This window comes from Rahnella rivi, assembly GCF_019049655.1.
Lineage (GTDB): Bacteria > Pseudomonadota > Gammaproteobacteria > Enterobacterales > Enterobacteriaceae > Rahnella > Rahnella rivi.
In genome coordinates, this window is the sequence record NZ_JAFMOX010000067.1 from 55,564 (window position 1) to 170,906 (window position 115,343).

Annotated in this window: 106 protein-coding genes, 7 tRNA genes and 1 riboswitch (2 of these 114 only partly in view); of the genes, 55 read left to right on the top strand and 58 right to left on the bottom strand. The window is 53.3% G+C overall.

Features of this window, described 5'->3' with window-relative positions; genetic code table 11:
- The 16 genes from tolA to sdhC all read right to left on the bottom strand — a co-directional run.
- On the bottom strand, positions 1-651 hold the 5' portion of the coding sequence (gene tolA / locus J1779_RS23345) for a cell envelope integrity protein TolA (protein WP_056771668.1). The gene continues 582 nt to the left of window position 1, outside the view; only the first 651 of its 1,233 coding nucleotides appear in the window; the start codon lies at positions 649-651; its stop codon lies beyond the left edge, outside the window.
- 114 nt (positions 652-765) lie between these two features.
- Entirely contained in the window at positions 766-1,197 is a 432-nt protein-coding gene (tolR, locus tag J1779_RS23350; RefSeq protein ID WP_013576429.1) for a colicin uptake protein TolR, read from the bottom strand.
- An 11-nt stretch (positions 1,198-1,208) separates the two neighbouring features.
- On the bottom strand, positions 1,209-1,898 hold the full coding sequence (gene tolQ, locus J1779_RS23355; RefSeq protein ID WP_056771666.1) for a Tol-Pal system protein TolQ: 690 nt from the start codon (positions 1,896-1,898) through the stop codon (positions 1,209-1,211).
- Positions 1,895-2,299 carry a tol-pal system-associated acyl-CoA thioesterase gene (gene ybgC / locus J1779_RS23360; protein ID WP_056771664.1) on the bottom strand — a complete coding sequence of 135 codons (405 nt, stop codon included), beginning with the start codon at positions 2,297-2,299 and terminating at the stop codon, positions 1,895-1,897. Before ybgC ends, tolQ begins: the two co-directional genes overlap by 4 nt.
- 151 nt (positions 2,300-2,450) lie before the next feature.
- Positions 2,451-2,744 carry a cyd operon protein YbgE gene (gene ybgE / locus J1779_RS23365; protein WP_056771661.1) on the bottom strand — a complete coding sequence of 98 codons (294 nt, stop codon included), beginning with the start codon at positions 2,742-2,744 and terminating at the stop codon, positions 2,451-2,453.
- Positions 2,744-2,857, bottom strand: a complete 114-nt coding sequence (cydX, locus tag J1779_RS23370; RefSeq protein ID WP_013576433.1) for a cytochrome bd-I oxidase subunit CydX — start codon at positions 2,855-2,857, stop codon at positions 2,744-2,746. Before cydX ends, ybgE begins: the two co-directional genes overlap by 1 nt.
- Positions 2,858-2,867: 10 nt before the next feature.
- A complete protein-coding gene (gene cydB, locus J1779_RS23375) occupies positions 2,868-4,007 on the bottom strand; it encodes a cytochrome d ubiquinol oxidase subunit II (protein ID WP_056771659.1) in 1,140 nt (379 codons plus the stop codon).
- 14 nt (positions 4,008-4,021) lie between these two features.
- Positions 4,022-5,590, bottom strand: coding sequence for a cytochrome ubiquinol oxidase subunit I (cydA, locus tag J1779_RS23380; RefSeq protein WP_122095862.1), 1,569 nt, complete (start codon positions 5,588-5,590; stop codon positions 4,022-4,024).
- Positions 5,591-6,307: 717 nt separating this feature from the next.
- Complete coding sequence (sucD, locus tag J1779_RS23385) at positions 6,308-7,180, bottom strand: succinate--CoA ligase subunit alpha (RefSeq protein WP_056771654.1); 873 nt, start codon at positions 7,178-7,180, stop codon at positions 6,308-6,310.
- Positions 7,180-8,346, bottom strand: a complete 1,167-nt coding sequence (gene sucC / locus J1779_RS23390) for an ADP-forming succinate--CoA ligase subunit beta (RefSeq protein ID WP_056771651.1) — start codon at positions 8,344-8,346, stop codon at positions 7,180-7,182. Before sucC ends, sucD begins: the two co-directional genes overlap by 1 nt.
- 100 nt (positions 8,347-8,446) lie before the next feature.
- Positions 8,447-9,682: a 2-oxoglutarate dehydrogenase complex dihydrolipoyllysine-residue succinyltransferase gene (odhB, locus tag J1779_RS23395; RefSeq protein ID WP_217204919.1), complete on the bottom strand. Its 1,236-nt coding sequence runs from the start codon at positions 9,680-9,682 to the stop codon at positions 8,447-8,449.
- A gap of 46 nt (positions 9,683-9,728) precedes the next feature.
- On the bottom strand, positions 9,729-12,536 hold the full coding sequence (gene sucA / locus J1779_RS23400; RefSeq protein WP_056771644.1) for a 2-oxoglutarate dehydrogenase E1 component: 2,808 nt from the start codon (positions 12,534-12,536) through the stop codon (positions 9,729-9,731).
- Between the two features lie 384 nt (positions 12,537-12,920).
- Complete coding sequence (locus tag J1779_RS23405; RefSeq protein WP_112168978.1) at positions 12,921-13,637, bottom strand: succinate dehydrogenase iron-sulfur subunit; 717 nt, start codon at positions 13,635-13,637, stop codon at positions 12,921-12,923.
- A gap of 20 nt (positions 13,638-13,657) precedes the next feature.
- Entirely contained in the window at positions 13,658-15,424 is a 1,767-nt protein-coding gene (gene sdhA / locus J1779_RS23410; protein WP_056771638.1) for a succinate dehydrogenase flavoprotein subunit, read from the bottom strand.
- A gap of 3 nt (positions 15,425-15,427) precedes the next feature.
- A complete protein-coding gene (gene sdhD / locus J1779_RS23415; protein WP_095921202.1) occupies positions 15,428-15,775 on the bottom strand; it encodes a succinate dehydrogenase membrane anchor subunit in 348 nt (115 codons plus the stop codon).
- On the bottom strand, positions 15,769-16,158 hold the full coding sequence (sdhC, locus tag J1779_RS23420; RefSeq protein WP_056771631.1) for a succinate dehydrogenase cytochrome b556 subunit: 390 nt from the start codon (positions 16,156-16,158) through the stop codon (positions 15,769-15,771). Before sdhC ends, sdhD begins: the two co-directional genes overlap by 7 nt.
- Before the next feature lie 757 nt (positions 16,159-16,915).
- On the opposite strand from sdhC, the gene J1779_RS23425 reads away from it, so the two are divergent.
- Positions 16,916-18,199, top strand: coding sequence for a citrate synthase (locus J1779_RS23425; RefSeq protein WP_056771627.1), 1,284 nt, complete (start codon positions 16,916-16,918; stop codon positions 18,197-18,199).
- Positions 18,200-18,275: 76 nt separating this feature from the next.
- Here the strand turns inward: J1779_RS23425 and J1779_RS23430 are convergent, their stop codons facing one another.
- The 6 genes from J1779_RS23430 to pxpB form a co-directional block, all read right to left on the bottom strand.
- The gene (locus tag J1779_RS23430) at positions 18,276-19,709 is read right to left on the bottom strand and encodes a CBM96 family carbohydrate-binding protein (RefSeq protein ID WP_217204920.1); all 1,434 of its coding nucleotides are present in this window, start codon (positions 19,707-19,709) and stop codon (positions 18,276-18,278) included.
- A 142-nt stretch (positions 19,710-19,851) separates the two neighbouring features.
- Positions 19,852-20,646 carry an endonuclease VIII gene (nei, locus tag J1779_RS23435; RefSeq protein ID WP_217204921.1) on the bottom strand — a complete coding sequence of 265 codons (795 nt, stop codon included), beginning with the start codon at positions 20,644-20,646 and terminating at the stop codon, positions 19,852-19,854.
- Entirely contained in the window at positions 20,646-21,296 is a 651-nt protein-coding gene (pcp, locus tag J1779_RS23440; protein WP_056771620.1) for a pyroglutamyl-peptidase I, read from the bottom strand. Before pcp ends, nei begins: the two co-directional genes overlap by 1 nt.
- 53 nt (positions 21,297-21,349) lie before the next feature.
- On the bottom strand, positions 21,350-22,084 hold the full coding sequence (pxpA, locus tag J1779_RS23445; RefSeq protein ID WP_217204922.1) for a 5-oxoprolinase subunit PxpA: 735 nt from the start codon (positions 22,082-22,084) through the stop codon (positions 21,350-21,352).
- On the bottom strand, positions 22,074-23,003 hold the full coding sequence (gene pxpC, locus J1779_RS23450) for a 5-oxoprolinase subunit PxpC (protein WP_217204923.1): 930 nt from the start codon (positions 23,001-23,003) through the stop codon (positions 22,074-22,076). Before pxpC ends, pxpA begins: the two co-directional genes overlap by 11 nt.
- A complete protein-coding gene (pxpB, locus tag J1779_RS23455) occupies positions 22,997-23,662 on the bottom strand; it encodes a 5-oxoprolinase subunit PxpB (RefSeq protein WP_056771611.1) in 666 nt (221 codons plus the stop codon). The genes pxpC and pxpB overlap by 7 nt, the downstream gene beginning before the upstream one ends.
- Before the next feature lie 303 nt (positions 23,663-23,965).
- Here pxpB and J1779_RS23460 point away from each other — a divergent pair, with 303 nt between their 5' ends.
- A complete protein-coding gene (locus J1779_RS23460) occupies positions 23,966-25,366 on the top strand; it encodes an MFS transporter (protein ID WP_238485294.1) in 1,401 nt (466 codons plus the stop codon).
- A gap of 107 nt (positions 25,367-25,473) precedes the next feature.
- Here the strand turns inward: J1779_RS23460 and J1779_RS23465 are convergent, their stop codons facing one another.
- The 5 genes from J1779_RS23465 to J1779_RS23485 all read right to left on the bottom strand — a co-directional run bounded on the left by J1779_RS23465 (position 25,474) and on the right by J1779_RS23485 (position 30,186).
- The gene (locus J1779_RS23465; protein WP_056771606.1) at positions 25,474-26,217 is read right to left on the bottom strand and encodes a type 2 GTP cyclohydrolase I; all 744 of its coding nucleotides are present in this window, start codon (positions 26,215-26,217) and stop codon (positions 25,474-25,476) included.
- A gap of 159 nt (positions 26,218-26,376) precedes the next feature.
- On the bottom strand, positions 26,377-27,357 hold the full coding sequence (locus J1779_RS23470) for an MBL fold metallo-hydrolase (RefSeq protein WP_217204925.1): 981 nt from the start codon (positions 27,355-27,357) through the stop codon (positions 26,377-26,379).
- Between the two features lie 34 nt (positions 27,358-27,391).
- Positions 27,392-28,822 (bottom strand): deoxyribodipyrimidine photo-lyase, encoded by a 1,431-nt coding sequence (gene phrB / locus J1779_RS23475; protein ID WP_217204926.1) that lies wholly within the window; start codon positions 28,820-28,822, stop codon positions 27,392-27,394.
- Positions 28,823-28,832: 10 nt separating this feature from the next.
- The gene (locus J1779_RS23480) at positions 28,833-29,786 is read right to left on the bottom strand and encodes a YbgA family protein (protein ID WP_056771599.1); all 954 of its coding nucleotides are present in this window, start codon (positions 29,784-29,786) and stop codon (positions 28,833-28,835) included.
- Positions 29,787-29,979: 193 nt separating this feature from the next.
- Entirely contained in the window at positions 29,980-30,186 is a 207-nt protein-coding gene (locus tag J1779_RS23485; protein ID WP_056771596.1) for a YbfA family protein, read from the bottom strand.
- A gap of 296 nt (positions 30,187-30,482) precedes the next feature.
- Between J1779_RS23485 and J1779_RS25680 the strand changes: the two genes are divergently transcribed.
- The 6 genes from J1779_RS25680 to kdpE are packed head-to-tail and all read left to right on the top strand — an operon-like array spanning position 30,483 to position 38,372.
- Positions 30,483-30,572, top strand: coding sequence for a K(+)-transporting ATPase subunit F (locus J1779_RS25680; RefSeq protein ID WP_071823630.1), 90 nt, complete (start codon positions 30,483-30,485; stop codon positions 30,570-30,572).
- Positions 30,573-32,261: a potassium-transporting ATPase subunit KdpA gene (kdpA, locus tag J1779_RS23495; RefSeq protein ID WP_217204927.1), complete on the top strand. Its 1,689-nt coding sequence runs from the start codon at positions 30,573-30,575 to the stop codon at positions 32,259-32,261.
- A gap of 43 nt (positions 32,262-32,304) precedes the next feature.
- On the top strand, positions 32,305-34,371 hold the full coding sequence (gene kdpB / locus J1779_RS23500; RefSeq protein ID WP_056771591.1) for a potassium-transporting ATPase subunit KdpB: 2,067 nt from the start codon (positions 32,305-32,307) through the stop codon (positions 34,369-34,371).
- Positions 34,372-34,388: 17 nt separating this feature from the next.
- Positions 34,389-34,982, top strand: coding sequence for a potassium-transporting ATPase subunit KdpC (gene kdpC, locus J1779_RS23505; RefSeq protein ID WP_056771588.1), 594 nt, complete (start codon positions 34,389-34,391; stop codon positions 34,980-34,982).
- 7 nt (positions 34,983-34,989) lie between these two features.
- Complete coding sequence (kdpD, locus tag J1779_RS23510; protein ID WP_217204928.1) at positions 34,990-37,686, top strand: two-component system sensor histidine kinase KdpD; 2,697 nt, start codon at positions 34,990-34,992, stop codon at positions 37,684-37,686.
- Positions 37,683-38,372, top strand: coding sequence for a two-component system response regulator KdpE (kdpE, locus tag J1779_RS23515; RefSeq protein ID WP_056771582.1), 690 nt, complete (start codon positions 37,683-37,685; stop codon positions 38,370-38,372). The genes kdpD and kdpE overlap by 4 nt, the downstream gene beginning before the upstream one ends.
- Here the strand turns inward: kdpE and J1779_RS23520 are convergent.
- The 3 genes from J1779_RS23520 to seqA all read right to left on the bottom strand — a co-directional run bounded on the left by J1779_RS23520 (position 38,362) and on the right by seqA (position 41,475).
- On the bottom strand, positions 38,362-39,078 hold the full coding sequence (locus J1779_RS23520; RefSeq protein ID WP_183846204.1) for a PadR family transcriptional regulator: 717 nt from the start codon (positions 39,076-39,078) through the stop codon (positions 38,362-38,364). The genes kdpE and J1779_RS23520 overlap by 11 nt on opposite strands.
- Positions 39,079-39,249: 171 nt before the next feature.
- On the bottom strand, positions 39,250-40,893 hold the full coding sequence (pgm, locus tag J1779_RS23525; RefSeq protein WP_056771576.1) for a phosphoglucomutase (alpha-D-glucose-1,6-bisphosphate-dependent): 1,644 nt from the start codon (positions 40,891-40,893) through the stop codon (positions 39,250-39,252).
- A 24-nt stretch (positions 40,894-40,917) separates the two neighbouring features.
- Positions 40,918-41,475 (bottom strand): replication initiation negative regulator SeqA, encoded by a 558-nt coding sequence (gene seqA, locus J1779_RS23530; RefSeq protein ID WP_122095872.1) that lies wholly within the window; start codon positions 41,473-41,475, stop codon positions 40,918-40,920.
- A gap of 236 nt (positions 41,476-41,711) precedes the next feature.
- On the opposite strand from seqA, the gene ybfF reads away from it, so the two are divergent.
- Together ybfF and ybfE are read left to right on the top strand one after the other, a co-directional pair.
- Entirely contained in the window at positions 41,712-42,494 is a 783-nt protein-coding gene (ybfF, locus tag J1779_RS23535) for an esterase (protein WP_217205057.1), read from the top strand.
- Positions 42,495-42,757: 263 nt separating this feature from the next.
- The gene (gene ybfE / locus J1779_RS23540; protein WP_056772022.1) at positions 42,758-43,039 is read left to right on the top strand and encodes a LexA regulated protein; all 282 of its coding nucleotides are present in this window, start codon (positions 42,758-42,760) and stop codon (positions 43,037-43,039) included.
- Positions 43,040-43,114: 75 nt separating this feature from the next.
- On the opposite strand, the gene J1779_RS23545 is transcribed toward ybfE, so the two are convergent.
- Positions 43,115-44,779 (bottom strand): methyl-accepting chemotaxis protein, encoded by a 1,665-nt coding sequence (locus J1779_RS23545; protein WP_056771569.1) that lies wholly within the window; start codon positions 44,777-44,779, stop codon positions 43,115-43,117.
- Between the two features lie 418 nt (positions 44,780-45,197).
- On the opposite strand from J1779_RS23545, the gene fldA reads away from it, so the two are divergent.
- Positions 45,198-45,725: a flavodoxin FldA gene (gene fldA, locus J1779_RS23550; RefSeq protein WP_056771565.1), complete on the top strand. Its 528-nt coding sequence runs from the start codon at positions 45,198-45,200 to the stop codon at positions 45,723-45,725.
- 314 nt (positions 45,726-46,039) lie between these two features.
- The gene (fur, locus tag J1779_RS23555) at positions 46,040-46,495 is read left to right on the top strand and encodes a ferric iron uptake transcriptional regulator (RefSeq protein ID WP_013576469.1); all 456 of its coding nucleotides are present in this window, start codon (positions 46,040-46,042) and stop codon (positions 46,493-46,495) included.
- 138 nt (positions 46,496-46,633) lie between these two features.
- Here fur and chiQ read toward each other — a convergent pair whose 3' ends face one another.
- From chiQ to nagE, 4 genes are all read right to left on the bottom strand, one after another.
- Complete coding sequence (gene chiQ, locus J1779_RS23560) at positions 46,634-46,975, bottom strand: ChiQ/YbfN family lipoprotein (RefSeq protein ID WP_217205058.1); 342 nt, start codon at positions 46,973-46,975, stop codon at positions 46,634-46,636.
- Between the two features lie 13 nt (positions 46,976-46,988).
- Positions 46,989-48,401, bottom strand: coding sequence for a chitoporin ChiP (chiP, locus tag J1779_RS23565; protein ID WP_238485296.1), 1,413 nt, complete (start codon positions 48,399-48,401; stop codon positions 46,989-46,991).
- 468 nt (positions 48,402-48,869) lie between these two features.
- A complete protein-coding gene (glnS, locus tag J1779_RS23570; RefSeq protein WP_217204930.1) occupies positions 48,870-50,540 on the bottom strand; it encodes a glutamine--tRNA ligase in 1,671 nt (556 codons plus the stop codon).
- Between the two features lie 224 nt (positions 50,541-50,764).
- Positions 50,765-52,717 (bottom strand): PTS N-acetyl glucosamine transporter subunit IIABC, encoded by a 1,953-nt coding sequence (nagE, locus tag J1779_RS23575; protein ID WP_056771555.1) that lies wholly within the window; start codon positions 52,715-52,717, stop codon positions 50,765-50,767.
- A 397-nt stretch (positions 52,718-53,114) separates the two neighbouring features.
- On the opposite strand from nagE, the gene nagB reads away from it, so the two are divergent.
- The 11 genes from nagB (at position 53,115) to J1779_RS23630 (ending at position 60,144) form a co-directional block, all read left to right on the top strand.
- Positions 53,115-53,915, top strand: coding sequence for a glucosamine-6-phosphate deaminase (gene nagB / locus J1779_RS23580; RefSeq protein ID WP_056771552.1), 801 nt, complete (start codon positions 53,115-53,117; stop codon positions 53,913-53,915).
- 84 nt (positions 53,916-53,999) lie between these two features.
- The gene (gene nagA, locus J1779_RS23585; protein ID WP_056771549.1) at positions 54,000-55,139 is read left to right on the top strand and encodes an N-acetylglucosamine-6-phosphate deacetylase; all 1,140 of its coding nucleotides are present in this window, start codon (positions 54,000-54,002) and stop codon (positions 55,137-55,139) included.
- A gap of 20 nt (positions 55,140-55,159) precedes the next feature.
- Complete coding sequence (nagC, locus tag J1779_RS23590) at positions 55,160-56,383, top strand: DNA-binding transcriptional regulator NagC (protein ID WP_056771547.1); 1,224 nt, start codon at positions 55,160-55,162, stop codon at positions 56,381-56,383.
- Positions 56,384-56,440: 57 nt separating this feature from the next.
- Positions 56,441-57,193: an HAD-IIA family hydrolase gene (locus J1779_RS23595; RefSeq protein WP_056772017.1), complete on the top strand. Its 753-nt coding sequence runs from the start codon at positions 56,441-56,443 to the stop codon at positions 57,191-57,193.
- A 349-nt stretch (positions 57,194-57,542) separates the two neighbouring features.
- Positions 57,543-59,207: an asparagine synthase B gene (asnB, locus tag J1779_RS23600; RefSeq protein WP_056771545.1), complete on the top strand. Its 1,665-nt coding sequence runs from the start codon at positions 57,543-57,545 to the stop codon at positions 59,205-59,207.
- A 228-nt stretch (positions 59,208-59,435) separates the two neighbouring features.
- Positions 59,436-59,512, top strand: a tRNA-Met gene (locus tag J1779_RS23605).
- An 8-nt stretch (positions 59,513-59,520) separates the two neighbouring features.
- A tRNA-Leu gene (locus J1779_RS23610) sits at positions 59,521-59,605 on the top strand.
- Between the two features lie 23 nt (positions 59,606-59,628).
- Positions 59,629-59,703 (top strand) — tRNA-Gln (locus J1779_RS23615).
- Positions 59,704-59,767: 64 nt separating this feature from the next.
- Positions 59,768-59,842, top strand: a tRNA-Gln gene (locus J1779_RS23620).
- Between the two features lie 90 nt (positions 59,843-59,932).
- Positions 59,933-60,009, top strand: a tRNA-Met gene (locus tag J1779_RS23625).
- Between the two features lie 60 nt (positions 60,010-60,069).
- A tRNA-Gln gene (locus J1779_RS23630) sits at positions 60,070-60,144 on the top strand.
- A 105-nt stretch (positions 60,145-60,249) separates the two neighbouring features.
- Here J1779_RS23630 and ubiF read toward each other — a convergent pair.
- Positions 60,250-61,434 (bottom strand): 3-demethoxyubiquinol 3-hydroxylase, encoded by a 1,185-nt coding sequence (ubiF, locus tag J1779_RS23635; RefSeq protein ID WP_217204931.1) that lies wholly within the window; start codon positions 61,432-61,434, stop codon positions 60,250-60,252.
- Between the two features lie 192 nt (positions 61,435-61,626).
- On the opposite strand from ubiF, the gene miaB reads away from it, so the two are divergent.
- The 9 genes from miaB (at position 61,627) to J1779_RS23680 (ending at position 71,066) form a co-directional block, all read left to right on the top strand.
- Positions 61,627-63,051, top strand: a complete 1,425-nt coding sequence (miaB, locus tag J1779_RS23640) for a tRNA (N6-isopentenyl adenosine(37)-C2)-methylthiotransferase MiaB (RefSeq protein WP_056771538.1) — start codon at positions 61,627-61,629, stop codon at positions 63,049-63,051.
- 317 nt (positions 63,052-63,368) lie between these two features.
- Entirely contained in the window at positions 63,369-64,367 is a 999-nt protein-coding gene (locus tag J1779_RS23645; protein ID WP_420804218.1) for a PhoH family protein, read from the top strand.
- A complete protein-coding gene (ybeY, locus tag J1779_RS23650; RefSeq protein ID WP_217204932.1) occupies positions 64,364-64,837 on the top strand; it encodes an rRNA maturation RNase YbeY in 474 nt (157 codons plus the stop codon). Before J1779_RS23645 ends, ybeY begins: the two co-directional genes overlap by 4 nt.
- A 111-nt stretch (positions 64,838-64,948) precedes the next feature.
- Complete coding sequence (gene corC / locus J1779_RS23655) at positions 64,949-65,827, top strand: CNNM family magnesium/cobalt transport protein CorC (protein ID WP_056771527.1); 879 nt, start codon at positions 64,949-64,951, stop codon at positions 65,825-65,827.
- Between the two features lie 6 nt (positions 65,828-65,833).
- On the top strand, positions 65,834-67,375 hold the full coding sequence (gene lnt / locus J1779_RS23660; RefSeq protein WP_217204933.1) for an apolipoprotein N-acyltransferase: 1,542 nt from the start codon (positions 65,834-65,836) through the stop codon (positions 67,373-67,375).
- A gap of 457 nt (positions 67,376-67,832) precedes the next feature.
- A complete protein-coding gene (locus J1779_RS23665; protein WP_217204934.1) occupies positions 67,833-68,729 on the top strand; it encodes an amino acid ABC transporter substrate-binding protein in 897 nt (298 codons plus the stop codon).
- 194 nt (positions 68,730-68,923) lie between these two features.
- Entirely contained in the window at positions 68,924-69,664 is a 741-nt protein-coding gene (locus J1779_RS23670) for an amino acid ABC transporter permease (RefSeq protein WP_056771518.1), read from the top strand.
- 2 nt (positions 69,665-69,666) lie between these two features.
- Positions 69,667-70,344, top strand: a complete 678-nt coding sequence (gltK, locus tag J1779_RS23675; protein ID WP_056771515.1) for a glutamate/aspartate ABC transporter permease GltK — start codon at positions 69,667-69,669, stop codon at positions 70,342-70,344.
- The gene (locus tag J1779_RS23680) at positions 70,341-71,066 is read left to right on the top strand and encodes an amino acid ABC transporter ATP-binding protein (protein ID WP_056771512.1); all 726 of its coding nucleotides are present in this window, start codon (positions 70,341-70,343) and stop codon (positions 71,064-71,066) included. The genes gltK and J1779_RS23680 overlap by 4 nt, the downstream gene beginning before the upstream one ends.
- A gap of 52 nt (positions 71,067-71,118) precedes the next feature.
- Here the strand turns inward: J1779_RS23680 and J1779_RS23685 are convergent, their stop codons facing one another.
- Complete coding sequence (locus J1779_RS23685; protein ID WP_217205059.1) at positions 71,119-71,613, bottom strand: zinc ribbon-containing protein; 495 nt, start codon at positions 71,611-71,613, stop codon at positions 71,119-71,121.
- 270 nt (positions 71,614-71,883) lie between these two features.
- On the opposite strand from J1779_RS23685, the gene leuS reads away from it, so the two are divergent.
- The 14 genes from leuS (at position 71,884) to lipA (ending at position 86,987) form a co-directional block, all read left to right on the top strand.
- The gene (gene leuS, locus J1779_RS23690) at positions 71,884-74,466 is read left to right on the top strand and encodes a leucine--tRNA ligase (RefSeq protein WP_217204935.1); all 2,583 of its coding nucleotides are present in this window, start codon (positions 71,884-71,886) and stop codon (positions 74,464-74,466) included.
- 14 nt (positions 74,467-74,480) lie between these two features.
- On the top strand, positions 74,481-75,128 hold the full coding sequence (lptE, locus tag J1779_RS23695) for an LPS assembly lipoprotein LptE (protein ID WP_217204936.1): 648 nt from the start codon (positions 74,481-74,483) through the stop codon (positions 75,126-75,128).
- Positions 75,125-76,150: a DNA polymerase III subunit delta gene (holA, locus tag J1779_RS23700; protein WP_217204937.1), complete on the top strand. Its 1,026-nt coding sequence runs from the start codon at positions 75,125-75,127 to the stop codon at positions 76,148-76,150. The genes lptE and holA overlap by 4 nt, the downstream gene beginning before the upstream one ends.
- A 29-nt stretch (positions 76,151-76,179) precedes the next feature.
- On the top strand, positions 76,180-76,848 hold the full coding sequence (gene nadD / locus J1779_RS23705; protein ID WP_217205060.1) for a nicotinate-nucleotide adenylyltransferase: 669 nt from the start codon (positions 76,180-76,182) through the stop codon (positions 76,846-76,848).
- Positions 76,849-77,056: 208 nt separating this feature from the next.
- Positions 77,057-77,374: a ribosome silencing factor gene (gene rsfS, locus J1779_RS23710; protein WP_056771497.1), complete on the top strand. Its 318-nt coding sequence runs from the start codon at positions 77,057-77,059 to the stop codon at positions 77,372-77,374.
- Positions 77,375-77,377: 3 nt separating this feature from the next.
- Entirely contained in the window at positions 77,378-77,848 is a 471-nt protein-coding gene (gene rlmH / locus J1779_RS23715) for a 23S rRNA (pseudouridine(1915)-N(3))-methyltransferase RlmH (protein WP_056771495.1), read from the top strand.
- A gap of 43 nt (positions 77,849-77,891) precedes the next feature.
- The gene (gene mrdA / locus J1779_RS23720; RefSeq protein ID WP_122095882.1) at positions 77,892-79,796 is read left to right on the top strand and encodes a peptidoglycan DD-transpeptidase MrdA; all 1,905 of its coding nucleotides are present in this window, start codon (positions 77,892-77,894) and stop codon (positions 79,794-79,796) included.
- A gap of 6 nt (positions 79,797-79,802) precedes the next feature.
- Positions 79,803-80,915, top strand: coding sequence for a peptidoglycan glycosyltransferase MrdB (gene mrdB / locus J1779_RS23725; RefSeq protein ID WP_056771490.1), 1,113 nt, complete (start codon positions 79,803-79,805; stop codon positions 80,913-80,915).
- A 9-nt stretch (positions 80,916-80,924) separates the two neighbouring features.
- Complete coding sequence (gene rlpA, locus J1779_RS23730) at positions 80,925-82,061, top strand: endolytic peptidoglycan transglycosylase RlpA (protein WP_217204938.1); 1,137 nt, start codon at positions 80,925-80,927, stop codon at positions 82,059-82,061.
- 139 nt (positions 82,062-82,200) lie between these two features.
- A complete protein-coding gene (dacA, locus tag J1779_RS23735; protein ID WP_056771485.1) occupies positions 82,201-83,409 on the top strand; it encodes a D-alanyl-D-alanine carboxypeptidase DacA in 1,209 nt (402 codons plus the stop codon).
- Positions 83,410-83,534: 125 nt separating this feature from the next.
- The gene (ybeD, locus tag J1779_RS23740) at positions 83,535-83,798 is read left to right on the top strand and encodes a DUF493 family protein YbeD (RefSeq protein WP_056771481.1); all 264 of its coding nucleotides are present in this window, start codon (positions 83,535-83,537) and stop codon (positions 83,796-83,798) included.
- A 57-nt stretch (positions 83,799-83,855) separates the two neighbouring features.
- A complete protein-coding gene (lipB, locus tag J1779_RS23745; RefSeq protein ID WP_217204939.1) occupies positions 83,856-84,554 on the top strand; it encodes a lipoyl(octanoyl) transferase LipB in 699 nt (232 codons plus the stop codon).
- Between the two features lie 168 nt (positions 84,555-84,722).
- Complete coding sequence (locus J1779_RS23750; protein WP_056771474.1) at positions 84,723-85,661, top strand: YbeF family transcriptional regulator; 939 nt, start codon at positions 84,723-84,725, stop codon at positions 85,659-85,661.
- A 360-nt stretch (positions 85,662-86,021) separates the two neighbouring features.
- A complete protein-coding gene (lipA, locus tag J1779_RS23755; RefSeq protein WP_056771471.1) occupies positions 86,022-86,987 on the top strand; it encodes a lipoyl synthase in 966 nt (321 codons plus the stop codon).
- Between the two features lie 131 nt (positions 86,988-87,118).
- Here lipA and tatA read toward each other — a convergent pair whose 3' ends face one another.
- The 6 genes from tatA to J1779_RS23785 all read right to left on the bottom strand — a co-directional run bounded on the left by tatA (position 87,119) and on the right by J1779_RS23785 (position 92,213).
- Entirely contained in the window at positions 87,119-87,325 is a 207-nt protein-coding gene (tatA, locus tag J1779_RS23760; RefSeq protein WP_056771468.1) for a Sec-independent protein translocase subunit TatA, read from the bottom strand.
- Between the two features lie 240 nt (positions 87,326-87,565).
- Positions 87,566-88,363, bottom strand: a complete 798-nt coding sequence (locus J1779_RS23765; protein ID WP_238485285.1) for an amino acid ABC transporter ATP-binding protein — start codon at positions 88,361-88,363, stop codon at positions 87,566-87,568.
- Complete coding sequence (locus tag J1779_RS23770; protein ID WP_217204940.1) at positions 88,360-89,343, bottom strand: amino acid ABC transporter permease; 984 nt, start codon at positions 89,341-89,343, stop codon at positions 88,360-88,362. The genes J1779_RS23765 and J1779_RS23770 overlap by 4 nt, the downstream gene beginning before the upstream one ends.
- Positions 89,340-90,248 (bottom strand): ABC transporter substrate-binding protein, encoded by a 909-nt coding sequence (locus J1779_RS23775; protein ID WP_056771463.1) that lies wholly within the window; start codon positions 90,246-90,248, stop codon positions 89,340-89,342. The genes J1779_RS23770 and J1779_RS23775 overlap by 4 nt, the downstream gene beginning before the upstream one ends.
- 193 nt (positions 90,249-90,441) lie before the next feature.
- A complete protein-coding gene (locus tag J1779_RS23780; RefSeq protein ID WP_056771460.1) occupies positions 90,442-91,236 on the bottom strand; it encodes a deaminated glutathione amidase in 795 nt (264 codons plus the stop codon).
- A 17-nt stretch (positions 91,237-91,253) separates the two neighbouring features.
- On the bottom strand, positions 91,254-92,213 hold the full coding sequence (locus tag J1779_RS23785) for a substrate-binding domain-containing protein (protein WP_338019879.1): 960 nt from the start codon (positions 92,211-92,213) through the stop codon (positions 91,254-91,256).
- A 231-nt stretch (positions 92,214-92,444) separates the two neighbouring features.
- On the opposite strand from J1779_RS23785, the gene J1779_RS23790 reads away from it, so the two are divergent.
- From J1779_RS23790 to J1779_RS23805, 4 genes are all read left to right on the top strand, one after another.
- Positions 92,445-93,788 carry an aminotransferase class I/II-fold pyridoxal phosphate-dependent enzyme gene (locus J1779_RS23790; protein ID WP_122095889.1) on the top strand — a complete coding sequence of 448 codons (1,344 nt, stop codon included), beginning with the start codon at positions 92,445-92,447 and terminating at the stop codon, positions 93,786-93,788.
- A 22-nt stretch (positions 93,789-93,810) separates the two neighbouring features.
- Positions 93,811-93,873: riboswitch (Fluoride riboswitch) on the top strand.
- Between the two features lie 64 nt (positions 93,874-93,937).
- Positions 93,938-94,321 carry a fluoride efflux transporter CrcB gene (gene crcB, locus J1779_RS23795; RefSeq protein WP_136376269.1) on the top strand — a complete coding sequence of 128 codons (384 nt, stop codon included), beginning with the start codon at positions 93,938-93,940 and terminating at the stop codon, positions 94,319-94,321.
- 422 nt (positions 94,322-94,743) lie between these two features.
- Positions 94,744-95,400: a TetR/AcrR family transcriptional regulator gene (locus J1779_RS23800; RefSeq protein ID WP_217204942.1), complete on the top strand. Its 657-nt coding sequence runs from the start codon at positions 94,744-94,746 to the stop codon at positions 95,398-95,400.
- Between the two features lie 9 nt (positions 95,401-95,409).
- Positions 95,410-96,597: a multidrug effflux MFS transporter gene (locus J1779_RS23805; protein ID WP_217204943.1), complete on the top strand. Its 1,188-nt coding sequence runs from the start codon at positions 95,410-95,412 to the stop codon at positions 96,595-96,597.
- Between the two features lie 86 nt (positions 96,598-96,683).
- Here the strand turns inward: J1779_RS23805 and cspE are convergent, their stop codons facing one another.
- The 5 genes from cspE to J1779_RS23830 all read right to left on the bottom strand — a co-directional run bounded on the left by cspE (position 96,684) and on the right by J1779_RS23830 (position 102,454).
- On the bottom strand, positions 96,684-96,893 hold the full coding sequence (gene cspE, locus J1779_RS23810) for a transcription antiterminator/RNA stability regulator CspE (RefSeq protein ID WP_056772010.1): 210 nt from the start codon (positions 96,891-96,893) through the stop codon (positions 96,684-96,686).
- Positions 96,894-97,069: 176 nt separating this feature from the next.
- Positions 97,070-97,810, bottom strand: a complete 741-nt coding sequence (locus J1779_RS23815; RefSeq protein ID WP_217204944.1) for a DUF2076 domain-containing protein — start codon at positions 97,808-97,810, stop codon at positions 97,070-97,072.
- 203 nt (positions 97,811-98,013) lie between these two features.
- Positions 98,014-99,144: an ABC transporter substrate-binding protein gene (locus J1779_RS23820; RefSeq protein ID WP_217204945.1), complete on the bottom strand. Its 1,131-nt coding sequence runs from the start codon at positions 99,142-99,144 to the stop codon at positions 98,014-98,016.
- A 207-nt stretch (positions 99,145-99,351) separates the two neighbouring features.
- Complete coding sequence (locus tag J1779_RS23825; RefSeq protein WP_217204946.1) at positions 99,352-101,406, bottom strand: prolyl oligopeptidase family serine peptidase; 2,055 nt, start codon at positions 101,404-101,406, stop codon at positions 99,352-99,354.
- A gap of 34 nt (positions 101,407-101,440) precedes the next feature.
- Positions 101,441-102,454: a Ppx/GppA phosphatase family protein gene (locus J1779_RS23830; protein WP_217204947.1), complete on the bottom strand. Its 1,014-nt coding sequence runs from the start codon at positions 102,452-102,454 to the stop codon at positions 101,441-101,443.
- A 341-nt stretch (positions 102,455-102,795) separates the two neighbouring features.
- Here J1779_RS23830 and J1779_RS23835 point away from each other — a divergent pair, with 341 nt between their 5' ends.
- A complete protein-coding gene (locus J1779_RS23835; protein WP_056771428.1) occupies positions 102,796-103,041 on the top strand; it encodes a hypothetical protein in 246 nt (81 codons plus the stop codon).
- A gap of 70 nt (positions 103,042-103,111) precedes the next feature.
- Here the strand turns inward: J1779_RS23835 and J1779_RS23840 are convergent, their stop codons facing one another.
- The 5 genes from J1779_RS23840 to J1779_RS23860 all read right to left on the bottom strand — a co-directional run bounded on the left by J1779_RS23840 (position 103,112) and on the right by J1779_RS23860 (position 106,928).
- Positions 103,112-103,630, bottom strand: coding sequence for a cupin domain-containing protein (locus tag J1779_RS23840; protein ID WP_217204948.1), 519 nt, complete (start codon positions 103,628-103,630; stop codon positions 103,112-103,114).
- Positions 103,631-103,652: 22 nt separating this feature from the next.
- Positions 103,653-104,003 carry a hypothetical protein gene (locus J1779_RS23845; protein ID WP_238485286.1) on the bottom strand — a complete coding sequence of 117 codons (351 nt, stop codon included), beginning with the start codon at positions 104,001-104,003 and terminating at the stop codon, positions 103,653-103,655.
- A gap of 41 nt (positions 104,004-104,044) precedes the next feature.
- Positions 104,045-105,070 carry a diguanylate cyclase domain-containing protein gene (locus J1779_RS23850; RefSeq protein WP_338019880.1) on the bottom strand — a complete coding sequence of 342 codons (1,026 nt, stop codon included), beginning with the start codon at positions 105,068-105,070 and terminating at the stop codon, positions 104,045-104,047.
- 260 nt (positions 105,071-105,330) lie between these two features.
- Positions 105,331-106,386, bottom strand: coding sequence for an NAD(P)-dependent alcohol dehydrogenase (locus J1779_RS23855; protein ID WP_217204950.1), 1,056 nt, complete (start codon positions 106,384-106,386; stop codon positions 105,331-105,333).
- Between the two features lie 131 nt (positions 106,387-106,517).
- Complete coding sequence (locus J1779_RS23860; RefSeq protein ID WP_122096115.1) at positions 106,518-106,928, bottom strand: (R)-mandelonitrile lyase; 411 nt, start codon at positions 106,926-106,928, stop codon at positions 106,518-106,520.
- Positions 106,929-107,401: 473 nt separating this feature from the next.
- On the opposite strand from J1779_RS23860, the gene J1779_RS23865 reads away from it, so the two are divergent.
- Both J1779_RS23865 and J1779_RS23870 read left to right on the top strand, forming a co-directional pair.
- A complete protein-coding gene (locus J1779_RS23865) occupies positions 107,402-108,652 on the top strand; it encodes an MFS transporter (protein ID WP_217204951.1) in 1,251 nt (416 codons plus the stop codon).
- Entirely contained in the window at positions 108,649-110,088 is a 1,440-nt protein-coding gene (locus J1779_RS23870; protein WP_217204952.1) for a glycoside hydrolase family 32 protein, read from the top strand. The genes J1779_RS23865 and J1779_RS23870 overlap by 4 nt, the downstream gene beginning before the upstream one ends.
- Here J1779_RS23870 and J1779_RS23875 read toward each other — a convergent pair.
- The 3 genes from J1779_RS23875 to J1779_RS23885 all read right to left on the bottom strand — a co-directional run bounded on the left by J1779_RS23875 (position 110,085) and on the right by J1779_RS23885 (position 112,566).
- On the bottom strand, positions 110,085-111,095 hold the full coding sequence (locus J1779_RS23875) for a LacI family DNA-binding transcriptional regulator (protein WP_217204953.1): 1,011 nt from the start codon (positions 111,093-111,095) through the stop codon (positions 110,085-110,087). The genes J1779_RS23870 and J1779_RS23875 overlap by 4 nt on opposite strands.
- A gap of 396 nt (positions 111,096-111,491) precedes the next feature.
- Positions 111,492-112,055 (bottom strand): YagU family protein, encoded by a 564-nt coding sequence (locus tag J1779_RS23880; RefSeq protein WP_217204954.1) that lies wholly within the window; start codon positions 112,053-112,055, stop codon positions 111,492-111,494.
- Between the two features lie 205 nt (positions 112,056-112,260).
- Positions 112,261-112,566, bottom strand: a complete 306-nt coding sequence (locus J1779_RS23885) for a hypothetical protein (protein WP_217204955.1) — start codon at positions 112,564-112,566, stop codon at positions 112,261-112,263.
- A 231-nt stretch (positions 112,567-112,797) separates the two neighbouring features.
- On the opposite strand from J1779_RS23885, the gene J1779_RS23890 reads away from it, so the two are divergent.
- The gene (locus tag J1779_RS23890) at positions 112,798-113,511 is read left to right on the top strand and encodes a DUF2461 domain-containing protein (protein WP_056771397.1); all 714 of its coding nucleotides are present in this window, start codon (positions 112,798-112,800) and stop codon (positions 113,509-113,511) included.
- Positions 113,512-113,611: 100 nt separating this feature from the next.
- Here J1779_RS23890 and J1779_RS23895 read toward each other — a convergent pair.
- Positions 113,612-113,688, bottom strand: a tRNA-Arg gene (locus J1779_RS23895).
- Positions 113,689-113,834: 146 nt separating this feature from the next.
- Complete coding sequence (locus J1779_RS23900; RefSeq protein WP_217204956.1) at positions 113,835-114,746, bottom strand: L-lactate dehydrogenase; 912 nt, start codon at positions 114,744-114,746, stop codon at positions 113,835-113,837.
- Positions 114,747-114,919: 173 nt separating this feature from the next.
- Between J1779_RS23900 and folD the strand changes: the two genes are divergently transcribed.
- Positions 114,920-115,343 carry the 5' end (the start) of a bifunctional methylenetetrahydrofolate dehydrogenase/methenyltetrahydrofolate cyclohydrolase FolD gene (gene folD / locus J1779_RS23905; protein ID WP_056771390.1) on the top strand. The gene runs 449 nt beyond the window's last position, so the window shows 424 of its 873 coding nt (coding positions 1-424); it begins with the start codon at positions 114,920-114,922; its stop codon lies off the right edge, out of view.

The window sequence follows — 115,343 nt, forward strand, 5'->3', positions numbered from 1 at the left end:
TTCGGCAGCTGCTTCTTTCTTCGCATCTGCTTCGGCTTGTTTCTTCGCGGCAGCGGCGGCGGCAGAAGCTTCAGCCTCTGCTTCTTTTTTAGCATCCGCAGCGGCTTTTTTCTGCGCGTCAGCTTGTGCTTTAGCCGCCTCTTTCGCGGCATCCGCTTTCGCTTGTGCGGCTGCTTTGGCGGCTTCAGCTTTCGCTTGTGCGGCTGCGGCCTCTGCTTGTTTCTGTTGTTCTTTCGCTTGTTCAGCAGCTTGTTCGGACTGCTTTTGCTGCTGGGCCTGTTCCTGCGCCTGCTGTTTCGCATTTTCCTGCGCTTGCAGACGTTCTTTTTCGAGCTCTTTCAGGCGCTGCTGTTCTGCGGCCTGTTTCTGCTGTAACTCTTCAGCCTGCTGTTCTGATTTTTTCTGACGCGCTTGTGCAGCACGTTGGGAATCAGCCTGTTGCTGCTGTTGACGATTGTACTGATCAACCACGGCACTCGGATCGACCATCACAGCGGAAATATCACTACCGCCACCGCCGCCACTCATGCTGGTATCTTCGTCCAGCGATCCCAAAATCAGCAGGCCTATAATGATGATATGCAGAACGACCGAAACAATAACGGCGCGTTTGAGCTTATCGTTTTGTTCAGTTGCAGTTGCCTTTACCAAAATAGATTTCCCAAGACAGGATTACTAAAAACCCGGGTTCCTTCGTTGCCTGTCGTCTTTTTTAACAGGGCAGGGAAAGCCGGGTTTCAAATAAGTGTTACAAATTACCTATCCTCAGATAGGTTGTGTCATCAATCCGACAGATTTCACACCGGCCTGATGCAACATATTCAGCGCCTTGATGATTTCATCATAAGGCACGTCTTTTGCACCGCCGATCAGAAAGACTGTCTTCGGATTGGCCTGAATTCGGCTGGTCGCTTCCGCGATAACCTGCTGTTCAGGCAACTGTTCCATACGCTGATGATCCACCACGATGGTGTATTGCCCCACGCCAGAGACTTCAACAATCACTGGCGGGTTATCATCGCTGGATACCGTTTTGGAATCCGTCGCGTCTGGCAGATCCACTTCCACGCTCTGGGTAATGATGGGGGCTGTTGCCATAAAAATCAGTAACAGAACCAGCAGTACGTCCAGCAGCGGAACAATGTTGATCTCCGACTTACCTTCGCGACGGTTACGACGACCTCGTGAACGAGCCATACTCTCCCCCTTTAGTTACTGCTGGTTTCGCGAGAGAAAGCCTGACGGTGCAGGATGGCCGTAAATTCTTCCATGAAGTTATCGTAGTTTTGCTCAAGCTTGTTTACGCGTTGGTTGAGGCGGTTATACGCCATAACCGCCGGGATAGCAGCAAACAAACCAATTGCGGTGGCAATCAGTGCTTCTGCAATACCTGGTGCAACCATTTGCAAGGTGGCTTGTTTCACAGAACCTAAACCGATAAAGGCGTGCATGATCCCCCAGACCGTACCAAACAGGCCGATATACGGGCTGATTGAACCGACGGTACCGAGGAAAGGAATGTGCATTTCAAGGGATTCGAGTTCACGGTTAAAGGAAATACGCATCGCGCGTGAAGAGCCTTCAATCACAGACTCAGGCGCATGGCTGTTCGCACGATGAAGACGCGCAAACTCTTTAAAACCGGAATGGAAGATTTGCTCTGCCCCGCTCAGGGTTTCGCGACGGCCCTGGCTTTCCTGATACAAACGGGAAAGCTCAATACCGGACCAGAATTTATCTTCAAACGCTTCTGCCTCACGGGTGGCGGCATTCAGTACCTTCGTACGTTGAATGATGATCGCCCAAGACGCGACAGAGAAGCACACCAGGATAAGCATAATCAGCTTAACCAGGATGCTGGCCTTTAAAAATAAATCAAGCATGTTCATGTCAGTCACTGCTTAAACTCCGCGACAATAGACTTAGGAAGCGCACGTGGCTTCATTTGGTGTGGATCAATGCACGCAATTAACACTTCTGCAGAACTCAGAAGGTTTCCATGCGAATCAAGAATTCGTTGTGCAAAAGTAAGAGAAGCTCCGCGAATGGACGTAATCTCACTCTGAACATCCAGCATGTCATCTAAACGAGCTGGTGCAAAGTATTCGACCGTCATGCGGCGGACAGCAAAAGCGACGTGTTCTCCCAGCAACTGCTGCTGGTGAAAATTGCGTTGGCGCAACATCTCTGTGCGAGCCCTTTCATAAAAGGCGACGTATCGGGCATGGTAGACCACACCTCCCGCGTCTGTGTCCTCATAGTAGACACGAACCGGCCATCGGAACAACGAATTACTCACTCTACATCCCGTAATGCAATTTGACGGCACTACTATACTCAAGAGGACTGGGGTTGGGAATGGGTTGCATTGCTGGAATGAAAATAATTATGGGCCAGAACGGCCCATAGGAGTTTTACTGTAAATCTGTGTATTTAATCGACAATAAAAGTCAGCTAAAGAAGTAAAACAGACCGGCAGCCAACGCAATCATGGCCAGCAGAGGGCAAAAGAACGCTTTCCACAACGACTTGTGCGGGCGAAACCCGACACCGTGGATAACGCCGCTGCACACGGCCCAAATCAGAATGATCCCATGCCAGACTTCCAGCTGGCTGGTCGACGAGGCAAACATGCCCGGCTTCCAGAAAACGCAGCCGGCAAGCAGCAGTGACATCACCAGTGAAAGGGCCCGCAAGGGGCCCTTGTCGGTGACGGCGTAGAGCTTATCCGCGATCACACTCATTACTTCTCTTCTTTCGCAGCTTTATTGGCTTCGCTGTGCTCAAACGCCAGCGCGGTAATGATACCAAACGAGCAAGCCAGTAAGGTGCCGAGGATCCAGGCAAAATACCACATGGTGTTCTCCTTAATACAACGAATGCTTGTTGTTCTCGATGTAGTGTTTATCGAGGCGACCGAACATCTTGTAATACGCCCATGAGGTGTAAATCAGGATGAGAGGCACAAAGATACAGGCTACAACGGTCATCACTCTCAGCGTCAGCAGTGTGGATGTCGCATCCCACATGGTCAGACTGGCGTTTGGCTCAGTGATGGATGGCATCACGAACGGGAACATCGTGATACCCGCCGTCAGGATCACACAGGCGATGGTCAGTGAGTTACTGATAAACGCCAGTGCACCTTTATTGATGCGTGAGAACAGGATAGTCAGCAGTGGCAGAATCACGCCAAGAGCCGGAATAGCCCACAGGCCTGGCATCTTATTGTAGTTAGCCAGCCATGCGCCTGCTTCATGAGAAACCGTTTTGCGCAGCGGGTTAGACGGGCCCGCGTGATCCATTACGGATGTCACGGTGAAACCATCAATACCTTTTACTAACCAGATCCCTGCCAGCAGGAAGCACACCATCATCACCAGCGCAGAAATCTGCGAGGCAGTGCGGGTACGCAGGTGCAGCTCGCCCACGGTACGCATTTGCAGATAGGTTGCGCCCTGGGTGATCAGCATGGTCAGGCTGACCAGACCGGCCAGAATACCGTACGGGTTCAGCAGGCCAAACAGATTGCCGGTATAGAACAGACGCAGATCGTTGTCGATATGGAACGGCACACCCAACAGCAGGTTACCGAATGCCACACCGAACACTAATGCAGGCACGAAGCTACCGATGAAGATGCCCCAGTCCCACATGCCACGCCAGCGCGCGCTGTCCAGTTTTGAACGATAGTCAAAGCCCAGCGGACGGAAGAACAAAGCACACAGCACCAGCACCATCGCGGCATAGAAGCCGGAGAATGCAGCAGCGTAGACCATCGGCCAGGCGGCAAACAACGCGCCGCCTGCGGTGATCAACCAAACCTGGTTGCCGTCCCAGTGCGGGGCGATGGCGTTAATCATGACCCGGCGGTCAGTATCGGTTTTACCGATAATCCGCACCAGGATGCCCACGCCCATATCAAACCCATCGGTGACTGCGAAGCCGATAAACAGCACGCCAATCAGCACCCACCAGATGAACCTTAGCGATTCATAATCAAACATAATTCGACTCCCTTTTACCGAGTTTGCTCAAGTGGCGCTGGAGTTTGTTCAAAATGATAGCGGCCCGTTTTCAGGCTGCTTGGGCCCAGGCGTGCATATTTGAACATCAGGAACATTTCAGCGATCAGGAACAGGGTGTACAGGCCACAAATCAGAATCATTGAGGTCAGCACATCACCTACCGTCAGCGAAGAGTGTGCAACCGCAGTCGGTAACACTTCACCAATCGCCCAAGGCTGACGACCGTATTCCGCCACAAACCAACCCGCTTCCACTGCAATCCACGGTAATGGCAGGCCGAGGAACACCGCGCGGTGCAACCAACGTTTCTGACCAATCTTGCCGCGAACAACGGCCAGGAAGGACAGACCAATCAGCACCAGCATCAGGATGCCGCAGGCAACCATGATACGGAAGGCGAAGTACAACGGCAGGACGCGTGGGATAGAATCTTTGGTCGCTTTCTGAATCTGGACGTCGGTCGCATCAGCCACATTGTCGGTATAGCGTTTAAGCAACATACCGTAGCCCAGATCCTGCTTAGCGTTTTCGAAGTCGCTGCGCACTTTCGGGTCGGTGTTACCTGAACGCAGTTCTTCCAGCAGGGTGTAGGCTTTCATCCCGTTACGGATGCGCACTTCGTGTTGCGCCATCAGGTCTTTCAGACCGGTGACCGGCGTGTCCACAGAACGCGTTGCGATAAGGCCAAGCAGGTAGGGGATCTGAATAGAATATTCATTTTCCATTTTATCCTGATTCGGCATACCGAACAGCGTGAAGCTGGCAGGTGCAGGCTGGGTATCCCACTCGGCTTCGATAGCGGCGAGTTTGGTTTTCTGCACGTCACCCATTTCATAACCGGATTCATCACCCAGCACGATAACGGAGAGCACGGCAGCCAGACCGAAACTCGCTGCGATGGCGAATGAACGCTTCGCAAAACCGATGTCACGGCCTTTTAACAGGTAGTAAGAGCTGATAGCCAGAATGAACATCGCACCCGTCACATACCCTGACGCTACGGTGTGAACGAATTTAACCTGCGCAACCGGGTTCAGCACCAGCTCGGAGAAGCTGACCATTTCCATACGCATGGTTTCGTAGTTGAAGGTCGATGCAATCGGGTTTTGCATCCAGCCGTTCGCCACCAGGATCCACAGAGCGGATAAGTTCGAACCGAGCGCGACAAACCAGGTCACGGTCATGTGCTGAACTTTTGAAAGTCGATCCCAACCGAAGAAGAACAGGCCAACTAATGTAGATTCAAGGAAGAACGCCATTAAACCTTCAATCGCCAGAGGCGCACCAAAGATATCACCGACGTAATGTGAGAAATATGACCAGTTAGTCCCGAACTGGAATTCCATGGTTAACCCGGTGGCAACGCCCAGTGCAAAGTTAATTGCAAAGAGTTTGCCCCAGAATTTGGTCATATCTTTATAGATTTGTTTGCCCGAAAGCACATAAACCGTTTCCATAATTGCCAGTAAAAACGCCATACCCAGCGTTAATGGGACAAATAGGAAATGGTACATGGCTGTTAAAGCAAACTGTAAACGCGACAGTTCAACGATATCAAACATCTTGACCCCTTGCTCCTCGGAGGAAGACCCCAACTTGCGATCTCTGACGAAACGGTTGCCCGTTGCGCCTCATGACTACCAGAATTCAAATCAAATGTGTGCAGAACAGACATACCGGAAATCAGGCGGATACGCCCTCTCGCAGGCATTCTGAACCCCGGAAAAAAACTCGCCTTTAAGCCTCGAACCGGGCCTGGCGGACGGGAGAAATTTCGGGGAAAGTAAACATACAAAAAACTGATGTTACAGAGCCAATATGTTACGCCACTAATTCCACACAATAAATAGGTTTTTTAGTGACCCAAAGCGGATTTACGCGTACAGGTCAATTAGCGTGCAGATCTGCTTCATGCGCTGAAATTGATCTGACGCAATTTAAGCCTATCTCATTGTTTATTTCTATATTAGTGGCAGCAAATTTCGAAAAAATATTTCAGGATGTTACTTGTGAGTTTCAATAGTCTTTATTGATGACTTTATTGTTAATTAATTGTGTTTGTATGGTTGGCGATAATATCCAAATTGCTACTTTAGCAATCCTATTTATTAACCTTTTATTCTCAATGAACCTATCGTGCGTTGTTAATAAAAATGACTGAAATCAGTTATTGTTAAACATTATAGCAGCAATAAAAAAGGTCACCCGAAGGTGACCAACATGTCGAAACGTTGTTTTGCCTCATCCGCCAGGATTTTTACCCGCGGAGAGCATTTTTCCTACTGTGGCAGCAGTGATTTCACCGCTTCGCCGATATCAGCCAGGCTGCGAACGGTTTTCACGCCAGCGGCTTCAAGCGCGGCGAATTTATCGTCCGCAGTGCCTTTACCACCGGCAATGATGGCGCCAGCGTGGCCCATACGTTTGCCTTTTGGCGCAGTCACACCCGCGATATAACCCACAACCGGTTTAGTCACGTGTGCCTTGATGTATGCAGCCGCTTCTTCTTCCGCATTACCACCAATTTCACCGATCATCACGATCACTTCAGTCTGTGGATCTTCCTGGAACAATTTCAGGATATCGATGAAGTTAGAACCAGGGATCGGGTCACCGCCGATACCGACACACGTTGACTGGCCGTAGCCGTAGTCCGTGGTCTGCTTAACCGCTTCATAGGTCAACGTACCAGAGCGGGAAACGATGCCCACTTTGCCCGGCAGATGAATGTGTCCCGGCATGATGCCGATTTTGCATTCGCCAGGAGTGATAACGCCCGGACAGTTTGGCCCGATCATCACCGCGTCGCTTTGATCCAGCTTCATCTTCACGACCAGCATATCCAGCGTCGGGATGCCTTCAGTGATACAGATGATCAGTTTGATACCTGCATCCAGCGCTTCCAGGATGGAGTCTTTGCAGAACGGAGCCGGAACATAAATCACAGACGCCGTCGCGCCGGTGGTTTCTACGGCTTCGCGCACGGTGTTGAACACCGGCAGACCCAGATGCTCAGTGCCGCCTTTGCCCGGCGTTACGCCGCCGACCATTTTTGTTCCGTAAGCGATGGCTTGTTCGGAGTGGAAAGTCCCCTGGCTACCGGTGAAACCCTGGCAGATAACTTTGGTGTTCTTGTTGATTAAAATGGACATTATTTCCCCTCCACTGCCGCGACTACTTGTTGAGCCGCATTTGTCAGGCTGGTCGCTGCAATGATGTTCAAACCGCTGTCTGCCAGTTTTTTGGCACCCAGCTCGGCATTGTTACCTTCAAGACGTACCACAACCGGCACGCTGACGCCCACTTCTTCCACCGCACCGATGATACCGTCGGCGATCAGGTCGCAACGAACGATACCGCCGAAGATGTTGACGAAGACAGCTTTCACTTTTTCATCTGACAAGATGATTTTGAAGGCTTCGGTCACGCGCTCTTTGGTCGCGCCGCCGCCAACATCCAGGAAGTTAGCCGGTTCGCCGCCGTGCAGTTTCACGATGTCCATGGTACCCATTGCCAGGCCGGCACCGTTGACCATGCAACCGATATTACCGTCGAGCGCAACGTAGTTCAGTTCCCACTGCGCAGCCTGCGCTTCGCGGGCATCTTCCTGACTGTGGTCGCGCATTTCGCGCAGTTCTGGCTGACGGAACAAGGCGTTGCCGTCTGCACCCAGTTTGCCGTCGAGGCAGATCAGGTCACCCGCGGTAGTGACCACCAGCGGGTTGATTTCGATCAGCGCCAGATCGCGCTCAAGGAAGATGTTCGCCAGACCCATGAAGATTTTGGTGAACTGCTGAACCTGCTTACCGGTCAGACCCAGTTTGAATGCCAGTTCGCGGCCCTGATACGGCTGCGGACCTGCCAGCGGATCCAGTGCCACTTTGTGGATCAGGTGTGGGGTTTCTTCCGCCACCTTCTCAATTTCCACGCCGCCTTCAGTAGACGCCATGAACACCACGCGACGGGAGCTGCGATCGACTACCGCACCGAGGTACAGTTCTTTATCAATGTCAGTGGCTGCTTCAACCAGGATCTGGTTAACCGGCTGGCCCTGTGCGTCTGTCTGGTAAGTGACCAGGCGTTTGCCCAGCCAGTGTTCTGCGAAAGCACGAATTTCTTCTTTGCTTTTCACGACTTTCACGCCGCCCGCTTTACCGCGACCACCGGCATGAACCTGACATTTTACCACCCACGGACCGGCACCGATTTTCGATGCAGCCTCTTCCGCTTCACGCGGGGTGGAACAGGCGAAGCCTGATGGTGCTGGCAGGCCGTAGCGCAGGAAAAGCTGTTTCGCCTGATACTCATGTAAATTCATGATGTTCTATCCATTCTTATTCAGTAGGAGGGCTTTATCAGTGACACGGCGAACCGTGCCACTGAGGGTCGAGATCTCTTTTACTTACCGCAACCGGGGACTAAACGTCCAGCAGCAGACGAGCCGGATCTTCCAGCATCTCTTTAATGGTCACCAGGAAGCCGACGGATTCGCGGCCATCCACCAGACGGTGATCGTAGGACAGTGCCAGATACATCATTGGCAAAATCACCACCTGACCATTGACTGCCATCGGACGATCTTTAATGGCGTGCATACCCAGGATCGCGCTCTGCGGTGGGTTGATGATCGGGGTAGACATCAGGGAGCCGAAGACGCCGCCGTTAGTCACGGTAAAGTTACCGCCGGTCAGCTCTTCCACTTTCAATTTGCCGTCACGACCTTTGATCGCCAGCTCTTTGATTTTCTTCTCGATGTCAGCCATGCCCAGCGTATCCACATCACGCAGAACCGGCGTAACCAGACCACGCGGCGTCGATACCGCAATGCTCACGTCGAAGTAGTTGTGGTAAACCACGTCTTCGCCATCAATAGAAGCATTCACTTCCGGATAGCGTTTCAGTGCTTCAACCACGGCTTTCAGATAGAAGGACATGAAGCCCAGACGCACGCCGTGACGTTTTTCGAAACCATCACCGTACTGCTTACGCAGATCCATGATGGGTTTCATGTTGATTTCGTTGAAGGTTGTCAGCATCGCAGTGCTGTTTTTCGCTTCAAGCAGACGCTCGGCCACGCGTTTACGCAGGCGGGTCATCGGTACGCGTTTTTCGCTGCGTGAACCCAAAGCCGGTGCCGGAGTATCGTTGCCAGCAGCAGGCGCGGAGGCCGGTGCGGCGGCAGGTTTTGCCTCTTTAGCTTTTGCCAGATGTTGCTCAACGTCTTCACGGGTCAGACGTCCGCCAACACCGCTGCCTTTGATGGCATTGGCATCAAGAGAATGTTCGGCAATCAGGCGGCGGATAGCCGGGCTGAGGGCGTCGTTGCTCTCTTCTTCCAGCGCAGCTGTGTGGCGTGCAGCAGGAGTCGCTTCTTTATCGGAGCTTTTCTCGGTGCTTGGTTTGCCAGAGCTGTTACCCGGACGAATGCGCGCCAGAATCTGACGGGAAATGACCGTTGCGCCTTCATCTTCGATGATACTGTCCAGAATACCCGCTTCGCTCGCCGGAACTTCCAGAACCACTTTATCGGTTTCGATTTCTACCAGTACATCGTCACGCTCAACACTGTCGCCCGGTTTTTTGTGCCAGGTGGCAACCGTCGCATCCGCAACGGATTCAGGAAGGTCAGGGACCAGAATATCTACGCTACTCATTATCAATCCTTCTTATGTTCCATTTAGTTAACTGACGCCAACGCGGTTATTTAACGTTCAGCGCATCGTTAACCAGATCTTGCTGCTGCTTCTGGTGAACGGACATGTAGCCGACTGCCGGAGAGGCAGAGGCCGGGCGTCCTGCGTAACGTAAAGAAGCCCCGAAAGGAATCACTTCACGGAAATTGTGCTGGCTGCAATACCACGCGCCCTGGTTCAGCGGCTCTTCCTGACACCAGACGAAATCATGAACGTGTGAGAATTTCTCAAGCACTTCCTGAATTGCCTTGTGCGGGAACGGATACAGCTGCTCGATACGGACGATCGCGACGTCGGTTTTTTCGTTCTTACGACGTTGTTCCAGCAGGTCATAGTAGACCTTACCTGAACACATCACGACGCGCTTAACCTCTTTCGGATCCAGTTCGTCCACTTCACCAATCGCCGGCAGGAAGCTGCCGTTAGCCAGTTCGTCCAGCGTGGAAACCGCCAGCGGATGACGTAACAGAGACTTCGGTGACATCACGATCAGCGGACGGCGCATACCGCGCAGAGCCTGACGGCGGATCATGTGGTAAACCTGTGCCGGGGTCGACGGGATACACACCTGCATGTTTTGCTCAGCGCAAAGTTGCAGATAACGTTCCAGACGCGCGGAGGAGTGCTCCGGGCCCTGCCCTTCGTAGCCGTGCGGCAGCAGCATCACCAGGCCACACATGCGGCCCCATTTCTGTTCGCCGGAGCTGATGAACTGGTCGATCACCACCTGCGCACCGTTGGCGAAGTCACCGAACTGCGCTTCCCAGATGGTCAGGGTGCGCGGTTCAGCGGTGGCATAACCGTATTCAAACGCCAGCACCGCTTCTTCGGAAAGCACGGAGTCCCAGACGTTGAATTCGCCCTGGCTGTTATGAATGTTCGACAACGGCACATACACGGAACCGTTTTTCTGGTTATGGATCACCGCATGGCGGTGGAAGAAGGTGCCGCGGCCGGTGTCTTCACCGGACAGACGGATAGGAATGCCTTCGTCAACCAGTGTGGCGTACGCCAGGTTCTCGGCACCGCCCCAGTCAAACTTCTTATTCCCTTCTGCCATCTCGTTACGGTCGCCGTAAATTTTGGCAACGCGTGACTGCATTTCGATCGCATCCGGCACATGGCTGACGCGACGCGCCAGTTCCTGCAGACGTTTAAACTCAACCTTGTTCGGATAAGCTTCGTCCCACTCATGATTCAGATACGGCGACCAGGTGAAAGTGTGCATATCGTTCTGACGCCACTCTTCCACCACACACTCACCGGCATCCAGCGCATCACGGTACAGATTGACCATTTCCGTGGCGTCTTCGAGGCTCGCAACATTCTGCTCAGTCAAGATATCGGCATAGATTTTGCGCGGGGTCGGGTGCTTCTTGATCTTGTTGTACATCAGCGGCTGGGTTGCGCTTGGTTCGTCGGCCTCGTTATGGCCGTGGCGACGGTAGCAAACCAGATCGATCATGACGTCACGTTTGAAGGTGTTGCGGAAATCCAGCGCCAGACGGGTGACGAAAGCCACAGCTTCCGGATCATCCGCATTGACGTGGAAAATCGGCGCCTGCACCATTTTCGCGATATCAGTACAGTAATCAGTAGAACGCGCATCTTTTGGATTCGAGGTGGTAAAGCCCACCTGGTTATTAATGACGATACGCACGGTACCGCCCACTTCATAACCACGAGCCAGTGACATGTTCAGCGTTTCCTGAACCACACCCTGGCCGGTAATTGCCGCGTCACCGTGAATGGTGATAGGCAGAACCATGTTACTGCGCGCTTCGTCCAGACGGTCACGTCGTGCACGAACGGAACCGATAACCACCGGGCTGACGATTTCCAGGTGCGACGGGTTAAACGCCAGCGCCAGGTGAACCATTCCGCCTTCGGTTTCCACATCAGACGAATAGCCCATGTGGTATTTCACGTCACCGGTACCCAGGTGTTCTTTATGTTTGCCCGAGAACTCGTCAAACAGGTCCTGAGGTTTTTTCCCCAGCACGTTAATCAGCACGTTCAGACGACCACGGTGCGCCATACCCAGCACCACTTCACGCGTCCCATTTTTGCCCGCGTGACGGATCATGTCTTTCAGCATCGGCACCAGAGCATCGCCGCCTTCCAGCGAGAAGCGTTTGGCACCGGGGAATTTCGCGCCCAGATAACGTTCCAGACCTTCTGCTGCGGTCAGCTCTTTCAGGAACGTTTTCTTTTCTTCATCAGTGAAATTCGCACGACCGGCCACGGATTCGACACGCTGTTGGATCCAGCGTTTCTCTTCGGTGTTGGTGATGTGCATATATTCCACACCGATGGAGCCGCAATAGGTTTGCTTCAGGGCTTTATACAGCTCGCCGAGCTGCATGGTTTCCTTGCCAATGGCAAAAGAACCGACGTTGAAGGTTTCCTGGAAATCAGCTTCAGTCAGATGGTGGAACGCAGGGTCCAGATCAGGCACATCGTCCAGTTTCCACAGGCCGAGCGGATCAAGGTTTGCGTTCTGATGGCCACGGAAGCGGAAGGCATTGATTAACTGCAACACCTTAACTTGCTTGGCATCCGTTTCAGGATCGCTGATGGAGGAGTTATAACGTGACGCGTCTTTCGCCAGACGGCGGAAGTAGTCCCGTGTTTGAGAATGGAGTTGCTCTGGTTTCACACCCACTGTTGGTAGCTGTTTAAAAATTGAACGCCAGCTATCGTCAACGGAACCAGGATCGGTTAAGTAGTCTTCATAGAGTTGTTCTATGTAAGACTGGTTTGCACCCGCCAGATAGGAGGAATCCAGCCAGGCCTTCATTGCGCCGTTCTGCATCGTGATCCCTTAAGCTTTGAAGCTTTAGTTTTCGCCGTGGTTAATAATAATGACCGTGATACACCGCGGTAAAACGGTTTTCCTTACTAAAACAGTTCGTTGGTTGAGCGTTTGGCTCTTCAAGGAACCTTCAAAAATCCGCCATGCGCGTGACTGACTTGTGAAGTTGCCCTGCTGTCTTTCCTCCTTCTTAGTGCAAATACGCCTGAGATTGATGCCCCTGATTTTTACCCGACTATCTTACTCCAGTCAGGCGCAACTTTGTTGCACTTGTTGCTACTTTGTTATTAAAAATTTACTTATTTGCTATCAGCGCCTCAGTTACTGCATTTGTAACTAAAGAAAGCGGGAACCTGAGTTCCCGCTGTCGCGTGGCTTATCTCATCAGGCACCGCGTTGTAGCAGCATCGACTTGATATGACCGATAGCTTTGGTCGGATTCAGCCCCTTCGGACACACACTCACACAGTTCATGATGCTGTGGCAGCGGAATACGCTGAAAGCATCGTTCAGATCGTCAAGACGCGGTTGTGTTTCAGTGTCGCGGCTGTCGATGAGGAAACGGTAAGCGGCCAGAAGACCTGCCGGACCGACAAACTTGTCCGGGTTCCACCAGAAGGACGGGCATGACGTCGAGCAGCAGGCGCAGAGAATACATTCGTACAATCCGTCCAGCTTTTCGCGCTCTTCCGGCATCTGTAAATGTTCACGCGCCGGAGGATTTTTCCCATCATTCAACAAGTAAGGCTTAATCTTCTCATACTGCTTATAGAATTGCCCCATGTCCACCACCAGGTCACGGACAACCGGTAAGCCGGGCAACGGACGGATAACAATTTTCTTGCTGCCATGACGTAAGGTCGATACCGGCGTGATACAGGCCAGACCGTTTTTGCCGTTCATGTTCAGACCGTCAGATCCGCACACGCCTTCACGGCACGAACGGCGGAAGGCCAGCGTCGGATCCTGCTCTTTCAGCAAAATCAGCGCGTCCAGCAACATCATGTCGCGCCCTTCCTGAGCTTCCAGCACATAGTCTTTCATGTACGGCACGTCATCGACGTCCGGGTTATAGCGATAAATCGAAAATTCGAGTTTCATATAATGTCCCAGCTCACGCCCTAGTAAGTACGCGCTTTCGGCGGGAACGCCGCGCGAAGCTTAGGCTGCATGTTCACCTCACGGCGTGTCATGCTCTCGGTTTCCGGCTGATACAGCGTATGACACAACCAGTTCGCATCATCACGATCCGGGAAGTCAAAGCGGCTGTGTGCGCCACGGCTTTCGGTGCGGTAGTTGGCGGAGACAGCCGTTGAAAACGCGGTTTCCATCAGGTTATCCAGCTCCAGACATTCAACGCGCTGCGTGTTGAATTCTGTTGAAGTATCGTCCAGACGGGCCGTTTTCAGGCGCTCACGGATCACTTTCAGCTGTTCCAGCCCTTCTGCCATCGCATCGCCTTCGCGGAAGACCGAGAAGTTATTCTGCATACAGGCTTGCAGATCTTTGCGGATCGCCACCGGATCTTCACCTGAACGGGTGTTGTTCCAGCGGTTCAGGCGTTCCAGAGAGACATCGATATCGTCCTGAGACGCATCGCGGCTGTCGCCCTGTTCGGCAATCGATTCCTGCAAGTGCATGCCGGCGGCGCGACCAAACACCACCAGATCCAGCAGTGAGTTGCCACCCAGACGGTTTGCGCCGTGTACGGAAACACAGGCAATTTCGCCAACCGCAAACAAACCTGGGATCACCACGTCTTCGCCCTTCTCGTTCACACGCAACGCCTGACCGGTCACTTTGGTCGGAATACCGCCCATCATGTAATGGCAGGTTGGCAGAACAGGAATCGGCTCTTTGATTGGATCAACGTGAGCAAAGGTGCGGGACAGTTCCAGAATACCCGGCAGGCGGGATTCCAGCACTTCACGACCCAGATGATCGAGTTTCAGTTTGACATGCGGGCCCCACGGACCTTCGCAGCCACGACCTTCGCGGATTTCGATCATGATGGAACGCGCCACCACGTCACGACCGGCCAGGTCTTTCGCATTCGGCGCATAACGTTCCATGAAACGTTCGCCATCTTTATTGAGCAGATAACCGCCTTCACCCCGGCAACCTTCTGTGACCAGAACGCCCGCGCCGGCGATGCCGGTCGGGTGGAACTGCCACATTTCCATATCCTGCACCGGCACGCCTGCGCGCAGCGCCATACCCACACCGTCACCGGTATTGATATGGGCGTTCGTGGTGGACTGGTAAATACGGCCCGCGCCGCCGGTTGCCAGCACGGTCGCTTTGGCTTTGAAATACACCACTTCACCGGTTTCGATGCAGATGGCGGTACAGCCGACGATCGCGCCGTCCTGATTTTTCACCAGATCCAGTGAATACCATTCGGAGAAAATCGTGGTGCCGTTTTTCAGGTTTTGCTGATACAACGTGTGCAGCAACGCGTGACCGGTACGGTCGGCCGCTGCCGCAGTACGTGCCGCTTGTTCGCCGCCGAAGTTTTTCGACTGGCCGCCAAACGGACGCTGATAAATACGACCGTCTTCAAGACGGGAGAAAGGCAGCCCCATGTGCTCGAGTTCCAGAATCGCTTCTGGCCCGGTTTTACACATATATTCAATGGCGTCCTGATCACCGATGTAGTCGGAACCTTTTACGGTGTCGTACATATGCCATTCCCAGTCGTCCTCATGGGTGTTACCCAGCGCAACGGTAATACCGCCCTGCGCTGACACCGTATGCGAGCGGGTCGGGAAGACTTTGGAAATCAGGGCACAGGACTGGCCCGTTTGTGAAATCTGTAATGCTGCACGCATACCGGCGCCACCTGCACCGATCACCACAGCATCAAACTCTCTGACTGGCAGATTCATTTACTACGCTCCCCAAACAACAATTGTTCCGTAAAGTAGGTAAACCACTAACGTCACGACAATGGCCAGTTGCAGCACAAGCCGAACAGCTACCGGTTTGACATAGTCCGTTAACACCTGCCACATGCCGATCCACGCGTGAATCAAAATCGACAACAGCGCCAGCAGTGTGAATACTTTGGTGATGGAGGAAGAGAAGAAGCCATGCCAGACATCAAAAGTCAGTTCCTGAGCCAGAACCACGAAGCCCAGAATATAAAGGATGTAAAGGGTGAGGATGATCGCGGAAGCACGCAGCAACAACCAGTCGTGCACACCATTGCGTCCTAATGCAGAAACGTTGCTTACCATACGAGGACTCCAGCCAGAATTGACAGCACGACGGTCAGACCGATTGCCACCTGGGCAGAACGGGTACCGGCAGCCAAACTCTCTTCGATATAGCCAAAATCCATCAGCAAGTGGCGGATGCCACCGCAGACGTGATAGGCCAGCGCAGTAAGTATTCCCCAAAAGATGAATTTGACGACGTAGCTATTCATGATGGCAGCCGCTTGCGCAAACCCTTCAGGAGAAGAGAGAGACAGGCCTAACAGCCAGAGGAGGATACCGACGGCGACGAAGGTTATTACGCCAGAGACTCGGTGTAAGATGGACGCTATCGCAGTAACGGGAAACCGGATCGTTTGCAGATCCAGATTGACAGGTCTTTGTTTTTTCACGGTTTTGCCCACACAGCTCTTATTATTTTACTTCCTCCGGTCTGGAGCAGTGTCAGACAGCATTAAGACTGTTTAGCCTTCATCCCTCGCGCTCAAACAACGACATCCAATGTGCTTAAACGGCGCGTGATGCATTTTCAAAGTTTTGCGTTTGGGAAACGTAAAATGCTCAGAAAACAACGCTGGGTGCTCCTACTTCAGGGTTTGCCCGGAGACCTCGTTGAAGTATAGGTTGATCACATTCCCATTACAATTGCCCTACAAATGCTTTATTCACATTTCTGCGAAACAGTGAGTTAGCTCCCAAATTCAACAAATCGCACAAAATAAATTATCGAGTTTGACATTTGATCAACATTTCCATTACATATGTCCCATCCCTGAAGGACTGTGATACTGAGCACATACCGGCGTTACCCTGACGCACCAAAAAGGGGAAAGTATTAAGAGAATCAGTGGATCACACAATCGTAAGACGGGGTCTTCCCTGTCGGGCCAAGTTATGCAAAAGTGGTGATTGTGTAAATCCTCATACTCTTCACTGGTACTGAGCGACAGAACAGTAATGATTTACCGAATCTTTAACAACGATGAAACGCCGCTTGTTTGTCACAGAGCAGTCTGAGACTGCGATTCGACTCAGCTCTACGTTCCCTTCCCATACGATCGCAGAGTTAAGGCTGATAATAATAATGACCTTACAAGGCGTCGCTTCCAGGCATTTCTGTTGTTATCGATTTTTAAAAATAAGGCGCTAAGGAGACTGTAAATGGCTGATAAGAAAGCGACACTTACCCTACAAGGTCACGACCCGATTGAACTGGATGTGCTGTCCGGCACGCTGGGCCAGGATGAAATTGATATCCGCACCCTCGGTTCAAAAGGCCTTTTTACCTATGATCCCGGTTTTACGTCTACCGCATCCTGCGAATCCAAAATCACCTACATTGATGGTGACGAAGGGATTTTGCTGCACCGTGGCTTCCCGATTGATCAGTTGGCGAAAGAGTCCAACTTCCTCGAAGTCAGCTACCTGCTGCTAAACGGTGAAACCCCAACGCCGAAGCAATTCGAAGAATTCAAAACCAATGTGACCCGTCACACTATGGTGCACGAGCAGATCACCCGTCTGTTCCACGGTTTCCGTCGTGATTCTCACCCGATGGCCGTTCTGTGCGGTGTGACCGGCGCGCTGGCTGCGTTCTATCACGATTCCATTGACGTCGAAAACGAACGTCACCGCGAAATCGCCGCCTACCGTCTGCTGTCCAAAATGCCGACCGTGGCCGCAATGTGCTACAAATATTCCATCGGCCAGCCTTTCGTCTACCCGCGCAACGACCTCTCTTACGCCGGGAATTTCCTGCACATGATGTTCTCTACGCCATGTGAAGAATACAAAGTGAACCCGATTCTGGAACGTGCCATGGACCGCATTCTGATCCTGCACGCTGACCACGAACAGAACGCCTCAACCTCGACCGTGCGTACCGCCGGTTCTTCTGGTGCTAACCCGTTTGCCTGTATCGCCGCCGGTATCGCATCGCTCTGGGGGCCTGCTCACGGCGGTGCCAACGAAGCCGCACTGAAAATGCTGGAAGAAATCAGCAGCGTTGATCACATTCCAGAATTTGTGAAACGTGCAAAAGACAAAAATGATTCATTCCGCCTGATGGGCTTCGGTCACCGTGTTTACAAAAACTACGATCCGCGCGCCACCGTGATGCGTGAAACCTGTCATGAAGTGCTCAAAGAGCTGGATCTGAAAGACAACCTGCTGGAAGTGGCGATGGAGCTGGAACACATCGCGCTGAATGACCCGTATTTCATCGAGAAAAAACTCTACCCGAACGTCGATTTCTATTCAGGCATTATCCTGAAAGCGATGGGTATCCCGTCTTCCATGTTCACCGTCATTTTCGCCATGGCGCGTACGGTCGGCTGGATTGCACACTGGAGCGAAATGCACCAGGACGGCATCAAAATTGCCCGTCCACGCCAGCTGTATACCGGCTACGACAAGCGTGATTTCCACTCCCAGCTGAAAAAATAAGTACTTCTCTTTTCAGCAGTTAAAAAAACGCCAACTTTTACGTTGGCGTTTTTTATGGCTGAAAAACATTATTTCTTTATTCGTTCTGCACGCCGACCAGCATCAGTTGTGGTGGATACGTTGTTTCCTTGGTGTTAAAGGTGAAAATATTGGTGTTGTTGTTCCCGCCTGTGCTGATACAAAAAGCGATCTGCTGTTGTCCCTTTTGCTGGGCCTGTTTAACCAATGTCGTGACATCAAAATCGCGGTATTGATTTTTCTCATCCAGATACAAGGTAGAGGCCGTCTGGTAATCACAAACAGGATGATTATTCCAGGTGACGGTATTTTCATCCCAGTCCGTGGTGGTCGGGTACATATAAATTGTCATACCGCCGGTTGACGTGGTTCTTCCGCCATAAATATGGAGTTTATATTTAAACAGCGCTGTCAGCTCATCTGAATACGTCGTTGGCATTGGCGGGATCTGATATTTTAGCAATGTCATTTTTTGCGGATTATTAGTTTCTGACGTATTTTTCGTATTACCCTGTACTAATAACTGTGTGGCTGAACCAAAGTTTTTATCACTCTCTTCCTGATTACTTACATAAGTATCAGCAATAGGATCGTTATAGGCATAAGGCATATAACTTGTGCAATCATAATTATTATTCATGCAGCGTTCCGTCATAAATTTCGCCGCATCTTCTGTCCAGCCGTTGACAAAATCTCCATGCGCGGTATAAACACTGCCCCATTGTTCAAGACGCTGATCGCCGTTCATGATCGGATCCAGTGACAGCTGAACCGTTCTCAGGTCAAGAGATGTCAGCCCGGGGAACAGATAGGCGACATTCATATTTACCGTAGGAATATGCTTCGGATAATCAGCCGGGCAGGCGCCATTATTGTCAGCGTATACCGCGTTAGGCTTATGTGCCGTACCGGAAGGTTTTGCGGCGATGGTTTTACCATCCCAGCAGTTAGGGAACTGAATCCCGATATTAAACTGCAAGGTGTCTCCGTTCGCAGGCTTGGTACAGGTGCGTTCAGCGCTGCTGGAATACCCCGTGCCATCATTACATAAAAAACTAATACGCGGGTTTGGTGACGTGCCCTGGTGATTACCGGCTAAAAGTTGTAAACCGTCCGGAAATGAGGTCAGCGGGTTTTGCGGGCTGTTGACGGTCTGATAATAGGTTTTCTGATACTGAGGCCGGACTTCTGTACCATCCGGCAATTTCAGGGAAGGTGCCCAGTAAGCAGATGAGTCGGCCAGATCTGTACAGGTTGTGGTGGCTTTTTGTCGTAAGGTTGTATATGTCGATGAGGCATCTGTACTGGTATTACCGAAAAAGTCATGCCACATCGCATGCCCCGGCATATTAAACATCATAATAGCGTCATCCCCTAATGTATGAGAATAAGCACATTGCACACTGGTTTGATAATAATCAGCATGGCTGAAAAAAGGAACAACGCTCAGACTACAAATGGAAATAAATAACGCACTGGTACGTTTACGCATAAAACACCCTCAGTTAATTAAACTGCAAAGAGGCAATAAGAGAAAGATATTGCGTTCTTCACTGTATAATTCCCCTGAGGGCATTAAAAATCATACCCGCTCATTCATGAACAGCACAAATCTCATCGCGGTAAATAACATTTTATATCTGGCACACAGGGCACCAAAAAAATGGCCGGGATGACACACTGCCCTTTTCAATCGGATCGCCACACCGCTCGCACGGTTTCCCCGTCCGGCCAAAGACTTTAAATCTGAACAGTGCGCCGTGATGCACATTTTCATCCATCGTCCCGCGCGTGGCATAGGACAACCGCGCTACTGACAGGCAGGCATCCGCCAGCGCGTCCAGTTCCGCCTCTTTCAGGTCTTTGGGTTTATGCCCCGGTAACAGTTTTGCCAGCCATAAAATTTCCGCCCTCAGGTAGTTTCCCAATCCGGCGAGAAAGGCCTGATCGAGCAACATGCCGCCTAACTGACGGTTGCGAAATTTAGGGGAGAGTAAACGCTCACGAACCTGTGCAACTGTCAGAGAGGCATCGAGTACGTCAGGGCCGATACGCCGCAGGAACGGATGATTCTCTATCTCTGCCGTATCATAAATCCCAATTTCGGACGCGCTGTATAACAGGATCGCCGCATCGGTGGTTTGCAGCTGAACGCGTAATGACCGCTGGGTTTCTTTCGGTGTTTCACCGGCATTCACCACCCGCCACACGCCATAAAGCTGATTGTGGCTGTACAGGGTAAGACCGTTGGAAAAGTGCGTCAGGAGCGCTTTACCGCGTGTTTCAATGGCCGTGATTTTCGTGCCACGCAGCGCAGACTGATAAGGTTTCAACGAAGGAAAGGCAAACCAGACATCCGTAAGGGGTTTATTCACCACCGCGCGCACCAGCAGATCGGCCGCGCGGCGAATTTCAGGACCTTCAGGCATCAGTGAGTCGCACCCTCAGCAATTCGCAAATCCTGCTCGGTATGCAGCGCGATGGCGATAGTCAGTTCAAGGGCGTTCATGACAGTGTGTACTGACATACTTGGCTCGCCCGGATGCTTCGCTGCCTGCTCCGGCAAATAAGGAATATGGATAAAACCGCCCTTCACCACGTTGCAGGACGGCTGCGCCAGACGGTGCATCAGCCCGTACATCACGTGATTGCAGACATAGGTTCCCGCCGTTTGAGATACCGACGCCGGAATGCCCGATTCCCGCAGCCCGTTCACAATCGTCTTAATCGGCAGCGAAGAAAAATAGGCGGCCGGACCGTCAGCGACAATCGCTGCGTCCACCGGCTCATTCCCTTCGTTATCAGGAATACGCGCATCGTCAATGTTAATCGCCACACGCTCAACGCTAAAATCACTGCGTCCGCCCGCCTGCCCTACGCACAACACCATTTCCGGATGCACGTCATCAATCGCGGCATTCAGCGCTTCAATGGCTTTACCAAACACACAAGGCAGCTGGCGCACCACAATCTGCGCGCCCGACAACTCCAGGTCACCCAGTTGTTTCACCACTTCCCACGACGGATTGACGCGCTCGCCGCCAAAGGGTTCGAAACCGGTCACTAAGACTTTACGCATGATAGATCCTTGTTGTAGGGCAAATCGGAACCTCGTCTGGGGTCATGAGATCATTATGAATGAATTTCTATCCCTTGTTCATCAAACGCCTCACGCAACCGCATCGCAAAAGTCAGTGCGTGCTCACCATCACCGTGCAGGCAAACCGTGTCGGCTTTCACCGGCACCCAGACGCCTTCGCGGCTGAGCACTTTCTGCTGCTGAACCATCGTCAGCGTCTGCTCCAGCGCCTGTTGGTCACTGTCGATCATCGCATCGGGCTGACTGCGGGGGACCAGCGCACCGTTGCGCTGGTAGCGGCGGTCGGCGAACACTTCCTGACGCGTTTGCAGGCCCGCGCGCTCACCGGCGCGGATCAGTTCGCTGCCCGCAAGCCCCACCAGCCGCAGCGTCGGGTCGACGTCATAGACCGCGCGGGCAATGGCATCAGCGAGCACGGCGTCGGTCGCTGCCTGGTTGTAGAGCATCCCGTGCGGTTTGACATGTATCATTTTCCCGCCTTCGGCACGGGTAATGGCCGCCAGCGCGCCGAGCTGATACACCACCTGCGCATACACCGTTTCCGGCGGCAGTTGCATGGCGCTGCGGCCAAAGTTTTCGCGATCGGGAAAACTCGGGTGCGCGCCAATTGCCACGCCGTATTTCATCGCCAGGCGCACCGACTGTTGCATGGTCAGGGCGTCTCCGGCGTGAAAACCGCAGGCGATATTGGCGGAACTGACCCGCTGCAACAGCGCCTCATCATTGGCACAGCCTTCACCCAGATCGGCATTAAGATCAACGATCATACAATCCCCGCTTAATCTGTCCGATAAACAGCGACTGTTCGCGTAACGCTTTTTGCGCCTCTTCCGGCGTGCATTTCACAAAATGAATGGGCTCGCCGAGGCGGATCTGCGCCAGATTATAGAGATCGGCTTCGATCACACAGGCGATACGCGGATAACCGCCGGTGGTCTGCGCATCGGCCATCAGCACAATCGGCTGACCGCCGTGCGGCACCTGCACCACGCCCGGTAACAGGCCGTGAGACAGCATTTCGCGATCCGTTTCGCGTTTCAGCGCGCGGCCATGCAGGCGATATCCCATGCGGTTACTTTGCGGGCTCAGCTGCCATGAGGCACGCCAGAAAGCATCGCGTGATTCGGCGCTGAACTCCTGATATTCCGGCCCGGCTAATGCGCGGATACGATTGCCGAACAGCAACTGTTTGATGCCGCCGGTGCTTTTCGGTGTGTGGAAAGCATCACCGGTTGGCAGCAGATCGCCGTCCTGTAGCGCACGCCCGTTAAAACCGCCGAACTGAGCTTTCAGATCGGTGCTGCGCGAGCCCATCACTTGCGGCACATCGATGCCACCGGAAATCGCCAGATAACTGCGCATTCCGCGCGTCGGCATTTTCATCGTCAGAACCTGGCCCGGCTTCACCGCGTAACGCCAGCCGGTCCAGACGTCTTTCCCGTCGAGCTGGGCGTGGCAGCCGGCACCGGTCAGCGCTATCCAGCCTTCGCGATGAAACTCCGCGCTGAACTGCCCGAGGGTGATCTCAAGCCCTGCGGCGTCTTCATCATTTCCGGCCAGCAGGTTGGCGATGCGCAGTGCGGGGCCGTCAAGCGCACCGGACTGACTCACACCCTGCTGGCGATAGCCGTTGCGGCCCAAATCCTGCACGGTCGTAAACATCCCGGCGCGTAAAATTTTCAGCATACGCCCTCCTTTTGTGGCACGAAGCGCACGCAGTCACCGGGTAATAATAAGGTCGGCGAGGCGCGCGTGGGGTCAAACATCGCCAGCGAGGTCAGCCCGATCAACTGCCAGCCGCCGGGCGTGGCCAGCGGATAAATGCCGGTCTGGCTGCCGCCGATGCCCACGGAGCCCGCGGGCACGGAAAGACGGGGTTCGCCGTGACGCGGTGTCGCCAGCTGTTCCGGCATCCCACCGAGGTAAGGAAAACCCGGCTGGAAGCCCAGAAAATAGACGGTGTAATCAATGCCCGAATGGCATTCCACCACCTGACGCGGCGTCATACCGGTATGGCTGGCAACATTCTCCAGATCCGGGCCCTGCTTCCCGCCGTAAATCACCGGGATCTCAATCAGCCGTGATTCCGGTTCAATGGCTTCACTCTCTTCCCACCAGTTTTGCAGACGTTCAATCGCGTCCAGCGCAGAGCTCTGCGCATCGGTGAGCAGAACCGTCAAATTATTCATGCCGGGAATGACTTCGCGAACGCCAGGATAGGCCGTGCGATCCTGTAAACGTTGGGTCAGTCCCCAGATCCGCTGCTGGCTGGCCAGGGTCACTGGGGGTTCCAGCTCCAGCACTACCGCGCGTTCACCCAGCAGGTAACATCGTGCTCGTTGCACTCAGACACTCCTCAAAGAAGGGTTGTGGATCATCAAGTTATTCAGCAACTCAATATATCGGAATTTGTTTTTAGATTAAGGGTAGTTATGCGGGAAAGCGACTGATGATGTCAACTTGTCCACGGCATGTTCAGGGCGGTGAAGGTTTCCCCTGCCGCCCGCACCTGCTACTCTCGGGGGTGTTGAAGTTTTTTAGCGTTTGGATAACGCATTCTTTACATCAAGAACGTCACAACAAGAAAGGGACGACCCGTGAGAAAACCTTTAGCACTCTTTTTTCCGCTTTATACCACCACATTACTGATGCTGCTCGGTTCCGGCCTGCTCACCACTTACATCTCCCTGCGACTGTCAGCGATACACGTCAGCGGTGCCATGATTGGTGCGATCATCGCGGCTAACTACATCGGGCTGGTGATCGGCGGCAAAGTCGGCCATATCCTGATCGCCCGCGTCGGCCACATTCGTGCGTATGTCTCCTGCTCCGGCATCATCACCGCCGCCGTCCTCGGCCACGGTCTGACCGACATTATTCCGGTCTGGGTGGTACTGCGTCTGATCATCGGCCTGTGCATGATGGTGCAATATATGGTGCTGGAAAGCTGGCTGAACGATCAGGCAGAAGCGAATCAGCGCGGCGTGGTGTTTGGTTTTTACATGGTGGCATCGTATCTCGGGATGTCGCTGGGCCAGGTGGTGCTGATGCTCGACAGCGGCCTGGGCGTCAGCACGCTTATCATGATTGCGCTGTGTTTTGCACTCTGTCTGGTGCCTATCGCCCTGACCACGCGCACCAACGTCGGCCATATGTCGCCCGCCCCCATGGAGCTGAAATTCTTTATCGGCGCGATCCCTAAAGTGCTGGCGACCACCCTGGTCATCGGCATGGTTGTCGGGTCGTTTTACGGCATGGCGCCGATCTATACCAGCCAGCAATCGCTCACCACGCAGCAAACCGGTCTGTTTATGGCGCTGGCGATTTTCGCCGGTCTGCTGGCGCAGTTCCCGCTGAGCTGGCTCTCGGACCGTTATAACCGCAACATGCTGATGCGCATAAACGCGATCCTGCTGGCGGTCGCCGCCCTGCCGCTGGCGCTGCTGACTCACATCTCGTTCCCGCTGCTGCTGGGCATCGGTTTTGTGGTCAGCCTGATGCAGTTCACGCTGTACCCGCTGGTGGTCGCTCTCGCCAATGACATGATCGAACCGGAGCGGCGCGTCTCACTTTCAGCCTGTCTGCTGATGGCATTCGGCGTCGGTGCCTGTATCGGGCCGCTGGCCGTCGGCGCGCTGATGGAGCCGCTGGGTGGCAATATTCTGTACGCCTTTTTCGCGCTGTGCGGTGCCGCCATTGTGGCGCTGAGCAGGACATCGGCCAAAGAAGAAGAGACGGTGATGGCGGTGGATGCGCCGCTGCCGCATATTGCGATGCCGGACAGTCTGAGCAGTTCGCCTCTTTCTCCCGCGCTGAATCCGGCCTTTGACGAGCAGATGATTCAGGAAACCATGCCCGCGCCGGAAAACGTCACCGAACCGGTGGTGGAGGAAAGTGAAGTGGCAGCCGATGAGGAAGAAGAGAGCCCGTATCCGCCGCAGGGCGCAGACCCCGACGTCGATACCGGTTTACAGCGGGCATTTACCTTGCTTGAAGACAGCGTGCCTGATGAAACGACAGAGAAAGCGTCAGCTAAGTCAGAGACGTAAAGCTTGCCACCCGTGGGGATCCGGCCAGCGCACAGGACCGACGCGTACCAAGCGTACGTGACGGTCACCTGTTCTGCCCGGCTCCCCCATGGCAAATACGTCAGCCCTTAAGCCGGATTGTCGATGTCGATAAACATGACATCTAATCCGTGATAATCCTGAAGCCATTCGCCCAGCGCTTTCACGCCATAACGTTCCGTGGCGTGATGGCCGGCGGCGTAAAAATGCAGCCCCATTTCGCGGGCAATATGAATGGTTTGCTCGGAAACTTCACCGCTGATGAAAGCATCTACACCAAAGTCTGCCGCCTGCTGAATGAACCCCTGACCACCGCCGGAACACCAGGCGATGCGACGGATCTCATCCGGCCCGCCCTGCGCGCTGTGCAGCACTTTGCGATCCAAAATCACTTCCATGCGCTGACGTAATGCTTCACCGGACAGCGGCTTTTTCAGTTCGCCATAAGGCACCAGCGGCATCACTTCCCCCTGCACATCAATGCCAAACAACTCCGCCAGCTGCGCGTTGTTGCCCAGTTCGGGGTGCGCATCGAGCGGTAAATGATAACCGTATAAATTGATGTCATTGACCAGCAGGGCTTTCAGCCGGTTGCGCTTCATTCCGCGCACCACCGCCGGTTCATTTTTCCAGAAATAACCGTGGTGCACCAAAATCGCATCGGCTTCCACCGCAATCGCCGCATCCAGCAGATCCTGAGAGGCCGTCACGCCGGTGACCACGCGCTGCACGTTACGACGCCCTTCGACCTGCAGGCCATTCGGCGCGTAATCATGGAAATTACTGACATCCAGTTTCTGGTTAATCAGGGCTTCGAGCTGGAGATTGTTCATGGTGTTCGGCTTCTCACATAGGGACGATTCTCACGATGATAACCGACATTTCCCCAATGCCCCAAATGCCCGCTGTCTGCCGGCGGGTCTTCTGAGATCCACTGACATTCACGGATTGAAATAAAAAAGGGAAACGTGGCCGTTTCCCCTTCCCTGCGTTTACAGCTCGAGCCTGTCGCCCTGCTGCATCCGCACAAACTTCACGCCCAGATTGTTGCCTTTTTCCAGCTGCGCCATGATCTCTTTTTCAGGATCCGCGCCCGCTTTCAGGCTCGGTTTTACATGGCTGATAATCACCGTCAGGTCTTTCAGCGAACCGTCGCCGCCCGCATGTTGTTGCAGGCTCGCCAGCTCTTTCAGCAGCCAGTGCGGTGTGAGATGGCCATACAGTTTGCTGTCAGGAACATCGTCAGGATAGGAGGTTTCGATGATCAGCCCTTTCAGGCGTTTGGCTTTGATTTCGCTGCCCAGCACGCGCCAGACGGTGTCCAGATTCTTCGATTTTTCCACTTCGTCCGGGCCGGTATCCCCGAAGAAGGCAAACGACTGATTGTTGCGGCTCACCAGAATCATGCTCGAAGACGTACCGCCGTGGCTGAGCGGATAAATATTGCCGTCAAGCCCCGTCAGGCCGAGGGAAAAACGTTGTTCAGGGCGCTGTAAGTTCAGGCGATACGTGCCGATGCGCAGACCGCTGCCAGAGTCGGTGAAGTTCGGCCAGACGCGGCCATTGAAATAATGCTGACGCAGGGTGCCGATGGTGTCGGCGGTGCCATAAATGGGTTTTTTACTGTCTTCCGGCGAGCCGATGATCAGCCCCGCCAGATGGTCGAGATGTCCGTGGCTGATAAAATATCCGCCGATCAGGTTGCGGAACACGGCACCCTGCGGGGTCAGCGGCGCGGCATTTTCAGCCGTCACCTGAGGGAAACTGCCCTTCTCCAGCGCCTTACGGATCCCCGGCATCACCGAACCGGCATCCAGCCCGAGGTACAGTTTTTGATCGTCACTGCGCACCAGATACGACGTCAGATTGCCCTCTTCGACACCTCCGTTGACGCCCAGCGCAACCACATCAAAGGCCGCCATGGCCTGGCTTGCCCAGCACGTCAGCATCAGCGCCAGCAGGTGTTTGTTCATCACATCGCTCCTTGTCGTGGTGATTAGCAAAAGGTCAGTCTGACCGGTTTTTTGCCGCCTCAAACGCCGCCAGCGTGTCTTTTCGCGCCCGTGCGTGATCAATAATCGGCAACGGGTAGTCTAGCACGCGATGTTGTTTTTCTGCCCAGCGATGGGGCTGATGAATGTCTTTTTCCGGCACGTCCGACAATTCTGGTACCCAGGCCTTGATAAATCGTCCGGCTTTGTCGAAGCGTTCGCCCTGCGTTGTCGGGTTAAAAATTCGGAAATAAGGTGCGGCATCGGTACCGGTTGACGCGCCCCACTGCCAGCCGCCGTTGTTCGCCGCCAGATCCCCGTCGAGCAGTTGCGACATAAAATATCGCTCGCCTTCACGCCAGTTAATCAGCAAGTCCTTCACCAGAAAACTGGCGACAATCATACGTAGCCGGTTATGCATCCAGCCCGTGGCATTGAGCTGACGCATGGCGGCATCCACAATCGGGTAACCGGTTTTGCCGTCTTTCCACGCCTGTAATTCGTCCGGGGCATGACGCCAGCGCACGCCGTCTGTCCAGGCCACAAAGGGCTGATGCTTGCAAAGCTTCGGCCAGGCAACAATCAGGTGACGGTAAAACTCGCGCCACACCAGTTCGTTCAGCCAGCCAAACGCGCCGCCGTCGGTTCTCTCCAGCACCTGCGGGCACTCAGTGCGCAAACGGTTAAGGCACTGGCGCGGAGAAAGCACGCCAATCGCCAGATACGGAGACAGAGAACTGGTGCCATCGACCGCCGGTAAATCGCGCTGTTCGAGATAATCCTGCACGCGTTCACGGCAGAAACTGCGCAGCTGATTGCGCGCCGCTTCCTCGCCAATGGGGAAAGCGTCGTCGATGTTTTCCAGCGGATAGTCAAAGGGCATCAGCTTATGCAGCACCGTTTTCTGCCCATGTTCACGCGCTTTCGGCGCAGGCAAAGAGCGGCTGTCGGACTCGGTCAGGCGGGATAAAAATGCCCGGCGAAACGGCGTGTAGACTTTGTACATTTCGTTATTGCCGGTGGTGACAGAACCCGGCGGCAACAGCAGGCTGTCGTCAAATGCGCGGCACAAAACATCTGCGCTCAGGGTTTTCTCCAGCGCCTCATCACGCAGCCGTTCATTGATTTCATACTGTTTATTGTAAAACAGCGCATCCACCTGTTCGCTGGCACAAAAATCCTTCAGCCAGCTGACGCTCTGCGCAAAATCATCACACTGGTGATAATGCAGCGGGATCCCGCGCTCAGCCAGCGCATGTTGCAGCGCCTGAAGATGCTGATAAATAAACGCAGCCTGACGCGGCGCCATCTCATGCTGTTTCCACTGTTCAGGCGTTGCGACAAAAACGCCAATGACGCGCGCCTGCGGGTCTTCACAGGCGGCGTGTAACGCGCGGTTATCGGTTATCCGTAAGTCATTTCGGAACCAGACTAAATGCGTGGTCATACGTTTCCTTTTAATGTCCGTATCGAAGTCTTAACGCTTCCGGGTAGGGCTCGAAATATCGCTGCCCTGCCAGGTATTCATCCGGATATTCCGACATGTAATGTTTAAGCAAAGTGATCGGCGCCAGTAGCGGCTGCATGCCCTGACGGTAACGGTCAATCAGACCCGCCAGTTCCTGACGCTGTGCCGAACTGAGCTGTTTGCGGAAATAGCCCTGCACATGCATCAGCACGTTGGTGTGATTACGACGGGTGGCTTTGTGATTAAGCAGTTTCATGAGCCGCTGACGGTATTCGATGAAGTAGTCTTCAAGGGATGTCCATTCGGCCATGGCGGCGACAAAACGCCCCAGCTCACGGTATTCAGGCTGAGAATGGGCCAGTAAAGAGAGTTTGTAACGGCTGTGAAACGCCATCAGTTTGCCGCGCGTCAGGCCGCTTTCACGCAGCTGATTCAGCTCGAACAAGGTAAATACGCGCTCGACAAAATTCTCGCGCAGCACCGGATCGTTGAGCCGCCCGTCTTCTTCCACCGGCAGCCACGGATGCTGTTTCATCAGTTCAGCGGTGTAGATCCCCACACCGCTTTTCTTCGCATCTTTACCGTTGGCGCTGTACACCCGCACGCGTTCCATGCCGCAGCTTGGCGATTTGGCGCAGACGATGTAGCCGCAAAGCGCGGTCAGAGGGGCGACGCGCGTCTCGGAATAGCTCTGCATCTTTTCAGTGATATCAATGGTTTCGTCATTGCTGAAACGCATGGCAACGCCGTCATCCATTCTGACCAGCCGCAGCGCAGGGCGCGGCGTCGGCAAGCCAATCGCCATTTCAGGGCAGATCGGTTCAAAACGCACATACGGCGCCAGTTGCTCCACCGCGAATGCCAGCCGTTTATGCCCGCCATCGAAGCGGACCCTGTCGCCCAGCAGGCATGCACTGATGCCAATGGGAATCGTTTTAGTCATTGTCAGCTCCGGACGTTGAAAGAGGAAAAGGAGGTGCCCGTAACTCATCACCTGTAGGTATAACCTTAGCACAAGTTATACATAAAAATAATGTTGTACAGGTTTTATCGCGGGCAATAAAAAACCCCGCTGTGAAAGCGGGGTTTCCTGGGTTTCTCAGCCTGCGAAGGGGAGAGGCCGGGAGGGGGCTAACTCAATAAAAATCTTGTGTCGCCATTTCAGCGTGGGTCAGCCAGACCGGTTTGTCGCTGGTTTTCATCCAGACGCGGTGTAAATAGCTGTAAAAACGGGCGCGGTCAGCGCGGAACAGCATGACCGGCAGAGCCAGCACACCGGCTGCGATAACAAAAGCGCGGCGGGCCAGTATGCGGGTCATTGTATATGGCGTGTAATCATTCATGGCGTTGCTCCTGTCATATTTTTCGGAAACTGTAATTGGCGAAAAATATACCGCAATTGATGAAATTTTACCACTCATCTGACCACTGTTAAGTGTAAATATTCGCCACTTTTGGCCTGCAGGTGTAATTGAGTTACAGAATGGTTAAATAAATACGCAATTTAGGTTTCTTTTGGGTTTCATTTTTTGCGCATTTTTATACTTTTTTTACACGTTGGGCCGCTTTCTTTTCAGGATCTTTTCCCGCCTTTCCTTATTCTCGCCACAACATAAAAACACACCTGTGGAGGTGGATTGTGAGTGTTGGCGTAATCTGCGGCGCATTACTGGTTCTTCTGCTGCTCGGCTATCTGGTTTATGCCCTGCTGAATGCGGAGGATTTTTAAATGGCTGCAACCGGATTCTTACTGATTGCCAGTTTTATGCTGGTGCTTTTGCTGCTGGCAAAACCACTGGGTAACTTTATTGCACAACTGATTGAAGGACAGCCCGGCGCATTTATTCAGCGCATAGAAAACGGTGTTTTACGCACGTCTGGCAGCAGCCATGCCGAAATGACCTGGTGGCAGTACGCGCTGGCGATCATGGTATTTAACATTCTGGGCATTGTTGTCCTGATGGCCATGCTGATGTCGCAGGGCGCGTTGCCAATGAACCCGCAGCATTTTGGCGGGCTGTCATGGGATCTGGCGTTTAACACGTCGGTGAGTTTTGTCACCAACACCAACTGGCAGGCCTACAGCGGCGAAAGCACGCTGAGCTATTTCAGCCAGATGGTCGGGCTGACTGTGCAGAACTTCCTCTCTGCCGCGACCGGTATTGCCGTGGCGTTTGCCCTGATCCGCGCTTTTGCGCGCCCTTCAGCGCAGACCCTCGGTAACGCCTGGACGGATTTATGGCGCATCACGCTGTATCTGCTGCTGCCGGTGTCGTTCCTGCTGGCGCTGTTTTTCGTCAGCCAGGGCGTGCTGCAAAATTTCGAAGCGTATCAGCACATCACCACGCTGGAAGGTCTGCAACAGACGTTGCCGATGGGGCCGGTGGCGTCTCAGGAAGCGATCAAAATGCTCGGCACCAACGGCGGTGGTTTCTTCGGTGCCAACTCCGCCCATCCGTTTGAGAACCCGACGGCACTGACCAACATGGTGCAGATGCTGGCGATTTTCATCATCCCGTGCGCGCTGTGTTTCGCGTTTGGCCGCGTGGTCGGCGACAACCGTCAGGGCCACGCGCTGGTCTGGGCGATGTCAGTGATTTTCGTGGTTTCCGTGGTGGTGGTGATGTACGCCGAACTCCAGGGCAATCCGCACTTCACCGCGCTCGGTGCCAGCAGCAATGTCAATATGGAAGGTAAGGAAAGCCGCTTCGGCATTCTGGCCTCCAGCCTGTATGCGGTGGTCACAACGGCTGCGTCGTGCGGTGCGGTTAACGCCATGCACGATTCCTTTACCGCGCTCGGCGGCATGGTGCCGATGTGGCTGATGCAGATTGGTGAAGTGGTATTCGGCGGCGTCGGTTCCGGCCTTTACGGCATGCTGCTGTTCGTGCTGCTGACGGTGTTTATCGCCGGGCTGATGATTGGCCGCACACCGGAATATCTCGGTAAGAAAATCGACGTTTACGACATGAAGATGACGGCGCTGGCGATCCTGGTGACGCCGACGCTGGTGCTGCTCGGCACCGCGCTGGCGCTGGTTACCGATGCCGGTCGCGCAGGGATTTTAAACCCCGGCGCCCACGGTTTCAGTGAAGTGCTGTACGCGGTGTCTTCCGCCGCCAACAACAACGGCAGCGCGTTTGCCGGGCTGAGCGTTAACACGCCGTTCTACAACCTGTTGCTGGCAACCTGCATGTTCTTCGGCCGCTTCGGGGTGATCATTCCGGTGCTGGCGATTGCCGGTTCGCTGGTGGCGAAAAAGCGCCAGCAGGCAGGCAACGGCACCCTGCCGACGTCCGGCCCGCTGTTTATCGGCCTGCTGGTCGGCACCGTGTTGTTGGTCGGCGCACTGACCTTTATTCCGGCGCTGGCGCTGGGGCCGGTGGCGGAACATTTGCAAGTCTGGTCAGCACAGTAATGCTGCGTAACTCGTTGAACTGATGAATATAGAGACTAAAAAGATGAGTCGTAAACAACGTGCGTTATTTGAACCCCGTCTGATCCGCACTGCCCTGCTGGATTCGGTGAAAAAACTGGATCCCCGCGTTCAGTGGCGCAATCCGGTGATGTTCGTGGTGTATCTGGGCAGCATTCTGACCACGCTTATCTGGCTGGCGATCCTGATGCATCGCACCGATGGCAGCGCGGCTTTTACCGGCAGCGTGTCGCTGTGGCTGTGGTTCACCGTGCTGTTTGCCAACTTCGCCGAAGCGCTGGCGGAAGGCCGCAGCAAGGCGCAGGCGCAGAGCCTGAAAGGGGTGCAGAAAACCAGCTGGGCGAAGAAGATCTACGAACCGCGCCCTGAATCGCCGGTGATCAAAGTCGCCGCCGATACACTGCGTAAAGGCGACTACGTGCTGATCGAGGCCGGTGACACCGTGCCGTGCGACGGTGAAGTTTTGGTCGGCGGCGCATCGGTGGATGAAAGCGCCATTACCGGCGAATCCGCGCCGGTGATCCGCGAATCCGGCGGCGACTTCTCCTCGGTCACCGGCGGGACGCGCGTGCTGTCTGACTGGCTGGTGGTCGAGTGTTCGGCGAACCCCGGCGATACCTTCCTCGACCGCATGATTGCCATGGTCGAAGGCGCGAAACGCCGCAAAACGCCAAACGAAGTGGCGCTGACCATTTTGCTGGTGGCGCTGACGCTGGTGTTCGTGCTGGCAACGGCCACGCTGTACCCGTTCTCGCTGTTCAGCGTGGGCGCCAGCCATGCCGGTATTCCGGTGACCGTCACCGTGCTGGTGGCGCTGCTGGTGTGTCTCATTCCAACCACCATAGGCGGCTTGTTGTCGGCGATCGGCGTGGCGGGCATGAGCCGCATGCTGGAAGCCAACGTCATCGCCACCAGTGGCCGTGCGGTGGAAGCCGCGGGTGACGTGGATGTGCTGCTGCTGGATAAAACCGGCACCATCACGCTCGGTAACCGCCAGGCATCGCAGTTCCTGCCCGCGCCTCAGGTGACGGAACAGGAACTGGCCGATGCCGCGCAGTTATCGTCGCTGGCCGATGAAACGCCGGAAGGCCGCAGTATCGTGGTGCTGGCGAAGCAACGCTTCAACCTGCGCGAACGCGACATTCATTCGCTGAATGCGACCTTTGTGCCCTTCTCCGCACAAACCCGCATGAGCGGCGTTAACGTCGGTGAGCGCAGCATCCGTAAAGGCGCGGTCGATGCGATACGTCGTCACGTGGAATCCAACGGCGGCACCTTCCCGAAAGCCGTCGATGGCCTGGTGGAAAACGTTGCGCGTAAAGGCGGCACGCCGCTGGTGGTGGCGGAAGGCGGGAAAGTGCTGGGCGTGGTGGAGCTGAAGGATATCGTCAAAGGCGGCATCAAGGAACGCTTTGCCGAGCTGCGCAAAATGGGCATCAAAACGGTGATGATCACCGGGGATAACCGTCTGACCGCGGCGGCGATTGCCGCTGAAGCGGGCGTGGATGATTTTCTGGCAGAAGCCACGCCGGAAGCCAAACTGGCCCTGATTCGTCAGTATCAGTCGGAAGGCCGTTTAGTGGCGATGACCGGCGACGGGACCAACGACGCCCCTGCGCTGGCGCAGGCTGACGTGGCGGTAGCGATGAACTCAGGCACCCAGGCGGCGAAAGAAGCCGGGAACATGGTCGATCTCGATTCCAACCCGACCAAGCTGATCGAAGTGGTGCACATCGGTAAACAAATGCTGATGACGCGCGGATCGCTCACCACATTCAGTATCGCCAACGACGTGGCGAAGTATTTCGCCATCATTCCGGCGGCGTTTGCGGCCACCTATCCGCAGCTGAATGCGCTGAACGTCATGCACCTGACGTCGCCGTCTTCGGCCATTATGTCAGCGGTCATTTTCAACGCGCTGGTGATTGTGTTTCTGATCCCGCTGGCGCTGAAAGGCGTGAGCTATAAAGCCATGAGTGCCGCCGCGCTGCTGCGCCGCAACCTGTGGATTTATGGCGTCGGCGGTCTGCTGGTGCCGTTTGCCGGTATCAAGCTTATCGACATGATTCTGACCGTTTTACATCTGAGCTGATTTTGAGGAAGACCACTATGTCCGTAACAAAAATGTCCTATGTCCGTCCGGCTCTGGTGATGACGGTTCTGCTGACGCTGGCGACCGGCGTGGCGTATCCGCTGCTGACCACCGGCGTTTCCGAGCTGGTGTTCCGCGCGCAGGCGATGGGTTCGCTGATGAAAGACAGCGGCAATAAAGTGATTGGCTCACAGCTCATCGGGCAGAATTTTACCCGCAATGATTACTTCTGGGGCCGCCCTTCTGTCACGTCTGATTCGCCGTATAACCCGATGGCCTCGGCGGGCAGTAATCTGGCAGCCAGTAACCCGGCGCTGGATCAGGCGGTGAAAGACCGCGTGGCGGCGCTGCGCAAAGCCAACCCGCAAAGCCCGGCGACGGTACCGGTGGATCTGGTGACTGCCAGCGGCAGCGGGCTGGATCCGCAGATTTCCGTTGAGGCCGCGCAATGGCAGGCACCGCGCATTGCCACCGCGCGCGGACTGCCACTGGCGCAAGTGAATAAATTGATTGATGATAATACATCATCACCGCTGATAGGTTTCCTCGGCCCCGACGTGGTCAACGTGCTCGGGCTGAACCAGGCGCTGGATGCACTGAAAGCTCAATAAGGAAAATATGACTGACGATCGCCCCGATCCTGACAGCCTGCTGGCGCTTGCCAATGAGAAGCCGCGCGGGCAACTGAAAGTCTTTTTCGGCGCCTGTGCGGGCGTCGGAAAAACGTTCGCCATGTTGCAGGAAGCACAGCGCCTGCGCGCCACCGGCCTCGACGTGCTGGTTGGCGTGGTGGAGACCCACGGACGGCAGGAAACGCAGGCACTGCTGCCGGGGCTTTCGCTGTTACCGCCAAAACGCATTCAACATCGTGGCCGTCAGGTGCATGAATTTGACCTCGACGCCGCGCTGGCCCGCCGCCCTGCCCTGATCCTGATGGACGAACTGGCGCACAGCAATGCCGCCGGTTCGCGCCACCCTAAACGCTGGCAGGATATCGAAGAATTACTCAATGCCGGTATCGACGTTTTTACCACCGTGAACGTTCAGCATCTGGAAAGTCTGAACGACGTGGTCAGCGGCGTCACCGGCATTATTATTCGCGAAACGGTTCCCGACCGTTTGTTTGATGACGCCAGCGAAGTGGTGCTGGTGGATCTGCCTCCCGATTCCCTGCGTCAGCGCCTGAAAGAAGGCAAAGTTTATATTCCCGGTCAGGCCGAGCGCGCCATCGAACACTTCTTCCGCAAAGGCAATCTGATTGCCCTGCGCGAACTTTCCCTGCGGCGCACCGCCGATCGCGTTGACGATCAGATGCGCGAATACCGCGACGATCAGGGTGTCAACCGCATCTGGCATACCCGCGATGCGCTGCTGTTGTGCATCGGGCACGGCGGCGGTAACGAGAAACTGGTGCGCGTCGCTTCACGGCTGGCGGCGCGTCTTGGCTGTGTCTGGCACGCGGTGTATGTCGAAACCCCGCGTCTGCACCGTTTACCGGAAGGCCAGCGCCGGGCTATTTTGCATTCGCTGAAACTGGCGCAGGAGCTGGGCGCAGAAACCGCCACGCTTTCCGAGCCACATGAAGAACAGGCGATTTTGCGCTACGCCCGCGAGCACCGTCTGGGCAAAATCATGATGGGTCGCCGCCGTGAAAAACGCTGGAAGCCCGGCGGCAGTTTTGCCGACAAGCTGGCCGATATCGGGCCGGATCTTGATCTGATTATTGTCGGGCTGGAAGATTCCCCGGCATCACCGGCGCGCAAAGAACAAGATTCACGCACTTTCGCCGACCGGTTCAGCCGCCAGCTGTGGGGCTGTTCGCTGGCCGTGGCGCTGTGCGCAGTGATTACGGTGATGTCGCAGTGGCTGGTGCCGACCTTCGATCAGGCCAACCTGGTGATGGTGTATCTGCTCGGCGTGGTGGTCGTTGCGTTGTTTTATGGCCGCTGGCCGTCGGTGCTGGCGGCGGTGATTAACGTCGTCAGCTTTGATCTGTTTTTCGTACAGCCACGCGGTTCGCTCGCCGTGACTGACGCGCAATATCTGGTGACCTTCGGCGTGATGCTGCTGGTCGGGATCCTGATCGGTAATCTCACCGCCGGGGTACGTTATCAGGCACGCATCGCCCGCCACCGCGAAAAACGCGCCCAGCATTTGTATGAAATGTCGAAAAGTCTCAGTCAGGCGCTGACGCCGGAAGCCATCGCGCAAACCAGCCGCCACTTTATCTCCTCCAGTCTGCACGCGAAAACCGCCATTCTGCTGCCGCAGGAAAATGGCGAACTGGCGCAGCCCGCCGGAGAGGTCACCGCTATCGTGGTAGACGACGCGATCGCCCGCTGGAGTTTCGACAAAAAACTGCCAGCCGGCGCGGGTACTGACACCCTGCCCGGCGTGCCGTACCAGCTGCTGCCGCTGGTCGCTTCAGGAGAATCGCGCGGACTGCTGGCGGTCGAACCGCCGAGCATCCGCCAGTTACTGGTGCCGGAACAGCAGCGCCTGTTGCAGACCTTTACCGTGCTGATTGCCAATGCCCTCGAACGTCTGCATCTCGCTGCCCGCGCCGAATCCGCCCGGCTGGAAACCGAACGCGAGCAACTGCGCAACTCGCTGCTTTCGGCGCTTTCTCATGACCTGCGCACGCCGCTGACGGTGCTGTTCGGGCAGGCAGAAATCCTGACGCTGGATCTGGCGTCGGAAGGCTCGAAGCACGCGCCGCAGGCCAGCCAGATCCGCCAGCAGGTGCTGAGCACCACGCGGCTGGTGAACAATCTGCTGGATATGGCGCGCATTCAGTCCGGTGGATTTAATCTGCGCAAAGAGTGGCAGTCGGTGGAGGAAATCACCGGCAGCGCGCTGCGGATGCTGGAACCGGTGCTGGCGCACGACAACATTGAGATCGATTTGCCGAAGGAAATGGTGCTGGTAAGTTGCGACGCCAGCCTGATCGAACGGGTGCTGATCAATCTGCTGGAAAACGCCCATAAATATGCCGGAACGGGCGCGACGATCGGCATTAAAGCCACGCCGTTCGACGAATGGCTGGAGATTGAAGTCTGGGATAATGGCCCCGGCATTGCGCCGGGCAGCGAACACATCATCTTTGAGAAATTCGCGCGCGGAAACAAAGAGTCGGCCATTCCCGGTGTCGGTTTGGGATTAGCCATATGTCGTGCCATTATTGAGGTGCACGACGGACGGATCTGGGCTGAAAACGGCCCGAACGGCGGTGCACGTTTTCGTTTCAGGTTGCCGCTCGAGGCGTTGCCGGAGATGGAAAGTGACATGGAATCAGACATCAATGAGGTATCGTGAGCGCATCCCCGGTCAATATTTTAATTGTTGAAGACGAAAAAGAGATCCGCCGCTTTGTGCGCACGGCACTGGAGGCGGAAGGCCTGCGGGTGTTTGAAAGTGAAACGCTGCAACGCGGGCTGATTGAGGCCGGAACCCGTAAACCGGATCTGATCATTCTCGATCTCGGTTTACCGGACGGTGACGGCCTGACCTATATCCGCGATTTACGCCACTGGAGCGCTATCCCGATTATTGTGCTGTCGGCCCGCACCAGCGAAGAAGACAAAATTGCGGCGCTGGATGCCGGTGCCGATGATTTCCTCACCAAGCCGTTTGGCGTCGGTGAACTGCTGGCGCGGGTTCGCGTGGCATTACGCCGCCATGCGGGCAGTGCGCAGGAAAGCCCGCTGGTGACGTTTGCGGATGTGACGGTGGATTTGATCAACCGGCGCGTGCAGCGTAACGGAGAAGATTGTCATCTGACGCCGATTGAGTTTCGCCTGCTGGCCGAACTGCTGGCAAACAGCGGAAAAGTCATTACTCAGCGTCAGTTACTGAGCCACGTCTGGGGCCCGAATTATGTCGAACACAGCCATTATCTGCGCATCTACATGGGGCATCTGCGCCAGAAACTGGAAGCCGACGCCACCCGACCACGTCATTTACTGACCGAAACCGGCGTGGGCTATCGTTTTATGCCTTAGGCTGGTCAGTTTCCGGTTTGGCTTCGCCAAATTCGGCTTCCAGGCTTTCTGCCGCCTGCTGCAAAATCGCACTGACCCGCACCACCTGCTCCGGCGTTAAATCTGCCCGCATCATGTTGCCGCGCAGCGCGTGACGCAGGCGGTGCATCGCGTCGTGAATCCCCTCTGCCAGATTGTTTTCACGCGGACGCTGCGCCCCCGCCAGACGGGCAAAAATCGCATCGACTGCCTCCTGATGTTGCGCCAGTTCCACTTTGCCGGCGTCGGTGATCTGATAGCTTTTACGGCCATTACCGGTGGCGACAGGCTCGAGGAAATCCTGCTCTTCCAGCAGCGTCAGCGTCGGGTAAATCACGCCAGGGCTTGGCACGTAAAGGCCTGAAGAGGCTTCTTCGATGGCTTTGATCAGCTCATAGCCGTGGCTCGGCTTTTTCGCCACCAGCGCCAGCAGCACGCGGCGTAAATCACCGTGTTCAAACAGACGATGTACTCCGCGCTCACCACGCCCCCCGCGGCGACCTTCGCCACGTCCGCGACGCTCATGCCCTTCTTCACTGCGTTCTTCACCACGATGACGTCCATCACGGCGTAACATGTGGCGTTCGCTGTGATCGCTGCATTCTGATTCATGGCGGCAATGACCGCGATGCCCTTCTTCCCGGCTACCGTGACCGCGATGACGGCCTTCAAACATTTTACTAAACATAATGTAAGTCCCATTTAGATATATCGAATTATTTCGATATATCTAAACTAGATCAGTTTTTCGACACTGGCAAGCAGGAATGCGCATTTAGATATATCTTTTTTTATCTGAACGACAGGCAAAAAAAAAGCGCTGAATAATCAGCGCTTTTGATGAGAGGAAGAAAGGGGCTTATTTGGCGTCGGCGAGCACTTTGCTGACGATTTCTACCGCTTCTTTCTCGATTTGTTCGCGGTGTTCAGCACCGAGGAAGCTTTCACAATAGATTTTGTAGGCTTCTTCTGTGCCGGACGGGCGTGCCGCGAACCAGCCGTTTTTGGTCATCACTTTCAGGCCGCCGATAGACGCGCCGTTACCCGGCGCGTTGGTCAGACGGGCAGTGATCGGGTCACCGGCCAGCGTGTCGGCTTTCACCTGTTCAGGAGAAAGTTTGGACAGCGCGGCTTTTTGCGCGTGAGTCGCCGGTGCCTGAATACGGTTGTAGCTTGGCGCGCCAAAGCGGGCCGCCAGCTCGTTGTAATGTTCCTGCGGGTTCTTGCCGGTGACGGCGGTGATTTCCGCCGCCAGCAGGCACATGATGATACCGTCTTTGTCGGTAGACCACGGAGTGCCGTCGAAACGCAGGAAAGAAGCCCCTGCACTTTCTTCGCCACCAAAACCGAAGCTGCCGTCAAACAGGCCATCAACGAACCATTTGAAACCGACCGGCACTTCCACCAGTTTACGGCCCAAATCTTCCACCACGCGGTCGATCATCGCACTCGATACCAGCGTTTTACCGACGGCAACGTCTTTGCCCCACTGCGGACGGTGCTGGAACAGGTACTGAATCGCCACCGCCAGATAATGGTTCGGGTTCATCAGACCGGCTGGCGTCACGATGCCGTGGCGGTCGTAGTCAGGGTCATTGGCGAAAGCCAGATCGAATTTATCACGCAGCGCAAGCAGACCGGCCATGGCGGATTCCGACGAACAGTCCATGCGGATCACGCCGTCGTGGTCGAGGTGCATGAAACGGAAAGTCTGATCGACTTCATCGTTCACCAGCGTCAGATCCAGTTTGTAATGCTCAGCAATACGTTTCCAGTATTCGATACCGGAACCGCCGAGCGGATCAACGCCCAGTTTCAGGCCCGCTTTCTGAATGGCGGCCATATCGACAATCTCGGTCAGCCCTTCGATAAACGGCTGAACCAGATCCTGTGCCACCAGATGACCGCTTTTCCACGCCTGATCCAGAGACTGACGCTTCACACCGGCCAGTTTTGCTGCCAGCAGCGCGTTGGCGCGCTTCTCAATGACGGAGGTCAGATTGGTATCTGCCGGGCCGCCGTTGGTCGGGTTGTATTTGATGCCGCCATCTTCCGGTGGGTTGTGCGATGGGGTGATGACAATGCCATCAGCCAGCGCGCCGCCTTTGCGGTTATGGGTCAGGATCGCGTGAGACACCGCCGGAGTGGGGGTGAATCCGTTATCTTCCTGCACAATGACGTCAACGCCATTGGCCGTCAGCACTTCCAGCACAGAAATAAACGCCGGTTCGGACAGCGCGTGGGTATCTTTACCCACGTAGCACGGGCCGGTGGTGCCCTGCTCTTTACGCACTTCGGCAATCGCCTGAGCAATGGCCAGGATGTGCGCTTCGTTAAAGCTGTGACGCAACGAACTCCCGCGATGGCCGGATGTGCCGAATTTCACAGCATGCGCTGTGTTAGCCGGATCCGGTTGCAGAACGTAATACTGTGACGTTAACTGCGCCACGTTGATCAAATCGCTTTGCTGAGCAGGTTGCCCTGCACGGGGGTGATTAGCCATTGGCGCTTCTCCCTGACGCTGAAATTAGAGGGTGCCGCACACTTTGTCAGTCAGTTCCGCAGGGAACTGCATGAACTGCATGATGTGTTCGATCATGCTGCGTTTGCGACCTGTGTTGGTATTTGTAATAACCCAATACGGCGTTCCGGGAACGTGTTTAGGCTTGGTATGAATGCCGTTTTGCAGCAACGTTTGCTGGTCACCGGCAAAATAGGTCCGCGTGCGGCCAGTCAGTGACTCGGTCGCAACAGCAAATTCTTTCGCGTTAAGGTTGTAGAGCGTAGACAGGATCAACATAAACCGGTTGACCGCTTTGGTCTGCTCTGCGTACTCGTCAGACAGCAGCATTTCACGCACGGCGCGGACTTTATCGCGCGACGTCGGTGCCGGAGCGGCAGCGGCGGGTTTTCCCGCAGCCACGGTGCCGGCAATAACAGGAGTGTTCGCGGGCGCGGCAGGCGAGGTCTGACCGGCAGTAAATTTCAGCATGCGGCGCAAAATATCAGACGCACTCTCACCGATGGCTTGTGTGTGGCTGGCAATATAGCGGTAGAGTTCTTCGTCAACCTCAATAGTTTTCATCTTTATCCAGTACTGTTTTTCTACTTAATTCAAAAGGATTATACAAATTTCTACGCAGTAACGAACAGGGGAATTGTGCCGCGAAGCAAAAAGCAGAATTATTACCTTTTCGCTGCATGCTGGCCCCGGCCTGTTCTGTCCCACATAGTGAAATCCCGCTCAGGCATCTGGCAGAAACTTTCTGTTTTGAAAAATTATCCGCCACTCATGATAACCTAATGAGATTGTTTATCTGTATGAACTTCGCCATGAAATTACATTATCGCCTGCAAGAACCTGAAGTGGCTGGCAGCACTGCCCTGCCGGTTTTGTTAATCCACGGTTTGTTCGGAACCCTTGATAATCTGGGCATTCTGGCCCGCGACCTGAAACAACAGCATAGAGTGCTGCAGGTTGATTTGCGTAATCACGGCCAGTCCGGCCGCGCTGATGAGATGTCTTACGCCGCGATGGCGCAGGATTTAGTGGAAACGCTGGATGACGTCGGTTTCCAAAAAATCATCGTTATTGGCCATTCGATGGGCGGAAAAGCGGCCATGGCACTGACGGCGCTTATCCCCGATCGCATCGAAAAGCTGATTGCCATAGATGTCGCACCGGTGGATTACCACGTGCGCCGCCATGACGAGATTTTTGCAGCGATCAACGCAGTGACGAAAGCAGGGCTGCGCGACCGCACCTCCGCTACGGAGTGTATGCGCGAACATATAAAGGAAGACGGTGTGATCCAGTTCCTGCTGAAGTCGTTCGCGCAGGGAGAATGGCGCTTCAACGTGCCGGTGTTGCTCAGTCAATACAACACCATTACCGGCTGGGAAGACGTCCCGGCGTGGGATCACCCGGCGCTGTTTATCCGCGGCGGGTTATCGCCGTATGTACAGGATGAATATCGCAGCGCGATTGCCCGCCAGTTCCCGCAGGCGAAAGCGCATGTGGTGGCCGGTGCCGGTCACTGGGTGCATGCGGAAAAACCTGAGGCGGTGTTGCGCGCTGTGCATCGTTTCATCGATGCAGCCTGAGGTTTAACATCCTGGGGATAAATTGTGCAAAAAGTCTGCACAACGTCAGAAGTTATCATGAAATCAGGGCAATCAGGCGTTGTGAACCCCAGGCGCGCTAGGGTATGATTGCGCGCTATAATTTTTGCCGCCCCGTTTCACTCAGGTCGAGTGGCGGGAGGTGAATTGGGTCAGGGTTTCTTAGCCCGAAATGTGTGAAACGCTCGTCAGGAATCGGCTTGCCGTTTTCCGATGTAAAAACTTCCCTGGTTGTACCGCTACCTATGGCAAAAGAACAACTGGATCGCACGACGATTGATCTGTTCGCAGATGACCGCCGTCCGGGGCGTCCAAAAACAAATCCGCTATCCCGTGATGAACAGCTCAGGATCAACAAGCGCAATCAGTTACGCCGCGATAAAGCGAGCGGTCTGCGTCGCGTGGAGCTGAAAATGAACGCCGATGCTGTTGATACCCTCAATAAGCTGGCAGAAGAACGCAATATCAGTCGTAGCGAATTGATTGAAGAGATGCTGCTTGCGCATCTTAACGGTCATGAAGGCTGATTGAAAACGGGTAACCTTCTCAGGCTACCCGTTTGTTTTTTCTTACTTATTCCCGGCTAACTTCCTTCTTCCCACTCAGAACGTTTCCCAGTTTTCAGCACTCTTCGCCGACATCATTCCTGTGTCCGGTCGCAATAACGGCGCTGGCATCTTACCGGTCGGTTTTGCCCCGACGCGCGTCACGCTGTCGCTGAGTTTAAAGGTCGCGACGGCGTTGTTCAGCAATGCAGCCTGCTCTTCCAGAGAGACGGCGGCCTGAGACGCCTGTTCCACCAGCGCGGCGTTTTGCTGCGTGACGCTGTCCATCTGCGTCACGGCCACGGCCACCTGGCTGATGCCTTTACTTTGCTCATCAGATGCTGACGCGATTTCGGCCATAATATCCGTGACGTGTGTAATCGAACGCACCACTTCATTCATGGTCTGACCGGCGTTTTCGACCAGTTTGGAACCGCTGTCAACGCGGGAAACGGATTCGCTGATCAGCGACTCAATCTCTTTTGCTGCCTGCGCACTACGCTGTGCCAGATTGCGCACTTCGCTGGCGACCACGGCAAACCCGCGGCCCTGTTCGCCTGCACGGGCGGCTTCGACCGCGGCATTCAGCGCCAGAATGTTGGTCTGGAAGGCGATACTGTTGATGACCGAGGTAATCTCCGCGATTTTCTTCGAGCTGCCTGAAATATCTTTCATGGTGCTGACCACATCCGCGACAATACTGCCGCCCTTTTGCGCCGTGGTAGAGGCTTCTATCACCAGCTGGCTGGCGTGATGCGCGTTGTCAGCATTGTGTTTCACCGTGGCTGTCAGCTCTTCCATGCTGGCCGCCGTCTCTTCCAGCGCAGACGCCTGCTCTTCGGTACGGGAAGAGAGATCGTTATTGCCGGCAGAAATTTCAGACGCGCCCTGGTAAATATTGTTCGTGCAGTTACGGATGGTTTGAACGGTATTCACCAGACTGGCCTGCATGATGTTCAGCAAAGGAATCAACTTACCGGCGCAGTTTTTACCGAACTCTTCCATGTTATGCGTCAGGTCACCACTGGCAATCAGCGCGAACTGATCGCGGAGTTTATCCAGCGGTTTGACTAACGCCATCACCAGATAGCGATCGGTCAGCAGCAGGATAATCAGCCCAATAACAAACGCGGTGATCTGAATCACTTTGCTGAGATTAGTCAGATGATTAGACTCTGTTTGCGCCGCGCTGAAATCCACCGCGATCTGGCTGCTGACTTTTTGCATGGCAGCCCCGAAATCACGGCTTAACGCCGGAACGCCTGACTGCGCCAGCTGATTGTACGCATCGATATTTTTGCTGCTGGCGGCCTCAAATAACGGCTTCACGCCCTGCGTTATCAGACTTTCCCAACGGGTGAGTAATTCCTGAACCGCTGAATCTTCCAGCCCCGGATGCGGGGCCGCTTTGAAATCCGCCTGCGCCTGCGTCAGGGCTTCAAGGGATTGTTTTGCGGTATCAAAAATTTCCGGCCCTTTGGTCGGATCGGCCTGAAGCTGCGACACCGCACGGCTTAAGCGGGTTACGGTACGAAAATACTGATCATTTCCTTTGCTGATCAGCGCCATATTGTTGACGAGCTCAGAACTGTTGCGGGTGTTTTGCGTCAGCGTATTCAGTGAGTTAACGGTGTAAAGGGATACACCCGCCCACATAACGCAGAAAACGCCAAGAATGGTTAATAACGCGGCCCTGATGGTGATATTTTTTAAAAACTGCACGATATGCCTCTCTCGAAACATGACTGTTTCTGGTCTGAGGATTGAGGGGGATGCGGAGAATCAAGACAAGTAACCATCAGGCAAGTGCCCCAGGACATGTTTGAACACCTCTCCGGGCATCGATTTCTTTATTATGTTGAGATTGCTCTCGCATCATCTATCGGCGGGACGTGCTTAAAATTTAGTATTGTTAAGATATATTTCTTCACTTTGCTTTTAACCCCGTCAATTTTGAGGATTTTATCTGGATTAAAAGCACACGAAGGCGATACCACTTAAAAAGATTGCCCGATAAACTTATTCGTCAGTTAAGAAGGCGAGCAGAAGCATATTCTCCGCCTCACGAGTTTGCTATTATCAGCACTATTATTGCCTGCAATGTAGGGCTTATCATTGAGAACAAGAGGTTAGACATCTTATGGCCGTAGTAGGAATCTTCTTTGGATCCGATACAGGTAACACCGAAAACATCGCAAAAATGATCCAGAAACAACTGGGTAAAGATGTTGCTGAGGTGCATGACATTGCGAAGAGCAGCAAAGAGGATCTGGAAAAATTCGATATTTTGCTGATCGGTATTCCAACCTGGTATTACGGTGAAGCTCAGTGTGACTGGGACGACTTCTTCCCAAGCCTGGAAGAGATAGATTTTGAAGGTAAGCTGGTTGCGCTGTTTGGTTGCGGCGATCAGGAAGACTACGCAGAATATTTCTGTGATGCGCTGGGCACCGTGCGCGACATCATTGAGCCACGCGGCGCGGTGATTGTGGGTCACTGGCCAACCGAAGGCTATCACTTCGAAGCATCCAAAGGTCTGGCAGATGATAAACATTTCATCGGACTGGCTATTGATGAAGACCGTCAGCCGGAATTAACCAATGAGCGCGTTGACGCCTGGGTTAAGCAAATTACTGAAGAATTGAGCCTTTCAGAAATTATTGGCTAAAAACCCTGTTGGCCCTGAGGATTTATTCTACAATTGAAGGGCCAAACTATTACTGAAATTAACAATTTAGCCACAACAAAATTGTTACTTTCGGTGGTATCAAGGTACACTGAGTTCATCTGTTTTTTCTATCGATCAAGTCGTTGCATTGTCTTATGTGACTGGCATTTAGTGATCTTTATTAACAGGCTATCGTTTAGGGGATCGGCACACTTCCGTTAAAAGAAGGATCCTAATCGAAGAATTTTGTGCCGCTGATGCCACAGGCTCCATGCCTCAACTTGATTAGCACATAGTAACAGGACTGAATCCGCATGACTGACAACAACACCGCACTGAAGAAAGCCGGCTTAAAAGTCACGCTTCCGCGCCTTAAAATCCTGGAAGTGTTGCAAGCGCCGGAAGGTCATCACGTTAGTGCGGAAGATCTGTACAAACAATTGATTGATATGGGTGAAGAGATTGGTCTGGCGACGGTTTACCGCGTTCTGAACCAGTTTGATGACGCCGGTATCGTGACCCGCCATAACTTCGAAGGCGGCAAGTCCGTGTTCGAACTGACTCAGCAACACCATCACGATCACCTGATTTGCTTAGATTGTGGCCGTGTTATTGAATTCCGCGACGAATACATTGAAGGTCGTCAGCGCGAAATTGCTAAAAAACACGGTATCAAACTGACCAACCACAGCCTGTACCTGTACGGCCACTGTGAAGCAGGCGACTGCCGCGAAGATGACTCTTTGCACAATGACAAACCTGCGCAGTAATCTGCCGGGCTCGTTGATATCGACCTAAAATTAACCGCTGAAAAGCGGTTTTTTTATGCCCGTTTATCAGCGATGACAGACATAAAAAACCCCGGCAAGCCGGGGTTTTCTGTCTCACATTCAGGTGTTTGATGAGGTCTACTGCACCGGCATGGGTGAGTTATTGGCTTTAATTTCCTTCCAGATTTTTCCACAATCGGCAGCGTAAGCCTGCCCGTCACCGGTTTTGCGTGCCGTCAGGCAGCGCTGGTAATCCAGCACGCGTACCGTTTCCTGTTGTGCAAACTGCTGGTGAGCTTTCTCTTCCTTCAGAACGTTAAGAACCGCCTGGCAGGATGCAAGTTTGTCCGGCGAGCCTTCAGCGGTATTGATGCAGGCGCTGTAAGCCTTGCGCAGTCTGGCATCTTCAGCCTGCCCTGACGTCTGGGAACAACCGGCCAGCAATAAAGACGTGGTCACGATCAGCAGTAATTTATTCATCGACATAGTGACCTCAGAAAATAGTGAATGGAGCGATAACGATAAATTTCACATCTTTTTCATCCTGGAAGATGTTGCCGTAACCACCGCCCCAGCTCGGAATATCTGAATGGTTGTCATACTGGGTGTAATGCAATTTGAACAACGTGCCTTTGGCGCGCCCTTCCTGAAGGGTGTAAAGCGCATCCAGACTCCACGCACTTTCTTTCAGACGCTGGCTTTGGTCATAAGCCGCATTGGTGCTTGGCTTGGCATCCCATGCATAAACATAGGAACCGCCGACCGCGAAGCCTGGCAGATCCCATTTCGCCAGATCATATAAAACACCGGCATATACTGCTTTTTCGCCGTTGGCGTTGAAGTCGGAACGGTTATCCCACCACACATCGAGACGACCGTTGGACGAGGAATACGTTGGGGTCATACGCTGAAGGAAGTAGCCCTGATTCCCCTCCGCCTTGACCATCGTCCCTTCCAGACGCCAGTCAAACTGGCCGGTGGTGTAACCGAACGTCAGAGCCTGCAACCATGCCAGCCCGTCGTACAAACTGTTAGGATCGTTTTTATCACTGATGCGGTCTTCTGCACCGTAGAACTGGTAGCTGGTGGTCAGCGGGTTACCCAGCAGATCCATTTTGTAAGAGGCCTTGGCGAAATACTGATCGACGTAGCTTTCCGCTTCGCCATAGGCGGCTTCGAGCACCAGATCATTTTTGAAGTCGTATTTCGCGCCCAGCGAGTGAATATAGGAAACACCGGTTTTTTTGTCATTCTGGCGGAAATCATCCATTTCCAGGTGCCACGGTGATTTATATTCATCCGCCCACATGTAGGAGAAACTCAGTTCGCCCGGCTCGCCGAAATCATGTTTATATCCGGCTTCTGCGCCGCGATACGTACCCGGCATGAAACTCCAGTGCGGCGCAATCAGGGTCTGGCCGGTCGGCTGAATATAACCCGCGTGGCCCCAGAAGCCGCCGTATTTGAACTTACCGGCAGCTTTATACAGGCTGACTCCGCCTTTATCGCCAGAGTAATCTTCATCGTAAGCGTGATTTTTTGAGGAGAATGCAATTTCGTTCGGGTGGCCGCTGTCGCTGGCTTCGGCCATTTCAATTGCCGTGAAAGCCGCAACGTCGATGCCGAACATATCCCACGCATAACCGGAGGAGAAATCCAGATTCAGGTTGGCGGTGGCATGAGAAAGGTTAGTGGCGTACTTGTCGTAGTCAGGGTTGTTGACGGTGACTTTAGAGCCGTCGGGGCGGGTTTCTTCTTTGGTTTTATTCAGATCTTTGCGATCACGTTCGCGCTGCCAGTAATACACGCCACCAGTGAGCGTCGAATCATCAATAAAGCCCGCCGCGTTTGCCTCTTCAGAAAACATTAATCCGCCACCCAATAAGGTGCCGGCCAGAGAATACATCACAGGTTTCAGATAAGCCGATCCCCTGCCCCGGTTAAGGTGCTTGTGCATAGAAATTCCTCATTTTTGACTAAAAAGTAACTGCAAAACCCAAACGGGTATTAAAAGCGGGCGTCAGAGACGTCACCGTAAAAGCAAGGGTAGAGTATTTTTCGCGACGCGAATTATCAATGAGTAATTCATCATTGATCTCTGAAATATGACAAAGTGCACATAAAGATGAAAAAGTATTACAGAAAGAACTTTGTGGGAATTTAAGCGAGGAAAAAAGTGAAAACAATTAAGAATCAAATAACTAAAAAAGATAAGTCTGTGGTTTACACGTTTCAGCTTTCAGCGATATTTAATCAGAGCCGCTAAAAAGTGCGCATCATAAACACATTAATTCGCGACAGAAATCAATTTCGATATTGCTTAAGGCATAAAAAAACGCAGCCGAAGCTGCGTTAAAAATAAGTCTTACTTCAATCAGGCAACCGGTTTGCTTTCCCAGGTATCGCGCAGACCGACGGTGCGGTTAAACACCAGATGCTCCGCGCTGGAATAGCGGCTGTCGGCACAGAAGTAACCTTCACGCTCGAACTGCAGGCTGACTTCCGCCTGCGCCCCTGCCAGAGAAGGCTCAACGAAGCCCTGAGCGATAACCAGAGACTCCGGGTTGATGGTGGTCAGGAAATCCTCTGCCTGACCGGGGTTCGCTACGCTGAACAGACGGTCATACAGACGGAATTCTGCTGGCTTACCTTCAGTGGCGGAAACCCAGTGGATCACACCTTTCACCTTGCGGCCATCAGCAGGATCTTTGCTCAGCGTGTCGATATCGTAAGAACAGAAGATAGTGGTGATATTCCCTTCGGCATCTTTCTCAATGCGTTCCGCTTTAATCACATACGCATTGCGCAGGCGCACTTCTTTGCCCAGCACCAGACGCTTGTACTGCTTGTTAGCTTCTTCGCGGAAATCAGCCTGATCGATGTAAATCTCGCGGGTGAAAGGAACGTCGCGGGTGCCCATTTCCGGCTTGCTCGGATGGTTTGGCATTTTCACCTGTTGCACGTCATCACCGGTAAAGTTTTCAATGATCACTTTAACCGGATTGATAACAGCCATGGCTCGCGGTGCGTTCTCGTTCAGATCGTCGCGAATGCAGGATTCCAGCGCCATCATTTCGACGTTGTTGTCTTGCTTGGTCACGCCAATACGACGACAGAATTCACGGATAGATGCAGCGGTATAACCACGGCGGCGCAGACCTGAAACGGTCGGCATACGCGGGTCGTCCCAGCCTTCTACAATCTTCTCGGTCACCAGCAGGTTCAGCTTACGCTTGGACATGATGGAGTATTCGAGATTCAGACGGGAAAACTCATACTGACGCGGATGGCATGGAATAGTGATGTTATCCAGCACCCAGTCATAAAGACGGCGGTTGTCCTGGAATTCCAGCGTACATAAAGAATGGGTGATCCCTTCCAGCGCATCGGAAATGCAGTGGGTGAAATCGTACATCGGGTAGATGCACCATTTTGTGCCGGTCTGATGATGCTCAGCAAACTTAATACGGTAGATAACCGGATCGCGCATCACGAAGAATGGCGATGCCATATCGATTTTGGCACGCAGACAGGCCGCACCTTCAGCGAATTCACCGTTGCGCATTTTTTCAAACAGCGCGATGTTTTCTTCCACGGAGCGATCGCGGTACGGGCTATTTTTACCCGGCGCAGTCAGGGAACCGCGATATTCGCGAATTTGGTCGGGGGAAAGTTCATCAACGTAAGCCAGACCTTTGTTGATTAATTCCAGCGCGTATGCGTGCAGTTGATCGAAATAGTCTGAAGAGTAGTGGATATCACCGCTCCAGTCGAAGCCCAGCCACTGGACGTCGTGCTTGATAGACTCAACGAATTCGATGTCTTCTTTTGCCGGGTTGGTATCATCAAAACGCAGATTGCACTGACCCTGGTAGTCTTGTGCAATGCCGAAGTTCAGGCAGATAGACTTTGCATGGCCGATATGCAAATAGCCATTAGGCTCAGGCGGGAAACGGGTGTGAACGCTATTGTGTTTCCCGGTCGCCAGATCTTCATCAATAATCTGACGGATAAAATTTGTTGGGCGGGCTTCAGCCTCACTCATTGTGCAATTCCTCTACGCAACATTGACTCTACGGATAACCGCTTATGTTCCAACAAGCCACGTCGGGAAACAACCGTTAGTTGCATTAAATCGTGGTTATCCCCTCACAGGCTGTCCGAAAACAATAAAAAACGGGAAGAGATCGCTCTCTTCCCGTTTTGTTATCACTGTAACGACATTTTCAGCAGCGGCGGTGACTGACACCGCCTCACTCAGTCAAAAAATTATTTGCCCTGAATGTCGAACAGCTTGGTCTGACCCGCGACAACTGAGCCGCTCGCCAGTGCACTGACACCTGTGTAATCATCGATATTGCTGACGACGACCGGGCTAATCATTGAGCGCGCATTGGCATTCAGATAATCCAGATCCAGTTCCAGAACAGGCTGACCGGCTGTCACAGTGGCACCTTCTTCGACCAGGCGGGTAAAGCCCTGACCGTTCAGCGTAACCGTATCAATCCCCATGTGAACCACGATTTCAGCGCCAGAAACAGTTTCCAGGCAGAACGCATGATTGGTATTGAAGATTTTCACCACAGTACCCGCAGCAGGCGATACCACGATTTTACCGGTAGGACGAATGGCGACACCATCACCAACGGCTTTGCTGGCGAAAGCTTCATCAGGTACCTGATCCAGCGCCACGATGTCACCGGTGACCGGAGACACCAGAGTTTCAACCACCGTTTTCACTGTGTTTGGCACGGCCTGAGGGGCAGCGTTGCTCATGGCGACTGGGGCGGCAGTTGCCACACCGGCAGCAACCGGACCACGGGCAATCACCTTCTTCATGGCATCGGCCAGAGATTCAGCTTTTGCACCCACAATAACCTGAATGCTTTGTTTATTCAGACGAACGATACCCGATGCACCAAGGCGCTTACAGGCAGCATCGTCAACCGTACCCGCATCTTTTACATTCAGACGCAGACGGGTAATACACGCATCAATCCCTTTGAAGTTATCAGAACCGCCCAACGCACCGATGTAGCTCAGCGCCAGTTGGTTAAGACCTTCTTCAGTATTACTGTTGGCTTCCGGTGCACCCATGTCTACCGTGTCATCTTCGCGACCCGGCGTTTTCAGGTTGAACATACGGATGATCACGCTGAACAACACGAAGTAGATGATGAAGAAGACCACACCCATCACCAGCAACATCCAGACGTTTTTACTTGCTGCTGGCAGGTTGTACATCAACGCATAGTCGATCGCACCCGCAGAGAAGGAGAAGCCGGCATGAATACCCAGCGCCGTGGCAACGTACAGGCTGATCCCGGTCAGGATGGCGTGCACTAAATAGAGCAGCGGAGCGAGGAACATGAAGAGGAATTCTAACGGCTCGGTGACACCGGTCAGGAACGCCGTAACCGCAACGGACACCAGCATACCGCCAACCAATGGACGACGTTCTTTAGGCGCGGCGAAATACATCGCAAATGCTGCACCTGGCAGACCAAACATCATGATTGGGAAGAAGCCGGACATGAACATCCCCGCCGTGCCGTCACCCGCGTAGAAGCGGTTGATGTCACCGTGGAACACAGTGCCTGCAGCGTTGGTGAAGTCACCAATCTGGAACCATGCGATGGTGTTCAGTACCTGATGCAGACCGGTTGGGATCAGCAGACGGTTAACGAAACCAAAGATACCGGCACCGAATGCACCCGCACCCACGATCCACTCACCACCGGCGCGGATAGCATCCTGCACCGGAGGCCAGACGTAACCGAAGATCGCGGCCAGAACCAGACAGAAGAAGCCGGTTGCGATAGGAACGAAACGTTTCCCACCGAAGAAGCTCAGGAAGTCAGGCAGTTTGATATCAGACCAGCGGTTGTAAACCATACCGCCCACCAGACCGGTGATAATACCGGCCAGCACGCCCATGTTAACGGCCGGGTTAATGGTGATCATCGCTTTGGTCAGGATAAAGTAACCGATGCCGCCTGCTAATGCTGCGGCACCTGCGTTGTCTTTAGACCAGCTGGACGCCACACCGATGGCGAAAATGAGCGCGAGGTTATCGAAAATCCCGCCACCGGCTTGCGCGATGAAAGGCATGTTAAGAAGATCAGGCTGACCGAAGCGCAGCAATAACGCAGCGACCGGCAGTACGGCTATCGGCAGCTGTAGCGCTCTGCCTAAACGCTGAAAGAATCCAAGAATATTCACATTTCCCCCTATCCGCCGTCAGGCGAATCACCTAAGTAGTTTAATTAGTATGGTTACTACCTTTACTGTTTACCGTTCCGATTTAACCAACTGCTCTGCGAGTGTAAAAAGATTATTTCGTATCGCAAATTAAAACCTCTCTTTTTGTGATAATTGTCACCAAAAAGAGGTGATAACATGCCATCAGACTGGTCAACACACAAAACTTATTTTATTATTAAAAAAATCTAGACGGTATTGTGCCAGCCATAAACTTTCACGGTGGTTTACGCTTAACAAGACCGCCTTTGAATCGAAGAACTTTTGCTTTTGTTTTGTCTACACATGTCCCAAGGTCTTCAGTTTCGACTAAGGGTATGAACAGTATATTCAATATTCTGAAATCAAGAGGTACGTGATGAGACTTATTCCTTTAAATACCACCACTGAAGTCGGCAAATGGGCTGCGCGCCATATCGTTGAGCGCATCAATGCCTTCAAACCCACTGCCGAGCGCCCTTTCATTCTCGGTCTTCCTACCGGTGGTACCCCGCTTGAAGCTTACAAACACCTTATCGCTATGCATAAAGCAGGCCAGGTTAGCTTCAAAAACGTTGTGACCTTTAACATGGATGAATATGTTGGCCTGCCGCAGGAACACCCTGAGAGCTATCATACCTTCATGTACAAAAACTTCTTTGATCACGTTGATATCCCAAGTGAAAATATCAATCTGCTGAATGGTAATGCGCCAGATATCGATGAAGAATGCCGCAAGTACGAAGAAAAAATTAAATCCTACGGCAAAATTAACCTGTTCATGGGCGGCGTGGGCAATGATGGTCATATCGCGTTTAACGAACCGGCTTCTTCACTGGCATCCCGCACACGTATCAAGACGCTGACTCATGAAACCCGCATCGCGAACTCCCGTTTCTTCGACAACGACGTGTCTCAGGTGCCAAAATATGCCCTGACCGTTGGCGTAGGTACACTGCTGGATGCGGAAGAAGTGATGATCCTGGTGACCGGCCACGCGAAGGCGCAGGCGCTTGAAGCCGCTGTTGAAGGTAACATTAACCACATGTGGACCATCAGCTGCCTGCAACTGCACGCGAAAGCCGTTATGGTGTGTGACGAGCCGTCCACCATGGAGCTTAAAGTCAAAACTGTTAAATATTTCCGCGAGTTAGAAGCGGAAAATATGAAAAATCTTTAACTAAACATTATGCCCGAAGCCAGTCGCGTTGCAGCACCGCAGCGGCCGCGCGACTGGAGCAGGGCAAACGTACTAGGGGGCATGATGTACGCATTGATTAACGGCCGGATCTATACCGGTCATGACGTTCTGGATAACCACGCGGTCGTGATTGCTGATGGCAAAATCGAACGTGTCTGCCCGCTCAGCGAGCTGCCAGAAAATGTGGAAACCCGCGATCTGGACGGTGCCATTCTTGCTCCCGGATTTATCGACCTGCAGCTTAACGGCTGCGGCGGCGTGCAGTTCAACGATTCTCTGGAAGCCATTTCGGTAGAAACGTTAGAGATCATGCAGAAAGCCAACGAAAAATCTGGCTGTACCAGTTTCCTACCGACGCTGATCACCTGTAGCGATGACTACATGAAACACGGTATCAGCGTGATGCGCACTTATCTGGAAAAATACCCTAATCAGGCACTGGGTCTGCACCTTGAAGGGCCTTATCTCAGCCCGGAGAAAAAAGGCACCCATAATCCGGCCTTTATCCGCCTGCCAGACAGCGCAATGATTGATTTCCTGTGTGCAAATGCCGAAGTGATTACCCAGCTGACGCTGGCACCTGAACAGGTCGATGCAAAATACATTCGCCAGCTGCGTGATGCAGGGATTGTAGTGTCCGCGGGACATTCCAATTCAACGTATGAGCAGGCGCGCACCGGTTTCGCCGCGGGTATCTCCTTCGCTACGCACCTTTATAATGCAATGCCTGCCATTACCGGCCGCCAGCCTGGCCTGATTGGTGCAATTTTCGATACACCTGAAGTCTATACCGGCGTGATTGCTGACGGTCTGCACGTTGACTGGGCGAATATCCGCAACGCGAAAAAGCTCAAAGGTGACAAGCTGGTGCTGGTCACAGATGCCACTGCGCCAGCAGGTGCCAACATTGATGAGTTCATTTTTGCCGGTAAAACAATATACTACCGTGATGGACTCTGTGTGGACGAGAACGGAACACTGAGCGGCTCTGCCCTGACCATGATCGAAGCGGTACAGAACAGCGTCGAACATGTTGGCATCGCACTGGATGAAACGCTGCGTATGGCGTCACTTTATCCGGCACGCGCTATCGGTTTCGACGACCAGTTAGGCAGCATCGAAGCAGGCAAAGTCGCCAACCTCACCGCGTTCACTCATGATTTTAAAATCACAAAAACTATCGTTAACGGTGACGAAGTTTAATTGAGCGGATAACAGCATTGATGACAACTGGCGGACAGCAGGCACAAATCGGCAACGTTGATCTGGTTAAGCAGTTAAACGGCGCGGCGGTTTACCGCCTGATTGATCAACAGGGGCCCATTTCGCGCATTCAGATTGCCGACGTGAGCCAGCTTGCGCCCGCCAGTGTGACCAAAATCACCCGACAGTTACTTGAGCGTGGCCTCATAAAAGAGGTGGAACAACAGGCGTCCACCGGGGGCCGTCGCGCGATTTCGATCATTACCGAAACCCGCCCTTTTCATACCATCGCCGTACGCCTTGGTCGCCACGATGCGACGATTACGCTCTACGATCTCAGCGCCAAATCACTGGCCGAACAGCATTACGCCCTGCCGGAACGCACTCAGGAAACCCTTGAGAACGCGCTCTTTGAGGCAATCTCGCAATTTATCGAGCTGAACCAGCGCAAAATCCGCGAGCTGATTGCGATTTCCGTCATCCTTCCCGGCCTGGTTGATCCCAACAAAGGTATCGTCCGTTACATGCCGCATATCAGCGTCGGCGCATGGAAATTAGTGGACGCGCTCGAAGCCCGCTTCAAAGTCACCAGTTTTGTTGGCCACGATATCCGCAGTCTGGCGCTCGCTGAGCACTATTTCGGTGCAACCCGCGACTGTCAGGACTCCATTTTAGTTCGTTTGCACCGCGGTACCGGCGCGGGAATTATTGTTAACGGGCAGATTTTTCTGGGCAGTAACGGAAATGTGGGCGAGATCGGCCACATTCAGATCGACCCGTTGGGTGAACGCTGCCATTGCGGGAATTTTGGCTGTCTGGAAACTGTTGCTGCCAACGCGGCCATCGAAAATCGCGTGCGTCATCTGCTCACACAAGGCTATGCCAGCAAACTCAGCCTCAATGACTGTTCGATTTCCGCTATTTGCAAAGCGGCAAATCGCCACGATGCCCTCGCGACGGAAGTGATCGATCACGTAGGCCGTCAGCTGGGAAAAGCCGTGTCGATTGCCATCAACCTGTTTAATCCGCAAAAAGTGGTGATCGCCGGTGAAATTACTGAGGCCGATAAAGTCCTGCTGCCTGCGATTCAAAACTGCATTAATGCGCAGGTTCTGAAAGATTTTCGCCGCAACCTGCCGGTGGTGACATCGGCGCTGAATCATCAGTCGGCGATTGGCGCTTTTGCACTGGTCAAACGCGCCATGCTCAATGGCGTTCTTTTGCAGCGTCTGCTGGAAAATTAAGACGTGCTATAGTTGTTGGCTGCCAGAAATGGAGCTGGAAAAGTGGGTTTGGAAATCATGACTATAAAGAATGTTATCTGTGACATTGATGGCGTGCTGTTGCACGACAATACCGCAGTACCCGGCGCCGATCGTTTTCTCGCCCGTATTCAGGAACAGGGAATGCCTCTGGTCATTCTCACCAACTACCCTTCTCAGACCGCGCAGGATCTGGCAAATCGCTTCAGTGCGGCCGGTCTTGACGTGCCGGAAAGCGCTTTCTTTACCTCCGCTATGGCGACCGCAGATTTCCTGAAACGTCAGGAAGGCAAGAAAGCCTACGTGGTCGGCGAAGGTGCGCTGATCCACGAACTGTATAAAGCCGGTTTCACCATTACTGACATCAATCCTGATTTTGTGATCGTCGGCGAAACCCGCTCTTACAACTGGGATATGATCCATAAAGCGGCGTTCTTCGTTGCGAACGGCGCACGCTTTATTGCCACGAACCCTGATAACCACGGCCACGGATTTACCCCGGCCTGCGGTGCGCTGTGCGCGCCAATCGAAAAAATCACTGGCCGCAAACCCTTTTATGTCGGTAAACCGAGCCCATGGATCATTCGCTCAGCGCTGAACAAAATGCAGGCGCACTCCGATGGCACGGTGATCGTGGGTGACAATCTGCGAACCGACATTCTGGCGGGCTTCCAGGCCGGTCTGGAAACTATTCTGGTGCTCTCCGGCGTTTCAACGCTCAATGATATTGAAGGCATGCCGTTCCGGCCGACCTGGATTTATCCTTCTGTCGCTGACATCGATATCATTTAACGACGTCCTTTAAGTCCTTGAAAGCGAGCCCTGACTTTTGTTCTGGCTCGCTTTTTTTTGTCTTGTTGCTTGTTTTATCTCCTCTTTTCTCATTTTTTGCATGCCCGTCAATATTTCGCGATAAAATTGATGATTCATCAATAAAAACATCTTAAAACCAATAATCCGCTAAAGATCTGCACTGGTTAACAGACTATTTGTCAGAAGAGCATTAAACCGCTTGCACAGGATGGGGGTTTTGACGCATTTTCATAGTCAGCAACGCAACATCGCCAGACTCAAACAGAAAGACCGGCAACGTTGACCCTCATAAAAATGACAGCCAGAGAAACGTTAGGGAGAAAGACTTATGTGTTCAATTTTCGGTGTGCTCGATATCAAAACTGACTCCGTCGAGCTGCGCAAAAAAGCGCTGGAACTTTCGCGCCTGATGCGCCACCGCGGACCCGACTGGTCCGGCGTATTTGCCAGCGATAAAGCGATTTTGTCGCATGAGCGTCTGTCCATTGTCGACGTCAACAACGGCGCACAGCCGCTGTACAACGCAGCACACACCCACGTTCTGGCTGTAAACGGCGAAATCTACAACCATCAGGCTTTGCGCGCTGAGTTAGGCGACAAGTATGAATTCCAGACAGCTTCAGACTGCGAAGTGATTTTGGCGCTGTATCAGGAAAAAGGTCATGACTTCCTCGATGACCTGCAAGGCATGTTCGCCTTTATTCTCTATGACACAGAAAAAGACGCCTACCTGATCGGCCGCGACCATCTGGGCATCATCCCGCTGTACATGGGTTATGACGAAAACGGCAACATGTATGTGGCGTCAGAAATGAAAGCGCTGGTGCCGGTTTGCCGCACGATCAAAGAATTCCCGGCGGGCAGCTACCTGTGGAGCCAGGACGGTGAGATCCGCGAATATTATCATCGCGACTGGTTCGATTTTGACAACGTCAAAGACAACGTTACGGATGCCAAAGCATTGAAAGATGCGCTGGAAGAATCTGTAAAAAGTCACCTGATGTCTGACGTGCCTTACGGCGTGCTGCTGTCTGGTGGTCTTGATTCCTCCGTCATTTCTGCGATTACCAAGAAATTTGCCGGTCGTCGTATCGAAGACAAAGATCAAAGCGAAGCCTGGTGGCCGCAACTGCACTCCTTTGCTGTCGGACTGGAAGGTTCACCCGATTTACGCGCAGCCAAAGAAGTCGCAACGCATTTGGGCACCGTGCACCATGAAATTCATTTCACCGTGCAGGAAGGGCTGGATGCAATTCGCGACGTGATTTATCACATCGAAACCTATGACGTCACCACCATTCGCGCCTCGACGCCGATGTACTTAATGTCACGTAAAATCAAAGCGATGGGCATTAAAATGGTGCTGTCGGGTGAAGGCGCAGACGAAGTCTTGGGCGGATACCTTTACTTCCATAAAGCACCGAACGCCAAAGAATTCCACGAAGAAACCGTGCGTAAACTGCTGGCCCTGCATATGTATGATTGTGCCCGCGCCAACAAAGCGATGTCTGCCTGGGGCGTTGAAGCCCGCGTACCGTTCCTGGACAAAAAATTCCTCGACGTGGCAATGCGCCTGAACCCGAAAGACAAGATGTGCGGCAACGGTAAAATGGAGAAACATATCCTGCGTGAATGTTTCGAGTCCTATTTACCACACAGCGTTGCATGGCGTCAGAAAGAGCAATTCTCTGATGGTGTGGGCTACAGCTGGATCGATACGTTAAAAGAAGTGGCTGCTCAGCAGATCACCGATCAACAACTCGAAACTGCACATTTCCGTTTCCCGTACAACACGCCGACCTCGAAAGAAGGCTACCTGTACCGTACGATTTTTGAAGAGTTATTCCCGGTTCCAAGCGCGGCAGAATGCGTGCCTGGCGGCCCTTCAGTGGCCTGTTCTTCTGCGAAAGCCATCGAATGGGATGAAGCGTTCAAAAACATGGACGATCCTTCTGGCCGTGCGGTGGGCGTACACCAGTCTGCCTACAAATAATCGATTTCAGAGTTACTCTTCCCTTCATTAATGGGCCACTTTTGGCCCATTTTTTTATGGGTAAAGCCAATAAAAATAATGTCTTTTGCCCAATTAATCACCAGAGTGGTTATAAGCCAGACAAATGAACGCCATCAACGCTTTTTCTCCAAAAAAGGTGTTGACGCAAAACGGTCATATACGCATAATGCGCCCCGCAACGCCGATGAAGGTAGCGCGAAAAAAGATGGCTACGTAGCTCAGTTGGTTAGAGCACATCACTCATAATGATGGGGTCACAGGTTCGAATCCCGTCGTAGCCACCATCTTTTTTGCGGGAGTGGCGAAATTGGTAGACGCACTAGATTTAGGTTCTAGCGCCGCAAGGTGTGCGAGTTCAAGTCTCGCCTCCCGCACCATTTCCGGACATCGGTAGCACAGTTGGGGTATCGCCAAGCGGTAAGGCACTGGTTTTTGATACCAGCATTCCCAGGTTCGAATCCTGGTACCCCAGCCATTTCTTTATTGTCATGTCTTTGATGTGTCAGCAGAGAAAACCCAGTTTGAAGTTGTTGTACTGTTGGGGTATCGCCAAGCGGTAAGGCACTGGTTTTTGATACCAGCATACCCTGGTTCGAATCCAGGTACCCCAGCCATACTTCTTCTTTTCGCTGGTAAGCACTTGAAATTTATTATTAAGTTAGTTAAATTAGTGCTTGAAGTTTTGAAGTAAATCAGTAAAATTTGGCTACGTAGCTCAGCTGGTTAGAGCACATCACTCATAATGATGGGGTCACAGGTTCAAATCCCGTCGTAGCCACCATTTTACAACTGAGCATTCTTATTAAAGAGTTCAATTGTAGAAAGCAGTAAGAAACACCATTGGGGTGTCGCCAAGCGGTAAGGCTCTGGTTTCTGATACCAGCATACCCAGGTTCGAATCCTGGCACCCCAGCCACATTAGAAAGGCCCGCAAATCATTTTGCGGGCCTTTTGCATTTCTGAGCGTTATTTTTCTGCCATGTTTAAGCTGGCAGAGAAGATTCTGCCAGCCTTCTGATCGTCAGATCCCCAGTGCGTACTTTAATGCTTTCGTCTTCAGGCCACCGGCGCGCTCAGCAGTCATCAGCGCCAGATTACGCAAGGCTTTCACTGGCGCCAAATCATTGCTAAACGCGGTGTAGAACAAATCCATTCCACTTTGCATCAGCAAATTATCCAGACGTCGCTGACGCTGATAACGCAACAACACCTTTTCGCTGCTCCAGGCTTCATCATGATCACGCGCTTTTTCCAGCACGGATAATAACGACTCAACGTCACGATAGCCCAGATTCACGCCCTGCCCGGCTAGCGGGTTGATGGTATGCGCTGCGTCACCGACCAGGGCTAACCCCGGTAAGACATAGCGCTGGGCATGGCGGCGAACCAATGGGAAAGCCCCGGCAGACAGCGCCTGAACCTTTCCAAGCCGCGCCGGAAAGGCCTGCATAATTTCTGCGCTCAGCTGTTTCATGTTCAGCGTTTGCAAATAACGGATACGCTGCGGGCTGTCGTACCAGACCAGCGAGGCCTGGTGCCCAAACAGTGGCAGGAAAGCCCGCGGACCTGACGGAAAGAATTGCTGCCATGTAACATCCTGATCCGGCGTTTGTGTTTCGACATTAATCAGCATGCAGTTCTGACGATACTGCCAGCCATCCACTCCAATCCCCGCGAGCTGGCGCACCAGCGAGTTTGCCCCATCAGCAGCAATCACCAGCTGCGTATGCAGCAGCTCACCGGTGGTTAGCTGGAGCGACCAGGTATTGTCGTCATGCTTTAAGAGATGGCGCAATTTTGCCGGGCAAAAACGGGCAAGATTCGGACAGGCATCAAACTGCTGCCACAGAGCAAGCTGAAGCACACGGTTTTCTACCATGAACCCGAGCTCCGGCAACCCGAGGGACTGCGCATCAAACTTCACTTCGGAGCCATCGACCTCCCAGGTTTCCAGGCGACGGTAAGGCACTGAACGCATCTTTTCAACGGCATGCCACGCACCCAGTTTCTGTAAAAAGCGTGCAGATGCACAGCCAATGGCGGAGATGCGTAAATCAGCCGGTGCTGAAGGATCAAATCCGGCAGGCTCTTCATTCTCGATCAATGCCACCTGCAGGCCCTGCTGTGCCAGACCGAGCGCCGCCGCGGCCCCCACCATCCCGCCACCGACAATCACTGCATCAAATAACTTCTCAGGATTATTCATTTTATTCCGGCTTTTTATTCAGTTCATTGAGCAAAGTGTACCGGATTTTTGTGTCTGCATCAGAACCTAAGCTGCTTTCCTGCGCTGGTCACCACCGGAGTGAGGGTTTACAATAGTTCCCCTGAACTGCGCTATGCATTACGGCATTGCCAAACATCCGTTTTTTCCTCCGTATTGAGTACTGACACGCTGATGACTAAAAAACTGCACATTAAAACCTGGGGCTGCCAGATGAATGAATACGATTCATCCAAAATGGCAGACCTTCTCGAAAGCACCCACGGTTATCAGCTGACGGATAATGCTGAAGAGGCGGATATTCTCCTGCTCAACACCTGTTCCATCAGGGAAAAAGCTCAGGAGAAAGTGTTCAGCCTGCTCGGCCACTGGAAATTACTCAAAAAGAAAAACCCGGATGTGATTATTGGTGTCGGCGGCTGCGTGGCCTCTCAGGAAGGTGAATTGCTGCGTAAGCGCGCGCCGTGCGTGGATATCGTCTTCGGCCCGCAGACCCTGCACCGCTTGCCGGAAATGGTGAATCATGTGCGCGGAACGCACAGCCCTGTCGTGGACATCAGCTTTCCGGAAATCGAAAAATTCGACCGTTTACCAGAACCCCGTGCCGATGGCCCGACAGCGTTCGTCTCTATTATGGAAGGGTGCAATAAATATTGCAGTTTCTGCGTCGTGCCTTACACCCGTGGCGAGGAAGTCAGCCGTCCTTGTGATGACGTTCTGTTTGAAGTCGCACAACTGGCGGCGCAAGGCGTACGTGAAGTTAATCTGCTCGGGCAGAATGTGAACGCCTATCGCGGCGAAGCGTTTGAAGGCGGGATCTGTACGTTTGCAGAATTGCTGCGTCTGGTTGCCGCGATTGACGGCATTGACCGCATTCGCTTTACCACCAGCCATCCGGTTGAGTTCACTGACGATATCATTGAGGTGTATAAAGATACGCCGGAACTGGTGAGCTTCCTGCATCTGCCAATTCAGAGCGGTTCTGACCGCATCCTGACCATGATGAAACGCCCGCATACGGTGCTGGAATACAAATCGACCATCCGCAAATTACGCGCTGCCCGTCCGGATATCCATTTCAGTTCTGACTTCATCATCGGCTTCCCTGGCGAAACCCACGATGATTTTGAACGCACCATGGACCTGATTGCACAGGTCAATTACGACGTCAGCTTCAGCTTCATCTACTCACCTCGCCCCGGCACCCCCGCTGCAGACATGGTCGATGATGTCGCAATGGACGAGAAGAAACAGCGTCTGGCGCTGTTGCAGGACAGAATTACGCAGCAGGTCATGCGCTTTAGTCGCGCCACGCTCGGCACGGTTCAGCGTATTCTGGTCGAAGGAACATCGCGTAAGGATATTATGGAGCTGACCGGGCGCACGGAGTGTAACCGCGTGGTCAACTTTGAAGGCACCCCCGACATGATTGGTAAATTTGTCGACGTAGAAATCGTCGATGTGTATACCAACTCGTTACGTGGCGTCGTCGTGCGGACCGAAGAGCAAATGGCGCTGCGCCTGCATGAATCGCCGCAATCTGTGATCGCCCGTACGCGTAAAGAAAATGAATTAGGCGTTGGAATGTATCAACCCTGAATCATCAAAGTGATGCATTAAAAAACCTGCACAGGGCGCTTTGGCGTCCTGTTTTCATTTATGAATTTCCACATTACGGCCGTCAGAAGGGTTTAATTTTTCGCGACAGGCCGCATATTCGAATGAAGGTCCCTGCAACGCGCGCCGCAGCGCAGCATATTTTGCCAAGGGGATGTATTATTAACTCAGGTATGGTTAACGGCTGTCAGCAGTTCGCAGCCGGGTAAAATCGCAACAGGTCCAAAGTGGCCCAGAGGATTCGTTTGAACGTTGTAACACAAGAGATTTTACTGGAGCCCGAAGACAATCAGCGCCTGATGAGCCTGTGCGGGCCGTTTGATGACAACATCAAACAACTGGAACGCCGGTTGGGCGTGGAAATCAACCGTCGTGATAACGCATTTAAACTGGTCGGTAAAAGCCTGGCCGTCGCCGCAGCGGCAGACATCCTGCGTGACTTATACGTCGACACGGCACCGGTGCGTGGTGAAACTCAGGATATCGATCCTGAGAAAATCCATCTGGCCATTAAAGAAAGCCGGGTGCTGGAGCAAACCGCAGAAAGCGTGCCTGACTACGGCAAATCGGTCATCATCAAAACCAAACGTGGGATGGTGAAACCGCGTACGCCGAATCAGGCGCAGTACATCGCCAATATTTTCGATCACGACATCACCTTTGGTATCGGTCCGGCGGGTACGGGTAAAACCTATCTGGCGGTGGCCGCTGCCGTTGATGCGCTGGAGCGTCAGGAAGTGCGTCGCATTCTTCTGACCCGCCCGGCGGTAGAAGCCGGTGAAAAACTGGGCTTCCTGCCTGGCGATCTCAGCCAGAAAGTTGATCCGTACCTGCGCCCGCTGTATGACGCACTGTTCGAAATGCTCGGTTTCGAGAAAGTCGAAAAGCTGATTGAGCGCAACGTGATTGAAGTCGCCCCGCTGGCCTACATGCGTGGCCGTACACTCAATGACGCCTTTATTATTCTCGACGAAAGCCAGAACACCTCTATTGAACAGATGAAGATGTTCCTGACCCGCATTGGTTTCAACTCCAAAGCGGTGATCACCGGCGACGTGACTCAAATTGACTTACCGCGCCATCAGAAATCCGGTCTGCGCCACGCCATTGAGGTGCTGTCGTCGGTTGAAGAGTTAAGCTTTAACTTTTTCCACAGTGAAGACGTGGTTCGCCACCCTGTCGTGGCGCGTATCGTTGTCGCGTACGAAGCCTGGGAAGAAGAAGATCAGAAACGCCGCGATGCGATTAGCGCAGAGCGTAAACATGAACACATTTCATCCCAACAGGTCAGTCAATGAATACGGTAATCCTCGATCTACAAATTGCCTGTGAAGATACCGCAGGTTTACCGTCAGAAAATGACTTCCAGACATGGCTGGAAGCCGTGCTTCCACAGTTTCAGGAAGAATCAGAAGTCACCATCCGTCTGGTCGATATCCCTGAAAGCCATGAACTTAATATGACGTATCGTGGCATGGATAAACCGACCAACGTGTTATCCTTCCCGTTCGAAGCTCCTCCGGGCATGGAAATGCCGCTGCTGGGCGATTTGATCATTTGTCGTCAGGTCGTCGAGAAGGAAGCCAAAGAGCAGGAAAAAGAGTTGCTGGCACACTGGGCACATATGGTTATTCACGGCAGTTTGCATTTGCTGGGGTATGACCATATCGTTGACGAAGAAGCCGAAGAAATGGAATCGATTGAAACTGAGATCATGCAGGGGCTGGGTTATCTGGACCCGTATATTTCAGAGAAAGAAGATAACTGAGATTAGTTCTGTCTATAGCAACCCGATGGAAAGGAGAGTTCTCCTTTCCATCGGCGTTTACTAAGCGAGCTAAATATTTTTCACTAACACGAGTAAAACAAACCAAACGCCATGAGCGATGACCATTCACAAAATAGTGACAGCCCCAGTCCCAAGAAGGGCTTCTTTTCCCTTATCCTTAGCCAACTTTTTCACGGTGAACCAAAAAACCGTGGCGATTTGGTTGAGCTGATCCGTGATTCAGAACAAAACGATCTGATCGACCCCGATACCCGTGACATGCTGGAAGGCGTGATGGATATCGCCGAGCAGCGCGTCCGGGACATCATGATCCCCCGTTCTCAAATGATCACGCTTAAACGCAATCAACCGCTGGAAGAGTGCCTCGATGTCATCATCGAATCTGCCCACTCACGCTTCCCGGTGATCAGCGAAGATAAGGATCACATTGAAGGCATCCTGATGGCCAAAGACTTGCTGCCGTTTATGCGCACAACGTCTGAGCCATTCAGCATCGATAAAGTGCTGAGAACCGCCGTGGTCGTTCCTGAGAGCAAACGCGTCGACCGCATGCTGAAAGAATTCCGCTCCCAGCGTTATCATATGGCGATTGTCGTTGATGAATTCGGCGGCGTTTCCGGTCTGGTAACCATCGAAGATATCCTCGAACTGATTGTCGGCGAAATCGATGATGAGTATGACGAAGCGGAAGATCTGGATATCCGCCAGCTCAGCCGTCACACGTATACTGTTCGCGCCCTCGCGCCGATTGAAGACTTCAATGAAGTGTTCCAGACAAATTACAGTGACGACGAAGTTGATACTATTGGTGGTCTGGTCATGCAGTCCTTCGGCCATTTACCGGCCCGTGGTGAAAGCATTGAAATTGACGGTTACCTGTTCAAGGTTGCGATGGCAGACAGCCGCCGTATCATTCAGGTTCACGTAAAAATACCGGACGACGCGCCGCAACCAATACTGGAAGAATAATTCTCCATGGCAATTGCCTCTTTATACCAACGCCAGCGGGTTCGCGCCCTGCTGGCGCTCTTATTCGGTGCCTGTGGCACGTTCTCCTTTTCCCCTTATGACTTCTGGCCTGCTGCGATTGTCTCGCTCTGCGGCCTGCTGGCATTAACGCTGGATCGCAGCCCGTCTCAGGCCTCGCTGATCGGCTTCTTCTGGGGAATGGGTCTTTTTGGCAGTGGCGTAAACTGGGTGTATGTCAGTATCGCCACCTTTGGCGGCATGCCGGAAGCCATCAACCTGTTTCTGGTGGTTTTGCTGGCGGCGTATTTGTCGCTTTACACCATGCTGTTTGCCGGCGTATTCAGCAAACTGTGGCCGAAAACAACCTGGTGGAAACTGGCGCTTGCCGCGCCCGCCCTATGGCAAATCACCGAGTTTTTGCGTGGCTGGGTGCTGACTGGTTTTCCGTGGCTGCAATTTGGCTACAGCCAGATCGACGGTCCGCTGAAAGGCCTCGCGCCGATCACCGGTGTTGATGGCATTACGCTGCTGCTGACGTCGTTGAGCGGCCTGCTGGTTTACGCATTCCACCAGCGGCGCATCACGCCGGGAATCATTGCGCTGGCCATGTTATTGCTGCCGTGGCCGTTGCGTTACGTTCACTGGTATCAGGAACAGACGGACAAAACGTTGGATGTCGCGCTGGTTCAGGGCAACATTCCACAGTCGATGAAGTGGGATCCGAAAGCGCTGGAAAGTGCTTTGCAAACCTATCTGGATCTCAGCCGCCCGTACCTTGGCAAAGCCAATATGATCATCTGGCCGGAATCAGCAATTTCAGATATTGAGTCCGATCAGCAAGCCTTCCTGAGTATGGTGGATAACATTTACCGCTCGCACGGCACGCAGCTGGTTACCGGCGTTATTGATGCCCGCCGCAATGAAGAAGGCATGAAGGTGTATAACAGCGCCATTGTGCTCGGCGGCGAGCAGTCTTATCGCTACCCGGACGACAACCGTTTTAATAAACATCATCTGGTACCGTTCGGGGAATTCGTGCCGCTGGAAACCATACTGCGCCCTCTGGCACCGTTCTTCGATTTACCGATGTCGGGGCTCACCAGCGGGGCGTACGTCCAGAAACCACTGATGGTCAGCGGCCTTAATCTGACCACCGCGATTTGCTATGAAGTGGTATTTGGTGAACAGGTGCGCGATAACCTGCAACCGGATACTAACTTTCTGCTGACGATTTCCAATGATGCCTGGTTCGGTCATTCGATTGGTCCGTGGCAGCATTTCCAGATGGCGCGCATGCGTTCACTGGAACTGGGGCGCCCTCTGCTGCGCAGCACCAACAACGGTGTTACCGCGGTTGTGAATGCGCAGGGTGACGTTACGGCCGAAATTCCGCAGTTTACCCGTCAGGTGCTGAACGTGAAGGTTACGCCAACTACCGGCATGACCCCTTACGCACGCATGGGCTGGTGGCCGGTGTGGTTTGTGACCCTGCTCATGGCCGTTGTGGCTATCTGGCTGGGACGTCGTAAAGGCCAGATCATCCCCTGATGTAAGTCATCAATAAGCCCTGTTAAGACAGGGCTATACTGTCAGGCGTCTTCGGGCGCCTGTTCTTTTTTGTCGCAACCCCTTCCCTGCCTGCAAAATCTCTCCCTGTTACCTGCTGCCGATTGTTTGAAAGGCGGTATTAAGCGCTGAATTTTAATTTGCCTTCGAAGTTAAATCAGGCCAACTGGCACGCGTTTTGCTACATCTGTTTGAAAGATATCTGATTAGTGACATTTTTTGACGTCTTGCATCATTTTGGTACAAAAAGGCTGTTCCTCATGCACTTTTGAAGTGCATAGCCTGTTGTCTGCTTTGATTTGGTGCGCGCCCCGTCTCAAAAAAGAAACAATGTTGTTTCATAAATTTCACATTCAGTTATTTTCTAGCTTCATATGACGAGGCATTAGCACTTTCTGATCCCTGAGTTTGGATCCCTAATGACAGCAAGGAGTTGGACATGCAATTGCGCAAATTGGCGTTATCAGTACTGTTGGCAAGCGTTGCCGCAAGCAGCTTTGCCCACGCGGAAGAACTGACCGGCACTCTGAAAAAAATTAAAGATAATGGCGTTATCGTCGTCGGTCACCGTGAGTCCTCGGTGCCATTCTCTTACTACAATAACGAACAGAAAGTCGTAGGTTATTCACAGGACTATTCCAACGCTATCGTTGATGCAGTCAAGAAAAAGCTGGACCTGCCCAACCTGCAAGTAAAAATGATGCCAATCACCTCGCAAAACCGTATCCCGCTGCTGCAAAACGGCACTTACGATTTTGAGTGTGGTTCAACCACCAATAATCTGGAACGTCAGCAACAAGCGGCCTTCTCAGACACCATCTTCGTTATCGGCACCCGTCTGTTGGTCAAAAAAGGCTCAGACATCAAAGATTTCTCTGACCTGAAAGGCAAAACCGTCGTGGTCACCTCCGGCACCACCTCTGAAGTGCTGCTGAACAAACTGAACGAAGAGAAGAAACTGGATCTGCGCATTATCAGCGCCAAAGACCACGGTGACTCTTTCCGTACGCTGGAAACAGGCCGTGCGGTTGCATTCATGATGGATGATGCACTGCTGGCGGGCGAACGTGCCAAAGCCAAAAAACCTGATAACTGGGAAATCATCGGTACGCCGCAGTCGAAAGAAGCTTACGGCTGCATGATGCGTAAAGACGATGTGGAATTCAAAAAACTGGTTGATGACACCATCGTGAAGGCGCAAACCTCCGGTGAAGCAACCAAGTGGTTTGAAACCTGGTTCAAAAAACCTATTCCTCCGAAAAACCTGAACATGAACTTTGAATTGTCTGACGACATGAAAGCCCTGTTCAAAGCACCAAACGATAAAGCACTGTAATAGTAAGCAGACGGGTAGTACCGGGTATTAAAAATAAAGGCTGGCCAACCAGCTTGTGATGATGGTCCGAAAGGACAGACAGACCAGATGCGGGGTGGTCGTTCCCCACCCCGCATTTTTTCCGCCACTCACCCATGTTTATGGTTACGTCATCACTCAGAGGGGTAGTTTATTACCCGTGTCATGGAGTTTTTATGTCAATAGATTGGAACTGGGGCATCTTCCTGCAAGACGCCCCCTTCGGCAATACCACCTATCTGGGCTGGATTTGGAATGGATTTCAGGTCACGGTCGCGTTGTCGATTTGTGCCTGGATTATTGCCTTCTTCGTCGGCTCCCTGTTCGGTATTTTGCGTACCGTCCCCAACCGTTTTCTCTCCGGCATCGGTACCTGTTACGTTGAATTGTTCCGTAACGTGCCGCTGATTGTGCAATTCTTTATCTGGTATCTGGTGGTGCCTGAGCTGTTGCCGGAAAACATCGGCATGTGGTTCAAATCAGAACTCGCGCCGAACGTGCAGTTCTTCACTTCTTCCGTTATCTGTCTCGGCCTGTTTACCGCTGCCCGCGTGTGCGAGCAGGTACGCGCCGCCATCCAGTCGTTACCCAGCGGACAACGCAATGCCGGTCTGGCGATGGGGCTGACGTTGCCTCAAACCTACCGTTATGTGCTGCTGCCAAATGCCTACCGAGTGATCGTGCCACCGATGACCTCCGAGATGGTCAATCTGGTGAAAAACTCCGCCATTGCCTCAACCATCGGTCTGGTGGATATGGCGGCGCAGGCCGGTAAGCTGCTTGATTACTCTGCGCATGCGTATGAATCATTTACTGCCATTACCGTCGCCTACGTCCTCATTAATGCGGTGATTATGCTGCTGATGCATTTTGTAGAACGTAAAGTCCGCCTGCCGGGCAACATGGGAGGTAAATAAATATGCATGAATTTGACTGGAGTTCTATTGGCCCCGGCCTGCCCTATCTGTGGCAAGGCATGGTCATTACCCTCAAGATCACCTCACTGGCGATTGTCGTGGGGATCCTCTGGGGGACCCTGCTGGCGGTAATGCGTCTGTCGACCTTCAAACCGATCAGCTGGTTTGCCACGGCGTACGTCAATCTGTTCCGCGCCGTTCCCCTGGTGATGGTGCTGTTGTGGTTTTATCTGATTGTGCCGGGCTTTCTGCAGAAAGTGCTCGGGCTGTCACCGAAAACCGATATCCGCCTGATTTCCGCGATGGTGGCATTTGCGTTATTTGAAGCGGCTTATTACTCAGAGATTATCCGTGCAGGGATCATCAGTATCGCCCGCGGGCAGTCTTCTGCCGCACTGGCGCTGGGCATGACCCAGTGGCAGTCGATGAAGCTGGTTATCCTGCCGCAGGCCTTCCGTGCGATGGTGCCTTTGTTGCTGACGCAGGCCATCGTTTTGTTCCAGGATACCTCGCTGGTGTATGTGCTCGGCCTCGCAGACTTCTTCCGCAGCGCCTCCAACATTGGTGACCGTGACGGTACGCTGGTGGAGATGGTGTTGTTTGCAGGACTTATTTACTTTGTTATCAGCCTTTCCGCTTCCTTGCTGGTGCGCTATTTGAAGAAAAGGACCGTTTCATGATTTCACTGAAGAATGTTTCTAAATGGTACGGGCACTTCCAGGTGCTCACCGATTGCAGTACCGAAGTTAAAAAAGGTGAAGTTGTGGTGGTTTGCGGGCCGTCCGGGTCAGGTAAATCGACGCTGATTAAAACCGTTAACGGCCTCGAGCCCGTGCAAAAAGGGGAGATTCTGGTTAACGGCACGCAGGTGAACGACAAGAAAACCAATCTGGCGCAGCTGCGGGCGAAAGTCGGCATGGTGTTCCAGCATTTCGAACTGTTCCCGCATTTGTCCATCATTGACAATCTGACGCTGGCTCAGGTCAAAGTGCTTAAACGTAATCAGGCGGAAGCAAAAGACAAAGGGCTGAAACTGCTGGATCGCGTGGGGTTATCTGCGCACGCCAACAAATTCCCCGGTCAGCTTTCCGGGGGACAGCAGCAGCGCGTGGCGATTGCCCGTGCGCTGTGTATGGATCCTATCGCCATGCTGTTTGACGAACCGACCTCCGCGCTCGATCCGGAAATGATCAATGAAGTGCTGGACGTCATGGTTGAGCTGGCAAACGAAGGCATGACGATGATGGTGGTGACCCACGAAATGGGCTTCGCCCGCAAAGTGGCTAACCGCGTGATCTTCATGGATGAAGGGAAAATTGTGGAAGACCGGAATAAAGACGACTTCTTCAATAATCCGCAATCCGATCGTGCCCGTGACTTCCTGGCAAAAATTCTGCACTGATAAGATGATTCAGCCTGCTACCGGGAGAACCCGGTGCAGGCTGACTTATCAATCAAGGTTCAAAAGCATGGCGTGAAAATTCAGTATGTCCGCATTTAGGGCATTTACTCAGGATTTCAGGCGTATACACCGCCAGGCTGAACTGGCAATTCTCACACACCAGATTCCCCAGCCCCACCACTTCCCCGCTGTGATACACACCGTGATGATTCACGTCTTTAAAGACTTCTTTCCATTCAAGCTGCGTTTTGTCGGTCATGTCCGCCAGCTCTTTCCACAGACTTTCTTTCAGAACCCGCATAAACACGCTGTCGGTGCTGTCATCAGCGACGACCTGCTGGTTCTCGGTATAATTACGGGCAAATTCATGCAAATCACGCCGCACGGCGGAGGTTAACTGTTCAATCTGGATTTCAGACAGCTTGCCTTCCTCCTGCAAACGTACGCGGGCATCCTGTACCAGCGCACTGATATCACGTTCACCATTTTTTAATCGCTCAGTCAGCGAAGTGACTAACTGACGGTAATTTTGGGTAATATTGCTCATCATTTCCTCTCCTTGAACACACATAACCGTTCACCCGGCAGTTGCTTACTTGTCTTTATTTTAGTCGTAAATCCCTGATCCGTGGCGAAGATTATCCCGGCCTGCTTCGCAGATTGTGAATAATGGGCCATATGCGGGCAGAAATCCCCGTTAGCCCGTCGCTGGGTGTTGTTGCTGCCTCTGCTTATCGGCTATGCTATGCGGATCTTTTGATTAAAACTTTTTGAGCTACAGGCGTAGCTGTTTTCACTCACAGGACCACCGGCCGCCATGCAAGAGCAATACCGTCCAGAAGACATCGAGTCACACGTTCAGCTTCACTGGCAAGAGAAGCAAACTTTCAAAGTTACCGAACAGCCTGGCAAGGAGAAGTACTACTGTCTCTCCATGTTGCCTTACCCGTCAGGCCGCCTCCACATGGGGCACGTGCGCAACTACACCATCGGTGACGTGATTTCCCGTTATCAGCGCATGCTCGGTAAAAACGTTCTGCAGCCAATCGGCTGGGATGCATTCGGCCTGCCAGCTGAAGGCGCGGCGGTGAAAAACAACACTGCTCCTGCGCCATGGACGTACGAAAATATCGAATACATGAAGAACCAGCTAAAACTGCTGGGCTTCGGCTATGACTGGGATCGCGAAATTGCGACCTGCAAACCCGATTACTACCGCTGGGAACAATGGTTCTTCACCAAGCTGTATGAAAAAGGTCTGGTTTATAAGAAGACTTCGGCGGTGAACTGGTGCCCGCATGACCTGACCGTTCTGGCGAACGAACAGGTGATTGACGGCTGCTGCTGGCGTTGTGATACCAAAGTAGAACGTAAAGAAATTCCACAGTGGTTTATCAAAATCACCGATTACGCCGATCAGTTGCTTAACGATCTGGACACGCTGGAAAGCTGGCCGGAGCAGGTGAAAACCATGCAGCGCAACTGGATTGGCCGTTCCGAAGGCGTGGAAATCACTTTTGACGTGGCAGACAGCGACGAAAAAGTGACGGTTTACACCACCCGTCCGGACACCTTCATGGGCGCGACTTATGTCGCCGTTGCCGCGGGTCATCCGCTGGCGCAACAAGGTGCACAAAACAATCCTGCCCTGAACGATTTCATCGACGAATGCCGTAATACCAAAGTGGCCGAAGCAGAAATGGCGACAATGGAGAAAAAAGGCATGGCAACCGGCCTGTTTGCTATTCACCCGCTGTCCGGTGAAAAGCTGCCAATCTGGGTCGCTAACTTCGTTCTGATGGAATACGGCACGGGCGCAGTGATGGCCGTTCCGGGTCACGACCAGCGTGACTGGGAATTCGCCACCAAATATAACCTGCAAATCAAACCGGTTATCCTGAACGCCGATGGCAGCCATCCTGAAATCACCGCAGAAGCGATGACCGAGAAAGGCACGCTGTTCAATTCAGGCGAATTCGACGGGCTGAACCACGAAGACGGTTTCAATGCCATTGCTGACAAACTGGTTGCTCAGGGTGTCGGTAAGCGCAAAGTTAACTACCGTCTGCGCGACTGGGGGGTTTCCCGTCAGCGTTACTGGGGCGCCCCTATCCCGATGATCACGCTGGAAGACGGCACCGTAATCCCGACACCAGAAGATCAACTGCCGGTCATTCTGCCGGAAGATGTGGTCATGGACGGCATCACCAGCCCAATCAAAGCTGACCCTGAGTGGGCAAAAACCACCGTGAACGGCATGCCGGGTCTGCGTGAAACCGACACCTTTGACACCTTCATGGAGTCTTCCTGGTACTACGCACGCTACACCTGTCCGCAATACGACGAAGGTATGCTGGATCCGGCTGCGGCCAACTACTGGCTGCCTGTTGATCAGTATGTGGGCGGTATCGAACACGCCATCATGCACCTGATGTACTTCCGCTTCTTCCACAAACTGATGCGCGATGCAGGTCTGGTTGATTCTGACGAACCGGCTAAACGTCTGTTGTGTCAGGGCATGGTGTTGGCTGATGCCTTCTATTACACCGGCAACAGCGGCGAACGCGTCTGGGTTTCCCCGGTAGATGCCACCGTTGAGCGTGACGAGAAAGGCCGTATCACTAAAGCGACCGACCCGCAGGGCCGTGAGCTGGTGTATGCCGGTATGAGCAAGATGTCCAAGTCTAAAAACAACGGCATCGACCCTCAGGTTATGGTCGAGAAATACGGCGCAGACACCGTACGTCTGTTTATGATGTTCGCTTCTCCGGCAGAAATGACGCTGGAATGGCAGGAGTCCGGCGTTGAAGGGGCTAACCGCTTCCTCAAACGTGTCTGGAAACTGGCCTTTGAGCATTCCCAAAAAGGTGCCACCGCCGCGCTGGATGTTGCGTCACTGAACGAAGCGCAGAAAGATTTGCGTCGTGATGTGCATAAAACCATTGCGAAAGTGACCGATGATATCGGCCGTCGTCAGACCTTCAACACTGCGATTGCCGCTGTGATGGAACTGATGAACAAGCTGGGCCGTGCGCCGCAGGAAAGCGAACAAGATCGCGCCCTGCTGCAGGAAGCCCTGCTGGCCGTGGTTCGCATGCTTTATCCGTTCACTCCGCACGTGTGCTTCAGCCTCTGGCAGGCGCTCAACGGCGAAGGTGATGTGGATACCGCACCGTGGCCACAGGCTGATGAACAGGCTATGGTCGAAGACTCCAAACTGGTCGTTGTGCAGGTGAACGGTAAAGTGCGTGCTAAAATCACCGTAGCCGCTGATGCTACCGAGCAACAAGTGCGCGAGCGTGCGGCAGAAGAACATTTGGTCGCTAAATATCTGGATGGGGTTACGGTTCGCAAAGTAATCTACGTCCCGGGCAAACTGCTTAACCTGGTTGTAGGTTGAGTCAAGGAGGAGCTGTGCGACATCGAATAGTGACACTGCTGCTGACCGCAGCAGTCATGGTTACCGCAGGCTGTGGATTCCACTTACGTGGAAAAACCAATGTGCCTGACGAACTGCAAACTATCGTTCTGGACAGCGGGGATCCGTACGGGCCGTTAACGCGGGATATCCGTACACAATTGCGTTTAAGCAATGTGACGATCGTTGATGATCCAACCGGTAAGCACAAAGATATTCCATCACTGCGAATCGGGCCTGAACTAAGCGGTCAGACTACTGCATCGGTATTCCAGGACGGTAAAACGGCTGAGTATCAGATGCAGATGAGCGTCAGCGCGACGGTTCTGATGCCGGGTAAAGACATCTATCCGCTCCACGTGACTGTCTTCCGTTCATTCTTTGATAACCCGTTAACGGCGTTGGCAAAAGATAACGAACAGGAGATTATCCTGGAGGAGATGCGTCAGCAGGCCGCTCAACAACTGATCCGTAAATTATTAACGGTTCACGCGTCTGAAATGCGTAAAGCAGAGCAAGTTGATGGTCAGGTAGAAGTGATCACTACCGGTTCCTCTGCCAGCAAATCCTCTGATGCCATGACGTCCCCGTCGTCTGTTACCCCTGCGGTATCAACGACACCGGCCAGCACAACGGCACAATGATCCGAGTTTATCCGGAACAACTCGACGCGCAGCTCCGTGAGGGGCTGCGCGCTTGTTATGTGTTATGTGGCAATGATCCGCTTCTTTTGCAGGAAAGTCAGGACAGCATCCGCAAAGCGGCGCAGCTGGCTGATTTTCAGGAACACTACACGTTTATTCTCGATGCCCATACCGAATGGGATTCAATTTTCAGCACCTGTCAGGCACTGAGCCTGTTTGCCAGCCGGCAGACACTGATGCTGATGCTGCCTGAAAATGGCCCTACCGCGCCAATGGCAGAACCGTTACTGAAGCTGACCACGCTGCTGCACGATGATATTTTGCTGGTCCTTCGTGGCACAAAACTCACCAAAGGCCAGGAAAACAGCGCGTGGTTTAAAGCGCTGAGTGATAAAGGCGTGTTTGTCAGTTGCCAGACGCCGGAGCAGGCACAGCTCCCACGCTGGGTAACCCGCCGTGCAAAAGCCCTTTCGCTTGAGCTCGATGAGCCCGCCAATCAGCTACTATGCTACTGCTACGAAGGCAATTTACTGGCTTTAGCACAATCCCTGGAACGCCTTTCACTGCTTTATCCGGACGGGAAACTGACATTACCCCGGGTAGAAGCGGCCGTGAATGATGCGGCGCATTTCACGCCATATCACTGGCTTGATGCACTGCTGGCAGGAAAAAGTAAACGCGCCTGGCATATCTTGCGTCAGTTGCAACAGGAAGACAGCGAACCGGTAATATTGTTGCGCACTGTGCAACGCGAACTGCTGATGTTGCTGAACCTGAAACGTAAAATGGACAGCGCGCCGCTGCGTACGTTGTTCGATCAGCAAAAAGTCTGGCAAAATCGCCGGACGCTGGTGACGCAGGCGCTTCAGCGTTTATCTCTGGAAGAACTTTATCGGGCGGTACGTTTGCTGACGCAAATGGAAATTACGCTCAAGCAGGATTACGGTCAGTCCATTTGGCCGGAGCTTGAAAGTCTTTCCATGCTACTTTGTGGCAAACCTTTACCCGCCAGTTCGTACTGACGCAGGACTTGGACATTTCCATGCCGGTTATCCCTACGCTCTCCTCTGACGATACTGCGCCGTTACAGGCTTTTTTTGGCGGGACTTTCGATCCTGTTCATTTCGGCCATCTCAAACCAGTCACGCGTCTGGCGCAGGACATCGGTCTGGAACGTGTGACGTTACTTCCCAACAATGTCCCCCCGCATCGCCCGCAACCCGGTGCCAGCCCGCAACAGCGTTTGCGCATGGTAGAACTGGCCGTGGGGGGAAATCCGCTATTTTCAGTGGACCCCCGGGAACTGTCCGTCGACACCCCGTCGTACACCATTGAGACACTTGCAACGTTACGTAAAGAACATGGCGAGAGCTGTCCTCTGGCGTTTATCATTGGCCAGGACTCGTTGTTGACGTTACATAAATGGTATCGCTGGGAGTCTTTGCTGGATTTTTGCCACCTGATTGTCATGGCACGACCGGGTTATCAGGAACAACTCGATACACCGGCGCTCCAGCACTGGTATGATGCCCACCGGGTGACTGAGCCTCAAAAACTCAAACAACGCCCTGCTGGTTTCATTTATCAGGCGCATACACCTTTGCTGAATATTTCAGCGACACAAATTCGCGAGCGCCGCCAGGCCGGTCTTGATTGTTCAGATCTGCTGCCTTTCGCCGTTGAGCGCTATATAGAATCACAGGGCTTGTACCGCGCGTAGCCATCGCGTGGTATACTGCGCCGCTAAATTTCGGCTCCCGATAACGTCGCGTCTTTCATCAATTTAATTTATTGATTATTAAACGCTTTAAGACGTTTTACAGATTGCCGCTATGCCACTCCTTCATGAGAACGATCATCGCTCAGGTGCTTCACCGGCGGACGTCTTATGGAGTCAACGTGTTTCAAAACATCCCCAGGGGGAACCTTTGCAAGGTAAAGCGCTCCAAGATTTTGTTATCGATAAAGTCGATGACCTGAAAGCACAAGACATCATTGCCATTGATGTTGTAGGTAAATCCAGTATTACTGATTGCATGATTATCTGTACCGGTACATCCAGCCGTCACGTTGTCTCTATCGCCGGTCACCTGGTGGAAGAAGTCAAAGCCGTGGGCATTGATGCAATGGGTGTAAAAGGCATTAACGAAGCCGACTGGGTCGTTGTCGATCTGGGTGAAGTGATTGTTCACGTCATGCAGGAAGAAAGCCGTCAGCTTTACGAGCTCGAGAAACTCTGGGGCTGATACGTGAAACTGCAACTTGTCGCCGTCGGCACCAAAATGCCAGACTGGGTACAAACCGGTTTTACCGATTATCTGCACCGTTTTCCCAAAGATATGCCGTTTGAACTGACTGAAGTTCCGGCCGGGAAACGTGGGAAAAATGCAGACATCAAACGCATTCTTGAAAAAGAAGGCGAACAGATGCTGGCTGCAGTCGGAAAGGGAAACCGCATTGTCACGCTGGATATTCCAGGGACACCGTGGGAAACCCCGCAACTGGCGCAACAACTGGAACGCTGGAAACAGGACGGGCGCAACGTCAGCCTGTTGATAGGCGGTCCGGAAGGGCTGGCACCGGCCTGTAAGGCCGCGGCGGAACAGAGCTGGTCGCTCTCTCCGTTGACGCTTCCGCACCCGCTGGTTCGGGTTCTGGTCGCGGAAAGCCTTTACCGCGCCTGGAGTATCACCACCAATCATCCATACCACCGCGAATAACGGGTGGTGAATTGAATGTCAGCAACATGAATTAAGTAGTGGGATGAAAATAGATCGTAACCCTTTTCGCGACTATACGGCTGAATCAGCCCTCTTCGTGCGCCGTGCACTGGTGGCGTTTATCGGCATTCTGCTACTTAGCGGTGTCCTGGCCTTCAATCTGTATAACCTGCAAATTGTTCGTTTTCAGGACTACCAGACCCGTTCCAATGATAACCGGATTAAGCTGGTGCCCATTGCGCCCAGCCGCGGGATTATCTATGACCGCAACGGCACCCCCCTGGCGCTGAACCGCACCATTTACCAGCTCGAACTGGTACCGGAAAAGGTGGATGATTTACAGGCCACGCTGGAAGCCCTCAAGCCTATCGTCGATTTAACCTCTGACGATATCGATAATTTTAAGAAAGAACGCCAGCGTTCCCGCCGCTTCACGTCCATTGCGGTCAAAACCGCACTGACAGAAGTTCAGGTCGCCCGTTTTTCTGTAAACCAGTTCCACTTCCCCGGCGTGGAAGTAAAAGGCTATCAGCGCCGCTACTATCCTTACGGATCTGCGCTGACGCACGTCATTGGCTATGTGTCGAAAATTAACGATCGTGATGTGGAACGTCTGGATAAAGACGGGATTCTGGCGAACTACGCGGCTACGCATGATATCGGCAAACTCGGCATCGAACGCTATTACGAAGACACCCTGCACGGCAAAACCGGTTACGAAGAAGTCGAAGTTAATAACCGTGGACGGGTGATCCGCCAGTTGCACGAAGAACCGCCGCAGGCAGGTAAAGACATTTATCTGACCATCGATCTGCCTTTGCAGCAGTATATTGAAGAACTTCTGACCACCAGCCGCGCGGCGGTAGTGGTGAGCGATCCGCGTGATGGTGCAATACGCGCGCTGGTTTCCAACCCAAGCTACGATCCGAATCTGTTCGTCGAGGGGATCTCCAGCAAAGATTACACCCGTCTGCTAAACGATGCCGATAAACCGCTGATCAACCGCACCACGCAGGGCGTGTATCCACCGGCCTCAACGGTAAAACCTTACATTTCTGTGTCTGCGCTGACCTCCGGCGTGATCACCAAAAACACCTCATTATTTGATCCGGGCTGGTGGCAGTTACCAGGCTCGGATAAGCGTTATCGCGACTGGAAACACTGGGGGCACGGGCGTCTGAACGTCACCAAAGCGCTTGAGGAATCCGCCGATACCTTCTTCTACCAGGTTGCGTACGATATGGGTATCGACCGGCTTTCAGAATGGATGGGTAAATTTGGTTACGGGCATTATACCGGGATCGATTTATCGGAAGAGCGCAGCGGGAATATGCCAAACCGTGACTGGAAGTTTAAACGCTTTAAGAAACCCTGGTATCAGGGTGACACCATTCCGGTCGGCATCGGGCAAGGCTACTGGACAGCCACGCCGATACAGATCATGAAGGCGATGACGACGTTGATCAATGACGGAGATGTCAAAACACCGCATCTGTTGCTGAGTACCACAAATGACGGCAAACAGGTGCCTTATCGCCAGGAAGAAACCACGCAAATTGGTGATATCCATTCCGGCTACTGGGAAATTGCCAAAGACGGCATGTACGGCGTAGCCAACCGGCCGAACGGTACCGCAAGGAAATATTTCGCTGATGCGCCTTACAAAGCCGCGGCGAAATCCGGTACAGCACAAGTTTACGGTTTGAAAGCCAATGAAATCTATAATGCGCATAAGATTGCCGAGCATCTGCGCGACCACAAACTGATGACCTCTTTTGCCCCGTACGACAAGCCCACCGTGGCTGTTGCCGTGGTGCTGGAGAACGGCGGTGCGGGTCCGGCGGTGGGGACAATTTCCCGACAGATCCTCGACCATATTTTATTGGGCGACAACAAGACACAATTACCGGCTGAGGCCCCCGTGGCACCCGGAACCGAAGGTGATTAACCGGCAATGACTGAGAACCAACAAAAAAGATCATTGTGGTCGAAAATGCATATCGACCTGACGATGCTGCTGATCATTCTTGCGCTACTGACCTACAGTGCGTTCGTGATGTGGAGCGCCAGCGGTCAGGATATGGGCATGATGGAACGTAAAGTCGGCCAGATCCTGATGGGTTTGGTGATCATGCTGGTCATGGCGCAAATCCCGCCACGCGTCTATGAAAGCTGGGCGCCGTATCTCTATATTTTCTGCGTATTCCTGCTGGTGCTGGTGGATGCGTTCGGCAGTATCAGTAAAGGCGCACAGCGCTGGCTGGATCTGGGCATCATCAAATTCCAGCCGTCAGAACTGGCAAAAATCGCCGTGCCGCTGATGGTGGCGCGTTTTATCAACCGCGACGTCTGCCCGCCTTCGCTGAAAAATACCGCCATTGCGCTGGCGCTGATTTTCATACCTACCCTGCTGGTGGCGGCACAGCCCGACCTCGGCACCTCGATTCTCATCGCTGCTTCCGGCTTGTTTGTGCTCTTCCTGTCAGGCATGAGCTGGAAACTGATTGCCGTCGCCGCCATTCTGGTCGCGGCCTTTATCCCGATTCTGTGGTTCTTCCTGATGCACGATTATCAGCGCGACCGCGTGATGATGTTGCTGGATCCGGAAAGCGATCCGCTCGGGGCGGGCTATCACATTATTCAGTCGAAAATTGCCATCGGCTCAGGTGGTTTCTCCGGTAAAGGCTGGTTGCACGGCACCCAGTCCCAGCTGGAATTCCTGCCGGAACGCCATACCGACTTTATCTTTGCCGTGCTTGCCGAGGAACTGGGGCTGATTGGCGTTCTGGTGTTACTCGGCCTGTACTTATGCCTGATTATGCGCGGACTGATGATCGCCGCCCATGCCCAGACAACCTTTGGGCGGGTGATGTCCGGCGGCCTGATGCTTATACTGTTTGTGTATGTGTTTGTTAACATCGGCATGGTCAGTGGTATTGTCCCGGTGGTTGGGGTACCTTTGCCTCTGGTCAGCTATGGCGGGTCAGCACTCATCGTGCTAATGGCAGGGTTTGGTATCGTCATGTCGATACATACTCATCGAAAAATGATGTCAAAAAATTTATAGAGGTGAGCAATGCGTAAGGAGTGGCTTGGAGCTGTCATTATCGGTTTGCTGTTAAGTGGTTGTGCCACTGAAGAGACACAGCAACAACAACCGGCACCGCAGCAAGCCTACAATGGCCCTGTGGTAGAAATCGGCGGGGCTGATCCGCGTTACGAACCTTATAACCAGGGCACGATGCAGGATTATACCGTTAACGGTAAAACCTATAAAATCGTCAAAGATCCGTCCAACTTCTCGCAGGTAGGTCAGGCAGCCTGGTACGGGCAAGAGAACGGCGGGAACACGACCGCGATTGGCGAAGAATTTGATCCAACCGCCATGACCGCCGCCCACCCTACACTGCCGATCCCAAGCTATGTGCGCGTGACGAACATGGCAACCGGCCGCATGCTGGTCGTGCGTGTCAATGACCGTGGTCCTTATGTGCCGGGTAAAATTATCGACCTGTCACAAGCCGCCGCCGATCGCCTGAATCTGACCAACAGCACGAAAGTACGTATCGATTTCATTAATGTGGCGCAGGACGGCACGATGACAGGGCCGGGCACCATCGGCACGACCGTCGCCAAACAGTCTTACGCACTGCCCGCGCGCCCGAGTTTAGGGGCCAGTGAAATGGGCACGCCAACGCTGTCTGCTGAACCGGTAAATGCTGCGGATGTCCGTCCGATCAGCAACAGTACGCTGAGCAATCAAGGCGCTGCCCCGCTCACAAATGATGAGAGTGGAAATGCCAACGTCACGGCCGCGACGCAATCCGGTAACAGCGGCAGTGGAGGTTTCCTCAGCGCACCGACGCCGCTGCGTAATGGCGTTCTTGAAAGCAGTGAACCTGTCGCCGCACCGGTAATGGCCAGTGCAGCGCCTGTCGCCGCGACGGCTGCCGTGGCCGCGCCTGCGCACACGTCTGCCATCCCGACCTCAGGCTATATGGTTCAGGTTGGCGCGCTGAGTAATCCGCAAAATGCACAGCTTTGGCAGAAAAGCCTCAGCCAGCGTTTCTCGGTGCCAGGAAAAGTTCAGGCCAATGGCAGCACCTATCGCGTGCAGCTCGGCCCGTTCAGCACCCGCCAGCAGGCCGAACAGTTGAAACAACGACTGGCCAGCGAAGCACAGCAGCAATCCTTCGTCACAGCCGGTATGTAACCGATTTGAACAGGGCGTAAGCCCTGTTTCATAAGTAAAAATCAGTAAGCGCCGGTAATCGCAGATGTCTGACGTCTGACTCTTCTGCTATAGTGACGCACGTTTATCACCTACTCCTACGGATGTTGTTGTCCCGATCATGAAACTTGTAAACACTTCACGTCTCGTCAAAAGCCTCGCATTTGGCACCGTCATCTCCTTCAGTGCAGCGTCCGCTTATGCCGACGATGTTAATTTAAAAACAATGATCCCTGGCGTTCCGCAAATTGATGCAGAAGCCTATGTCCTGATCGACTACAACTCCGGCAAAGTGTTGGCAGAAATGAATGCCGATGCCCGTCGTGACCCGGCCAGCCTGACTAAAATGATGACCAGCTACGTGATCGGTCAGTCCATCAAAGCAGGTAAAATCAGCCCGACCGATATCGTCACCGTCGGCCAGGATGCCTGGGCAACCGGCAACCCGGTCTTCAAAGGTTCTTCCCTGATGTTCCTCAAACCTGGCGATCGCGTGCCGGTTTCAGAACTGAACCGTGGCATTATTTTACAATCAGGTAATGATGCCTGCGTGGCGATGGCTGACCATGTCGCCGGCAGTCAGGACGCCTTCGTTGCCATGATGAATAACTACGTCAACGCGCTCGGCCTGAAAAATACCCACTTCGGTACAGTTCATGGTCTGGATGCGGAAGGCCAGTACAGCTCGGCGCGTGATATGGCGTTAATCGGCCAGGCACTGATCCGCGATGTGCCGGAAGAGTACGCCACCTACAAAGAGAAAGAATTCACCTTCAACAATATCCGCCAGATGAACCGTAACGGTTTACTGTGGGATAACAGCCTGAACGTGGATGGCATCAAAACCGGTCATACCGAATCTGCAGGTTATAACCTGGTGGCTTCAGCGACTGAAGGCCAGATGCGTCTGATCTCAGCGGTGATGGGTGGTCACACCTACAAAGGGCGTGAAGTTGAAAGCAAAAAGCTGCTGACCTGGGGCTTCCGTTTCTTCGAAACCGTTTCTCCGCTCAAAGCAGGCAAAGAGTTCGCATCTGAACCCGTCTGGTTTGGTGATACCGATCGTGTGGCGCTGGGCGTGGAAAAAGATGCTTACCTGACCATCCCTCGCGGTCGTATGAAAGATTTGAAAGCCAGTTACGTCATCAATACGCCAGAACTGCACGCACCATTGCAGAAAAATCAGGTGGTCGGCTCGATCAACTTCCAGCTTGATGGCAAAACCATTGATGAGCGCCCTCTGGTTGTCATGAACGAAGTGAAAGAAGGCGGTTTCTTCGGGCGTATCGTGGATTACATCAAACTGATGTTCCATCACTGGTTTGGTTAATTTGCCTGCTTGAAATAGTTTGCAACAGTACCCATATAGTGGGTATAGATATTAGCTCCCGCTCCGGCGGGAGTTATACTTTCAGAGACAATACTTAATACGCGGTACAACACGCTGGAGTGCACATGAAAACCAAACTGAACGAACTGCTCGAATTCCCTTGCACCTTTACCTACAAAGTAATGGGCCTGGCACAACCCGAGCTGGTGGACCAGGTTGTTGAAGTCGTGCAACGCCATGCGCCTGGCGATTACAATCCTCAGGTAAAACCGAGCAGCAAAGGGAATTTCCACTCCGTTTCTATTACGATCACTGCCACGCACATCGATCAGGTCGAAACCCTGTACGATGAGCTGGGTAATATCGAAATTGTCCGCATGGTGCTGTAAGCCCTTTCTGAATGATCCGCGCCTGAGCGACTCTCTCGCGCGGTTTTCTCCCTTCTGATGACGATAACCGCCGTGCAATCACAAAATCCGCAAGAACGTATCGTACTGCGCCAGCTTGGCCTGCAGCCTTATGAACCGGTTTCACTGGCTATGCATCATTTCACTGAACACCGTACAGCCGACTCTTTTGATGAGATCTGGCTGGTTCAGCATCACCGCGTCTTTACTCAGGGTCAGGCGGGCAAAGCAGAACACGTGCTGATGCCGGGTGATATTCCTGTTGTCCAGAGCGATCGCGGCGGCCAGGTGACCTACCACGGCCCCGGCCAGCAGGTGATGTACGTCATGGTAGATTTGAAGCGGAAAAAGCTCGGCGTACGCCAGCTAGTTACCGCCATCGAACAGACCGTTGTCGATACGCTGGCGCATTTTTCCATTGATGCCTATCCGCGTGCCGATGCGCCGGGTGTCTACGTCGATGGCAAAAAAATCTGCTCTCTCGGGCTGCGCATTCGCAAAGGATGCTCACTGCATGGTCTGGCGCTGAACATTGATATGGATCTGGAACCTTTCCATCGTATCAACCCTTGCGGTTACGCCGGGCTGGAAATGACGCAGGCCAGTCTTGAGAAGCCGGGGCTGACGGTTGATGACGTCATGCCTGTACTGGTAAAGTCCTTTAATCATCAACTTAATTATCTGCAGGTTGATGATCTTCCATGGCGGCCGGAGTCATATTCCTCCCCCACCCTGTGATGCCGGATTGTGTATCAGGCAGGCAAAACGACTAATAACGAGTTTTACGGCGAGATTTGGTTTAGTATCACCGGGTTAAGTATCGCAAAGCATCTGATCGCTTACGGATAAGCGCACCCCCGGCCACCCGCACGCCGGGACAGTCTTCAACACTGTCAGGAATGTTTTATGGATGATAAAGATATTAGTGCCAGCCTGAATAAGCTCCGCAATTTGGATCTCAACCTGCTGACAGTTTTTGAAGCGGTGTATCTGCACAAAGGCATTGTTCATGCAGCAAAAGCGCTGAACCTGACTCCGTCATCGGTCAGCCAGTCTATTCAAAAGCTACGCAATACCTTCCCTGATCCTTTGTTTATTCGCAACGGCCAGGGCATCAGCCCGACAGCCTATGCCACTAACTTGCATAAACACATCAGTCAGGGACTCAGCGCCATTCTCACCGGGCTGGACTTCACGCACGATAATGATAAATCTCGCGTACTGACAGTAAGTTGTTTCCCCTACATTGCGCTGATTACTTTCCCGCTGATCCTCAAAGAACTTGAGAAAATAAACTGTAACTACACCCTGAAGCACCTTCCGCTCAGTGATCCTGAAGATACGCTGATCCAGCACCGTGCCGATTTAGTGATCGACACCAGCCCGTTGTTCAACAAATCGCTCAGGGGCTGCACGCTGATGTCGGATCACACCGTATTTGTGTGCCGCGAGAACCATCCGACCGTGAGCAAAACGCTGACGACTGAACAGGCGCTGACCATGCCGCAAACGACGATCATGACCAATGCCAGCGACCTGAGAAGAATGCAGTTTGAGCTCAGTGAATCCTTGCCCGATCGCCCGATTGTGTTCACCAGCTATAACGCGATCAATATTCTCTCAATGGTTGCCAATACTGATCTGCTGGGCATTTTGCCGGAAAAGATGGTGGATATGTTCGCCCCCACGTTCAAAGTGCAAAAACTGAGCTGCGAAATTCCCACACTGTCATACAGCGTGATCATGTATTACAACAAAACCGCCAAGAGCGACAAAACCTTGAGCATGATTATCGATGCTATTGATGTTGCGTTCGCCGGGCAGGAAAAGCGTTCTCGTTCGTAACGTCTGAAAGATAAAGCCGACGCCCGGGGAAATACCGGTTTTCCTCTTGTAAATTTTCACGGGCAGTTAAAAATTTACACACCATTAACACCCTCCTGCCTCGCCCGCCACACCTGATAAATACCTTTTATTTTCAGTTGATTATGATAATGCATAACCCGCGATTATCTCCTCAGGGTGTGACTCAGGTTAAATATTTGCAGCATTTAGCACTTCATGTCATGACGAAGGGCTGAACGAAGTGATGCTTCAATGATATAATTTCCGCATTATTTCTACTTTTTTTGATGAATCAGCCAGTTCATTGAATGTCCTGAAAAATCTCGAGTTACGAGAGACAAACCTGGAAGCTGCAAGACTATGAGTAAACCGATTCAGATGGAACGCGGCGTTAAATACCGCGATGCAGATAAGATGGCGTTAATCCCGGTGAAAACCGTGGTCAGCGACCGGCAGGAAATGTTACGTAAGCCGGCATGGATGAAAATCAAATTGCCTGCCGACTCATCCAAAATTCAGGGCATCAAAGCGGCACTGCGCAAGAACGGCCTGCACTCCGTTTGTGAGGAAGCGGCCTGCCCGAATCTGTCAGAATGCTTCAACCACGGTACCGCGACCTTTATGATCCTCGGCGCCATTTGTACGCGCCGCTGCCCGTTCTGCGACGTGGCCCATGGACGCCCGACCGCGCCAGACACTAACGAGCCTGAAAAACTGGCACAGACCATTGCGGATATGGGCCTGCGTTATGTGGTGATCACCTCGGTTGATCGTGACGATCTGCGCGACGGCGGTGCTCAGCACTTTGCCGATTGTATTGCCGCCATTCGTCTCAAAAACCCGACGATTAAAATCGAAACTCTGGTGCCTGATTTCCGTGGCCGTATGGATCGCGCGCTGGACATTCTCAATGAGACACCGCCAGACGTCTTCAACCACAACCTGGAAAACGTTCCGCGCGTTTACCGCCAGGTGCGTCCGGGGGCAAACTACGAGTGGTCGCTGACCCTGCTGCAACGTTTCAAAGAAGCGCATCCGGAAGTGCCTACAAAGTCAGGCCTGATGGTGGGTCTGGGTGAAACTAACGAAGAAATTATCGAAGTGATGCGCGATCTGCGCCGTCACGGGGTGACCATGCTGACGCTCGGCCAGTACCTTCAGCCAAGCCGTCACCACCTGCCAGTGCAACGTTACGTGAGCCCGGAAGAGTTCGATCAGATGAAAGAAGCCGCGATGGAAATGGGCTTCACTCACGCGGCCTGCGGTCCGTTCGTGCGTTCGTCTTATCACGCCGATCTGCAAGCGAAAGGGATGGAAGTTAAATAATCTGAGGCGCTGAAGTCACCTTCAGCGCTTAATATTTTGTTACTTCTTTATGCCTGAATGCAAAAAAGGTTGTTCGCGAGAACAACCTTTTTTATTTTGGCCGCCACACCAGAGACTTCAGTACGGAATACTCAGTCTTTATGCTCTACGCGCTTTTCTTCTTCAGCCGTTTTTTCAGCTGTCGCAGGTGCCGGGGTAGCATCATCATTCATCGCTTTCTTAAAGCCACGCAGTGCAGCACCCAGGTCACCGCCCAGAGAGCGCAACTTGCTGGTACCGAACAACAGAACGATCAGCACGCCGACCACTAACAATTTAGTAATACTTAGACCTTCCATACATACCTTCTTTACACTGAGTGCCAGAAAACAGCGGTAACAACCTGTCATTATTAACGGCCATTCACGACGCTAATACAAACCGAAAATGTAACAGAACGGATCCAGTATTGTGCGCATTATGACCAGCGACGGCGATTATGAGCGAGAACTGCCTGCTCATAAAGCACTTCTGCCATCGGGCGGAGGAAATACGCTGCAAACTTGATGTTGACCCGGATTTTGTTGCACCGCTGCCCGTCAGATAAAGCGGCTTAAGAAGGCCTGCGTGCGAGGATGCTGTGGATTAACCAGCACCTCGCCCGCCGTTCCCTGTTCGACCACAACACCGCGATCCATAAACACCACGCGGTCCGCCGCCTCTTTCGCAAAACCAATTTCATGCGTCACAACAATCATCGTTAAGCCCTGCTTCGCCAGATCCCGCATGGTTGACAGCACTTCGCCCACCAGTTCCGGGTCGAGCGCCGAGGTCGGCTCATCGAACAGCATCAGTTTAGGTTTCACCGCCAGCGCGCGGGCAATCGCCACACGCTGTTGCTGTCCGCCAGAGAGATGGCGCGGATAAGCATCGGCTTTATCGCTCAGACCGACCTTTTCCAGCAGCTCGCGGGCATATTTTTCCGCCTCCTGCCGCGACTCTTTATGCACGCCAACCGGGGCTTCGATAATATTTTGCAGCACGGTCATGTGCGGATAAAGATTGAATTGCTGGAACACCATACCGATATCCCGGCGCTGGCGTGCAATCGCCCGTTCAGACAATTTATGCAGCCGCTCGCCACGCAGCTCATACCCGATTTGCTCGCCGCCCACCATGATTGAACCGCGATCGATATCTTCCAGATGATTGATACAGCGCAGAAATGTCGATTTACCCGAGCCCGAAGGCCCGAGGATGACCACAACTTCGCTGGGTTTCACATCCAGATCTATGCCTTTCAGCACTTCATTGTCGCCGTAACTTTTATGCACGTTACGGGCAACCACCAGTGACGCCGGTTCGGATGACCCGATGTCGGAGGGTAAATGACTCATAAGTCCTCCTTTCGGGCCATGCCCGGTGAATTCATAATCGGCGCGGCTTTATCTTCCGCAGCATGTTGACGGCGCTTCACGCTGGGCAACGTGCGGCGCGTGCCACGGGAGTAGTAACGCTCGATGGCGGACTGTCCGAGATTAAGCAACGACGTGATGAACAGATACCAGATCACCGCAACCATCAGCATCGGCACCACTTCGAAGGTCCGGTTGTAAACGGTTTGCACCGAATATAACAGGTCACCCATGGCAATGACGCTGACCAGCGACGTCGCTTTGATCATACTGATCAGCTGGTTACCGGTAGGCGGAATGATCGAGCGCATGGCCTGAGGAATAATGATCCGGCGCAGCGCACGACCACGACTCATGCCAAATGCCTGGGCCGTTTCAGCCTGACCGTTATCGACTGACAGCAAACCGGCGCGAATGATTTCTGCCATGTACGCGGCCTCATTCAGCGCCAGCCCCGCAATGGCGGCCGTCAGCGGTGTGATCAAATCATTGGTATTCCAGCTCATGTATTCAGGGCCAAACGGAATGCCCAACACCACGCGCGGGAACAACGTCGACATGTTGTACCAGAACAACAGCTGAACCAGCAGCGGCGTACCCCGGAAGAACCAGATATAAAGCCCCGCCAGCTGCCGCAGCAATAAGCTGTTCGACAAACGCGCTATCGCCAGCATCAGACCAATGAACACACCGAGCACCATTGAAACGACGGTCAGGCCGAGCGTGACGCCCAGACCTTTAATCACCGTACCTTCCGTGAACCATTGGGCAACAACGTGCCATTCAAAGTTTTTATTCTGCGAGATGCCCCAGAGAACATCCGCGGCGATCAGCAGCACCACAATCCATGCCACCCAGCGGCCAACGCTGCGTGGCGCATGGGAGAACTCAACGTTACGACGTGGATCCTGCGTATAGTCGTCCTTGACTGCCGGCTTTAAACTATACGTTTTATCGGTCATTTAGGTTGTGCCTTTGCCAGATTGATGCCCGGTGCCTGGATCATGTTGCCTTCCAGACCCCATTTTTTCATGATGATGGCATAGGTACCGTTATCAAACAGCTTCTGATAACCGGCGAGAATCGCATCCCGCACCGCTGAGTCTTTCGGCACCACCGTGCCCTGGAAAATATCACCGAAACCATTCGGCTGGCCGGTACCGGTCAGTTCCAGCTGGCCATTGGCTTTCTCAACAAAATAGGTCAGCGGCGCCTGAGAAGAGAAGAATGCGTCAGAGCGGTTGGAACGCACCGCCAGAATGGAGGTTGGCTGATCGCTGAAAGATTGCACGGTCACGGCAGGTTTGCCGTCTTTCACGCACACCTCAGACTGCTTGCGGATAACCTGTTCCGCTGACCCCCCCGCCATCACGGCAATGCGTTTGCCGCAGGTATCGCCGAGAGCATTGATCTTTTCCGGGTTGCCTTTACGCACACCAAACACAACGAACTCTTTGACGAAATCGACGAAATCATTCTTAGCCTGACGGTCAGGATAATCGCCAATCGGGCCGATGCCCATCTGGTAGCGGCCAGCGGCCATACCGCTGAGGATCCCGGACAAACCGGTCACCGAGGCATGTTCAATTTTTACACCCAGCACTTCTCCCAGCGCATGGGACAAATCGGCACTCGCGCCGTCGAGGCCGTTGCTGCCGGTCACGATTTCATAAGGAGGGAAAGAGCCATTATTCACAGAGGTCATCACACCCGACTTCTGAATGTCCGCAGGTAATTTGGCGTGGATCGCCGGGTCCATCGTCTGAGCCGGGATCGCAACACTTTCAGCAGCAAAAGCATTTAAGGAAGACACGGAAAGTAAAGCAGCAGTCAGCACCGCGGCCTGACGTAATTGTTTTGCCATCATCTCTTATTCCTCTGTGTAAAAAATCAGTCTGTGAGTTTATGAATGTTGTGTATTTATAATTGGAGCCTTCCGTGGCGAACTTCTTTTGAGTGATATTTTTGGGGTCTTTCTTTACAACGAGTTCCCTGGTGAGGCGCTCGCGTTACTGCCTTGAGCACTGAATATCAGCCGTTGAGGAGCGGCCGGATCAGGCTCAGTCGTTGTGCAGCTGCGGCAAACCAAAACGACGGTTTGCCAGCACCGGCAACACTTTTCGGGCATGTGCCAGACGTGCTTTGTCCAGCTCGGCAAATATCAGGGCGGGCGCTTCGGCGGCGCGGGCAATCGCCACGCCCAGCGGATCCACCACCATACTGTTGCCGATATTACGCTCGCCACATTCACCCACTGCCACCATGTAACTGGTATTTTCCAGCGCGCGAACCGAGACCAGCATGTCCCAATGCATTTCTTTCAGCGGACCTTTTACCCAGGCAGCAGGCAGCACCAGCACGTCTGCGCCATCCAGCACCAGACGGCGCGCCAGCTCCGGGAAACGCACGTCGTAACAGGTCATCAGGCCAATGTTAAACCCGGCCACCTCAACCAGCGGCGGCACATCATCGCCCGCGGTAACATTTTTGGATTCCTGAGACGAGAAAGCGTCATACAAATGCAGCTTGCGGTATTGCGAAATAATTTCACCATTGCGGATAGAAATCAGCACGTTATAGGCACGATTGTCTGGCGCAGGTGTATGCACGCTCATCATGGTGGTCATCTGATTGCCACGACTGGCGGCCAGCAACTGACTGACAAACGGGCCGTCCAGCGGTTGTGCAGCTTTGAGAACTAAATCCGGATCAGTGATATCGCGCGCCAGAATACCTTCCGGCAGCACCAGCAAATCTGCACCTGCTTCCAGGGATTTCGCCATCAGCGAAAGGCAGGTTTCTACGTTAGCTTCCCACTCGCGGGAAACGGCAAACTGACCTAATGCAACTTTCATCGTAATTTCTCCGGCCATTAACGGTTGGCAAATTGCGGGAACAAATCTGCCGGCGTCAGGCGCTGAGCGGTCAGCCCCTGGGCATGTAATTCATAAGCAAAATCGTCGATCATTTTTTCGTTGGCGGCGAAACCGTTTGCATTCCAGTTCGCAGGCAAATCGACCACTGTGCGGCGTAAATCATCCAGCAACCACGGTGTGGTATCGGCGTATTTCGCGCGCTTATCCATCCAGAGTTCATAAGACTGATCGATAATGTCGCTTAACGCCTGCGGCAGCCAGGGGTGAGCTTCAGCCAGCGCCGGTTTGATCGCCAGTAAGTGAATACCGGGGATGTAACCCACGCGGTTAAAATAGGCCAGTTCAGCCGCGCGGAAATCCGGCTGGAACTGACGGAAACCGGAATCCGGTTTAAAGAAGCCGTCAGGCATAAATGGCGTGAAGATCGCGTCCAGCCAGCCTTCCTGCAACAGTTCCATCATAGGACGTTCGCCCGGAACCGCTTCGATGCGCCCTTCTCGGCCAAAACCCGCCAGGCGATCAACAATCGGGTGCGCCTGCGTCAGACGGCCCACGTACCAGTTAGCGTCTTCGATACCCACGCCTTCCAGCGCCAGCAGCGTACGGGTCCAGGTATTGCCTGAATCCTGCCAGCCGGTAAGGCCGATGCGTTTACCCGCCAGTTGCGACAGCTCGGTCAGCGGACTGTCTTCGCGGGTGATAATGCAGCGCTGACGAAAACCGCGCATCAGGAAGTGCGGTATGGCCAGCAGATCGGTTTCACCACGGGCGCGGCCCTGGGCATAGCGGCTGAAAGAGACTTCACCGGCGTCGTACTTCTCGCTGGTCGCCAGGTTATCGACCAGCGTACCCACACGATCAATCTCGAGGGTAAACCCTTCAGGTTTAAGATCGCCCAACGCCAGTGGCGTAAAATAATCCCAGTCACGAACGGCCAGCCTGATGGTAATCGTCACATCTATCCCCTTAAGTGTCAGCATTTGATATGCAGAAAGACAATGCTGCGCTGCGCAGTTTGTTCATCATTCGTTCACAAACTCGTCCACAAACGCATTAGATTCTTTTACGAAGGAGATGATGTTCACGACAGCATGATTATTTTATCGCCTCCGTTGGCTAAGTTTGATACTAATGGCATAAATTAATATGTACAATAGAATCTTTGTTACTGAACAAAAGGCAAAAAAATGGCTGAAAACTCCCCGGAAAAAACGCTGGACGCAGAATGGTTAGCAATACAATTGCAGGACCGTTCAATGCGGGGTATCGCGATTGAAACGGCGGCGCTGATCCGCTCGGGCGTGATCGAAATTGGTACCCATCTGCCTGCCGTTCGTGAGCTGGCGCAGGCGTTAGGCGTCAGCCCGGCCACGGTTTCCGCCGCCTGGGGCCAGCTGCGTCGGCAAAAAGTCATTGCCGGACGCGGCAGAAATGGCGTCTGGGTTTGCGGCGACATGCTTTCACCGCGCCCTGCCCGTTTTGAAAAAATCGGTAACTTTGGCGAGCACATCATCGCCGATCTGGCGCTGTCTTCGCCCGATCCCGCGCTGTTGCCAGATCTGCATGAAGCCATGCAGCAAGGGGTCAGCGCCGATAACCTCAACAGCTATCAGCGCGAAGCCATTGCCCCGGCTTTACTGGAGGCGGTGAAACCTGACTGGCCGTATGACGCACCGGCGTTTATGGCGGCTGACGGCGGGTTCGATGCGATGAATCTGGCACTGCAAACCTTACTGATGCAGGGCTCAGTGGTCGCGATTGAAGACCCGACGGCCACGCGATTGCTGGATATGCTGGATAATCTCGGCGCGCAGGTGGTGCCGGTGAAATGTGATGAATTCGGCCCGATCCCCGAATCACTGAGTCACGCGCTGGCCAAAAACCCGTCGGCATTTATTTTCCAGCCCCGCACTCATTCCCATTGCGGCCATGCACCTGATGCAGAACGTTTTGCGGCGCTGGCGGCCATTCTCGCCGGGAGCAATGCGCTGATTATCGAAGACGATGGTATCGGACAGCTCTCCGCTTATCCGCCGGTCAGCATGGGCAGCGTCCTGCCGGAGCGCACCGTACACGTGCGCTCCTATTCAAAAGCCTATGGCCCGGATTTACGGCTGGCCGTGCTTTCCGGTTCTGAAGATCTCGTCAAACAAATCAAATCTTTCCGCAACTTTGGCGCAGGCTGGTCGAGCCGCATTTTGCAACAAGCGCTGGCATGGTTGATTAAGGATCAAAACACTCAGGAAGGGATTACGCATGCCAAAGCGATTTATGCCGCACGGCGCAAGGCAATGTCAGATGCCCTGCGCATCCGCGGTGTGAACATCCCTGAGCGCGACGGGCTGGCGATGTGGATCCCGGTGCCGTCAGAGCAGTTCGCGCTGGTGACGCTGGCCGCACGCGGTATCGCCGTGTTGCCGGGCGAGCGCTGCCGCATCGGACCGGGGCAGTTTATCCGCATCAGCACCAGCCAGATTCATGCAGATAAAGTCGATCTGATTGCCGATGCCATTGTGCTGGCGATGGGCTGACGTTTTACGCTAAAATCAGCCCCTGCTGTATGGAGATGACATTCCTCCCAAACCGCCTTTACCGGCTGATGATGTCTACGCAATCTCGCGAGAGGTTCGTAGCATCGCGCCCGGACCTTTCTGTTTTTTCTCTGTTTATAAGGTTTTCTATGTTCAGCACCTTACTTGCAGTTTTTATTGGCGGCGGTATTGGCAGCGTTGTCCGTTGGTATGTCAGCCTGAAAATGAACGGAATGACACCGGTGCTGCCGGCCGGCACACTGACGGTCAATCTGGTCGGCGCATTTATCATCGGGCTGTGTATCGCCATTTTCAGCCGGATGACGCATCTTGATCCGGTATGGAAAATGCTGATCACCACCGGCTTTTGCGGCGGATTAACCACGTTTTCCACCTTCTCGCTCGAAGTGGTGTACATGTTGCAGGACGGTCGTTTTGGCGCAGCCTTACTCAATATGGCGCTCAATCTCGCCGGTTCACTCGCCATGACCCTGCTGGCGTTTGCACTGGTCAGTTGGTACAGCGCGCACTGACTCACCCCGGCGGCGATCTCTTTTCTGCTCTGAGACGCCGCCGTGGCTTCATTTTGTGACCTGCGTTCCGCTTCCTCTCCTTTGTCTTAATGTTTCCTTCATGTTCTGCCGCGATAATGGCCAGCATCAATTCCGGTTCATTCATGTAAACATGAGGTATGCCATGTTCTCCGCTCCAAAAACGTCATCCGAATATCTGGTTGTGGCCCTTTGCGTCCTGACCGTCGCCGCTTTTTTCCAGGCGTACTTCGCTTAATCACACCGCCTGCAGGTTGTGATACCCCTCTTTTCGCTGACGGCGCATTTCTCTGGAATGCGCCGTTTTGCCGTCTTCATCATACAAATATTTACCTGCCGGACCTTATTGCCTATAATTGAGAATGATCGTTCACATTCATTAACGGCGACCCGCCAGGACATCCATGCTTGCCCCACAAACCTGCACTAAAGACGCGCGCATCAACGCCCGACGTGACCAGATCATCGCCGCCGCCCGCCTGTGTTTTCGCAAACATGGTTTTCACGGTGCCGGTATGGCTGAAATCGCCAAAACGTCACAGCTCAGCGTGGGACAGATTTACCGCTACTTCGCCAATAAAGACGCCATCATCGAAGAAATTGTTCGCCGGATGGTGACGAATAAAATCCAGCTGATCACCGGTAATGCCCATAATTTACAGCAGGTAGCGCACAATCTGGCGCACCGGCGCATCGGCAATCTGAGCTCGCCGTTCAAAGAAGACATTTGCATGGAACAAAAAGAACAGGCCGAAATAGATCACGCCCTGATGCTCGAAGTCGCTGCCGAAGCGACCCGCAATCCGGTGGTGGAGAAGATCTGGCGTGACTCAGAAAAACAACTGTTCAATGAAGCAAAATCCTTCTTAAGTAAAAGTTTCCCGCAGTTTTCAGATGCCGAAATGACCGCGAAAGTGGAAAGCCTGGCGGTCATTTGCGAAGGCACCGCATTCCGCCGCCTGACTACCGCTCACGCTGATGCAGAGCGCCTGGAAGCCTTATACCATCGCTACTTTCAGGATCTGTTCAACACGGATTTTCTCTCCCCCAAACCGGAATAACTCTTCACCATGAGCGCTCACTTGCATGAAAAACGCCTTGGCTACGCCCTGGTTCTCGGCTCACTCGCGGCTCTCGGTCCGTTGTGTACCGATCTGTATTTACCGGCCCTGCCGGAGCTGGCCGGAGAGCTGAATACCTCGACCGCCAGCGCCCAGCTAAGCCTCACTGCCGGTTTACTCGGCCTCGGTTTCGGCCAGCTGATCTTTGGTCCGCTCAGCGATCGTTATGGCCGTATTCGTCCGCTGTTATGGTCGCTGGCTCTGCTGCTGGCGACGTCGGTGTGGTGCGCCATGGCGCAGGATATCCATCAGCTGATCGTCGCCCGCTTATTGCAGGGGATCGCCGGTGCCGGTGGCGCAGTATTGTCTCGCGCCGTCGCCAGAGATTTATACAACGGGCATGAACTCACGCGGTTCTTTGCGTTACTGATGCTGGTAAACGGGCTGGCACCGATCATTGCGCCGGTGCTGGGCGGTGCGATGCTGAGCTGGATGAACTGGCGGGGGATTTTCGGCGTACTGGCGGTGATCTCCATCATGCTGTTTGCTTCCGCTGCGCTGAAACTGCATGAAACCTTGCCGCAGGAACGCCGTTCGCAAGGCGGTATTTTCAGTATGCTCGGCTCGGTCTTTTCGCTGCTCAGGCACCGTCCGTTTATGGGGTTGTGCCTGACGCAGGGGTTCGTGATGGCCGGAATGTTTGCCTACATCGGCGCATCGCCCTTCGTGTTACAGCAGATTTACCACCTCAGCCCGCAGATGTTCAGCCTGTGTTTTGCCGTTAACGGCATCGGGTTAGTGATTTCCGCGCAAGTATCAACGCGCTTTAGCCGTCGCTATGGCGAAATGGCGCTGGTTAAAACCGGATTGTGTATTGCTGCCGTAGCCTCTGTCGCGCTGGTGATTGCCGCAAGCCTTGGCGCACCGCTGATTATGCTGCTGATACCGCTGTTCTTCTCGGTGATGGTGATCGGGATTGTCAGCCCGAATGCGGGATCGCTGGCGATGCAAAGTCAGGGGGAAAATGCGGGCAGCGCGTCGGCACTGCTGGGCGTGTGCATGTTTGCACTGGGTGCGATTGCCGTGCCCGTCACCGGTTTTGGCAGTATGCCAGCGCTCTCGATGGCGCTGACCATGCTCGGATGCTACGCGATTGCCATCGTGCTGTTTATGACGCTGGTGAAAAAACCGGCGTAATACTCTCAGTATTCCAGGCAACATCTTCTGCGTATTACAGGCAAAAAAAAACCCGCTTCGGCGGGTTTTTAAGTAATCGGCTAAAGTCAGATAGCGATAACGTTAGCAGCCGACGGGCCTTTGGCACCATTGGTGATTTCGAACTCTACGCGTTGGCCTTCAGCAAGGGTCTTGAAGCCCTGGCTGGAAATAGCAGAGAAATGAACGAAAACATCTTTGCTGCCATCTTCAGGGGTAATGAAACCAAAACCTTTAGATTCATTGAACCACTTAACGCTACCTTTAATCTTAGACATCAAACTTACCTTTACGTGAATGTTGGACACAAAATGTGTGTCAAATACAGTACAGCAACAGATCTCCATTTTGTCCAGAATTCTGATGGCAATAAGCGATAAACCTCTCATTCCTGACTTTTCATTGCCGTTTTCTTCTGCAAAATCAGCCATCCACGGCGTGCTGTCGCGAGACGTCAGAAAAACGAATCGTCGTCATCGTTGAAATCATCAGAACCCATATCATCGGAACCGAAGCCGGAATCGAGATTGTTGTCGCCCAGGGAAGCATCTTCCCAGGACGGCTGATTGCTGTCGAAACCCTGATTATTGTTATCCAGAAAACTGCTGTCAGCAGGATTGAGATCCTGCACCGGCGGTTCCTCAATGATATTGACGATTTCCTGTGGCTGACTGTGATGGAACATACCGGTCAGCATATCGGCCAGCACCACGCCACCGGCCACACCCGCCGCCGTGCGCAGTGCGCTGCCCAGAAAACCCGGCGCCTGCGCAGCCGCCTGAGCCGGTGCAGGCTGTTGTCCGGCATATTGCGGTGGCTGTTGAGGCTGCGCGCCCCACCCCTGCGTGCCGGGAATTGGCTGACTGCCCTGCTGCGCCGTGCGCTGCGGTTCAGGCTGGGAAGATCCCCCGCCAAACAGTCCGGCCAGAAAACCGCTGCTCTGGGGTTTGGTCTGCTGCGCCTGCTGCAACTGCGCGATCTGCTGTTGCAACGCCTGCACCTGGCCGTTGAGTTTGGTCAGCGCCGCTTCCTGAATAATCATCGCCTGCGCCATGTAGTAAGGAGCCGACGGCTGCTGGCGGATATGATCCTGAATCACACGTTCCGCTTCCGCATCGCGCGGCGCAGTGCTGGACTCAGCTTGTTGCAAGCGACTAAAAAGCCCGTCAATTAAACGCTGTTCTTCAGATTGCATACATTCACCTTGTTGATATGGCGTAATTCGCCGTGCGTCGCCCGCTGCAACACACAGCCAGAACTTACGAATCACACTAATACAATTGAATTAAAGTATGAATTAACCGAGTGTCAACGAATGTGACGAATGTAAATGGCGTTCGGGGAGTGCTGCGCAGAAGGAAACCCGCCTGCCGGGAAGCAGGCGGGAGAAGGCCGGACTTATTTTTTAGCTGACCAGCCGAGGATGAAGTCCTGATCCGGCAGTTGGGTATATTGACGCACGATATCGTGATACGTCTTCGCAGGATCCAGGGTTTTGAATTCCTGCGGATAGATAAATTTCGCCAGATATTCCATTCCGACGATGTTGTACGGATGGTTATAGAACTGGTGATAAATCGCGTAAACATTGCCGTTCATTACCGCAGGAATTTGCGCCACACCGGTACGTGAGGTCAGCACTTTCGCTTCTTTATCCAGGCTGGCCTGATCGGCGCCGTAACCGAAAGGCAGAATGTGGGTGACAGAACCGCCCTTCGGACGCGCGGAACCGGTCATGATATACACGTCCGGCTTCATGCTGATCACCTGCTCAAGCGACACGGTGCCCGACGCGCCCGGCAACAGTTTACTGCCAATGTTATTGGCCTCTACCGCCTGGATCAGTTTACCCCAGCCTGCGTTGCCGTGGGTGAAACAGCAGGAATCATCGCGACCGGCAATGGGTTCGATGAAGACGTTAGGTTTGTTTTTAATGCCCGCGACGGCTTTCTGAATGCTCTGCAGATGCTCGTTATAGAACTGGGTGTATGCACGGGCATTGTCTTCCTGATTCATCACTTTACCCAGCAGATCGATGCTCGCTGCGGTATTTTTTGCCGGGTCCAGTTCATAGTCCAGGAACACCACCGGAATGTGCAGTCCGGCGAGTTTATCCAGTACACCGGCCTGCGCCAGGGAATCTTTTGCACGCAACTGGGCGATCATCAGATCGGGTTTCTTCGCGATCACGGTTTCCAGATCAATCTGCCCTTTATCACTGAAACCCATATCGAGGATCTTCGCAGATTCCGGCCATTTGCTTTTCAGCATGTCCCAGGTGCCGCTGTCGGTTTTCTTCAGCAGGTTGTTCCATGCCACCACGTGCTGGAAAGGATTGGCCTTATCCAGAACCGCCAGCGCCAGCAAATCACGGCCATCCTGCAAAATCACGCGCTGCGGCGCTTTATCGATAGTGACTTTCCGCCCGGCCAAGTCCGTCACGGTAAGCGGGTACGTGGTGGCAAAAGTGGAGAACGATGCGGCCATCAGACCGGCAACAGACAGCACGCGAGCGGTGTTCTTATACATGCAAAGCCCCGAAAATGAGAATGAATGAAAAGTGATTTTGATAATTGTTATCAAAAAAGGAGGAAATAATAAACAAGGAATGATTGATGAGGCAATGGTTTTGCGGGGATGAACGAGGATAAAACATGTCGAAATATGAACGGGATACCTGAAAGGCATCCCGTTTGGCTTAAGTCATAGGATAAATTTACCGCACCGGTTAACCGGTTACCGGCCAATAAACCGCAGCAGGAATTCGCTCACCATCGCCCGTTTAAAGGCAGACTGCGCCTTGTCCGCCGCCGCGCTGTGCCCGCCTTCGGTATTCTCATAAAAATAGACATCAGGAATACCCATCGCCTGCATTTTCGCTGCCATTTTACGCGCATGGTCTGGCCCGACGCGGTCATCGCTGGTCGCCGTTGAGAACAGCACCGGCGGGTATTTTTTTGCCGGAGAGAGGTTGTGATACGGCGAGAACTCGCGGATAAAAGCCCACTCTTCAGGATCCTGCGGGTCGCCATACTCGGCAATCCACGAAGCACCGGCAGAAATCTGCGTGTAACGTTCCATATCCAGCAACGGCACTTCGCAGACAATCGCCCCGAATAATTCCGGGTAACGCGTCAGCATATTGCCGACCAGCAGACCGCCGTTGCTGCCGCCCTGCGCGGCAAGATGCGCCGCAGAGGTGATGTTACTGGCGATCAACGCTTTGGCGACTGACGCGAAATCTTCATATGCCCGCAGACGTTTTTCTTTCAGCGCCGCTTTGTGCCATTCCGGTCCGTATTCGCCCCCACCGCGAATATTGGCCAAAACAAATACACCGCCACGATCCAACCACGCCACGCCGCTGACGCCGAGATAATACGGGTCCAGCGACACTTCAAACCCGCCATAACCGTACAACAGCGTCGGATTTTTACCGTCATACACCACGTCTTTGCGGCAGATAACAAAATAAGGCACGCGGGTGCCGTCGTCGGACTGCGCAAAATGCTGGCTGACCTGATACCGGGACGCATCGAAATGCGACGGATCCTGTTTCAGTAATTCCGCTGACTGGTGTGTGCCGTTGTCCAGATCCCCCAGCGACAGGCTGGCCGGTTGCAGGAATCCGCTGACACTCATGAAATATTGGTTCGAATCGTCTGCCACGCCCCAGGCATTGATTTTGCTCAGTTCCGGCACATGCCCGAACGGCTCACGCCGCCAGTCACCCTGTTCCGGCGTCAGGACTTCGAGGCGGTTTACCACATCGCGCGTGATACTGAGAATGATGTGATCGCGGGTGCAGGAATATCCGCTGAGCTGATCCTGTGCGGTCGGCATAAACAGCGGTTTCAGCGCGCGTTCACCGGCCATAAAGGCGTCAAAATTCATGGTCAGCAGAGAACCCGAGGGCCAGCTTTCGCCGCTGACCTGCCATTCGCTGGCAGGCTGGATCAGGATCCACTCGCGCCACGAGCTGAATTTAGCATCGGCCGGCACATCAATTTTGACCAGATGCTTTTTCTCATCCAGCAGAAACACTTCGCGATGATAAAAGTCGATCACCCGCACCACATAATCGTGTTCGAAGCCTTTAAAACTGTCGTGATAGCCGACCGCCATCATGTCTTTTTTACCGGCGCTGTATACCGTTGTGGCTTCGCTGAGCGGTGTGCCGCGTGACCAGATTTTCACGATGCGCGGGTAACCGGAGTCGGTGAGTGAATCTTCCCCGAAGTCGGTGGCGACAAACAGATGGTCATGATCAATCCAGCCCGTGCGACTTTTCGCCACCGGCAGGAAAAAGCCGTCAGAGACAAATTCGCGCGTTTGCAGATCAAACTCACGCACTTCCGACGCATCACCGCCGTCGGGTGAAAGAAAAATCAGCGCGCGCTTAAAATCGGGTTTGAGCGGGTACACGCCGTGGTACACCCAGTCTTTCCCTTCCGCTTTGCCCAGCGCGTCGATGTCCAGTAGCGTTTCCCAGTGCGGTTCGGCTTTGCGGTACTCCTCCAGCGACGTGATACGCAGCAGGCCGCGCGGATTCTGCGCATCCTGCCAGAAGTTGCACCAGGTTTGGCCGAATTTGCTGATGCCGGGGATCTGATCCGGAGAATTCAGCGCCTCAAGCACTTTCTGGCGAAGAGGATCGAAATCGCGGCCTTGCGTAAACGCCGCCAGCGTGACCGGATTTTGTTCATGCGCCCAGGCCAGCGCCTGTTCGTTGCGTATGCCTTCCAGCCAGATAAAGTCATCCTGCTGCGGGGTCGTTGAGTCAGTCGTCATGCGGTTCTGCTCCTTCAGTCATGAGTTTGCGAAGTTATTGCACCAGGATGCCCTGAATCAGGCTGGCCTTGACCACGGTCACCTGCGAAATGTTCAGCGCCTGCATAAAGCCTTCCACCAGCAGTAAATTACTGACGTCGGTGGCGCGATATTCACCAGTGAGTTCGCTGTCGCCTTTCCATACCTGATTTTTCGACACGCGCTGCACATCTTCCAACGTGTAAGTATTGTTCGCCGGACGCAGCTGATCTTTTACTGAATAGCCGTGAACACCACCGATACCAATCACCCGGCGGGTCTGCGCATCCTGTTTGATTTGCGGGCTGACGTGCGTTCTCGCATAGAAATTCACGTAACGCAGCACGGTATTGCGCAGCGAACCGATCGGGTTCGGAGACGCGGCTTTATCCAGCGCCTGATTCTTCAGTACGCTGATAATAAATTCTTTCAGCGTCACCGACGCCAGTTTGCCCTGATAAATATCCGTGACCGTTTTGCCGTTTTGCTCACGCAATGCCGTCATCTGCATCGATCCGCCGCCGATGTCCCACACCAGCAGATCTTCATTTTTCACGCTGTTGTCATGCAGTGCGGCTTTCGCCGAGAGGAACCCCAGCGCGGCTTCCTGTTCCTGCGTGATGATGCGCAGCTGGACCTGTGCCTGCTGGTTAAACAGGTCGATCACCTGCTGCCCGTTTGACGCCGAGCGGAACACCGCCGTCGCTACGCCGGTGATGCGCTGCGGGTGGAAAGTGCGGGCCTTGTCCACCATCTCTTTCAGCGCAGTGACGCCCTGCTGCTGCATCGCGCTGCTGATTTGATTGTTGCCGGATTTGCCTAAATCTTCGTTAAACGCCAGCGGACGCTGATCTTCATACAGCACTTTGCCCAGCTGATGACGGCAGATATCGACCTGTGCGACCTGAATTTTAGTGGTGCCCGAACCCATATCAATACCGGCGCGGGTTTCTATACACTGGCTGGCCAGCGCCGAAAAAGTGCTTAATGCCAGTACCAGCCCCAGAAGACTATTACGTGTGAAATTCATTTCATCCTGCCCTGAAAAATATAACAAAAATCATAAAGCACTCAGGAATACCTGTTTTATCGCTGTGATTTCAAGCTTTTTTGCTTTCTGTTTACCCGCTGGTTTTGCCAAAAAGCGCAATCCGGCGGCATAAAAAAAGCGAAAAGACACTGCATTTTGTCCGAAATAATGAGTTATGCGATCCAGCGATGATCTGGCTATGACTTTTTGTGAGTCAGTTCAAGCATTGAAATAACAGGAACGCCTATAAAGAAATCATTACCTTGTGATGACAAAAAATGACGGAATTGTGAGGTAAGAATGAGGCACTAAATCAGGCAGTACGATAAAGGAGTAGAAATATGGAATGGAAAATTATAGATATCCTGAACATCCCGCACACAGGTTTGAAATATATCTGCATTCAGGCATTTAAAAACCTGAAGCTGATTTTGTCAGTCGATGACAATTTCTCCCTGAAGACCGGTGACACGTTAGAAATCACACCGGAAGGTTATTCACTGAACCGCCATGAACCACAAACGCTGAAGATCCACCGCATGATGCCGTATTGTCAGCAACGCTGGCAGTCGCTTTCCATCCAATGAAGACGTCTTTGACATGATGATCCCCGCTTCGATGAAAGTGTTAAATGCATTACTCGAATAAAAAAGCCGGTTATGACACCGGCTTTTTTTTATCTCTTTTTTGGTCAGATAACCCGTCATGCTCGCCGAACGCCTGCTGCGGCACATCCACCCAGCGGTCTTTACGTGTGGCTTCGTATTGCTGATTCTTCGGATAGTAAATCCGATTTTCCGCTTTATTGGCTTCGCCAATCGTCAGTAAATGCACCTCATCATCGGTGTTATTAATGAAGGTGTGACAGATACCGGTTCCCTGGGGAAAGGCGACAGCGTCACCCGGTTTCAGCGGGTGCAAATCCCCGTTGATCCAGGCATCCGGATGCCCCTGCAACACATACACGAACTCATCTTCTGCACTTTCTGCGTGCGGGTAGCTGGTACGACGCCCCGGTAACAAACGTTCGTGGTGAATACCGATACGCGTCAGCCCCAGTGCTTTACCGAGCGGCGCGCCAATTGACATAAGCTCATCATCGCCGGGATAACTGCCGTCGTCCGGGCCTTCAAGCTCCGTCCAGTGACGGATAAAATCGGGTCTTTGCTTGCTCATAGTGCCTCTAAGGAAACTGGATTTAATACTGCGTTGGCGATTTCACCGGCGTGGCATAAATGCTTTGCACCTGCTCTTTAGGCAGACAGGCAAATTTTATGTGCACCTTTTCGCCGTCATTACTTTCGCCCAGCGTCTGGAATTTTCCGCTACAGAAATCAAAAATCTTTTTATAGGTATCCGCGCGGCGGTGACGTTCCAGAATGGAAAATACGGACGAAAAATAACTCGCCTGGCCCTGCGCGAAAGATGCATCGAAATTGGCAGGACGATAGGTTTCATCGCCCACCGGTTCATCAATACTTGAGCATCCTGCCAGTAAACCCATCAACACGACTGTTGCTATCATCACTTTTTGACTATTTTTCATCATTATTCATCCCGAAAAATGTTTATCCCAATCAGAAAAAAAGGTTATGCCCTGCCTGCACTGCCAATACTGTTTTTGCCATTTTGCTTCACGCTGGCGACCGCACGCTCGGCGGCGGCCAGCCATTGATGATAATCTTCCCGCCCGCGTGACGTGGCAATTCCCACACTCAGCGAACACTGGAAACCCGCGTCCTGCGACAGGCGGATCTCCGACACCTTGAGTAATAACCGGTACCCCACCGCGTAGGCTTCTTCTTCGGAAATTCCCGGCAAGATCACCACAAACTCATCGTCGCCCAACAGCGCCGGAAAATCATGTTCGCCGGTTTCCTGACGCAATATCGTCGCAACGGCCCGCAGGACATAGTCGCCCGCCTCAGTGCCGAACAGGTCGTTCACCATTTTCAAATCATCGACATCCAGCACCATCAGGCACGAAAGATCGTGTTTTGAACGCTCGAACTCCAGCATCAGCCGCCGGTCCAGCAACCGGCGATTCGGCAACCCCAGAAAAGGATCCATCAGCGCGGTTTTCTCCAGCTCATGCTGTTTATCACGCAGTTTTCTGGAGATGGAATAGTTGGCGGCGCTGAACGCGATAATGTAAATCGTCGACAGCGGCAGCGTCAGCCACAGCGTTCTGTCGGTGACCACGGGATACAACGTCATGCCGGACAACGGCCAGCACACAATAAAACCAGCGCAGAAGAACACCATCGCACGGCGTAATAACCGCCAGCCGCCCGCTGAGAAACGGTCAGCAATAAGGATAGACGTAATAATGGCCGACGGCAGCGGACAGATCCCCATCATCGCCACCCAGGCGCCTCCGGCAACGGCATCAAAAGCCAGATTTCTGAACTCAGCCTGATTCGATTTTTTAGCGCGGCGGGAAATCCGCATGGCGACGTGTGGCCAGACAAACACATTGAGTACCAGCAACCCGAGAGGCAGCCAGGATGCGCCGCGCTCCACCAGCACCGACGCGATCGGGAAAAAGCACAGGAAAGTGCCCAGCATGCGCATGAGATACATTCGTCGCAGAAAACGATCCGAACGTTCACGCACGTGGTGATCATCCGGGAAATAATATGGCATACCTGGCAAAGCTCGCTGAATGTAATTCTTTTTATAGTAGTCGAGTTAGTGATAACTCATCTACAAAAAGCACGGTATTCAATGGCAGGAACAGAGGGTGTTTTTGACTTATTTAGAGCGTCTTAGGAATTTAACGGGAAAATTTGAGATAACACTGGCAAATGAATAAAAAACGGCCATATCAGAATGGGCATTCCAATATGGCCGGGAGGGGTCAGCTGACTCTTTTCTTACGCCGTCAGCGTCGCCATATCGATCACAAAGCGGTATTTCACATCACTTTTCAGCATACGTTCGTAGGCGTCATTGATGTCCGGCATGCTGATCATTTCGATGTCAGAACCGATGCCGTGTTTAGCGCAGAAATCGAGCATTTCCTGCGTTTCCGCAATACCTCCAATGCATGAACCGGCGACAGAACGACGGCCCAGAATCATCGACAACGTGCTGAGCATCGGGCTGATATCACCGAGGAAACCGACGAAGACCAGCGTACCGTCGATATTCAGCGTTGGCATGTACGGGTTGATATCGTGGACATATGGAACGGTATCGATGATGAGATCGAACTCGCCTTGGGTGGCCGCCATCTGTGCTTCGTCTGTGGAAACAACGATGTGATGCGCGCCCAGACGGCGGGCATCTTCCGCTTTACCGGCGGAACGGGTGAACAGCGTCACTTCTGCGCCCAGCGCGTTGGCCAGTTTCAGCGCCATGTGGCCCAGACCGCCCAGACCGACCACGCCGACTTTGCTGCCTTTGGTGATGTTCCAGTGACGCAGCGGCGACCAGGTGGTGATGCCCGCACACAACAGCGGCGCAGCGGCTTTAAGATCGATACCTTCCGGCATTTTCAGCACGAAGCTTTCACTCGCCACGATGGTTTTGGCGTAACCGCCGTAAGTCGGCATATGGTCGTGACGGTCAACGCTGTTGTAGGTTTGCGTGTTGCCTTCCAGACAGTATTGCTCCAGACCTTTTTCGCACGGGGTGCAGACACGGCAGGAATCGACCATACATCCGATACCGGCGTAATCACCGACTTTGAACTGAGTGACGTTTTTACCGACTTTCGCCACGCGGCCTACCACTTCGTGGCCGGGAACCAGCGGATAAGTACTGAATCCCCAGTCGTTGCGCGCCTGATGCAAATCAGAGTGGCAGACGCCGCAGTACATCACGTCGATGACAACGTCATCTTCACGCGCTTCGCGTTGTTCGAATTCAAAGGGAGCTAAAGGCACTTTGGCTGACTGAGCAGCGTATCCGAGAACTTTCAGGGTCATGTTATTTCTCCGAAATGAGGGGTGAGCACGGACAAAGGCCCTGACATAACCATGTCAGGGCTGGAAATCTGAAGCGGGACCGCGTTTCTGCCGATGACGAAAACCCGGCCTGCGCGTTAATGATGCCGGACTTAACGTTTCTGATACTGGGCGTCGGTCACTTTTTCCAGCCATTCGACCGGGCTGCCGTTCAGGGATTCGGCGATCGCAATATGCGTCATGGCATTTTCCGGCGTCGCGCCGTGCCAGTGTTTAACCCCTTCAGGGATCCACACAATATCCCCCACGCTCATGTCGCGGATCTCGCCGCCCTCTTCCTGTAACCAGCCGCGACCGTGGGTCACAATCAGCGTCTGTCCCAGCGGATGGGTGTGCCATGCGGTACGTGCGCCTGGTTCGAAGGTCACGGTCGCACCGCCAACGCGGGCAGATTCGGTGCCGCTGAATGGCGCGTCAATACGCACGTTGCCGGTGAAGTAACTTTCCGGTCCTTGCTGCGATGGGGTGGAGCCGTTCCGGGTGATTTTGATTTTTTCGCTCATTGAATTCTCCGCTTCGGCATAAGCTGCCGGGGCCATACAGGACATCATGATAGACAGTGAAAGCGTAGTTGCTCTGATGCCGTTCATGTCACTTTTTCCTTCATGATGGGCTGCGTGAGTGTAGTGGCACTACGTTACCGCCATACGGCGAACAGGACTAGGCAGCAAAATGTGAAAGGCGCTATGAGGAGAATTCATCAATCAGGCGGCGGACAGGCACAACACTCAGCACCATAAATAGACAGTTATCTTTCGCCCGCAAGCCGCCGAAGGTGCCGGGTTGTGCGGGCTACCCGGTGTTCCCCCGCAGCCGGTGAACTGATCGGCAAAAATGTGCAGTGAAGATCACACTTTAAATATGTTAACGTTAACATTTGTGATTAACATCATAAATCCGTTATCGCCTGTATGGGAAAAGCAATAAGTTAACGTTAACAATGTGAACTACCTCTTCGAATGCGCACGGATATGCCATGAAAACAAGTCACCGAAGTCACTACTTTCAGTTAAGCGGATTACTTTTCTGCTTCTTTTACACCTGGTCATCTGCTTTTTCGCTGATCTCACTTTGGCTCAGCCAGAAGGTCGGGCTTAAAGGCGCGGAAACGGGGTTATTCTTTTCCGCCATTGCCCTGACGGCGCTGTGCGCGCAGCCGCTGTACGGTTTTATTCAGGACAAGCTGGGGTTACGTAAAAACCTGCTGTGGGCCATCGGCATACTGTTACTGGCCAGCGGACCTTTCTTTATCTTCATCTTTGCCCCGTTGCTGCAAATCAATATTCTGCTGGGCGCCGCCGCTGGCGGCTTGTACGTGGGCGCGACGTTTTTTGCCGGGATTGGTGCGCTCGAATCCTATACCGAGCGTGTCAGCCGTATCTTGGGGTTTGAGTTTGGTAAAGCCAGAATGTGGGGATCGCTCGGCTGGGCCGCCGCCACCTTCCTCGCCGGGATCCTGTTTAACATCAACCCGAACCTTAACTTCTGGATGGCTTCGTCTTCTGCGATCATTTTCCTGCTGCTGCTGTGGCGGCTGCGTGAGGTGAAGACCGATGCGCTGAATCAGCTCGAGTACGGCAAGCCCGGTAACCTTCAGCTTTCTGATGCGATTGCCCTGTTCCGCCTGCCGCGTTTTTGGGCGCTGATTGTGTTTGTGACCGGCGTCAGCGTTTACAACGTCTACGATCAGCAGTTTCCGGTGTACTTCGCTTCACTGTTCCCGGACGTTAAAAACGGCAATGAGATGTACGGTTTCCTTAACTCCTTCCAGGTGTTTTTAGAAGCGGGCGGCATGTTCCTCGCGCCGTTCGTCGTCAATAAAATCGGGGCAAAAAACGGCTTGCTGCTCAGCGGGCTGATTATGGCGCTGCGCGTTTTTGGTTCAGGTCTGGCAGCGGATGCGGTGACCATTTCCTGCATGAAACTGCTGCACGCCGTGGAGCTGCCGATCCTGCTGATCGCCATGTTTAAGTACATCACCACCCGCTTCGACCCGCGCCTTTCAGCCACGCTGTATCTGGTCGGGTTCCAGTTCATCACGCAGGTGTGTGCCAGTGTGTTTTCCCCGCTGGCCGGTTACGGCTACGACCGGATCGGCTTTGCCGACACCTACATGATTATGGGGATGCTGGTGCTCATCCTCACTACGATCTCGGGATTCCTGCTCATCGGCGAAAAGAGCCGGACAACCCCTTCCGTATTATTCAAAAAGAGTGAGATTTTATGAAACAGCGACTGGAACGCGCAGAACAGGCGTTGCGCGACGGAGCAGCAACGCGCGGCAAATCCTTTTACCCGCATTTTCACCTCGCGCCACCGGCGGGATGGATGAATGATCCGAACGGGCTGATTTATCACCAGGGGCGATATCACGCGTTTTATCAGCATCATCCGTTTAGCGAGAACTGGGGACCAATGCACTGGGGGCACGCCACCAGTCAGGACATGGTGAACTGGCAACATCAGCCTGTCGCACTGGCGCCGGGCGAAGAGTATGACCGGGATGGCTGTTTCTCCGGCAGCGCCGTGGACGATAACGGCGTGCTGAGCCTGATTTACACCGGCCACGTCTGGCTGAGCGGCGAAGGCAATGACAGCGCCATCCGTGAGGTGCAATGCCTTGCCACCAGCGAGGACGGCATTCATTTCACCAAACAGGGCGTGGTGCTCACACCACCGGATAACATCATGCATTTTCGTGATCCGAAAGTCTGGTACGAAGACGGCCACTGGTGGATGGTGATCGGGGCGCGGGATGACAGCGATATCGGCCAGGTGTTGTTGTACAAGGGCAACAGCCTGCGCGACTGGACGTTCGACCGCGTGCTCGCCAAAGCTGACCGCAACACGGGTTACATGTGGGAATGCCCGGATTTTTTCCCGCTTGGCGATGAACATATTCTGATGTGTTCCCCGCAGGGCATTAAAGCGCAAGGCGATGATTATCTGAACTTATTCCAGAGTGGCTGCCTGCGCGGAACCTGGCGACCGGGACAGGATTTTGAGGTTCGCGAAGGTTTCCGCGAGCTGGATCACGGCCATGATTTTTATGCGCCCCAGTCATTTACCGCAGCCGACGGTCGTCGGGTGATCATCGCCTGGATGGACATGTGGGAATCCGTGATGCCCTCAAAGGCCGAAGGCTGGGCGGGTTGCATGACGCTGCCGCGCGAACTGACACTGCACGATGGCAGCGTGCGGATGGTTCCGGTGCAAGAAGTGCGGACGCTGCGCCGTGAGCATTATCCTCTTTCGCTATGCCTGCTCAGAGACAGCGTTCAGCACATCGCAGATGACGCGCAGGCGCTGGAGATCATCACCCGGTGGGATCGCCCTGCCTGCGATGCAGAACGTTTCGGTATCAAACTCGGTGACGGCGTGACCCTCTTTGTGGACACACGGGCGCAGAGACTCTGTCTGGAAAGGGACTTCCCGATGCACGGGATCAAAGACCAGCGCAGCGTGGCGTTAACGCAAGGAAAGGTGCTGGAACTGCGGATCTTTATCGACAGCTCGTCTGTGGAGATTTTCGTTAATCAGGGAGAAGCAACATTAAGCAGCCGGATTTACCCGCAGCCCGGTCAGCGCGCCCTCTCCTGCTTCGCCGCTCACGGTCAGGCGGCGTTGATTGAGGGAGACGTCTGGAGGCTGAGCGCGGGTTAACGCTGAACGCACGATAAAGACGCGCGCTCCAGCACGGGAGAGGCGATCTTTATCAGGCCGTGATTGGGGCGTTGCTCAATAAGATGCAGCACCGCTTCACGGCCTATTTCGCTGTGCGGCAATTGCACCGTGGTCAGCGGCGGAAGGAACAGATCGCCGATACCGACCATGTTGTCGTACCCGAGCACCGCGACCTGCTGCGGTATCGCAATCCCCTTCGCCAGCAGCACCTGGTACGCCAAAAAGGCAATACGATCATTGCCGCACACCAGCACGTCGAAATCCGGCTTTCCGCCGGGGATAAAGTCCTCAAGCATTGTCACAACATCACGATAATGCTCATCGCCCAGCGCCATATGCAGCTGACGAAGATGTTCTGCCGCCAGCCCCGCTTCGCGCCATGCCTGTTCCGCACCGGCGCGACGGCGGGTTCCGGCGGGGATCGACTCCGGTAAATAAATGCACAGCGGATGGCGGTAGCCTTTGCTGATCAGCAGCTTGGTCGCCTGATACTGGCCGTCAAAATCATCGGGAATGTAGCCCGGCAGCGCGTGTTCACGGCTCAGGCAATTCGCCAGCACCAGATTTTTATCCACCAGACGCGAGGGAATATCGACTTCACGCAGCCCCATGGTGGTAAAAATAATGCCGTCCGGACGCTGGGAAAGCAGCTGGCTGACCGCGCGCTCGCTGTCTTCCTGCGAGGTAATGCTGACCAGAAAACTGCTCCAGCCAAATTCGCGGGCCGTGAGTTCAATCGAGAGAAGCAGTTCAACGGAGAATGGCGTCGTGGCGGTATCGAGCGCCAGCACGCCGAGCGTGGAGACTTTGCTGCTTTTGCCGCGCATCTTGCGCGCCGAGAAATCGGGCACATAGTGAAGTGCGTCAATGGCCTGCTGCACGCGCGCCAGCGTTTCCGGCTTCAGCCTTTGCGGCTCATTAATGGCGCGGGACACCGTCATCAGCGAGACGGATGCCCGTTGTGCTACTTCTTTCAGCGAAGCCATAACTCTCCCGATTGGCAATTTTACAGCCCTGATCCTACACACAAAAACGCCGGTAGCGTAAGCCTAAATCTGTGACGGCGGGTTAATTCTCACCTGAACTTTTCAGGCAGGCGCAAGAAGAAAAGACACCTTTCGCTGGTGTCTTTTCTCTATCTGCACTTAACATTGATAAAGGTGATTATTGAATTGATATACGCATAACAATGAAATTAACACAACGTAATATGACGCGGGATTTTATATCAATATATCATGCGCGGATCATAGGTATTTTTTAAGAAATTAGAGCAAACCTTCCCTATAAAAAATTGTTCCGTTCTTTATTTTAATGATAATAAGCAGACATAAAAAAACCCGCCGACTAAGTCAGGCGGGCTTGATACTCAGGATGATGCATTAACGGAAAGGCGAATCCATCGGCACTTCAGCATCGGGTTCATGCGTGATTCGGTTTCTCAAATCACGGCGGATCATTTCAATCGCCCAGAACCAGAAGATGTGGCCCAGTAATTCAGACACATATTCATCCAGCGGAAGCCCGGACAATGGCGGTGTCAGACCCAGCAACGGGAAACTTATCCAGTGGACGGCAACAGTCGCAATAATACCGGCCAGCGCACCCTGCCATAATTTTACTTTCGGGAAGACTTCCGCGACCAGGCAATAGCCTATCGCGAAGACCAGAGAGAAAATAATATGGGTAATATGGACAGGATTAATAATATGTTCAGAGAACTGGTAAACGGCATGCGTCGGATCAATGCCCAGATAATCTCTCAGGAACAAATACGGCGGGTTAAATTCATCGCGACCGCCTGAGAAAGTACGCGGGGGTAAAGGCACTTCTGCGCCCCACTTCACGAAAGCTGACATCACACCGGCAATAATACCGACAAAAAAAGCCACGCCATAACGGCGACGGTTCGGTGCAGTCATCACATAAAAGTCTTTAATTTTCATAGATCCCCAGTAGTCAGTAAATTTCCGTAAAGAGTAAAACTTTACAGATTGTTACCGTTGATCTTGATCAGGGTTCTATGGATTTTACTCATAAACAGAAGATTTACAGGGATAAACCCTTTGACGCATGACAGAAAGAGAATATGCAGATGGCAAAGCTCATGCGTTATTCGCGTAGGATTTTGTCACCCTATGATGACTTTACTTACCGCTCCAAAATCTCCTGAACCCAATCATTCCAGCAATCGCACCCAAGTTGCGTCTCGATGGTATTAGGGTTGTTTTCAATCCACCACGCTTTCACCACTTCATATTCAGAGAGGGTCAGTGCGAAGCGCCGCCAACGTCCCATCCGACCATCTTGATCGCAGGGATCACTGCCCGCCAGGAAGAATTCATTCAGGAAAGGCAACGGAGGAAAATAGCCAGAACCGCTGATGATACCAAATATGCCGTAAAGCACGTTGGTATTATCCTCTAAGACGCGTTTAGCATGATCAATATTATCCATAGAAATCTCTGCGGCTGATGTTTACCCTATTATATTGCTCTGAATTATATTTAACAGAATAAGTCTGCTCCATGGCCGCCAACTCCCACCTGATTCTGGCAGGCTTTCAGGCGGCCACTGCGTTTTCCTCGGTTGTCAGAAAAATTTTTGCTTTTCAGTTTGCACTGAGCCGTCTCTGGCGTCAGGATCTCCTCTGATTCTTTTCATGGCAGTGATTAAGGCTTATCGATAATGACGACCCAGACACCTGAAACGCCGGTTCCGGCAGGGACAATTTTTAGCGCAGCCGGTTTGCAATTTCTGAATAAACTCGCACAAAACAACTCCCGCGACTGGTTCAAAGCGAATCAGGATGAATACGAAAATACGCTGAGAACCCCCGCACTGCGGTTTATCGAACACATGCAGCCAGAGATTATTGCCATTTCCCCGAGGCTGACTGCCGTCGCCAGAAAAGTGGGCGGCAGCCTTATGCGTCCGCAGCGGGACAGCCGTTTCAGCAAAGATAAAACGCCTTACAAAACCAATGTCGGCATCCAGTTTCGCCATTTTCAGGGCAAAGATGTCCACGCCCCCGGACTCTATCTGCACATTGCCGAAGATAATTGTTTTCTCGCGGCGGGGATCTGGCATCCGGAATCTAAAGCGTTAAATGCGATCCGTACGTGCATTGATGAGAATCCGAACGCCTACAAGAAAGCCCTTAAGACATTGCACGACAACGGTTTCGTGATGGATGGCGACAGCCTGATTCGACCGCCAAAAGGCTACGACAAAAACCACCCGTTGTTAGAGGAATTAAAGCGCAAAGATTTTATCGCGATTAAAAATATCGCCTTCGAGGATTTGTGCAAACCTGATGTGGTCGAGTTTTGCGCGGCACAGTTCAGGCATTGTGCGCCACTGATGGCTTACCTGTGTTTTGCACTTGAGCTGGATTTCTGAGGCGGCAGGAAGAGCAGTACAGGATATCTTGCGCACTGAATTTCAGGCATAAAAAAAGACGCCAGCGGGCGTCTGTTTTTCCGGTTTTACACCGCGAAGATGGTACGCCCTACAGGGCTCGAACCTGTGACCTACGGCTTAGAAGGCCGTTGCTCTATCCAACTGAGCTAAGGGCGCATTGCTTGTCCCATTCGGGAGCGTTGCGGGTTCGGATTATACGGGCAGACCGGGATGAGTCAATGGCTTTCGAACTCTCTGCTTAATGCCTGAACAATTTCAGGTTATTCCCGGCATGCCCCGCAGCGGAATGTGATGCATCTGGACTATTTTTCAGACTTCAGCGCCGCAGCAATCACGCGTGCAGAAGCATGGTATGCCACGCCTTCGTAAACGGTCAGCTCGGGCCGCAATGTCTGAACCACGCCGTTTTTGCCGATAACCGCAGGCTGGCCGATGTACACGTTCAGCTCTTCATCCCACGCCGACACCGGATATACGCTGTGCGCGTCAGATAATATCGCGTCCACCAGACGGGCCGTTGCCGTGGCAATGCCGAAACTGGTCCAGCCCTTGCCTTGCAGGATTTCCCAGCCACCGCCGCGCACGGCGTCCTGCATGCTGGCCCAGTCAACGTCACGGTTGCCCGCCAGTTGTGCCACCGGACATCCGCCCAGAGTCACGGTGCTCCAGGCGACAAACTGTGATTCGCCGTGCTCCCCCATCACGTAGCCGGTGACGCTTTGGGGGTCGATATCGAAGAATTCGCCCACGACGCGCTTCATGCGTGCGGTATCGAGCGACGTGCCGGTGCCGAAGACCTGAGAGTGCAGGAAGCCGCTGGTTTGTTGAATAATCTGGGTAATGACATCGCACGGGTTGGTGATGTTGACGATAACGCCGCCAAAACCGCTGGCAATCACGCGCGGGATCACTTCACGCACGGCGGCGCGCGTCTCTGCCAGTTCTTCGAGGCGATCTTCACGCAGCAGCGTTTTCGGGCCGACGGCGATGACCAGCACATCTGCGTTGTGCAATTCGCTGTAATCGTTAGCGATTATCTTAACGCGTGACGCGGTGAGAGATGCCATGTCGCGCAGTTCGAGTGCCTGACTGCCCGCCTTTTTTTCGTCTTCATCCAGCAAAACAATCGTGTCGCACAATCCCTGTGTGACCAATGAAAATGCAACGTCAGCCCCTACGTGGCCTGCGCCTATAATCCCGACTTTACGTGTCATGGGTTCCTTTCCTGATGATTTAAAAAGACCTGTTTCTAAAATAGACACTTTTTTAAGCACTGTCTCAGTGAATTTTCGAACAAGTAATTCGCATTCAACGCCTGACAGCGCCCGCCGCTTCTGACAAAATAGGCGCATCCCCTGCATTTTTTAATTGATGGATTTATTCCCCGATGGCAGCAAAGATTATTGACGGTAAAACGATTGCGCAGCAAGTCAGAAGCGAAGTGGCGGCGCGTGTGCAACAACGACTGGCGCAAGGTAAACGCGCTCCCGGCCTGGCCGTGGTGCTGGTCGGTGAAAACCCGGCATCACAGATTTATGTCGCCAGCAAACGTCGCTCATGCGAAGAAGTCGGCTTCATCTCCCGCTCTTACGATTTACCCGCCACCACCTCTGAAGGCGAACTGCTGAAACTGATCGACGATCTGAATAACGACGGTGAAATCGACGGCATTTTGGTGCAGCTTCCGCTGCCAGCGGGCATCGATAACATCAAGGTTCTGGAACGCATTCATCCGGACAAAGACGTCGATGGCTTCCATCCGTATAACGTCGGACGCCTGTGTCAGCGCGCTCCCACGCTGCGCCCTTGTA

What these genes read in the sequence shown, in the direction of transcription:
- J1779_RS23480 (WP_056771599.1), bottom strand. Translation starts at nt 29,786, where the DNA reads ATGACTAAAACGATTCCCATTGGCATCAGTGCATGCCTGCTGGGCGAC.
- cspE (WP_056772010.1), bottom strand. Translation starts at nt 96,893, where the DNA reads ATGTCTAAGATTAAAGGTAGCGTTAAGTGGTTCAATGAATCTAAAGGT.
- kdpB (WP_056771591.1), top strand. Translation starts at nt 32,305, where the DNA reads ATGAGTCGTAAACAACGTGCGTTATTTGAACCCCGTCTGATCCGCACT.
- ybeD (WP_056771481.1), top strand. Translation starts at nt 83,535, where the DNA reads ATGAAAACCAAACTGAACGAACTGCTCGAATTCCCTTGCACCTTTACC.
- J1779_RS23460 (WP_238485294.1), top strand. Translation starts at nt 23,966, where the DNA reads ATGCTGCTCGGTTCCGGCCTGCTCACCACTTACATCTCCCTGCGACTG.
- J1779_RS23680 (WP_056771512.1), top strand. Translation starts at nt 70,341, where the DNA reads ATGATTTCACTGAAGAATGTTTCTAAATGGTACGGGCACTTCCAGGTG.
- J1779_RS23595 (WP_056772017.1), top strand. Translation starts at nt 56,441, where the DNA reads ATGACTATAAAGAATGTTATCTGTGACATTGATGGCGTGCTGTTGCAC.
- J1779_RS23825 (WP_217204946.1), bottom strand. Translation starts at nt 101,406, where the DNA reads ATGACGACTGACTCAACGACCCCGCAGCAGGATGACTTTATCTGGCTG.
- J1779_RS23860 (WP_122096115.1), bottom strand. Translation starts at nt 106,928, where the DNA reads ATGAGCGAAAAAATCAAAATCACCCGGAACGGCTCCACCCCATCGCAG.
- J1779_RS23430 (WP_217204920.1), bottom strand. Translation starts at nt 19,709, where the DNA reads ATGCGTAAACGTACCAGTGCGTTATTTATTTCCATTTGTAGTCTGAGC.
- pcp (WP_056771620.1), bottom strand. Translation starts at nt 21,296, where the DNA reads ATGCGTAAAGTCTTAGTGACCGGTTTCGAACCCTTTGGCGGCGAGCGC.
- J1779_RS23775 (WP_056771463.1), bottom strand. Translation starts at nt 90,248, where the DNA reads ATGATGGCAAAACAATTACGTCAGGCCGCGGTGCTGACTGCTGCTTTA.
- holA (WP_217204937.1), top strand. Translation starts at nt 75,125, where the DNA reads ATGATCCGAGTTTATCCGGAACAACTCGACGCGCAGCTCCGTGAGGGG.
- lipA (WP_056771471.1), top strand. Translation starts at nt 86,022, where the DNA reads ATGAGTAAACCGATTCAGATGGAACGCGGCGTTAAATACCGCGATGCA.
- sdhD (WP_095921202.1), bottom strand. Translation starts at nt 15,775, where the DNA reads ATGGTAAGCAACGTTTCTGCATTAGGACGCAATGGTGTGCACGACTGG.
- J1779_RS23670 (WP_056771518.1), top strand. Translation starts at nt 68,924, where the DNA reads ATGTCAATAGATTGGAACTGGGGCATCTTCCTGCAAGACGCCCCCTTC.
- J1779_RS23885 (WP_217204955.1), bottom strand. Translation starts at nt 112,566, where the DNA reads ATGGATAATATTGATCATGCTAAACGCGTCTTAGAGGATAATACCAAC.
- J1779_RS23750 (WP_056771474.1), top strand. Translation starts at nt 84,723, where the DNA reads ATGGATGATAAAGATATTAGTGCCAGCCTGAATAAGCTCCGCAATTTG.
- J1779_RS23830 (WP_217204947.1), bottom strand. Translation starts at nt 102,454, where the DNA reads ATGAATTTCACACGTAATAGTCTTCTGGGGCTGGTACTGGCATTAAGC.
- J1779_RS23805 (WP_217204943.1), top strand. Translation starts at nt 95,410, where the DNA reads ATGAGCGCTCACTTGCATGAAAAACGCCTTGGCTACGCCCTGGTTCTC.
- nei (WP_217204921.1), bottom strand. Translation starts at nt 20,646, where the DNA reads ATGCCTGAAGGTCCTGAAATTCGCCGCGCGGCCGATCTGCTGGTGCGC.
- kdpD (WP_217204928.1), top strand. Translation starts at nt 34,990, where the DNA reads ATGACTGACGATCGCCCCGATCCTGACAGCCTGCTGGCGCTTGCCAAT.
- fur (WP_013576469.1), top strand. Translation starts at nt 46,040, where the DNA reads ATGACTGACAACAACACCGCACTGAAGAAAGCCGGCTTAAAAGTCACG.
- odhB (WP_217204919.1), bottom strand. Translation starts at nt 9,682, where the DNA reads ATGAGTAGCGTAGATATTCTGGTCCCTGACCTTCCTGAATCCGTTGCG.
- nagB (WP_056771552.1), top strand. Translation starts at nt 53,115, where the DNA reads ATGAGACTTATTCCTTTAAATACCACCACTGAAGTCGGCAAATGGGCT.
- J1779_RS23470 (WP_217204925.1), bottom strand. Translation starts at nt 27,357, where the DNA reads ATGAACAAACACCTGCTGGCGCTGATGCTGACGTGCTGGGCAAGCCAG.
- ubiF (WP_217204931.1), bottom strand. Translation starts at nt 61,434, where the DNA reads ATGAATAATCCTGAGAAGTTATTTGATGCAGTGATTGTCGGTGGCGGG.
- lnt (WP_217204933.1), top strand. Translation starts at nt 65,834, where the DNA reads ATGGCAATTGCCTCTTTATACCAACGCCAGCGGGTTCGCGCCCTGCTG.
- J1779_RS23855 (WP_217204950.1), bottom strand. Translation starts at nt 106,386, where the DNA reads ATGACCCTGAAAGTTCTCGGATACGCTGCTCAGTCAGCCAAAGTGCCT.
- J1779_RS23770 (WP_217204940.1), bottom strand. Translation starts at nt 89,343, where the DNA reads ATGACCGATAAAACGTATAGTTTAAAGCCGGCAGTCAAGGACGACTAT.
- J1779_RS23845 (WP_238485286.1), bottom strand. Translation starts at nt 104,003, where the DNA reads ATGATGAAAAATAGTCAAAAAGTGATGATAGCAACAGTCGTGTTGATG.
- asnB (WP_056771545.1), top strand. Translation starts at nt 57,543, where the DNA reads ATGTGTTCAATTTTCGGTGTGCTCGATATCAAAACTGACTCCGTCGAG.
- dacA (WP_056771485.1), top strand. Translation starts at nt 82,201, where the DNA reads ATGAAACTTGTAAACACTTCACGTCTCGTCAAAAGCCTCGCATTTGGC.
- fldA (WP_056771565.1), top strand. Translation starts at nt 45,198, where the DNA reads ATGGCCGTAGTAGGAATCTTCTTTGGATCCGATACAGGTAACACCGAA.
- mrdA (WP_122095882.1), top strand. Translation starts at nt 77,892, where the DNA reads ATGAAAATAGATCGTAACCCTTTTCGCGACTATACGGCTGAATCAGCC.
- cydX (WP_013576433.1), bottom strand. Translation starts at nt 2,857, where the DNA reads ATGTGGTATTTTGCCTGGATCCTCGGCACCTTACTGGCTTGCTCGTTT.
- miaB (WP_056771538.1), top strand. Translation starts at nt 61,627, where the DNA reads ATGACTAAAAAACTGCACATTAAAACCTGGGGCTGCCAGATGAATGAA.
- tolR (WP_013576429.1), bottom strand. Translation starts at nt 1,197, where the DNA reads ATGGCTCGTTCACGAGGTCGTCGTAACCGTCGCGAAGGTAAGTCGGAG.
- J1779_RS23465 (WP_056771606.1), bottom strand. Translation starts at nt 26,217, where the DNA reads ATGAACAATCTCCAGCTCGAAGCCCTGATTAACCAGAAACTGGATGTC.
- J1779_RS23840 (WP_217204948.1), bottom strand. Translation starts at nt 103,630, where the DNA reads ATGAGCAAGCAAAGACCCGATTTTATCCGTCACTGGACGGAGCTTGAA.
- ybfF (WP_217205057.1), top strand. Translation starts at nt 41,712, where the DNA reads ATGAACTTCGCCATGAAATTACATTATCGCCTGCAAGAACCTGAAGTG.
- pgm (WP_056771576.1), bottom strand. Translation starts at nt 40,893, where the DNA reads ATGGCTAATCACCCCCGTGCAGGGCAACCTGCTCAGCAAAGCGATTTG.
- J1779_RS23780 (WP_056771460.1), bottom strand. Translation starts at nt 91,236, where the DNA reads ATGAAAGTTGCATTAGGTCAGTTTGCCGTTTCCCGCGAGTGGGAAGCT.
- J1779_RS23870 (WP_217204952.1), top strand. Translation starts at nt 108,649, where the DNA reads ATGAAACAGCGACTGGAACGCGCAGAACAGGCGTTGCGCGACGGAGCA.
- J1779_RS23890 (WP_056771397.1), top strand. Translation starts at nt 112,798, where the DNA reads ATGACGACCCAGACACCTGAAACGCCGGTTCCGGCAGGGACAATTTTT.
- phrB (WP_217204926.1), bottom strand. Translation starts at nt 28,822, where the DNA reads ATGACCACGCATTTAGTCTGGTTCCGAAATGACTTACGGATAACCGAT.
- chiP (WP_238485296.1), bottom strand. Translation starts at nt 48,401, where the DNA reads ATGTATTCTCTGGCCGGCACCTTATTGGGTGGCGGATTAATGTTTTCT.
- sucD (WP_056771654.1), bottom strand. Translation starts at nt 7,180, where the DNA reads ATGTCCATTTTAATCAACAAGAACACCAAAGTTATCTGCCAGGGTTTC.
- J1779_RS23790 (WP_122095889.1), top strand. Translation starts at nt 92,445, where the DNA reads ATGGCTGAAAACTCCCCGGAAAAAACGCTGGACGCAGAATGGTTAGCA.
- sucC (WP_056771651.1), bottom strand. Translation starts at nt 8,346, where the DNA reads ATGAATTTACATGAGTATCAGGCGAAACAGCTTTTCCTGCGCTACGGC.
- J1779_RS23900 (WP_217204956.1), bottom strand. Translation starts at nt 114,746, where the DNA reads ATGACACGTAAAGTCGGGATTATAGGCGCAGGCCACGTAGGGGCTGAC.
- J1779_RS23665 (WP_217204934.1), top strand. Translation starts at nt 67,833, where the DNA reads ATGCAATTGCGCAAATTGGCGTTATCAGTACTGTTGGCAAGCGTTGCC.
- cydB (WP_056771659.1), bottom strand. Translation starts at nt 4,007, where the DNA reads ATGTTTGATTATGAATCGCTAAGGTTCATCTGGTGGGTGCTGATTGGC.
- corC (WP_056771527.1), top strand. Translation starts at nt 64,949, where the DNA reads ATGAGCGATGACCATTCACAAAATAGTGACAGCCCCAGTCCCAAGAAG.
- J1779_RS23425 (WP_056771627.1), top strand. Translation starts at nt 16,916, where the DNA reads ATGGCTGATAAGAAAGCGACACTTACCCTACAAGGTCACGACCCGATT.
- J1779_RS23520 (WP_183846204.1), bottom strand. Translation starts at nt 39,078, where the DNA reads ATGTTTAGTAAAATGTTTGAAGGCCGTCATCGCGGTCACGGTAGCCGG.
- J1779_RS23645 (WP_420804218.1), top strand. Translation starts at nt 63,369, where the DNA reads ATGAGCCTGTGCGGGCCGTTTGATGACAACATCAAACAACTGGAACGC.
- J1779_RS23485 (WP_056771596.1), bottom strand. Translation starts at nt 30,186, where the DNA reads ATGAATGATTACACGCCATATACAATGACCCGCATACTGGCCCGCCGC.
- gltK (WP_056771515.1), top strand. Translation starts at nt 69,667, where the DNA reads ATGCATGAATTTGACTGGAGTTCTATTGGCCCCGGCCTGCCCTATCTG.
- seqA (WP_122095872.1), bottom strand. Translation starts at nt 41,475, where the DNA reads ATGAAAACTATTGAGGTTGACGAAGAACTCTACCGCTATATTGCCAGC.
- nagA (WP_056771549.1), top strand. Translation starts at nt 54,000, where the DNA reads ATGTACGCATTGATTAACGGCCGGATCTATACCGGTCATGACGTTCTG.
- glnS (WP_217204930.1), bottom strand. Translation starts at nt 50,540, where the DNA reads ATGAGTGAGGCTGAAGCCCGCCCAACAAATTTTATCCGTCAGATTATT.
- J1779_RS23880 (WP_217204954.1), bottom strand. Translation starts at nt 112,055, where the DNA reads ATGAAAATTAAAGACTTTTATGTGATGACTGCACCGAACCGTCGCCGT.
- J1779_RS23815 (WP_217204944.1), bottom strand. Translation starts at nt 97,810, where the DNA reads ATGCAATCTGAAGAACAGCGTTTAATTGACGGGCTTTTTAGTCGCTTG.
- sucA (WP_056771644.1), bottom strand. Translation starts at nt 12,536, where the DNA reads ATGCAGAACGGCGCAATGAAGGCCTGGCTGGATTCCTCCTATCTGGCG.
- tatA (WP_056771468.1), bottom strand. Translation starts at nt 87,325, where the DNA reads ATGGAAGGTCTAAGTATTACTAAATTGTTAGTGGTCGGCGTGCTGATC.
- sdhA (WP_056771638.1), bottom strand. Translation starts at nt 15,424, where the DNA reads ATGAATCTGCCAGTCAGAGAGTTTGATGCTGTGGTGATCGGTGCAGGT.
- nagC (WP_056771547.1), top strand. Translation starts at nt 55,160, where the DNA reads ATGACAACTGGCGGACAGCAGGCACAAATCGGCAACGTTGATCTGGTT.
- J1779_RS23765 (WP_238485285.1), bottom strand. Translation starts at nt 88,363, where the DNA reads ATGAGTCATTTACCCTCCGACATCGGGTCATCCGAACCGGCGTCACTG.
- crcB (WP_136376269.1), top strand. Translation starts at nt 93,938, where the DNA reads ATGTTCAGCACCTTACTTGCAGTTTTTATTGGCGGCGGTATTGGCAGC.
- pxpC (WP_217204923.1), bottom strand. Translation starts at nt 23,003, where the DNA reads ATGCTGAAAATTTTACGCGCCGGGATGTTTACGACCGTGCAGGATTTG.
- chiQ (WP_217205058.1), bottom strand. Translation starts at nt 46,975, where the DNA reads ATGAATAAATTACTGCTGATCGTGACCACGTCTTTATTGCTGGCCGGT.
- ybeY (WP_217204932.1), top strand. Translation starts at nt 64,364, where the DNA reads ATGAATACGGTAATCCTCGATCTACAAATTGCCTGTGAAGATACCGCA.
- J1779_RS23685 (WP_217205059.1), bottom strand. Translation starts at nt 71,613, where the DNA reads ATGAGCAATATTACCCAAAATTACCGTCAGTTAGTCACTTCGCTGACT.
- ybgE (WP_056771661.1), bottom strand. Translation starts at nt 2,744, where the DNA reads ATGAGTGTGATCGCGGATAAGCTCTACGCCGTCACCGACAAGGGCCCC.
- J1779_RS23835 (WP_056771428.1), top strand. Translation starts at nt 102,796, where the DNA reads ATGGAATGGAAAATTATAGATATCCTGAACATCCCGCACACAGGTTTG.
- leuS (WP_217204935.1), top strand. Translation starts at nt 71,884, where the DNA reads ATGCAAGAGCAATACCGTCCAGAAGACATCGAGTCACACGTTCAGCTT.
- J1779_RS23405 (WP_112168978.1), bottom strand. Translation starts at nt 13,637, where the DNA reads ATGAAACTCGAATTTTCGATTTATCGCTATAACCCGGACGTCGATGAC.
- cydA (WP_122095862.1), bottom strand. Translation starts at nt 5,590, where the DNA reads ATGTTTGATATCGTTGAACTGTCGCGTTTACAGTTTGCTTTAACAGCC.
- lipB (WP_217204939.1), top strand. Translation starts at nt 83,856, where the DNA reads ATGACGATAACCGCCGTGCAATCACAAAATCCGCAAGAACGTATCGTA.
- J1779_RS23875 (WP_217204953.1), bottom strand. Translation starts at nt 111,095, where the DNA reads ATGGCTTCGCTGAAAGAAGTAGCACAACGGGCATCCGTCTCGCTGATG.
- J1779_RS23800 (WP_217204942.1), top strand. Translation starts at nt 94,744, where the DNA reads ATGCTTGCCCCACAAACCTGCACTAAAGACGCGCGCATCAACGCCCGA.
- kdpC (WP_056771588.1), top strand. Translation starts at nt 34,389, where the DNA reads ATGTCCGTAACAAAAATGTCCTATGTCCGTCCGGCTCTGGTGATGACG.
- pxpA (WP_217204922.1), bottom strand. Translation starts at nt 22,084, where the DNA reads ATGATCGTTGATCTTAATGCCGATCTGGGTGAAGGCTGTGCCAATGAT.
- J1779_RS23820 (WP_217204945.1), bottom strand. Translation starts at nt 99,144, where the DNA reads ATGTATAAGAACACCGCTCGCGTGCTGTCTGTTGCCGGTCTGATGGCC.
- ybfE (WP_056772022.1), top strand. Translation starts at nt 42,758, where the DNA reads ATGGCAAAAGAACAACTGGATCGCACGACGATTGATCTGTTCGCAGAT.
- mrdB (WP_056771490.1), top strand. Translation starts at nt 79,803, where the DNA reads ATGACTGAGAACCAACAAAAAAGATCATTGTGGTCGAAAATGCATATC.
- rlpA (WP_217204938.1), top strand. Translation starts at nt 80,925, where the DNA reads ATGCGTAAGGAGTGGCTTGGAGCTGTCATTATCGGTTTGCTGTTAAGT.
- J1779_RS23865 (WP_217204951.1), top strand. Translation starts at nt 107,402, where the DNA reads ATGAAAACAAGTCACCGAAGTCACTACTTTCAGTTAAGCGGATTACTT.
- kdpA (WP_217204927.1), top strand. Translation starts at nt 30,573, where the DNA reads ATGGCTGCAACCGGATTCTTACTGATTGCCAGTTTTATGCTGGTGCTT.